Source organism: Acidovorax sp. 56, assembly GCF_002749705.1.
Taxonomy (GTDB): domain Bacteria; phylum Pseudomonadota; class Gammaproteobacteria; order Burkholderiales; family Burkholderiaceae_C; genus Acidovorax.
Genome location: NZ_PEEV01000001.1, coordinates 3,736,829 through 3,847,982, shown reverse-complemented (window position 1 = coordinate 3,847,982; position 111,154 = coordinate 3,736,829). Strand labels below are relative to the sequence as shown.

The window sequence follows — 111,154 nt, the reverse complement described above, 5'->3', positions numbered from 1 at the left end:
CAGCTACTTCTCCGAGCCACGCCTGCAACAGCTCATTGAGATCGCGCTGGACCACAACCGTGACCTGCGCATCGCCAGCCTCAATGTCGAGCAAGCGCGCGCACAGTTTCAGGTGCGCAGAGCGGCGCAGTACCCTGCAGTGGGGCTGGCCGCCAATGCCTCCCGCGCGCCCGCCTCGGGCTCTGGCGACCTGACCAACAGCTTCAGCGTGGGCCTTGCTGTCACCGCCTGGGAGCTGGACTTTTTTGGCCGCGTCGCCAGCCTCAAGGAGCAGGCACTGGCACAGTACCTTGCAAGCGAAGAAGGGCGCAATGCCGCCCAGGTCAGCCTGATCAGCGCAGTGGCCAATGGCTGGCTGACGCTGCTGGCCGACGAGCAGTTGCTGGAGCTTTCACGCCGGACCTTGACCACCCGCGAAGAGTCCGTGCGGCTGACCAAGCTGCGGCTGGACTCCGGGGCAGCGTCAGAACTTGACTATCGGCAAGCGGAATCACTGACCCAGGCCGCACGGGCGACGCTGGCCCAGCAGCAGCGCCAAAGAGCCCTCGACGAGAATGCCCTGGCCCTGCTGCTGGGCCAACCGTTGCCTGAAGACATTCGAGCCAGCTTGACCCGCAGCGATTTGCGGGCCGCCCCCAGCATGCAAACAGTTCCTGCAGGCTTGCCCTCAGATCTGCTGGCACAGCGGCCAGACATTCGACAGGCAGAGCAGCAACTGGTGGCGGCCAATGCCAACATTGGAGCCGCGCGCGCCGCATTCTTTCCGCGCATTGCCTTGACGGCGCAGGCCGGAACCGCCAGTGGCGAGCTTTCAGGCCTGTTCAAAAACGGCTCCTGGGGCTTCACCTTGGCCCCATCGCTGCTGCTGCCTCTGTTCGATGCGGGCGCCAACCAAGCGAACCTCGACAGTGCACAGGTGGGCCGCAAACTCGCCGTAGCGCAGTATGAGAAGGCCATCCAAACGGCATTCCGGGAGGTGTCTGACGCGCTGGCCAGCCAAAGCACCCTGACAGAGCAACTGGACGCGCAAACCAAGCAAGCCGAGGCTGAGGCCATACGCCTGAACCTGGCGGATCTGCGCTACAAAAACGGGGTGGCCAGCTACCTCGATTTGCTGGACGCACAGCGCTCACTGTTCAGCACGCAGCAAGGCGTGGTGCAGGTGCGCCTGGGGCAGTTGCAAAATCAAGTCACGCTGTTCAAGGCGCTGGGCGGCGGCTGGGATGCAGAAACAGGCCAAGCCAGCAAAGCGCCCTGAGAAAGCCCCTCGTGGGATACCGACGAATATCTTGCGGGGTCTGGTCAGTGACCATCTATCACAGGCCTACCCCACAGATATAATTTAGGGTTATTCCATCAAAGACCCCGCCACTCCAGAGGACGTCATGAGCGACAACCACCACGAAGAAGCGCATACAGGCCCGATCAAAACCCCCAAGCAACTACTGATCGCGGGATTTTTCTCGTTCGTGGTGCCTATCTTTGCCATCATCGGCCTGGTTCTCTACGTGACCTCAAGCAACAAGCCTGCCGCTGGTGCCGCCAACCCTGAAAAGGCACTGGCCGAGCGCATCCAAAAAGTGGGCATGGTGGAAGTGCGCGATGCCAATCGCCCTCTGCGCGCAGGCGAAGAAGTGTTCAAGGGCCAATGCGCCGCTTGCCACGCCACCGGCGCAGCAGGCGCACCCAAGCTGGCCGACGCTGCGGCCTGGGGCCCTCGCATCAAGACCGGCTTTGAAGCGCTGGTCCAGTCCGCCCTCAAGGGCAAGGGCGCCATGGCGCCCCAGGGTGGTGGTGACTTCAACGACACCGAAATTGCCCGGGCCGTGGTGTTCATGGCCAATGCCGGCGGTGCCAAGTTTGCTGAGCCTGCAGCGCCAGGCGCTGCCGCCCCAGAGGCCGGAGCCTCTGCAGCGCAGTAACCCAAGGCGGCTGCACACAGCGGCCAGTCCATCAAAAAAGCCGATGCATGCATCGGCTTTTTTATTGCGCGTCCTGCGGTCGCTACTTCGCCTCTACTTCGCCTCTACTTCGCCTCTACTTCGCCTCTACTTCGCCTCTACTTCGCCTCTACTTCGCCTGTGCAGCCGGACTCAAAACGAACTGAAACTCCTGCGGCAACTGGGTCGATAAAACGTCACGCGGCACCCACAGCCCTTGCTCCACCGCTTCGGCGGCGTACACCATGTCTTGGGTATGCACTACGCCCAAACCCAAGACCGTGGCGATATACAAGCGCCCTTGTTCATCCACGCAGCAGTCTTGCGCGTCTGCCAGGTGGCCGGTGTGCGACTGCAAACGAAAGTCTGGCAATACCCGCCAGACCCAAGGGGCAGCCTCCAACTCCACATAGACCCGCTGCGGGCCATTCTGGAAAAACCACAGCCCCTGGGCATCGCACTCGTAGTTGCGCCCGATGAACTCGATCAGCTTGGCATGCTGCAGCCACGACCCACGGCTGCTGGCAAAATCGCCGGCCGCCTGCACCGCAGCATCGCGCATGAACCAGCGCCCACGCGCATCCAAACCCAGCCACCCGTAGCAGTCGGGCACATGGGGCCACTTCACCAACGCTTGTTTGACGATGTCATCCATGGGCTGATTGTGCCTGCGGCAATGCGGCGGCACAGGCCAGCCAATCGCTGACCGCATCGGGCATGGCGCGCACATGCCCCGGCCAACGCCCTTGGGCAAAGCCGACATGCCCACCGTGCTCCGGCTGCCACAACGTCACACAGGGCCCCACGTCACAGGCCCCCGGCAAACTGTCCGCAGGAACAAAGGGGTCGTTCAGCGCATTCACGACCAATGCAGGCACCTGAATCAGGGGCAACAGGGGCTTGGAAGACGCACGGTGCCAATAGTCCGCCGTGTCCTGAAACCCATGCAAGGGGGCGGTAAACACGTTGTCGAAGGCATACAAATCCCGTGCGGCCAGGAGTGCATCCTTATCAAACAAGCCCGGGTGCTGTTGCCACTTTTGCAACGCCTTGGGCACCAAGGTCCGCAAGAACATGCGCGTGTAAATCTGTCGATTGAGGCCTTTTCCGATGGCAAGGCCTCCAGCTGCCAAATCAAGCGGCGCACACACGGCGGCTACGGCTCTCACACTCCGGGCCGCCAGGCCTTGCGCTTCAGCAGCCCAGCGCATCAAAGCGTTGCCGCCCAATGAAACCCCCACCGCCACCAGCGGCCCTGGGTGCGCGGCTTGCAGTTGGCCCAGTATCCAGCCGATTTCTTCATGGTCGCCAGAGTGGTAGGCACGGGGTGCATGGTTGATCTCGCCACTGCAACCGCGAAAGTGGGGCAATGCGCAGGCCCATCCCCTTTCGCGCGCCACCTCGGCAAAAGCCTCGCAATAGTGGCTGCGCGACGAGCCCTCCAGACCGTGAAAGACCACCAGCATGGGGGTCTCCGCAGCCGTTGGGGCATCGGCCAAGAAATCCACATCCACAAAATCGGCATCCGGGGTGGTCCACCGCTCGCGCCGATAGACCGGGGCCAAACCATGGGTTCGACGCGAAAACAAGGCAGGCCAAAGGGTCTGCAGTTGTCCACCTGGGAGCCAGTTTGGTGCTATATATTTCATAGCTGCTTGCGCTTATTGAATAAGCGCCAGAGGCCTATTTGATTCAAAACACAACCTTCGCAGTCCATCAGAGGCAGCGCTCGCACCCGTCAGTGCAATACCTGTGGCACCTCAGGCCCAGGCAAGCTATCGGGAGATCCGCCCGTGCTGGCATGGTGCGCCACCAGGCGCCAACCCTCCGGTGTGCGGTGGTACACATTGGTGGCCAGCAAAAAAGCAGCGTGCAGCCCATCTGGCAACATGATCTCCACACGCTCGGCCACACTGTGCACGGCACTGGAAACCGACTGAACACGGTGCACCTGGGAAACCGTGAGTCGAATGCTTCCCTGCGAGAACATGCCATCAAAGGCCGCCCGTATGGCCGCCGCGCCCACCAAGCGCGAGCCGCCCGGGTGGACACACAGGATGTCTTCCTCGTCCGCCCAGCAAGACATCAACAAATCGATGTCGCCTTTCTGCAAAGCCTCGTAGAACAGAGCTTCCGTGTCGTCAGGCGATCCGCCCAACGACTGGGCAGGGTGTTTGGTGCGTGGCATAGGAATGGATTGCAACCGCAAATGGGCTTCTGGACCCTGGATTGTGAGGGAGCCAAGGCCCTAGCGCAGGGATAGCAGACAGCGCGGCCCTAGATATCCCGACAAAACGAATCTGCTTCGACGCAAGCTCCTCTTTGCCATGTCGGGCACACGCTCAATGCCTCTCCAATCTCTTGATGGCGCCAGCGACCGGTGAACAGCCATAAAAAAACCCGGACATGCCGGGTTTTCTTGGAAGAGGTGGACGCTGCGTGCAGCTCACTTCTTTTGGCGGTACTTGCGCAAAGCCGCAATCTGCGCAGCCATCACAGCCAATTCAGACTGTGCCTTGGCCAGATCGAGATCGCTCTTGGCGTTCTTGAGCGCTTCCTGGGCTGCCGCCTTGGCAGCATTGGCCTTCTCGTCGTCCAGGTCCTTGCCACGGATGGCGGTATCAGACAGAACCGTGACGCAGTTGGGCTGGACTTCCAGAATACCGCCCGCAACGAAGACAAACTCTTCGCCACCGTCTGCCGTTTCGATGCGCACCGAACCGGGCTTGATACGGGTGATCAGCGGGGTGTGGCGAGGGTAAATGCCCAACTCGCCGGATTCGCCAGGCAGAGCGACAAAACGCGCCTCGCCAGAGAAGATGGACTCTTCGGCGCTGACCACATCAACGTGGATAGTGTTCATCATGGCTCCTAAGAAAAGAGGGGGACTTGACTACAGAGGGCTGAACCACCAGACGGTGTTCAGCCCAGCTGAGATCAGGCCACCTTCTTGGCCTTTTCGAAGGCTTCGTCGATGGTACCGACCATGTAGAACGCTTGTTCTGGCAGGTGGTCACACTCGCCGTTCACGATCATCTTGAAACCACGGATGGTTTCCGACAGCGGAACGTACTTGCCTGGAGAGCCCGTGAACACTTCGGCCACGTGGAACGGCTGCGACAGGAAACGTTGGATCTTGCGAGCGCGGGCCACAGCCAGCTTGTCGTCAGGAGCCAGTTCGTCCATGCCCAGAATGGCGATGATGTCGCGCAGTTCCTTGTAGCGTTGCAGCGTACCTTGCACTGCGCGGGCCGTGGCGTAGTGGTCTTCGCCCACGACGTTCGGGTCCAGCTGGCGGCTGGTGGAGTCCAGAGGATCCACAGCGGGGTAGATACCCAGCGAAGCGATGTCACGGGACAGCACCACGGTGGAATCCAAGTGAGCAAACGTTGTGGCAGGCGATGGGTCGGTCAAGTCATCCGCTGGCACGTAAACGGCCTGGATGGAGGTGATCGAACCAACCTTGGTGGAGGTAATACGCTCTTGCAGGCGGCCCATTTCCTCGGCCAGCGTAGGCTGGTAGCCCACGGCGGAAGGCATACGGCCCAGCAGAGCGGACACTTCGGTACCGGCCAGTGTGTAGCGGTAGATGTTGTCCACGAAGAACAGCACGTCACGGCCTTCATCGCGGAACGACTCGGCAATGGTCAGGCCAGTCAGCGCCACGCGCAGACGGTTGCCTGGGGGCTCGTTCATCTGGCCGTACACCATGGCAACCTTGGACTCTTCGAGCTTCTCCAGGTTCACCACGCCGGAATCGGCCATTTCATGGTAAAAGTCGTTCCCTTCGCGGGTACGCTCGCCCACACCAGCGAACACCGACAGACCACTGTGGGCCTTGGCGATGTTGTTGATGAGTTCCATCATGTTCACGGTCTTGCCCACGCCGGCGCCACCGAACAGGCCCACCTTACCGCCCTTGGCGAACGGGCACACCAGGTCGATCACCTTGATACCCGTTTCCAGCAGCTCTTGCGAAGGCGACAGTTCGTCGTACGCAGGGGCCTTGCGGTGGATAGAGGCAGTCAGGTCTTGGCTGACGGGACCACGTTCGTCGATGGGCGCGCCCAGCACGTCCATGATGCGGCCCAGCGTTGCCTTGCCCACGGGCACGGTGATAGCGTTGCCGGTGTTGGTCACCATGAGGCCGCGGCGCAGGCCGTCGGACGAACCCAGCGCAATGGTACGCACCACGCCGTCGCCCAGCTGCTGCTGCACTTCCAGCGTCAGGTTGGAACCTTCGAGCTTCAGAGCGTCGTAAATCTTGGGCATCTGGTCGCGTGGGAACTCAACGTCCACCACAGCGCCGATACATTGAACAATCTTGCCTTGCACTTGAGCCATTTTTCGCTCCAATAATGTTGTATGTTGAGCTGCTTACACAGCGGCGGCGCCGGCCACGATTTCCGAAAGTTCTTTCGTGATCGCTGCCTGACGCGTCTTGTTGTAGACCAGCTTCAACTCACCAATGACGCTGCCGGCGTTGTCTGTTGCGGCCTTCATGGCCACCATCCGCGCCGATTGCTCTGACGCCATGTTTTCTGCAACGGCTTGGTAGATCAGGGACTCGACATAGCGGACCAGCAACTCGTCGATGACGCTTTGCGCATCGGGCTCGTAGATGTAGTCCCAGCCGTGTTCCGTCTTCTCAGCCTGCATTTGTTCGGAGGACAGAGGAAGCAATTGCTCCACCACTGACTCCTGCTTCATGGTGTTGATGAACTTGGTGTAGCTCAGGTACACCGCGTTGATCTTGCCTTCGGCATATGCGTCAAGCAGCACCTTCACCGGGCCAATCAGCTTGTCCAGATGGGGCGTATCGCCCAGGCCTGTCACGTGTGAAACCACCTTGGCACCCACACGGTTCAAGAAACCCAGACCCTTGTTACCAATCGCCACCGCTTCAGTCGAGACACCGGCACCTTGCAGCTCACGCAGCTTGGTCGTCACGGCACGCAACACGTTGGTGTTCATGCCACCACACAGACCCTTGTCTGTGGTGATGACAATGACACCAGCGGTCTTTGCATCGTTCACTTTCATGAACGGATGCACGTACTCTGGATTGGCGTGGCCGAGGTTGGCTGCAATATTGCGGATCTTCTCGCTATAGGGACGGGCCGCCCGCATCCGCTCCTGCGCCTTGCGCATTTTGGATGCAGCCACCATCTCCATGGCTTTGGTGATCTTCTTGGTGTTTTCCACCGATTTGATCTTGCCCCGTATTTCCTTGCCTGCTGCCATGATGGCTCCTCGTCCGGTTTAAGCGAACGACTTCTTGAACGCGGCGACAGCAGCGGTCAATTCGGCTTCAGCTTCCTTGTCCATGGCCTTGACCTGTTCCAGCTTGGCCAGCAGTGCGGCGTGGCTGGTCTTCAGGAACTGGTGCAGGCCGTGTTCGAAATCAAGAACCTTCTTGACATCGATGTCGTCCATGAAGCCCTTGTTCACAGCGAACAGCGTCGCGCCCATCAGCGAGATGGACAGGGGGCTGTACTGTGCCTGCTTGAGCAGTTCGGTCACGCGGGCACCGCGGTCCAGCTGCTTGCGGGTGGCTTCGTCCAGGTCGGAAGCGAACTGCGCAAACGCAGCCAGTTCACGGTACTGGGCCAGGTCGGTACGGATACCGCCGGACAGGTTCTTCACCAGCTTGGTCTGGGCAGCACCACCGACGCGCGACACCGAGATACCGGCGTTGATGGCGGGGCGAATACCGGCGTTGAACAGGCTGGTTTCCAGGAAAATCTGGCCGTCCGTGATCGAGATCACGTTGGTGGGCACGAAAGCGGACACGTCGCCAGCTTGCGTTTCGATGATCGGCAGTGCGGTCAGCGAACCGGTCTTGCCCTTGACTTCACCCTTGGTGAAGGCTTCGACGTAGTCGGCGTTCACGCGGGCTGCGCGTTCGAGCAGACGGCTGTGGAGATAGAACACGTCGCCAGGGTAGGCTTCGCGGCCTGGTGGGCGGCGCAGCAGCAGCGACACTTGACGGTAAGCAACCGCTTGCTTGGACAGATCGTCATACACGATCAGGGCGTCTTGGCCACGATCGCGGAAGTATTCGCCCATCGTGCAACCCGAGTAGGCCGACACGTACTGCATGGCGGCCGATTCGGAAGCCGATGCGGCCACCACAATCGTGTACTCCATGGCACCGGCTTGTTCCAGCGCGCGCACCACGTTCTTGATCGACGAAGCCTTCTGGCCGATGGCGACGTAGATGCAGGACACGCCTTGGCCCTTCTGGGCAATGATGGCGTCGATAGCCACAGCGGTCTTGCCGGTCTGGCGGTCACCAATGATCAGCTCGCGCTGGCCACGGCCCACGGGCACCATCGAGTCGATGGACTTCAGGCCGGTCTGCAGGGGTTGGTCCACCGATTTACGGGCGATCACGCCCGGAGCGACCTTTTCGATCACGTCGGTGAGCTTGGCGTTGATGGGACCCTTGCCGTCGATAGGCTGGCCCAGGGCGTTCACCACGCGGCCGATCAGCTCAGGGCCAACCGGCACTTCCAGAATGCGGCCCGTGCACTTGACGGTGTCGCCTTCGGAGATGTGCTCGTACTCACCCAAAATCACGGCGCCGACGGAGTCGCGCTCGAGGTTCAGGGCCAGGCCGAAGGAGGGCTGGCCGTCCTTGGTGGCGGGGAACTCAAGCATTTCACCGGCCATCACGTCCGACAGGCCGTGCACGCGCACGATACCGTCGGACACGGACACCACGGTACCCTGGTTGCGGATATCGCTGCTGGCGGCCAGACCTTCGATGCGGCTCTTGATGAGTTCAGAAATTTCTGCGGGATTGAGTTGCATGACTCTTTCCTTCTTTCTTTGGTTCGCTGTCCTCGCCGCGCGTTACGCGGTGAGGGCCGCTTTCATTTGTTCAAGACGGGCCTTGACCGAAGTGTCCAGCACCTCGTCACCCACCACTACGCGAATGCCACCGATCAGGGACGCATCCAGCTGAGCGGTGAGGTTGAGCTTGCGGCCAAAGCGCTTTTCCAGGGCTGCGCTGACATCTGCCAGGGCTGCAGCATCCATTGGGAAAGCGCTGTGTACCACAGCATCCGAAGAGCCTGTGCGGCCATTCACGAGGGCACGGAATTGCACGGCGACTTCAGGCAGCGCTTCAAGGCGCCCGTTGTCGATGACCGTGCGCAGGAAGTTCTTGGCCGCATCGGACAGCGCCGAACGCGCAACACCCGTGACGACAGCAAACACCTGGTCTGCCGTCACCTTGGGGTTGTCGGCCAGCTGGCGCAACTGGGGGTTGGCGGCAATGGCCGCCAGTTCATCGACCCAGTCAGCAGTGCTGGCCAGGTCCATGCCCGCACCCGCAGTAGCGGCCTTGAACAGGGCTTCGGCGTAAGGGCGGGCAATGGTGGCGAGTTCAGCCATGTGTGTCCCCTTACAGCTCGGTCTTCAGGCGGTTGAGCAGGTCGGCGTGAACGCCGGCATTGACTTCCTTGCGGAGAATCTGCTCTGCACCTTTGACGGCCAGCGCGGCCACCTGCTCACGCAGGGCTTCGCGGGCTTGCACCGTTTGCTGTTCGGCTTCTGCACGTGCGGATGCAACGATCTTGTTGCCTTCCTCCGTAGCGCGTGCCTTGGCTTCTTCGACGATGGCCTGGGCACGGCGGTCGGCGTCCGCAAGACGCGAGGCCGTTTCGTTGCGTGCCTGTGACAGTTCCTTTTCGACGCGCTGGTTGGCAGCGGTCAGTTCGGACTTGGCACGATCGGCAGCAGCGAGGCCTTCGGCGATTTTCTGGGCTCGTTCATCCAACGCCTTCGCGATCGGAGGCCACACGAATTTCATCGTGAACCATACCAGGATCAAGAAGACGATGGCCTGAATGAACAGGGTCGCGTTGATACTCACGGCAACACCTTTCTAGAGTGGCGTTGAACGGGAATTACTTGGGCAGGTTGACCAAGAACGTGGAGACGAAGGGGTTGGCGAAAGCGAACAACAGAGCGATAGCCACGCCGATCAGGAAGGCAGCGTCGATCAGACCGGCCAAGATGAACATCTTGGTTTGCAGTTCGTTGATCAGTTCAGGCTGACGTGCCGACGATTCGAGGAACTTGCCACCCATCAGTGCGATACCGATGGAAGCGCCGATAGCGCCCAGACCAACGATCAGACCACAAGCCAGAGCGACGAGACCGAGAATGTTTTCCATGATGACTCCTGAGTTAAAAAAGAAAAGTTGAAAAGAAAAGAGAAACGAAAGGGAACCGTTTAGTGCGCGTTGTGCGCCTGACCGAGGTAAATCAGCGCAAGCATCATGAAGATGAAGGCTTGCAGCGAGATCACCAAAATGTGGAACAGCGTCCAGATGGTGCCAGCGATGACGTGGCCCACAGGCAGCAGCACACCCGACAGCGACAGTGCAGCCGCACCACCCATCAGGGCAATCAGCATGAACACCAGTTCGCCAGCGTACATGTTGCCAAACAACCGCATGCCATGGGACACGGTGTTGGCGACATATTCGATCACCTGCATCAACAGGTTCACTACGCCCAAAATCAGGGCGAAGATGGGATTCTTGCTGGTGCCGAACGGGGCCGACACAAGCTCATGCGCCCAGCCGCCAGCGCCCTTGATCTTGACGCTGTACCAGAAACGCAGGATCAGGATGGCGAATGCCAAACCCAGGGTGGTCGACAGATCGGCTGTAGGCACAACGCGCAGGTAGGCGTGGTGCGGATCGTGGCCGGCAGCGCCATAAATCTGCGCCCAGATGGCGGGCAGCAGGTCCACGGGCAACATGTCCATGAAGTTCATCAGGAAAATCCAGACAAACACCGTGAGACCCAGGGGGGCAATGAACTTGCGGCTTTCGGCGTTGTGGATGTTGGCCTTGGCCTGGTTGTCCACCATCTCGACCAGCATTTCCACGGCCGCCTGGAAGCGACCGGGTACGCCGGAGGTCGCCTTGCGGGCAGCCGACCAGAGAATCAAAAGTGTGAGGGCACCCAGAACCAAACCCACGATGATGGAGTCATAGTTGATGACAGTGAAGTCAACAATCTTGGTCTGGTTGATGTTTTGAAGATGCTGCAGGTGGTGAACGATGTATTCACTTGCAGTCGGAGCGTGCGCTTCTGCGGCCATCGGACAACTCTTCTCTCTATCAATCGGTTTTTCGGACACCAGGCCGCACCCACAGCGCAACCCAGTACGTTTTCATTGTGACCACCATGCCAACCAGCAGGGCGATCCAGCTCAAGCCCACCACCAGCCGGGGTGCCGCTGCCAGCAGCGCCACCGTCAACACGATTTTGGCGATTTCCCAACCAAAGAACCCCAGCATGGCGGCACGTGGATTGGATGACGCCTTGTGACGCAACACCCCCCGGGCAAACAAAGCTGCCGGGACCACTACCGCCAGGGCACCATAGGCTGCAGACCAGCCCACCGATGCCCTGCCCGTCAGAACCCAGGCCACCAGGGCCACCAGCATTCCAACCAGTGCCTGACCCGCCACAACCCTCCACACCGAAATGGGAGGATTGCGACTGCGCCACTGCTGCGCCTCTTGGGCGGTCAGGGGCTTGAAGTCAGAATCTTCAGCCTCAGTTTCAGTCTCTGGCGCGATTGTTTTCATTATTGAATGACGTCCGCGTTACAGACCGCAACTTTTACAAAGCCTCTAATTATAAGTAAAAACCCGTGACGCCAGGAAAATTCCACATGGCGGGCACAAATGCGGTGCGCGCGCGTGCCCCTTTGTGGTGACACGCCAACGCCGCACACACCGAAGGCCGGCACAAAGTTGCGGACTGATAACGGGTATTTGCAGCACAATGCCAGCGATTGCACAGGCCCAGAAGGCTTACCAGCAAAGCGCTGAAAGCTACCAAAAGAGAAGCACCCTTGACCATGACATCCTCTGCGCCCCCCTCCCCCCACGGCACTGACGCAGCCAGGCCGGACCCGAGCAAAGACTCGCTGATCGAATACCCCTGCCTGTTCCCGGTCAAAGTGATGGGCGCCAAGACAGACGACTTTGTGCTGCAAATGACCGCCCTGGCCAAGCAGCACGACCCGTTTCTGGACGCAGCCACCATCGCCCAGCGTGACAGCGCAGGGGGCAAGTACATCAGCCTCACCATCACCATCACGGCCACCAGCCGCGATCAGCTGGACAATTTTTACCGGGCACTCACCGCCCATCCGCTGGTGAAATACGCGCTCTGAACGATGTCCATGGAACTGCGCCAGCTGGGCCGCGTGGACTACGCACACACGGTGCAGTCGATGCAAGACTACACCGCTGCGCGCACGCCAGACAGCCCCGACATGCTCCTTATTTGTGAGCACCTACCGCTTTACACACAGGGTCTTGCAGGCAAAAGCGATCACCTCCTAAACCCCGGCGACATCCCTGTGGTGGCGACCAACCGGGGCGGGCAGGTCACCTTCCACGGCCCGGGGCAGGTGGTGGCCTACCCACTCATTGATTTGCACCGTGCCGGTTACTACGTCAAGGAGTACGTGTACCGCGTCGAAGAGGCGGTGATCCGCACACTGGACCACTTTGGCGTGACCGGGCACCGCGTGGCAGGTGCGCCAGGCATCTACGTGCGGCTGGACGACCCGCACAGCCACACCCTGCTGCCGCAGCGCCCGCAAAAGCGCGAGGGTGCGGCTGCGCCGGTGCCGGATTTTGAAGGCCTGGGCAAGATAGCTGCGCTGGGCATCAAGGTCAGCCGCCACTGCACCTACCACGGTGTGGCGCTGAACGTGGCCATGGACCTGGAGCCCTTTGCGCGCATCAACCCTTGCGGTTACGCAGGTTTGCAAACCGTGGACCTTTCTACAATCGGGGTCCACACCACCTGGGAAGAAGCCGCGCAGGTGCTGGGCCAGCAGCTCAGCATCCGGTTGGCGCCCTGAACTCCGCCTACAGCCATGAGCACCCCTGAAGTCGTCCGCGAAGCGCAATCCACCGAAGCCTACAACCCGCTGGCCAAACAAAAAGCGGCAGCCAAGCTGTCGCGCATTCCGATCAAGGTGGAGCATGGCGAAGTGCTCAAAAAGCCTGACTGGATTCGGGTGAAGGCGGGCAGCCCTACCACGCGCTTTTACGAGATCAAAGAGATCCTGCGCGAGCACAAGCTGCACACCGTGTGCGAAGAAGCCTCCTGCCCCAACATCGGCGAGTGCTTTGGCAAAGGCACAGCCACCTTCATGATCATGGGCGACAAGTGCACGCGCCGCTGCCCGTTCTGCGACGTGGGCCATGGCCGCCCCGACCCGCTGGACAAGGACGAGCCCCTGAACCTGGCCAAGACCATTGCCGCGCTCAAGCTCAAGTACGTGGTGATCACCAGCGTGGACCGCGATGACCTGCGCGACGGCGGCAGCGGCCACTTTGTGGAATGCATCCAGAACATCCGCGAGCTGTCGCCCCAAACGCAAATCGAAATCCTGGTGCCGGACTTCCGTGGCCGCGATGACCGCGCCCTCGAAATCCTGAAAGCCGCGCCACCCGACGTGATGAACCACAACCTGGAAACCGCGCCCCGCCTGTACAAGGAAGCGCGCCCAGGCTCTGATTACCAGTTCAGCCTGAACCTGCTGAAAAAGTTCAAGGCTCTGCACCCCAATGTGCCCACCAAGAGCGGCATCATGGTCGGCCTGGGCGAAACGGACGAAGAGATCCTGCAGGTGATGCGCGACATGCGCGCGCACAACATCGACATGCTGACCATCGGCCAATACTTGGCCCCGAGCAACAGCCACCTGCCCGTGCGCCGCTACGTGCACCCCGACACCTTCAAGATGTTCGAGGAAGAGGCCTACAAGATGGGCTTCAGCCACGCAGCCGTGGGCGCCATGGTTCGCTCGAGCTACCACGCCGACCAGCAAGCCCACGCCGCCGGCGTGTAAGCCAGGCACCTCCACAGCCCAGCCATGGTCAACGCCGCCGATGCCCTCACGCTGCGGCGCTACGGCCCCTCGCCAGGCAGCCACAGCCATGACCATTTCCAGGTGCTGCTGGGCCTGGAAGGAACGCTGGAGCTGGAGATTGAAGGCCGTGGCCTGCGCGTGGCCCATGGCAACGGCTGCGTGATTGAGCCCGGCGCTCGGCACGACTTTGAGTCCCGCCGGGGCAGCCTGTGCCTGGTGCTCGACAGCGCCCACGCGGGCTGGGCGGCCTATGCCCAGCACAACGAACCCTTGCCCGCACAGGCCCGCCCGTTGGCGCAATACCTGGCCAGTGCACTGATGCAAGGCCGCCCGCTGGCCCAGGCCCATGGCCCGGCCCTGCTGCTGGAGGCCTGGGGCGCAACCCCATCGGCCGCCAGCGCGGCATCGCGGCGCCGGTCCATCGATTGGCTGCAACTCTCACAGTGGGCAACCCGCGAGTGGCACAGAGCCCTCACCGTGGCCGACCTCGCCCAGCGCGTGCACCTGAGCCCCAGCCAGTTCGGCGCCCGCTGCCGCGAGGAGCTGGGCCTGGGCGCCATCGAGTGGCTGCGCAGCCAACGCCTGGCCCAGGCCCGCTTGCTGCGGGACAGCGGCCTGTCGGTGGCCGAGGTGGCACACCAAACGGGCTACCGCTCGCCCTCGGCGCTGACGGCCGCACTGCGGCGCGATGCGCCAGGCAAAACACTGCCAGCCGCGCGCTGACCGCCCCCACAGCCAGCGCCGAAAGACACGGCGATCGCCCAGTGACAGCGCGAGCGGTGCACACACCCGCTCGCACACCCGGCGCACGCGACGATCTTCCATCGTTGCGCGACGACCACCGCAGCGGCAAAACACCTACAGTCGGGCCATGCCCTCTGCGCCACCATCCCAACCCCACACCTCCAACCTCCAAGCCAATGCGTATGCCCTGGGCGCCATTGCGCTGTGGGCCTCTTTGGCCTCGCTGGGCGTGTCGCTCACGCATGTGCCCCCCTTTTTGCTCACAGGCATCGCGCTCATCCTGGGCAGCGTGCCGGCGTGGCCGTTTGTACTGCGCGATCCAGCCCAGTGGCGCATCCCCCTGCGCACGTTGGCGCTGGGCATTTATGGCTTGTTTGCCTACCACTTCCTGCTGTTCATCGCGCTGCGGCATGCGCCTGCGGTCGAGGCCAACCTCGTCAACTACCTGTGGCCGCTGTTCATCGTCGTGCTGTCGCCCGTGATCTTGCCGGGGGTGCGCTTGCGCACTGCGCATGTGCTGGCCGCCTTGCTGGGCTTTGGTGGCGCGGCCATCGCCATCGTCGGTGGGCGTGAGCTGAGCGGGGACCTGGCCTGGGGCTACCTGCCCGCGCTGGCGGCGGCGTTCATCTGGGCCAGCTATTCGCTGCTGACCAAGCGTGTGGCGGCATTCCCCACCACGGCGATTGGCCTGTTCGGCCTGGTGTCTGGCGCACTGTCGCTGCTGTGCCATGTGCTGCTGGAGCCCAGTACCACGCTGCAGTGGCGCGACTGGGGCCTGCTGGCCTTGCTGGGGCTGGGCCCCCTGGGCGCGTCGTTTTTCATGTGGGACAAGGCGCTGAAGCTGGGCGATGCACGGCAGATTGGCATCCTGAGCTACATCACCCCACTGGCCTCCACCACCCTGCTGGTGCTGGTGAGCGGGCGCCCCTTCAGCAGCAGCATCGTGGTGGCCACCGGGATGATTTTGGCCGCAGCCGTGCTGGGCATGCGCGCCCGCTAAAGCGCACACCCGCGCCCTTAGCCCATGGCCCATCCGCCCCCTTCCACCGGCCCACACGCCACGACCACGCCCCTTGCACTGGTGGCGCCCGGCGCATTCGTGCTGATCTGGTCCACCGGATTTTTGGTGGGGCGCGGCGTGGCACCCCACGCCGATCCTTTCTGGTTTCTGTCTGCGCGATTTGCCTGCGTAGCACTCGCCTTCAGCGCTGCTGCACTGTGGGTGCGCGCTGCCTGGCCCAGCGGGGGGCAGCGCATTGCACTGCACTTGCTGGCCGGTGCCTTGATGAGCGGCATTTACCTGGGACCGAGCTGGTGGGCCATGGCACGCGGCATGCCCGCCGGGGTGATGGCGCTGATCGGGGCGCTGCAGCCGCTGTTCACCGCCCTGGTGGCCGTGCTGTGGCTGCGGCAACACCTGCCTGCGCGCACCTGGGGCGGGCTGGCGCTGGGCTTTGGTGGCGTGGCCCTGGTGCTGGCCCCGCGCCTGGCTGCCACCGATGCCGGTGCGCTGCCATGGACCGTGGTGCTGGCCGCAGCGGGGAGCATTGTGTCGCTCACCCTGGGGGCCATGGTGCAAAAGTCGCGCTGGCTTGCACAAGACGACCTGCGCAGTGCCAGTGCGGTGCAAAACCTGGGCGCGGTGGGCGTGCTGCTGGCCATGGCCCTGACCCTGGGCACGCCCCACTGGGACGGCTCGGCCGCGCTGTGGGGTTCGTTGGCGTTTGCGGTGGTGGTGCTGTCGATTGGCGGTGCCACGCTGCTGATCTGGCTGATGCGCCGGGGCGAGGCCACCCGCACCGCCGCGCTGCTGCTGGCCGTGCCGCCGCTGGCCGCGCTGGAGGCCTGGGCCCTCTTTGGCGAAACGCTGGCCCCCTTGCAACTGCTGGGCTTTGTGTTGGCCATGGCAGGCGTAGCGCTGGCCAGGCGCTGAGGCATTAAAGGCAAAAAATGCCTCTAACGCTTTATTTATAAGCGCCAGCAGCTACTAAAAATATAGCAATCGATTGAGAGCGGCTCACCAAACTCAGCGAAGCGGCCCTGGCCAGGCGTTTCGCGACAGGCAGGACAAACCGTATGGAAAGGCAAGACAACGACGCCAGGGGAGTTTCGTGAGCCGCTCTTAATCAAGTGCCAGGCGTGAGCGACGTCTCGCCCAGCATCACCTGCTGCGCCCAAGGCGTGAGCTTGCGGGTATCGGCGCGCAGCACTTCCTGCTTCACCGCCAGGATCTGCGCTGGGTGCATGGAAAAGCTGCGCAAACCCAGGCCCAGCAGCAGGCGCGTCATGGTCACATCGCCCGCAGTCTCTCCGCACACCGACACCACCTTGCCCTGCGCGTGCCCTTCGGCAATCACATCGGCCACCAGCCGCAGCACGGCGGGGTGCAACGGGTCGTACAAGTGCGCCACGGCCTCGTCGGCACGGTCAATGGCCAGGGTGTACTGGATCAAATCGTTGGTACCGATGGACAGGAAATCGAAGTATTTGAAGAAGGTGCGCACCATCAGCGCAGCCGCTGGAATCTCGATCATTGCGCCCAGTTGCACATCGCCATAGGCCACGCCACGCGCGTCCAGCTCGGCCCGGGCCAGCTCCACCTGGGCCAGGGTCTGGGTGATCTCAGAGACATGCGCCAGCATGGGGAACAGCAGCTTGACCTTGCCATGCGCCGCTGCGCGCAGCACGGCGCGCAGCTGGGTGCGGAACATGGCCGGGTCGGCCAGGCTCCAGCGGATGGCGCGCAGGCCCAGGGCAGGGTTCAGGTGCGTGTCTTTGTGGCCCTTGTCCAGCGGCTTGTCGGCCCCCACGTCGATGGTGCGGATGGTGACAGGCAAGCCTTGCATACCGTCCAGCGCCTGCCGGTAGGCCAGGTACTGCGCTTCCTCGCCCGGCAATTTGCCGGTTTTGCCCATGAAGAGGAATTCGCTGCGAAACAGCCCGACCCCCACGGCCCCGGCCAGCACGGCAGTGGGGGCATCGTCGGGCTGCTCGATGTTGGCCAGCAGCTCGATCTTTTGCCCATCGATGGTGACGGCAGGTGTGTGCCGCAGGCGAGACAGGCGCTCGCGTTCCAGCTCGCCCTGGCGCTGGCGAAAGCCGTACTCTGCCAGGATGATGGGCGAGGGGTCCACAATCATCACGCCCGCATCGCCGTCGATGATGACCCAGTCGTCCTGGCGCACCAGTTGGCTGGCGGCACGCGCGCCCACCACGGCCGGAATGTCCATGCTGCGCGCCACGATGGCGGTGTGCGATGTCTTGCCGCCCACGTCCGTCACAAAACCGGCAAACACGCTTTGCTTGAACTGCAGCATGTCGGCGGGAGACAGGTCGTGTGCCACCAGCACCAGGGGCACGTCCACGGTGTCGTCCAGCAGCAGGTCTTGCTGCGTTTTGCGGCGCTGGCTGATGGGCGGCGCCACAGGGCTGTCCACGCCTTTCATGTAGCGCAGGATGCGCTCGACCACCTGCTCCAGATCGGCCTTGCGCTCACGTAAGTACTCGTCTTCCATCTCGTCAAACTGGCGCGCGATGACTTCAAGCTGCGTGGTCAGCGCCCATTCGGCGTTGTACAGGCGCTCAGTGATCCAGTGCTTGACGCCGCCAGTCAGGGCCTCGTCCTGCAGCAGCATCAGGTGCACATCCAGCAGCGCCGTCAACTCGGGGGGAGCGTCGGTGGGCATGTCGGCCTGCAGGCGCTGCAGCTCTTCCACCACGGCATTGCGGCCCTGGCGCACCCGTTCAATTTCAGCAGCCACCTGCTCGGGCTGGACAAAGTAATGCGCCACATCCACCCGGCTGGACGCCACCAGCACGGCGCGGCCAATGGCGATACCTCGCGCAACGGCCAGGCCATGGACGGAAAAGGTCATTCAGCAGTCTCCTGTGGGCTGTGTGCTGTGTACGGGCGGCGGCAAGCGTTGTCAGACCTTGCGGTCACTCCCCTTCGCCAAACTTGTCGGCAATCAGCGCCAGCAGGGCGTCCATCGCTTCCTGTTCGCGGTCGCCATGGGTTTCCAGCTCCACTTCCGAGCCAATGCCGGCGGCCAGCATCATCACGCCCATGATGCTTTTGGCATTCACGCGGCGGTCGCCACGACTCATGAAAACGTCACACGGAAAACTGCCCGCCAGCTTGGTGAGCTTGGCAGAGGCGCGGGCGTGCAGGCCCAGCTTATTGCTGATGGTCGTACGGGTCTTGATCATGGATATTGCGTCGGGACTGGTTTTGCGGTGCGGCAATGGCCACCTGCATCACCCCCTGCGTGCCGCCCACCACTGCGCGGGAGACGACGGAATCCAAGGGTTCGGCACGGTAGCTGACAGCGCGCAGCAGCATGGGAAGGTTGACCCCCGTGACAAGGCGGGAGCGCACGCCGTCCACCAAGCGCTGGGCCACGTTGCAAGGCGTGGCGCCAAACACATCGGTCAGCACCAGCGTCGTATCGGTGGCCATGTTGGCAAGCAGGATGCGCGCCTGGGCCAGGGTTTCCTCCGGTGGCTCGTGGGGCTGCACATCCAGTGCGGTGACGGCGGCGCCGCAGTCGGCAAACACATGCAGCGCACATTCGCGCAGCGCATGGGCCAAGGGGGCGTGGGCAATGATGAGGATGCTGGTGCTCATGGGTGGGCGGTTTGCTTTGCATTATGGCGCCGTGGCTGCAGCACAAACCACGCGTACGCCACCACGTTGCAAGCCAGGTACACCGCCATGGCCGCCCGAAACGATGCTACCGTGCCCCAGCCCAGCGCGGCAAACGCATCCACGGCCAGGCCAATGCCCCACTGCACCACAAACACCCCGGCAAAAATCACCAGGTTGAAGGCCGACAACGCGCGCCCCGCCAGCGCGGGCACAAACGCCAGGGCCAGAGCAGGCTGCGAGAGCGAGACAAAACTGCTGGCCATGCAAAACAGCGCCCACGCCGCGCCGCCCGCACGCGGGCCCGCCAGCACCGTGCACAGCAGCACCAGCAAGCTCAGCGGCAGCCCCCAGAGCATGAGCCGGTTGGCGTCCCAGCCACGCCGCAGCAGCCAGGGGCTGAGCATGCCCCAGGACCAAAAGGTGCAGAGCATGGAGACATTGATCCAGAACAGCCCCGTGGCCGCCTGCAGCGGCGTGTAGCCTGCCACCTGCTGCATCCAGGGCCCAGCCCACAGCGTCTGCACAGCCACCATGCCGCCGTACACACAAAACGCCAGCGGCGCCAGGCGCTGAAAGTACGGGTGCCGCCACACCATGCGGTAGCCCGCTGGGGGAGCCACATCACCCACCATATCGCCAACGGCATCGCCCCCCGCCGCGCCCTGCGCAGGCAATGCGGCGCGCCAGGCAGGCACACGCAGCGCAATCAGCAGCATGGCCAGCGCAATCAGGCCCGCCAGGGCCCAGAACAAGGGCCGCCAGCCCACAAGGGGCAGCGCCCACTGCACGGGCAGGGTCGAGGCCACCATGCCGAGCGAGCCCGTCATCAGCATCCACGAATTGGCCCGCATCTGCGCCGTGGGCTCCAGCCAGCGCCGGTAGCCCGTCAGGGGCGCCATCAGGCAGGCGCTGACGCCCGCCCCGCACAGCACGCGCCCGGCCAGCAGCCCGGCAAACCCCGTGGCCTGCGAAAACACCAGGCAGCCCAGCACCGCCACCCCCAAAAAACCCAGCGACACCTTGCGCGGACCATGCCGGTCCAGCCACCGGCCCAGCGGCAGCTGCATGGCGGCAAAGCCCAAAAAGTAGCCCCCCGCCAACAGCCCCAGGTCGCGGGCCTGCAGCGCAAATTCCTGCGCCAGCGTGGGGGCCAGCGTGGCAGTGACGGCCCGCACCAGGGCCGATAGAAAGTACGCAAACGCAAAGGTCAGAAAAACGGCGACGGCAGAGCGCCACGCCAGCGTGCTGCCGGATGCGCTGGCGGCATTGGCAACGTGGGTGGCACGCAGCGCCATGCCCACCGTGGGCTCGTTTGCTGAGACGGCATCGGAGGGATTCGCTGGGTGTCTCACTTCAGCTCCAGGCCAGCAAAAAAAGTGTCGGCCACTGCAGGCTGCGGCTTGGGCGACAACACCACGGCGTGGTAGACCAGCACCTCGCCGCCCACCGCCCGCGCAAACCATACCGCCTGGGCCGCGACGGCGGCGCCATCGTGCCTGCGCCCCAGCACGGTGGTGCGCACCGCTTGCGGCACAGCCAGAGCACCGGGGGGCAAAAAGGGCTGAGGGGCAGGCGCAGCGCCTGGCACCAAAGCAGGCCCCCCCATGCGCGCCAGGGCGGCCGCCTGCCAATGCTCCAGTGCCCGCCCCACCTGCGAAGGGTCGGCCAGACGGGCATACGACACCGCAAACGTGGCGCCGTCGGCATCACACCCCAGCATGGACATCGCCAAAGGCGTGCCGGCCAGCTCCACCGTGCGCGTCGCCTGCTCGGGCTTACAAGGGAGCATGGCTTGCAACGCCGCTTCGGGCACCGGCACGCTGCGCCAGTTCAAGGCCGGGCTGCAGGCCTGCAGCCCCAGGGCGGTCCCCAGCGCCAACCAGCGCGCGCGATTCCTCATTGCGGTCCACGGTCGTTTCATAGGGCCATTATCAGCAGCGCCAGCGTTGCGCACGGCAGAACTTTTATGCAACCGCTGACTCTCACTTCGGCTGCAGACTGCAGCAGTGGGTGGAACGACCTTGCCTTGGGTCAAGTTTCAAGGCGCCACCTACAACGCCCAATGGGGTGAATCAGGGACAATCGACGGCACGCTGCGGCGCAGCACGCCGTAGCCCGAAGCCGCCGTTGAGCGTCTGCGGGCTTGCGCATACGAGGACATCATGGGTATCAAACATTGGTTGGGCGGCTTGGCCGTGGTGGCGTTTGCAGGCATCGGCGCCTATGTGTACCTGGACACGGGCCGCTCGGCTGCGCCGGAAAGCACGTTTGTGCTACTCGACGGCTCACGCCAGTCCACCGCCGATCTGCGCGGCAAAGTCACGCTGGTCAACTTCTGGGCCACCAGCTGCACGACCTGCGTGGCCGAAATGCCCGAGATCATTGCCACCCACAAGAAATACGCCACCCAGGGTTTTGAAACCATGGCCGTGGCCATGAGCTACGACCCGCCCAGCTACGTGGTCAACTTTGCCGAAACGCGCAAGCTGCCCTTCAAGGTTGCCATCGACAACACCGGCGCGGTGGCCAAGGCCTGGGGCGATGTGCGCCTGACCCCCACCACCTACCTGGTCAACAAGCGCGGCGAGATCGTGAAAAGCTATGTGGGGGCGCCCGACTTCCCCTCGCTGCATCAGCTGATTGAGAAATTGCTGGCAGAGACCTGAGCAGCCCAGCCCCTGAAACACAAAAGGCCGATTTCAATGAAATCGGCCTTTTGTGTTTCCGCCCTCGGTATTGGCTGGCTGCAATACGGCTTCACCAATCCATGCCCAGGCACGCCGCAAGCCGGGGGACGCCGCGCTGGCGTCGTCCCCCTTCTCTCGAATCGCTCAGGGGGTTGTCTTTACTTCGAGCGGAAATTGTCATGGCAGGCCTTGCAGGTGCCTGCCGTCGCGCCAAAGGCGGTCTTCACATTGTCGAGGTTGCCGGTTTTGGCGGCTGCCGCCAGCTTGGTAGCCTCAGCCTGCAGCTTGTCCGAATGATCCTTGAACTTGGCCTGCTCCGCCCATACGGCAGGCAGCGCCTTGGTGGGAGCGCCCTTGTCGGTGCCTGCGCCAAAGGCTTCCCATGGCAGCTTGGACATCACGGCCACAATGTCTGCACTCTCTTGCGCAGCCTTGGCATCGAACGGCGCCTTGCCGTTGGCCATGGCGCCAATGCGCGAGAAATGCTGGGCCATCACGACAAAAGCACTTTGGCGGTATTTGATGGCGTCTTCGGCCTTGGCAAACTCGGCCGAGGCCGGGGCCGACAAAGTGACCGCAGCGGCGGCCAGGGCAAATGCAGCAAGTTTCTTCATGGGGACTTCCTTTGTAATGGGGTGGCTGGGCGCCGCGAAGCGGCCCATGGGGTTGGCAGAGGTGCGTGCCCACAGGCCCTGGAGCCCAGGCGCAGTATGCCCTGAGCCATCTTTTTTTGCCGAACACTGGCAGAACCGGAGCGCCCATCGGAGCGGCACACCTGTCGCACAATGCCAATCTCACCAAAACGCCCACGGAGTTTTCATGCCGCAGCACACCGTCCGCATCTGGGATTTGCCCACCCGCCTGTTCCACTGGCTGCTGGCCAGCAGCATCGTGGGTCTGGTCATCACCGCCAAAGTCGGTGGCAACGCCATGGTCTGGCATTTCCGGCTGGGCTATGTGGTGCTGGCGCTGGTCGCCTTCCGGCTGGTGTGGGGCCTGGTGGGTGGGCACTGGTCGCGCTTTGCGTCATTTGTGCCCACACCCGCACGGCTGCTGAACTACCTGCGAGGCAACGCCCGCCCCCAAGACAAGGCCGGGCACAACCCGCTGGGCGCGTTGTCGGTGCTGGCGCTGCTGGGCGTGACTGCAGCCCAGGTCAGCAGCGGCTTGTTCACCGACGACGAAATCGCCTTCTCAGGCCCGCTGACGCGCTTTGTCTCGGGCGAAGTCGTTTCGCAGTTCACCACGTACCACAAAGAGGTAGGGCAGTACCTGCTGCTGGGTCTGGTGGCGCTGCACTTGCTGGCGATTGTGTTTTACGCGCTGGTCCGCAAGGAGCGCATCGTCCGACCCATGGTGCAGGGCGACAAGCAACTGCCAGAAGCCGTCCCGCCGAGCCTTGACAGCCTGGGCACCCGCGCACTGGCCATCGCCCTGGCGGGGGCTTGTGCGGCACTGGCCTGGTGGGTGTCCAGCCTGGGGGGCTAACTGCGGCAAAGAAAGCACCTTGGGCATAGCACAGTGCAGCCTTGACGCGTCTTCAGGGCGGCCAGAGAAGGAGCCGCTACACTGCGCCTTCCGATACAACCGTTGCCGAGCATTGTGGAAAAGCCCACCGTGACCCTGGTCACACCCTCTTGCGCGCAAGAGATGGAGGCCGTTCGGGAGATATTTCGAGAGTACGCCCAGAGCCTGGGCATCGATCTGTGCTTCCAGAACTTCGAAGACGAACTGGCCCAGTTGCCAGGAGACTATGCCCCACCCCGGGGCCAACTCTTGTTGGCCATGGTCGACGGTGCTGTGGCGGGCTGCTGCGCACTGCGCCCCGTGGACGGCACTGACTACCCCAACGCCAGCGAGATGAAGCGCCTGTACGTGCGCAAAGCCTTTCGGGGCTTTGGCCTGGGCCGCGAACTGGCCGAAGCCAGCCTGGATGCCGCCCGCCGTGCCGGTTATGCCTGCGTGCTGCTCGACACGCTGGACGAGATGGAATCCGCACGAGCGCTGTACACCGACCTGGGCTTTCAAGAGATCCCACCCTACTACCACAACCCCATTGCAGGGGCGCACTACCTCAAGGTCGATATTGACTAATGGTCGGGAATGGAATGGCAGGATTGCAAGAAAATTGGGCGCTAGCGCTTGATAGACAAGCGCTAGCAGCTATATATTCGATAGCAAACAGCCGAGAGGCTGATGCCTGGGCATTCGCCGAAGAACTTGGTCAACAAGGCAGGCATTGCACCCACCCCGATCTTGCAGCAGGGCAACCCGACCTCTCAGCATGCTGCATGAGAGGTGAGTGCATGCTTAGGCCTTGGCCTGCGCCAGCAAAGTGCCAGCGTCGCTGACCTCAAATTTGCCGGGGCCTTCCACGTTCAAGGTCACCACCTTGCCATCGCGCACCAGCATCGAATAGCGGTTGCTGCGCAGGCCCAGGCCCTTGCCCGTCAGATCCAGTGTGAGGCCCGTGGCCTTGGCAAAGGCAGCGTCGCCATCGGCCAGCATGCGCACCTTGCCTTCGGTTTTCTGGTCACGCGCCCAGGCACCCATCACAAAGGCGTCGTTCACGCTCAGGCACCAGATTTCATCCACGCCAGCCGCCTTGAACTCTTCTGCTTTTTCCAGGTAACCAGGCACGTGCTTGGCAGAGCAGGTGGGGGTGAATGCCCCTGGCAAGGCAAACAAGGCAATGGTCTTGGCCGCAGTGGCCTTATCCACCGGCACGGGGTTCGGGCCGATGCTGCAGCCTTCGCCTTCCACTTCCGAGTATTCCATCAGCGTTGTTGCAGGCAGGGTGTCACCAATTTTGATCATTGCATCTTCTCCTTGAGCGAATCGCCGGGGCCTCGAAAGCGGCCCCAAAAAGCAAAACGGCCCACATTGTGGGCCGTTTTGAAAGGGCTTTGGAGCCTTGAGCCTTTAGGGCTTACAGCAGACCAGCCTTTTGAACCAAGCGGGTAGCAACCCAGTTCTTGGTCTTGGACAGCGGACGGCTTTCGGTGATTTCAATCACATCGCCCAGCTTGTACTCACCCTTTTCGTCGTGGGCGTGGTACTTGCTCGACTTTGCAACGATCTTGCCGTAGAGCTCGTGCTTCACACGACGCTCCACCAGCACGGTCACAGTCTTTTGACGCTTGTCGCTGACCACCTTGCCAATCAAGGTGCGCTTGAGGGATTTTTTAGGTTCCGTCATGTGGGCTCCTTACTTGGCGGCTTGCTTTTCAGCAAGAATGGTCTTGGCACGGGCGATGTCGCGGCGAGTGGTACGCAGCGTGTTGGTGTTAGCCAACTGCTGTGTAGCCTTCTGCATACGCAGACCGAAATGGGCCTTTTGCAAGGACTTGATTTCGGCTTCGATACCGGCGACGTCTTTTTGGCGCAGTTCAGTAGTCTTCATTGCTTGTTCTCCTGAATTACGAACCAATGTGACGGCTGACGAACGTGGTGCGCAGCGGCAGCTTGGCGGCAGCCAGGCGGAACGCTTCGCGGGCCAGTTCTTCAGGCACACCGACGATTTCGAACACGATCTTGCCGGGCTGGATTTCGGCCACGTAGTACTCGGGGTTGCCCTTACCGTTACCCATACGCACTTCTGCGGGCTTGGTAGAGATTGGCTTGTCCGGGAACACGCGGATCCAGATACGGCCGCCACGCTTGACGTGACGGGAAATCGCACGGCGTGCAGCTTCGATCTGGCGGGCCGTCAGACGGCCACGATCGGTGCACTTCAGACCGAAATCACCGAACGCAACGGAGGCACCCCGAGTTGCGACGCCAGTGTTACGGCCTTTTTGCTCCTTGCGGTATTTGCGGCGAGCAGGTTGCAGCATCTTTATTCTCCTTTGCCGTCCGCTGCTGTAGCGGGCGCGTCAGCTTTACGAACGCGCTTAACGGCGGTTGCATCAGCGCCACCGGCACCGGCGGGCTTGTCGCTGCCATCAGCAGGGGCCACATTGGCACCTACGGGACGGCGAGGACCGCGACCTGCACCGGCACGGTCGCCACCTGGGCGGCCATCACGGCGTGGGCCACGTGGGCGACGCTCTTCTTCCGGACGTGGAGTTTCCACGGCTGGCAGATCGTTGCGACCCAGTGTGTCACCCTTGTAGACCCAGACCTTGACGCCGATCACACCGTAGGTGGTCTTGGCTTCAGAGGTGCCGTAGTCGATATCAGCGCGCAGGGTGTGCAGTGGCACACGGCCTTCGCGGTACCACTCGGTACGGGCGATTTCGATACCGTTCAGACGACCAGACGACATGATCTTGATGCCTTGGGCACCCAGACGCATGGCGTTTTGCATGGCGCGCTTCATGGCACGACGGAACATGATCCGCTTTTCGAGCTGCTGCGTGATGCTGTCAGCGATCAGCTTGGCATCGATTTCAGGCTTGCGCACTTCTTCGATGTTCACTGCGACAGGCACGCCCAGACGGGTCGCGAGTTCCTTCTTCAGGTTCTCGATGTCTTCGCCCTTCTTGCCGATCACCACACCAGGACGAGCCGAGTAAATGGTGATGCGTGCGTTCTTGGCAGGACGCTCGATCAGGATGCGCGAAACGGCGGCGTTCTTCAGCTTGGCCTTCAGGTATTCGCGAACCTTGATGTCTTCGGCCAGCATGCCGGCGAAGTCACGGTTGCTCGCGTACCAGCGGCTGGACCAGTTGCGGCTGACCGCAAGGCGGAAGCCAGTAGGATGGATTTTTTGTCCCATAGTCTTCCTTGGCCTCAGTTACCAACCGTCACGTACACATGGCACGTGGGCTTGCTGATGCGGTTGCCGCGGCCTTTGGCGCGCGCGGTGAAGCGCTTGAGCGTGGTGCCTTGTTCGACGTAGATGGTCTTGACCTTCAGTTCGTCGATGTCAGCGCCATCGTTGTGTTCTGCATTGGCAATTGCCGATTCCAGAACCTTCTTGACGATGCCAGCAGCTTTTTTCTGCGTGAATGTCAGGATGTTCAGAGCCTGGTCCACCTTCTTGCCGCGGATCAGGTCCGCAACCAGACGGCCTTTGTCGACCGACAGACGGACGCCCCGGAGGACTGCACGTGTTTCAGACATGGTCGTTCCTTACTTCTTCTGGACTTTTTTGTCCGCGGGGTGACCCTTGAAGGTGCGCGTCAGGGCGAATTCGCCCAGCTTGTGGCCCACCATCTGGTCGGTGACGTAGACAGGCACGTGCTGCTTACCGTTGTGCACGGCAATGGTCAGACCGATGAACTCGGGCAGAACCATGGAGCGACGCGACCAAGTCTTCACTGGCTTCTTATCCTTGGTGGCAACGGCTTTTTCAACCTTGGCCAGCAAGTGATGGTCAACAAATGGACCCTTTTTGAGAGAGCGAGTCATCTGTTACCCCTTACTTCTTGCGACGCGACACAATCATGACTTGTGTGCGCTTGTTGTTACGGGTGCGATAACCCTTGGTCAGATTGCCCCAAGGATCGACTGCATGACGGCCTTCGCCGGTGCGGCCTTCGCCACCACCGTGAGGGTGATCCACAGGGTTCATGGCCACGCCACGAACCGTAGGACGAATACCCATCCAACGCTTCACACCGGCCTTGCCCAATTGGCGCAGGCTGTGCTCTTCGTTAGCCACTTCACCAATGGTGGCGCGGCATTCGATGTGGATCTTGCGCACTTCGCCGGAACGCATACGCACTTGGGCGTAGATACCTTCACGGGCCAGCAGCGTTGCCGAAGCACCTGCCGAGCGAGCGATTTGAGCACCGGCACCGGGCTTGAGCTCGATGCAGTGGATGGTCGAACCCACGGGGATGTTGCGGATAGGCAGCGTGTTACCTGCGCGGATCGGGGCTTCCGAACCGGAGTGCAGGGTTGCGCCAACTTCCAGACCACGGGGAGCGATGATGTAACGACGCTCGCCGTCGGCATAGCACACCAGAGCAATGTGGGCCGTACGGTTGGGATCGTATTCAATGCGCTCAACCTTGGCGGCAATGCCGTCCTTGTTGCGCTTGAAGTCCACCACACGGTAGTGGTGCTTGTGACCACCGCCCTTGTGGCGGGTCGTGATGTGACCGTTGTTGTTACGGCCAGCCTTCTGGAATTGTGGCTCCAGCAGGGGGGCGTAAGCTTCACCCTTGTACAGGTGGTCACGGGTAACCTTCACCACAGCACGTTGGCCGGGCGAAGTGGGTTTCATTTTAATGACGGCCATGATTACGCAGCCTCCCCAGAGAGGTTCAGCTCTTGACCTGGTTGCAGCGTGACGTATGCCTTGCGAACGTTGTCGCGGCGGCCCACAGTCTTGCCAAAACGCTTGGTCTTGCCTTTGGTGTTCACCACGGAAACGCCCTTGACCTCAACCTTGAACATCAATTCCACAGCGGCCTTGATTTCTGGCTTGGAAGCGTTTTGCAGCACCTTGAACGTCACAGCATTGGACTTTTCAGCAACCATAGTGGCCTTTTCGGACACGATGGGAGCGACCAGCACTTGCATCAGACGACCTTCGTCAAACTTGAGTGTGCTCATGCGAACATCTCCTTGAGTTTGTCGATAGCGCCCTTGGTGACGAGCACTTTCTTGAAACGCACCAGCGACACGGGATCGGCGTAACGTGGCTCAACGACGAGCACGTTCACCAGATTGCGCGAGGCCAGGTACAGGTTTTCGTCCACTTCATCGGCAATCACCATCACCGATTGCAGGTTCATCGCCTTGAACTTGTCGGCCAAAACCTTGGTCTTGGGCGAGTCCAGCTTCAGCGAGTCGACCACAGCCAGACGGCCTTCGCGGGCCAGCTGCGACAAAATCGCAGACATGCCAGCGCGGTACATCTTCTTGTTGATCTTCTGTGTGAAGTTTTCGTCAGGCATGTTCGGGAAAATCCGACCACCCCCACGCCACAGAGGCGAGGAAGTCATACCAGCACGTGCGTTACCCGTACCCTTTTGCTTGAAAGGCTTCTTGGTCGAGTGACGAACTTGTTCGCGGTCCTTCTGGGCGCGAGTGCCTTGACGGGCGTTGGCCTGGTAGGCCACCACGATCTGGTGAACCAGATCTTCGTTGTATTCACGACCGAACACGGTTTCGGGAACATCCAGCTTGGATGCGCCTTGGCCTTGGTCATTCAGGAGTTCGAGCTGCATTAGTTCGCTCCTTTGGAGGCTTTGGCCTTGACGGCGGGACGCACTGTCACGAACCCACCCTTGGAGCCCGGAATAGCGCCCTTGATCAAGAGCAGTTGACGCGCTTCATCGATGCGAATGACATCGAGGTTTTGCGTGGTCTTGGTGACGTCGCCCAGGTGGCCAGTCATGCGCTTGCCGGGGAACACGCGACCTGGGTCTTGTGCCATACCGATCGAGCCGGGCACGTTGTGCGAACGGCTGTTACCGTGCGAAGCACGTTGCGAAGCCATGTTGTGGCGCTTGATGGTACCGGCGTAGCCCTTACCAATCGAAGTACCTTGCACGTCGACCTTTTGACCCACGGAAAACACGGACGTTACAGCCACAGATGCGCCAGCTTGGTACTGGGCAGCGGTGTCAGCCGTCACGCGGAATTCTTGGATGATTTCACCGGCTTCCACACCTGCCTTGGCAAGGTGACCGGCTTCTGGCTTGGTCACACGCGATGCTTTGCGCGAACCGAACGTGACCTGCAGGGCCACGTAGCCATCGTTCTCTTGGGTTTTGATCTGGGTAACACGGTTGTTAGAAACATCAACCACTGTGACAGGCACTGCGTCCCCATCATCAGTGAACAGACGCATCATGCCCACCTTGCGACCCAGCAACCCCAGGGAGTTGCTCAGACTCATTTGTTTCTCCAAAACTCTCACCGCTGTGACTTCAATTGGCCTCAGCGTTTGCGCGCCAGCGCGTGAAAGAAGGTTAATAAAACTTCACTCCTCTGCATGCGCAAAGAAAGCGAAGCCCTAAAGTATAACGCGGACTGCTTTTTCAAGCAAGTCCGCGTTATTGACCATCGGACGGGCCCTGGCGAGCCCGCCTTCAGGGGATTACTGCAGCTTGATTTCGACGTCCACGCCAGCAGGCAGGTCGAGCTTCATCAGTGCGTCCACCGTCTTGTCTGTTGGATCAACGATGTCCATCAGGCGTTGGTGCGTGCGGATTTCAAGCTGGTCACGGCTGGTCTTGTTGACGTGCGGCGAACGCAGGATGTCAAAACGCTTCATGCGGGTTGGCAGTGGCACGGGGCCCTTGACAATCGCACCGGTGCGCTTGGCTGTGTCAACGATCTCAGCAGCAGACTGATCGATCAACTTGTAATCGAACGCCTTCAGGCGGATGCGGATTTTTTGCTTGGACATGGCAAGTTCCTTTTGCTTAAAAATTAAGCAATGATCTTGGCAACCACGCCGGCGCCCACAGTGCGGCCGCCTTCGCGGATAGCAAAGCGCAGGCCTTCTTCCATAGCGATGGGGTTGATCAGCTTCACAGTGATCGACACGTTGTCGCCAGGCATGACCATTTCCTTGTCGGCTGGCAGCTCGATGGCGCCAGTCACGTCAGTCGTACGGAAGTAGAACTGAGGACGGTAGTTGTTGAAGAAAGGCGTGTGACGGCCGCCTTCGTCCTTGCTCAGCACATACACTTCGGCAGTGAAGTGGGTGTGTGGCTTGATCGAGTTGGGCTTGCACAGCACTTGGCCGCGCTCGACGTCTTCGCGCTTGGTGCCGCGCAGCAGCAGGCCAACGTTGTCGCCAGCTTGACCTTGGTCCAGCAGCTTGCGGAACATTTCCACGCCGGTGCAGGTGGTTTTTTGTGTGTCGCGGATACCGACGATTTCGATTTCTTCGCCGACCTTGATGATGCCGCGCTCGATACGGCCCGTCACCACGGTGCCACGACCGGAGATCGAGAACACGTCTTCCACAGGCATCAGGAAGGCACCGTCCACAGCGCGCTCAGGCGTAGGGATGTAGGTGTCCAGGGCTTCGGCCAGCTTGTCGATGGCTTGTTCGCCCAGAGGGCCCTTGTCGCCTTCCAGAGCCAGCTTGGCGGAACCACGCACGATGGGGGTGTCGTCGCCAGGGAAGCTGTACTTGTCCAGGAGTTCGCGAACTTCCATTTCGACGAGTTCCAGCAGTTCTTCGTCGTCCACCATGTCGCACTTGTTCAGGAACACGATGATGTAAGGCACACCCACTTGACGGGCCAGCAGGATGTGTTCGCGGGTCTGGGGCATTGGGCCGTCAGCAGCGGAGCACACCAAGATAGCGCCGTCCATTTGGGCAGCGCCAGTGATCATGTTCTTCACATAGTCAGCGTGGCCAGGGCAGTCCACGTGAGCGTAGTGGCGGTTGGCGGTTTCGTATTCAACGTGGGCAGTGTTGATGGTAATGCCGCGTGCCTTTTCTTCGGGCGCTGCGTCGATTTCATCGTACTTCTTGGCTTCGCCGCCAAACTTGGCAGACAGCACGGTGGCGATAGCAGCCGTCAGGGTTGTCTTGCCATGGTCCACGTGACCGATGGTGCCCACGTTGACGTGGGGCTTGGTGCGTTCAAACTTACCTTTTGCCATTTTGCAATCTCCAAAGAGCAATACCTGTGTAGTGGTTTAACGTCTGCATTCGGTTGCTGATTCGCCCCGCACAGGGAACAGGGCGGCACCGGATCGCAGACAAAGCAAAGCCCGGGTCGGGACCCGGGCCCAGAACTTACTTGGCGCGCGAAGCCATGATGGCTTCAGACACATTGCGAGGGGCTTCGCTGTAGTGCTTGAATTCCATCGAGTACGTGGCGCGACCTTGGGTTGCGGAACGCAGCGAAGTCGAGTAGCCAAACATTTCAGACAGCGGCACTTCAGCACGGATGGCCTTGCCACCGCCTGGGATGTCGTCCATGCCTTGCACCATGCCGCGGCGGCTGGACAAGTCACCCATCACGGTACCAGCGTAGTCTTCAGGTGTTTCCACTTCCACGGCCATCATGGGCTCCAGGATCACGGGGTTGGCCTTGCGGCAACCTTCCTTGAAACCGAAGATGGCAGCCATCTTGAACGCCAATTCGTTCGAGTCCACATCGTGGTACGAACCGAAGTGCAGCGTAACCTTGACGTCCACCACGGGGTAGCCAGCCAACACACCTTGCGTGACGGCTTCGTTGAAGCCCTTTTCCACCGCAGGGATGAATTCGCGAGGAACCACACCGCCCTTGATGGCGTCCACGAATTCGTTGCCCTTGCCGGCTTCGTTCGGCTCGATCTTGAGCACGACGTGGCCGTACTGGCCCTTACCGCCGGACTGGCGCACGAACTTGCCTTCGGCTTCTTCCACCGTCTTGCGAATGGTTTCGCGGTAGGCCACTTGGGGCTTGCCCACGTTGGCTTCCACGCCGAATTCACGCTTCATGCGGTCCACGATGATTTCCAGATGGAGCTCGCCCATCCCGGCAATCAGGGTCTGACCGGATTCTTCGTCGGTCTTCACACGGAAGGATGGATCTTCAGCAGCCAGACGCTGCAGAGCGATACCCATCTTTTCCTGGTCAGCCTTGGTCTTGGGTTCCACGGCCTGTGTGATCACAGGCTCAGGGAACACCATGCGCTCCAGAATCAGCGGCGAATCGATGTCGCTCAGTGTTTCACCCGTGGTGACGTCCTTCAAACCCACGCAAGCAGCGATGTCACCGGCGCGAATTTCTTCGACTTCCTGGCGTTCGTTCGCATGCATTTGCACGATACGGCCGATACGCTCTTTCTTGCCCTTGATCGGGTTGTAGACGGTATCGCCCTTGGAGAGCACGCCCGAGTACACACGCACGAACGTCAACTGACCCACAAACGGGTCGGTCATCAGCTTGAACGCCAGCGCGGAGAACTTCTCGTTATCGTCCGCCTTGCGGGTCACTGGCTTTTCGTCTTCATCGGTACCCGTCACGTCAGGAATGTCCGTCGGTGCTGGCAGGTAGTCGATCACGGCGTCCAGCATGCGCTGCACACCCTTGTTCTTGAAGGCGGTGCCGCAGAGCATGGGGTGGATTTCAGTCGCGATCGTGCGGGTGCGCAGACCTTGCTTGATTTCCGCTTCGCTCAAGTCACCCTCTTCGAGGTACTTGTTCATCAGCTCTTCAGAGGCTTCAGCAGCAGCTTCCACCATCTTTTCACGCCATTCCTTGGCGGATTCGAGCAGGTCAGCCGGGATTTCTTCGTAGCTGAACTTCATGCCTTGCGACGCTTCGTCCCACAGGATGGCCTTCATCTTCAGCAGATCGACCACGCCAGTGAACTTGTCTTCAGCGCCAATTGGGATCACCACAGGCACAGGGTTGGCCTTCAGGCGCAACTTCATTTGCTCGTAGACCTTGAAGAAGTTGGCACCGGTACGGTCCATCTTGTTCACAAAGGCCAAACGAGGCACCTTGTACTTGTTGGCTTGGCGCCAAACGGTTTCTGACTGGGGCTGCACGCCACCCACAGCGCAGTACACCATGCAAGCGCCGTCCAGCACGCGCATGGAACGCTCCACTTCGATCGTGAAGTCCACGTGGCCGGGGGTGTCGATGATGTTGAAGCGGTGCTCTTCGTAAGAGTTGTCCATACCCTTCCAGAAGCAGGTCGTGGCAGCGGACGTGATCGTGATGCCGCGCTCTTGTTCCTGCTCCATCCAGTCCATGGTGGCAGCGCCATCGTGCACTTCACCAATCTTGTGGCTCACGCCTGTGTAGAACAGGATACGTTCGGTGGTCGTGGTCTTGCCAGCGTCAATGTGGGCCGAGATACCGATATTGCGGTAGCGCTCGATGGGAGTCTTGCGAGCCATGGTGGATCCTTGGATGGGTCGTGTTATTCGGGGGACAGGGCAGCCATTGTGGCGCTGCATCCCGTCAATTTTGTGACCGCCTCAATCGCCACAAGGCTGCAGGCAAAAATGCCGGCAGCCTTGCGCTTGACGACGAAGCGACTCGTCGATTTAGAAGCGGAAGTGGCTGAATGCCTTGTTGGCTTCGGCCATGCGGTGCACTTCGTCACGCTTCTTCATGGCGCCGCCACGGCCTTCGGTGGCCTCGAGCAGCTCATTGGCCAGGCGTTGGGCCATCGACTTTTCACCGCGCTTGCGGGCGGCTTCCTTGATCCAGCGCATGGACAGAGCCAGGCGACGGACAGGGCGCACTTCCACAGGCACTTGGTAGTTGGCACCGCCCACGCGGCGGGACTTCACTTCCACCATGGGCTTCACGTTGTTGATGGCAACAGTGAAAGCTTCCAGAGGGTCCTTATCGGGGTGCTTCTTCTCGATCAGTTCCAGAGCACCGTAAATGATGCGCTCTGCAACCGCCTTTTTGCCGCCTTCCATGATCACGTTCATGAATTTGGACAGCTCTACATTGCCGAACTTAGGATCCGGCAGGATTTCACGTTTGGGGACTTCGCGACGACGTGGCATTTTTCACCTCTATCTTTGCTTCAGTTGGCGTCTTTTCAGACACCGCGAGAGTCATTGAAACTCCCACTTACTCGACCCGCGCAGAACACCTGCGTTTGGGGTCACTACGCTGCATCTTCCGCGCCACGCGGAAAAACAGCACCGAAAATTCTTCAGACCAGAAGGGCCAGGGCTTACTTGGCCTTTGGCTTCTTCGCGCCGTACTTGGAGCGCGACTGCTTGCGGTCTTTCACGCCTTGCAAGTCGAGCGAACCGCGCACGATGTGGTAACGCACACCAGGCAAGTCCTTGACACGACCGCCGCGAACCAGCACGACGCTGTGTTCTTGCAGGTTGTGGCCTTCACCGCCGATGTAGGAGATGACCTCAAAACCGTTGGTCAGGCGCACCTTGGCGACCTTACGCAGAGCGGAGTTAGGCTTCTTAGGCGTCGTGGTGTACACACGGGTGCACACGCCACGGCGCTGTGGAGAGTTTTCCATCGCGGGGCTCTTGGACTTGGTCTTTTCGACCTCGCGCCCCTGACGGACCAGTTGATTAATGGTTGGCATGAAATACGTCCCTAAACGTGAATTTGCTTCGTGAAAGCGAAAACGTGAATCCCTTCGGAAATTCCGAAAAGCCTTCTAATGTATCAGGCTGCAGCGCGAGAGGCAAGTATTGCTTAAATTTACAGCAACCTCACACACTGCATCGCCAAGGCAAATACCCAAGATCACTTGATCCAGAGCCGGATGGCGTCCCAGGCGCGACCCAAAATGCCCGCTTGCTCAACACCCTCCAGCGCCACCAGAGGCACTTCGGCCAGGGTTTGCTCACCCAGCATCACCTTGAGGGAGCCCACGGCCTGCCCCTTGGTGAAGGGCGCGACCAGAGGGTCCGGGCGAGAGACGGCGGTCTTGATCTTGCCGGCGCTGCCTGCAGGCACGGTGACCACGATGGCGTCGGGGCGGCCGATTTTGAGCAGGTTTTCCTTGCCCTTCCAGACCTCGGGCGTGGCCACGGCGGCGTTCGCTTCAAAGAGCTTGACGGCATCAAACGCGGTGTAGCCCCAGTTCAGCAGCTTTTGGCTTTCGTTGGCACGGGCGTTTTCGCTGGCGGTGCCCAGCACGATCGACAGCAGGCGGCGCTGGCCCACGTTCGGGAAGTCGCGCTTGGCCGTGGCCACCAGGCAGTAGCCTGCGGCGGCGGTGTGACCGGTCTTCAGACCGTCCACGGTCGGGTCGCGGAACAGCAGGGTGTTGCGGTTGCTGCCGTTGGATGCAGGCGTGCCGGGGTAGCTGTACTGCTTGGTGGAGTAGTAATGCATGTACTCCGGGAAGTCCTTCATCAGGCGCATGGCCAGCACGCTCAGGTCGCGCGCCGTGGTGGTGTGGCCGGGCTCCGTCAGGCCTTCGGGGTTCTTGTAGCTCGTGCCCTTCATGCCCAGCGCCTGGGCCTGGTCGTTCATGAGCTTGACGAAGTTCTCGGCCGTGCCGCCCACGCCTTCGGCCAGGGCCATGGTGGCGTCGTTGCCGGACTGGACGATCATGCCCTTGATGAGGTCTTCCACCGGCACCTGCATCTTGGGGTCGATGAACATGCGCGAGCCGGGCATCTTCCAGGCGCGCACGCTCACGGGCAGCTTCTGGTCGAGCGTGATCTTCTTGGCGCGCAGGGCGTCAAACACCAGGTAACCCGTCATCAGCTTGGTCAGCGATGCCTGCTCCACCGGCGCGTCGATGTCCTTGGCGGCCAGCACCTGGTTGGCCGTCACGTCCACCAGCAAGTAGGTGCGCGCGGCAATTTCAGGGGGCTGGGGAGCCTGCTGCGCCAGGGCGCCAAATGCGGCGGGCGCAACGGCGGCAAACAAGGCCAGGGATCGCAGGGCGGGCAAGATTCGTTTCATGGGAAGGTCAGGGATGCGGCCAGCGGCCGATGGAAAGAAAGACAGAACCACCAACCCAGCGGCGGCGCTGTGGGCCACACGCTGCAGAAGGTGACGAGTGATGGGAGGCTGAGTCGTGTGGGGGTGAGAGGTTCCACCTGCGGCGTGCAGGCGAACCCTCTGTTACACCGCCGACTGCAGGTGCCGGACCACCAGGTTTTTGAGCAGCGGCAATTGTCCGTGAAAGAAATGACCGCCTCCGGGCACCACGGTGACGGGCAGTATTTGCGGGCGGGCCCAGTCCATCACGGCCGACAGGGCCACGGTGTCGTCGTGCTCGCCGTGCACCACCAGCGTCCGCAGGTGGGCATCGGGCGGCACGGGCGCCACCGTGAAGCGGCTGGCCGCCGTGCCCACCAGCACGGCACGGTCGATGGTGCGCTGCGGCCACAGCGTGGCCAGTGCGTGGCTGGTGACAAATGCGCCAAACGAGAAGCCTGCCAGCGCCAGGGGCTGCGCGCCCTCGCCTGCGGGCGCCACTTGCTTAATCACCGATAGCAGGTCTTGCAGTTCGCCGCGCCCTTCGTCGTGCGTCCCCTCGGTGGCACCCACACCACGAAAGTTGAAGCGCACCGCCGTCCAGCCGCACTGGACAAAGGCACGCGCCAGGGTCTGCACCACCTTGTTGTCCATGGTGCCGCCAAACAGCGGATGGGGGTGGGCGATGACGGCCACGCCGCGCGGGGCGGCGCCGTCGGGCAGGCTGGCAGCGTCGCGGGCCACCTCGATGGCACCCGCAGCGCCTTGCAGCAGCAGGCGTTCGGTTTGAGAGTTCACTTTATGCTATTTATTTGATAGCTTCTAGCGCTTATTCAATAAGCGCTAGGCAGCAATTTCATGCAAAGACCAGGGCTCAACGCCCCAGCTCGGGCGGCACCAGCAAGCGCTCGACCACCTGGCCGTTTTTGAGGTGCGATTCAACGATCTCATCGATGTCGCTGGTATCCACAAAGGTGTACCAGGTGCCCTCGGGGTAGACCACGGCCACGGGGCCTGCGGCGCAGCGGTCCAGGCAACCCGCCTTGTTCACCCGCACCTTGCCCGCGCCCGCCAGGCCTGCAGCCTTGACCTGGGCCTTGCAGCGGTCAAACCCTGCCTGGGCATTGTGGTGCGCACAGCTGTCTTCGCCGTTGGTGCGCTCGTTCAGGCAAAAGAAGATGTGGCGCTGGTAGTAACCAGGCGCAGCCGAGGTAGGGGTTGGGGTGGGTTCGCTCATGGCGGTATTTTAGGTTTGGGTGTCACGGCGCGAGACGCGCACCAGCACATACAGCAGCGTGACGTAAGGCCAGAGCCAGCCCAGCCATTGGCCCAGGCCATAAAAGCGGATGAAGCGCCCCTGCTCCCACTGCTGCAGGGTTTGCGCAAAGTACACGCTGGTCGGCGCCTGATTGAGCACCCCCAGGTGCCACACCAGCGCCACCAGCAGCACGGCAGCACTGGCGCGACGCGGCAGCATCAGCAACAGCACCGCCACCCCGGCCGCCGCCCACACCCCCACGCGCACCGGCTCGTCCAGCCAGCCCCAGGCATGCACCGGCCCCCAGCTCAGCGCGGCCGACAGCGCCGTCGCCACCACCCCCACGCCCAGGGCGGCAAAGGCAAACACGGCCCGGCGCCCCACATGGCGGATGACGCAGTACCCCAGCAGGCAAGGCACCAGCAGGCCCAGCATCACGCACAGCACCTCGCCGCCGGGCGACAGGGGTTCCAGCACGGCTTCGCGGGCGGGCAGCCATTCGAGGAAAGGGGTGTCCTCCAGCGCCAACTCCACGGCAGCCTCCAGCCGCTCCAGCACCTGCCCCAGGCCAAAAGGCACGCCCGCTGGGAACAGCAGCGCCGCAGGCCACAGGGCCAGCAGCACCAGCGCGCCACGCGCATCGGACACAAACCATCGGTCGCGAAAGTGGCTCCAGCGGTCAATGGCGCCCAGGCGCTCCAGCACCGCCGCCACCAAAGCACCGACCAACGACCCCGCAGCGTTGAGCACCAAGTCCAGGTTGGAGGGAACGCGCCGAGGCAGGTAAATCTGCAAAAACTCCATGGACAGCGACAGCAGCGTGCCCGCCAAAAAGGCCAGCCACACCGCCCCCCAGGCCCAGCCGGTGCGCAACAGCGCCAGTGCCAGCAAAAAGCCCAGCGGCGCGTAACCGATCAGGTTGGAGGTGACGTCAAAGCCCGTCCAGTACGGCGGCGGCAAGGGCGCCATGAGGAACACCCAAGGCTCCAGCCCCTGGGCACGCCAGCCGGTGAAGGGGAACAGGCTGGCAAAAACGATCAAGGCGACATAACTGGTCGCCAAAGGCCAGGCAGAGGTCTTGTGCACGTGGGCGGCCCCGTCCCGTCAGAAAGGCTTGACCACCACCAGCACCACGGCGATCAGCAGCAGCAGCACCGGCGCCTCGTTGAACCAGCGAAACCACCGATGGCTGCGGCGGCTGGTGCCAGCGGCCAGCTTGCGCAGCAACACGGCGCAGCTGTGGTGGTAGCCGATCACTAAGGCCACCACCGTCAACTTGGCATGCATCCAGCCGTTGCCAGGACCCCGCCCGATGCCGTAACCCAGCCACAGCCACAGCCCCAGGGCCAACGCGGGCACCGCCAGCAGGGTGGTAAAGCGCAAAAGCTTGCGCGCCATCAACAAGAGGCGATCACGCTCGGCGGCCGAGCCGGGCGCCACCATTGCCAAATTGACAAAAATGCGCGGCAGATAGAACAAGCCCGCAAACCAGCTGGCCACGAACACGATGTGAAAGGCTTTTACCCAGAGCATGGGCGCAGTTTAAGCGCGCCACCGAGCGTCCTGCGCCAAAGCAGAGGTAAAGCCCCTGAAAGGCACCCACAGCGGACACGTTGCCTGCGCGCTGCAAAGTGGCCCGCCCTGAAACCCCACTAACCCGCCAACCGCAACGGGCAAAAAAAAGCCCGGCACATGGCCGGGCTGAGAAGCCTTGACTGCGCGTAGCAATCGAAGGCCCCGCTCAGGGAGGAAAAAGCGGGAGGCAGAGGGCTGCCCGGGATCAAATTTATCATTAATGACAAACCGTTACAAGCGTATGCAATTAGTTGCATAAATCAGTAGGGTTATTTGTGGCGCCCAACCCCGCCATCGGGGCCGCCCGGTGACATGCAAAGGCCCCCAGGGCGTTGCCGAGATAGGGCACAATTTTCCCCATGCACCTCCAGACCCCCGCCCCCTTCCCGCAAAACCGCCCCCGCCGCCTGCGCCGCGACGCTTTCACGCGCCGCCTGGTGCGCGAAAACGCGGTGTCGGTCAACGACCTGATCTACCCCGTGTTCGTGCACGAAGGCACGCAGCAGCGCGAGGCCGTGGCGTCCATGCCAGGCGTGGACCGGCTGAGCCTGGACCTGCTGCTGCCCGTGGCCGAAGACTGCGTGAAGTTAGGCATCCCGGTGATGGCACTCTTCCCAGCCATTGACCCGTCGCTCAAGACCCCCGACGGGCAAGAAGCGCGCAACCCCGACGGCCTGATCCCGCGCGTGGTGCGGGCGCTGAAGAAAGAATTTCCTGACCTGGGCGTGATGACCGACGTGGCGCTGGACCCCTACACCAGCCACGGCCAGGACGGCGTGCTGGACGACACCGGCTACATCATCAATGACCAGACGGTCGAAATCCTCACCGCCCAGGCCATCACACATGCCGAAGCGGGCGTGGACATCGTCGCCCCCAGCGACATGATGGACGGCCGCATTGGCGCCATCCGCGAGGCGCTGGAGGTGCAGGGCCACATCCACACCCGCATCATGGCCTACAGCGCCAAGTACGCCAGCGCCTTCTACGGCCCCTTCCGCGACGCGGTGGGCACGCGCGGCGCCCTGGGCAAGGCCGACAAGAACGTCTACCAGATGGACCCCGGCAACAGCGACGAAGCCCTGCGCGAAGTGGCGCTGGACATTGCCGAAGGCGCCGACATGGTGATGGTGAAACCCGGCATGCCGTACCTGGACATCGTGCGCCGGGTGAAGGACGAGTTCCGCGTGCCCACCTTCGCCTACCAGGTCAGCGGCGAATACGCCATGATCAAGGCCGCCGCGCAAAACGGCTGGCTCGACCACGACGCGGTGATGATGGAAAGCCTGCTGGCCTTCAAGCGCGCGGGCGCCGATGGCGTGCTGACCTACTTTGCCCGCGATGCGGCACGATTGCTATCGAAATAATAGCTACCAGCGCTTATTGAATAGGCGCTGCGTGCCATTTTCACCTTCACCCACTCCCGCATGCGCATCTTCCACATCCACAGCAGCGGCGTGACCGAGCTGCCCGAGCTGCCCGCCCAGGCCCCAGCCCAGGGCTTTCTGTGGATTGCCGTGGCCCGCCCGGCCTTTCAGGCGCGCCTGCTGGAGATCCAGAGCGCCCTGCAAAACCTGGTGGGGCTGCAGCTGGTGGACTTGCACGTATCGGACCTGCTGAACGCGCAACTGCCCTCGCACTACGACTACACCTCGCAGTACGACCTGCTGGTGTTCCGCCGCCTGGCCACGGCCAGCGCCGGCATCGATGCCGAAGACGCCAGCCAAGCCACACCGCCCCGCAAGCCCACCGGCCCGCTGGTGCTGCGGCGCCTGGACACCAGCCCCGTGGGCTTTGCGGTGTTTGACCACGTGCTGCTCACGGTGCACCCCAGCGACTGCACCGTGCGCGAGGCCTATGCGGGCAAGCTGCTGGCCACCGCGCCCGGCGCCCCCGCAGAGCAGCGCGAAGGCCGCGCCAACCCCATCCCCGGCTCGCGCCTGCCCGCCAGCCCCGCCGACCTGATGCTGCGCGTGGTCAACCTGATGGTGGACGGCTACCTGGACCTGCGCCGTGAGCTGACGCGCCAGCTCGACCACTGGCAGACCGAGCTACTCAGGCCCCGGGCCCGGCATGTCAACTGGAGCTCGCTGCTGGATGCGCGCCTGTCACTGCACCAGCTCGATGAAATCTGCGAAGACCAGCGCAGCGCCGTGCAAGACTGGATCGATGCGCTGGAGACCTGGGCCCAGCCTGACACGCCAACAGGGCAGCGCGAGCTGGACCTGCTCAAGGTGCGCAGCCGCGACGTGCTGGAGCACATCGAGCGCGTGGTGCACCACGTGCGCCGGCTGGAACAAAGCACCGAAACCGCCGTGCAGATGCACTTTTCGGTGCAAGGCAACCGCACCAACGACATCATGCGCACCCTCACGGCGCTCACGGCTGTGTTCCTGCCCCTGAACCTGATCGCGGGCATCTTTGGCATGAACTTCGAGTTCATCCCCCTCATCCACAAAGCCGACGGCTTCTGGTGGGCCATGGGCGCCATGGCGTCCATTGCGCTGGCACTGGTCTTGCTGTTCTGGCGCAAGCGCTACCTGGCGCGCACCGGCCACGCCTGAGCCCCATGCAACGAAGGGGTGTGGGCCACCCCTGCCAGCGCCCCCACGCGAGCAGCACGGCCACCTGGCTGCGCGGCCCCGCCCCACTGTTCAACGCCCACCGCATCCATGCCCACATCCGCCCCTCGCCCGATCCTGATCATCAAAACCGGCGACACCCTCGACACACTGCGCCCCAACATGGGCGACTTTGAGCACTGGATCGAAACCGGGCTGACCGCAGGCGCTGGCAAGGGTTCCGGCGACAAGGCCGACCCAGCGAACACGCACCAGCCCCCGCCCATACAGGTGCTGGACGCCCGCCACGCCAACCCCCTGCCCGGGCCTGAAACGCTGGCCGGGGTCGTCATCACCGGCAGCCACGCCATGGTGTCCGACCGCGAAGCCTGGAGCGAGGCCCTGGTGCCCTGGCTTGCCCGCCTCGTGGCCCAAGGCACGCCGGTGCTGGGCATTTGCTACGGCCACCAGTTGCTGGCCCACGCGCTGGGGGGCGAGGTGGGCTACCACCCTGGCGGGCTGGAGCTGGGCACCGTGCCCATCACCCTCACGCCCGAGGCCCAGGCCGACCCCCTCTTTGCCCACCTGCCCAGCCAGTGGAACGCCCAGGTGGTGCACGCCCAGTCCGTGCGCGCCCTGCCCCCTGGGGCCGTGCGGCTGGCTGGCAACGCCCACGAGCCCCACCAGGCCTACCGCATCGGGGCCAACGCCTGGGGCGTGCAGTTCCACCCCGAATTCAGCCTGGCGGCCATGCAAGGCTATGTGCAGCACCTGGCCGCCACCCTGCCCGCCGGTCGCACACCGCCCATGGTGCAAGAGACACCCCAGGCCTGCAGCCTGCTGGGCCGGTTTGCGCAGCTGTGCGGGCCCGCACGCCACTGAAGCACCTGCGCGCGCACAGCAAGTAGCAGGCAGCGGCCCACCCTGCGCACTTGCCCACGGCCGACGGCGCGCGGCGATATTCGTAACAAAGGTAACGGCGCTTGACCTTCCTCAAGCCCTCTTCTGGTGTGCTCGATACCCTCGATGGCGCACTTAAAAGAACCTGTCTTATGAATCAAATCGCCATTGGAAAACGCCTCTCCCTGGGCTTCGGGTTATTGCTTGCCTTGTCTCTGTTGGGCACCCTGCTGGGCGTGTGGCAGCTGCAAACGGCCTCCACCTCCACCCAGGCCGTGATTGAACAGCCCCTGGCCAAAGAGCGGCTCATCAGCGACTGGTACCGACTGATCCACACCGCCGTGCGACGCACCACCGCCGTCGCCAAAAGCAGCGACGCATCGCTGGCCACCTACTTTGCCGACGAACAAAAGCTGTCGGCCAACACCACCACCGACATCCAGACCAAGGTGGAAGGCCTGATGCAGACCGATGCGGAGCGTGCATTGTTCAAAGACATCAGCAACCTGCGCCGCAGCTACACCGAAGCGCGCGACGCCGTGATCGAGTTGCGCCGCAGCGGCCAACACGAGCAGGCCGACGCGCAGCTGGAAACCCGCTTCGTGCCCGCCGCCAAGCAATACATGGCCCGCGTGGAAGCGCTGATGGAGCTGCAGCGCAAGGCACTGGACGAATCTGCCGCCCCCATCAAAGCCGCCAACGACCAGGCCCGCTACTGGCTGATTGCGCTGGGCGCCATCACCTGCGGCCTGGGCATGGCGCTGGCCGTCACCATCACCCGCAGCATCACCCTGCCGCTCAGCGACTCCGTGGCCGTGGCAGACACCATTGCGCGTGGCGACCTGACCAGCAGCATCATGAGCACCCGCAAGGATGAAACCGGGCACCTGCTGCGCGCCCTGGGCGACATGCAGCACTCGCTGGCTTCGATGATTGGCCAGATCCGCGATGCGGGCAACCAGATCGCCAGCGCCAGCGACCAGATTGCAGGCGGCACGCAAGACCTCTCGTCCCGCACCGAGCACACCGCAGCCAACCTGCAACAAACAGCCTCGTCCATGGAGCAGTTCACGGCCACCGTGCAACAGTCGGCCGAAGCCGCCCGCACGGCCAGCGGCCTGGCCTCGTCGGCGGCCGAAGTGGCCTCGCAAGGCGGCAGCATCGTGGCCCAGGTGGTGGACACCATGGAAGACATCCACACCAGCTCGCGCCGCATTGCCGACATCATTGGCGTGATCGACGGCATCGCTTTCCAGACCAACATCCTGGCGCTGAACGCGGCCGTAGAAGCCGCCCGTGCGGGTGAGCAAGGCCGGGGCTTTGCCGTGGTGGCGGGCGAAGTGCGCAGCCTGGCCCAGCGCAGTGCCGAAGCGGCCAAGGAAATCAAGGGCCTGATCTCCACCAGCGTGGACAAGGTGGGCGAAGGCACCCAGCTCGTGCACAACGCCGGGGCTGCCATGCAGAACATCGTCAGCTCGGTCCAAAAGGTGACGGAGGTCATCGCCCACATAGCCTCCAGCGCCCGCGAGCAGTCTGACGGCATTGCCCTGGTGAACGACGCCATCGCCCAGCTCGACCAGGCCACCCAGCAAAACGCCGCGCTGGTGGAAGAATCTGCCGCCGCCGCCCAAAGCCTGCGCGAGCAAGCCTACCGCCTGGCCCAGGCCGCCTCCACCTTCAAGGTGGCCGACAGCGCCGCGCCACTGCGGCGCCCAGGGCGCCAGCAGCCCCAGCTCACGGCGGCCTGACAAGGCGACGCCGTCTGGGGTGGCTGCCGCTGCATCAAGGCAGCAGCGCTTCCTTGAGCTGGTGGTCCACCGGCACCTGGCCCAGCCAGATGCGCAGCACCATGCCGAAGTACTCGGCATCGCCCACGGGGGCGCCCTGGGGCTGGCCCTGGATGTAGAAGGTGGTGCCCTTGCCCGGCAGGTACTCCATGGCAAAGGTCTCGCCGGGCGCCAGCTTGGGGCGGCCCGAGAAGATTTCGATCAGCCGGTTGCTGGCAGGCGTGTAGCGGCGAATCTGCTCGGCCGGTGAGTTGTTGGACAAGCCCTTGATGAAGGACACCCCCAGGTCCGTGCCGGGGATGTCGCGCTGGGCCACAAAGTTCAACCGCACCGGCCCTGGCAGCGCCAGCAACTCCTCCAGTGTTTTGACCTTGCGGGGGGTGTACAGGGCCATGTCGTACACCTTGAACACCGTGCGGTAGCGCGTGCCCGAGCCATTGAGCACCAGCGGCGTGCCCTGCACCGTCTGCGCGGGCTCAAACGCTGTGGCCGCGTGTGCGGCGGTTGGCGGCGCCAGGCCCAGCGCAGCCGCCAGCACCAGCCCGGCAATGGCGTGCAGCAAAGCATCGCGGCGGGGAAGGCTAGGCATGTGCGATGCGCAGCCAAGGCGGGAACGCGGTGAAAAAAGAGAAGTGTTCAAACAAAATCTCCGCGCCCAGAAACGGAGTGGGCCAGCCTGAAAATAGTAGGGCACCGGGCTTGCGCCACCCCTACAGATTCACCCTAATACGGCGCAGCCAACAGCTCAGCGCCCACCCACCCCCAACAACGCCGCCGCGTTGCCCCAGGCCACACGCTGGGCCACATCGGCAGGCAGGCCGCCCAGCCAGGTGCGGTAGTCCTGCATCTGCGCTTCGTAGTGCTGCCAGCGCTGGTTGACCCAGGTGTCTGAGCCGATCACAAAGCGAGTGGGGTACTTGAGCAGCAGGGCTCGCCACTCGGGGCACAGCTGGCCACCGTCACACACCAGCCCGGGGCGGTACGACAGCTCGCCCACCAGGCCGGGATAGCGGGCCAGCAGCGCATCGACGCGCGCTACCGGGGCGCCGCCAATGCCCGTGTGGGCCCAGATGAGGCGCAGCGCCTGGCCCTGGCTGGGGGTGTGCGCCATCAGCAGGTCAATCGCCACATCGTCCACATGCGCCAGCACCACCAGGCGGCGCTGCTCGGCCAGTTGCATCAGCTTGCAGGCCACGGGGCCGTTGGCATCGGCACTGTCGTAGAGGTGGAACTCGCCAATACCCTTGTAAGGGCCAGATGCTGTACCGCGCGCCAGCTCGGCCAGCACCATGTCATAGATGGATTCGTCGCGGGGCCAGCCCGTGTAGTCGGCTCGGTTGCGGTACAGGCGCACAAAGGGCACCACGGCAATGCCCGCCTCGCGCATCTGCGGCAGGGCCGCCAGCGCCAGCGAGCCCGCATTGGGCCGCGAATTGGCCACGATGGCCCGCACCCCGCTGGCCTGCATGCGCGCCAGCACGTCGGCGGGCGGATGGGGGCCGGTGGTGCCGTTCCAGGCTTCTTCGTTGTAGTGCAGGTGGGCGTCGAACAGGGGGCCGGTGTAGTCGGCAGCGTGGGCCAGGCTGGCAATTGCTATCAAATATATAGCTGCCAGCGCTTGATTCAAAAGCGCTAGGGGCCTAAAAGGCTTGAAGTCTCGAATGCAGTTGGCCATGGCGCCCCCAGGTTGAATGCAATGCCCACACTGCGCCACTCGGCAGAGCCACGCAGCGTGGGGGCTGCGGGCCGTGCCAGGGCGGTCAGCCCAAATGCTTGTCGAAGAACGCCAGCGTGCGGTCGCGGGCGGCCAGGGCGGCGGCCTCGTCGTAGCTGCCGCGCTGGTCGCAGTTAAAGCCGTGGTCGGCCTGGTACACATGCACTTCCACGCCGGGCTGGGCGCGGTCAAAGGCCTGCACGCTGTCCAGCGGAATCCAGTGGTCGCGCTCGCCAAAGTGGGCCAGCACAGGCACCTGCGGCTGGCGGGCGGCTTCTTCGGGGGTGGTCATGCCGCCGCCGTAGTAAGGCACGGCGGCCGATAGGCCCGTGAGCGTGCACGCGGCGCGCCAGGTCAGCAGCCCACCCCAGCAAAAGCCCACGATGCCCACCTTGCGGCCGCTGCGCTCGGCGGCGTAGTCGATGGCGGCCTGGATATCGGGCATCACGCCGGGGGCGGGCAGGCCTTCCACAGCGGCCTTCAGGGCGATGCCTGCTTGCATGTCGTCGCTGGTGTAGCCCATGTCCACGCCGGGCTGCACACGGTGAAACGTCGAAGGCGCCACAGCCAGGTAGCCCCGCGCGGCAAAGCGGTCGGCCACGGCACGGATGTGGTGGTTGACCCCAAAAATCTCTTGCAACACCACGACGGCGCCCCGGGGCGGCGCATCGGGCTCGGCCACCCAGGCGGGCAGCACAAAACCATCGGCAGACTTCAAATCGACGAATTGACCCATGTTTCGCTCCTGAAAACTGTTCCAATGCGCCATTCTTGCAGGAGACAGCGTTTCATGGACAAGATCGTTTTAATCACAGGCGCCAGCCGCGGTATTGGCGCCGCCACCGCCTTGCTCGCCGCGCAGCAGGGCTGGGCCGTGGCGGTGAACTACCACGCCAATGCCGCCGCCGCGCAGGCGGTGGTGGACAGCATCCAGGCCCAGGGCGGGCGTGCAATGGCCGTGCAGGCCGATGTGGCCCACGAAGACCAGGTGCTGGCCATGTATGCCACGGTGGACGCGCAGCTGGGCCGCATCACCGCGCTGGTGAACAACGCCGGCGTGGTGGACGTGACGGCCCGGGTGGACGAAATGAGCGTTGCGCGACTGCGCCGCATGTTCGACACCAACGTGATCGGCAGCATCGTCTGCGCGCGCGAGGCGGTGCGCCGCATGAGCACCTTGCACGGCGGTGCGGGCGGCTCCATCGTCAACGTCTCCAGCGCCGCATCGCGCCTGGGATCGGCCCACCAGTATGTGGACTACGCGGCCAGCAAGGGCGCCATCGACAGCTTCACCATCGGCCTGGCCCGCGAGGTGGCGGCCGAGGGCATCCGCGTGAACGCCGTGCGCCCCGGGCTGATCGAGACCGACATCCATGCCAGCGGCGGCCTGCCCGACCGGGTGCGCGACCTATCGCACCAGGTGCCCATGCAGCGCGGCGGCACCGCCCAGGAGGTGGCGCAGGCCATTGTGTGGCTGATGTCCGACGCGTCACACTACACCACCATGTCGCTGATCGACGTGTCGGGAGGGCGGTAGTGAAACACCCCCTGAGTCGCTTCGCGCCTTCCCCCAGCGCGGCGGGGCGGCCCTTGCGCGGGGGCGCTGGCTGGGATCGTGCCAGTGATGAATGCAGCGAATAGTGCCCAGCACAACGGAGAACTGATATGGACCTGAAACCCCTCATTACCTTGCTGGCCATCGTGAACCCGCTGGCCATCGTCCCCTTCTTCATCCACTACACGCAGGGCTTTTCTGCGGCGCAGCGGCGCAGCACCATCCGCACGGCGGCGTTCGCGTCGTTCTGCGTGATTGCTGCCTGCGCGCTGCTGGGGCTGCAGATTCTGGAGTTCTTCAACATCTCGCTGCAGAGCTTTCAGGTGGGCGGGGGCATGCTGCTGCTGATCAGCGCGATGAACATGCTCAACGCCCAGCCCGCCGAAGCCAAGCCCCTGACCCACGAGCTGGAGCAAGGCGCGGAAAAAGCCGCCGCCGGCAGCAGCATCGCCGTGGTGCCGCTCACCATTCCGCTGCTCACCGGCCCGGCCAGCATGTCCACCGTGGTGATTTACGCCGACCGTGCCCAAACCATCTGGCAGCACGCCGCGCTGGTGGGCTACGGCGTGGTGATCGCCCTGGCCACGGCCGTGTGCTTCTCGCTGGCCGACCCCATCGCCCGCGTGCTGGGCAAAACAGGCATCAACGTGATGACGCGGCTGATGGGCCTGATCCTGGCCGCCCTGGCGGTGGAAGTGATGGCCGACGGCCTGGGCAAACTCTTTCCCATACTCGTTGCGCGTTGAGATGGTTGCCCCCCTGAGTCGCCTTCGGCGCCTTCCCCCCAAGGGGACAACGCCCTCGCTGCGGGGCTGCCCTTGCTCGGCGTTTCCGGCGGGGCTCGCGCCAGTGTCATGCGCCACGGATCTCGCTCAACGCAACGGATGATTGAGGCATGACCGCCAAGCTTCTCCTGCTCGAAGACGACCCCGCCATCGCCCGCACCGTGGCCTATGCGCTGGAGCGCGATGGCCTGCAGGTGACGCACTGCCTGCTGGTGCAGGACGCGCGCCAGCAAATGCAGCGCCACCCGTTTGATGTGCTGGTGCTGGACGTGGGCCTGCCCGACGGCAGCGGGCTGGACCTGTTGCGCGACGTGCGCCACGGCCAAGCGGCTGCGGCGCTGCGCCTGCGCCAGGCCACGCCAGTGCTGATGCTCAGCGCCCGGGGCGAGGAGCTGGACCGAGTGCTGGGCCTGGAGCTGGGCGCCGACGACTACCTGGCCAAGCCCTTCAGCCCGCGCGAACTGGCCGCCCGCATCAAGGCCCTGCTGCGCCGCGCTGCCATGCCTGCGCCCGCACCGGCTGCCATGCCCCCCACGCCCTTCATGGACGACGAGGCGGGCCAGCGCATCACCCTGCACGGCCAGGCGCTGCCGCTCACGCGGCGCGAATACCGGCTGCTGTCGCACCTGCTGCGCGGCGCGGGCCGCATCCACTCGCGCGACGCCCTGCTGGCCGCCGCCTGGGGCGACGACAGCGAGAGCACCGACCGCACGGTGGACACCCACATCAAAACCCTGCGCGCCAAGCTGCGCGAGCTGGACGCCAGCCGCGAGTACATCAGCACGCACCGGGGCATGGGCTATTGCCTTGACACTTAAAGCCAAATTGGCATCTAGCGCTTGCCTTGCAAGCGCTGACGGCTATTGTTTTTGAATGAAATACCTGCGCTATAGCCTGAAGGCATTGGGCTGGCTCGCCCTCGTACTGAGCGTCTTGACCGCCATCGGATTGACCGCACTGATGGCGGCCAACTGGAACGACGACACCCTGAGCGATGCGGCCCAGCAGGCGCTGCATTACGCCCCGCCCTCCGAGCAAGCCCTGGGGGGCAACGGGTACCTGATCCTCCTGGGGCTGGATGCCCCCAATGTGGGCGACGCCGTCACCGACGCTATATCCCTGGGCCACAAGCGCCTCGCGCGCGAAATTGAGCGCAGGCGCTGGGTGGAGGCCCACGGCGATCGGCAAGAAGGGATGCCTTCGTCCATTGCCATCGAAAATCAGGGCAATGATGTACTTCCAGACAGGCTGCGTTGCCCGGTTGGCGAATCGGATTGTTTTGCCTGGTTCGTCCAACATGGCGATGAAATACAGGCCTTGGTGACAACCTACCAGCCCCTGCTGCAACGACTGGCAACAGCGGCCAATGCACCACAGTTCAGCAACCCCGCACCCTTTTACCTACTGGCCGAACTCCCACCGTATGCACGCTTGGTGCGCGCCCATGAACTGTGGCTAGCCCAGGCCGCGCTGCAGTGGATGCAGGGGCAACCAGAGCAAGCCATGGACATCGCGCGCCAGGCAGCCCAACTGCGCAGCCGCATGGCGGGCAGTTCCAACAGCCTGATAGCCTCCATGGTCGCGCTCGCTTTGCAGCACCGCGAACTGCGGTGGCTCAGTAACGCGAGTGCATACGGGAAGCCATCGACGCCAGCATTCAAAGGCATCGCAGAGTTGCTCACCCAACCGCCCCCTTCCTTGCATCAAGCGCTGGAAGGTGAAAAGCAGTTCACCGCCAGCGTTTTCTATTCAATGCAAGATGCAGGCTCTTTCGTCACGCACTGGGATGACCACGCCGAATGGTTGCAGCACCTATGGAGCCGGGCATCCCAATGGAGCTACCTGCCCAACCAGACGCTCAACATGTCTCTACACCATATGCAGCAGGTGCAGACCATCAGCGGCCTGCCCGCACACCAGGTAGGGCCAGCGTTTTCGCAAGCCAAGCAGCAGTGGGATAAAGACACGGCTTGTTTGCCATGGAAGCGTTTGCGCAACATTGCGGGCACTTGCTTGGCGGCCATGGCACTTCCCAGCTACCAAGGCTACGTCCAGAAAGTGGCAGACATGGATGGGTATCGGCGCCTTGTTCTCTTGCAGCACCGCGCAGCCGCGGAACGCGTTGCCCTGCCCGACATGCCCACTTGGCTGGCGCAGTCGCCCCAGGACCTTCGCAACCCCTATACCCTGCAGCCCATGCAATGGGATGCAGCCACCGGCAGCCTCGTGTTTGAAGGCCGCGAGAGGCAGAACCAGAACCCCAACCAATCCCCCACTTACCGCGTTCGCCTGCGCTACTGACCCTGTAGCCAAATTGGCCTCCGGCGCTCAATACACAAGCGCTGGCAGCTATTGTTTTTGACAAAGGACGCCCCATGCGCCTAGGCATCCGCCTTCTGTTCGCCTTCTTCCTCATCAACGGCATTGCCGCGTTCTTTGTGCTGCGCGTGTTCATGGCCGAGATCAAGCCCAGCGTGCGCGAGGTGATGGAGGACATGATGGTGGACACGGCCAACCTGTTGGCCGAGGTGGCCAGTGACGATCTGGCCAGCGGCCAGCTGGCGCGCGATGCCAGCCAAAGCCGCTTTGCCCAGCGTGTGCGGCACTACGCCACCCGGCCCATCGATGCGGGCATTTGGGGGTTTTCCAAACAGTCGCTGGACTTTCGCGTGTACGTGACGGACCACTCGGGCCGCGTGCTGTTCGACTCTGAAAACCACGCTGTGGGCGCCGACTACTCGCAGTGGCGCGATGTGGCGCGCACGCTGCGCGGGGAGTACGGAGCCCGATCCACCCGCGACGTGGAAAGCGACGACACCAGTGGCGTGATGCATGTGGCCGCGCCCATTTATGTGGACGAGCGCATTGCCGGGGTGCTGACGGTGGCCAAGCCCACGCGCACGGTGCAGCGCTTTATCGACCGGGCTGAGCGCAAGGTGTTCATGGGCGGGCTGCTGTTGCTGGCCCTGTCGGCCGCCGTGGGGGTGGGCGTGACGCTGTGGATGGTGTGGAACGTGCGCCGCCTGCGCGACTACGCCCTGAGCGTGCAGGGCCCGGCCGACAGCGAACAAGGCACCCAGCCTGCCCAGCCCCTGGCGGTGCCCGAGGTGCCCGGCGAGCTGGGCGACCTGGCCCGCGCCATGGACCGCATGCGTGCGCGGCTGCAGGGGCGCGACTACATCGAGGGCTATGTGCGCGCCCTCACGCACGAGCTCAAGAGCCCTGTGGCCGCCATACGCGGCGCGGGCGAGTTGCTGCAAGACGAGCTGCCCGCCGCAGACCGCGCCGCGTTTGCCACGCAAGTGGTGCAGCAAAGCGAACGCCTGCAGCGGCTGATTGACCGCCTGCTGGAACTGAGCAAACTGGAGCAACGCCAGCATGCCGAGGGCCGCGCCCCCGTGGCGCTGCACGACTGCGCCGCCGCCGCCATCGCCCACACCCAGGGCCGCGCGGCGCAACGCGGCATGGCCCTGGTGCTGAGCGGCAGGGGCCACAGCGGGCCGTGGGAGGCGGAACTCATCACCCTGGCCATTGGCAACCTGCTGGACAACGCCATCGACTTTGCGCCCCCCGGCAGCACAGTGCGGGTGGAGCTGGACGGCACCACCGTGGCCGTGCAGGACGAAGGCCCCGGCGTTCCCGACTACGCGCTGCCGCGCCTGGGCGAGCGGTTTTTCACCACCGCCAGGCCGGGCGGCGAGCGCAGTGGATCAGGGCTGGGGCTGGCGATTGTGCAGCGGGTGATGGTGCTGCACGGCGGGCACATGCAGGTGCACAACACGGCCCCGGGTTTGCGCGTGACGCTGGACCTGGGGCGCTGAGATCGGTTCCAAGAGCGGCTCAGGCGCCGTCTTGCGCGGCCAGGGCCAGCCACTCGTCGGTGCCCAGGCATTCCTGCCCAGGCAGGTCGAGCCCCAGGCGGCGCTCGTCAAACAGGTCATCCAGCAGCGCGTCAAGCAGATGGGTCCAGCCGAACAGTTTGGAAAACATGGGGCACCTTTGGCGGTGGTTGGTTGCAGCCAGAGGCTAACGTGGGTGTGTGACGGTTTGGCGTCAGCCAGCGCCACACTTGCTTGTAGGCCAACGCCAATCCGATGCCCTGCGCGTGGGTGCGTAGCAGCCCGTTCGCGCTGAGCTTGTCGAAGGCCGGGGATGGCCATGCGCCAGCCCAGCCCGCCGCGCCACGAACACACGGCCCACTTCACGCTCGCTTCACAAACTTCATCGCTACCTCACCCCTGCGCCCAACACTGGCTCCACCAACACACAAGGAGGAGTCTTTTGAAACACCCGTTGATCACCAAACTCGTGGCGCTGGGCGCCGTGGCCATCTTGCTGCTCATTGGCCTGGGCCAGATTGAGGACGTGGTGCGCGACCGCCAGCGCTACCGCAGCCTCACGGCCCAGAGCGTGGCCGACAGCCTGGCCGGGCCGCAAACCCTGATGGGCCCCATGATCCACAGCGCCTGCGTGGAAAGCTGGGACGTAGAAACGGGCAAGGGCGACGAGCGCCGCACCACCGAGCAGCGGCGCGAATTTCTGCTCACCGCCATGCCAGAGCAGTTGCAGGTGCGCTCCAGCGTGGGCATGGAAGAGCGCGCCCGGGGCCTTCACAAAGTCAACACCTTCAACCTCAAGGCGCACATCACTGCGCAGTGGGGCACGCTGGCCAGCCTGCAGGCGCACAGCACCGTCAAGGGCTCACGCCTGCAGTGCGGCGCGCCCATCGTGATGGTGGCCGTGGGCGATGCGCGCGGCATCCGCACGGCGCAGGTGCTGCACGGCGAGCAGGCGCTGGCCCTCAAGCCTGGCACCTTCCACCCCACCTACAGCCGGGGGCTGCACGCGGTGCTGCCCGAGTCGGTGCGCGGCCAGGCCGAGCCGATGACGCTGGCGCTGGACCTGGAGCTGGTGGGCACAGAGCGCCTGGCCATCGTGCCCCTGGGCGGCAACACCGAAGTGAAGATGACCGGCGGCTGGCCCCACCCTTCGTTCACCGGGCGCTTTCTGCCGTCTGAGCGCGACTGGGGCCCCGAGGGCTTCACGGCGCAGTGGCGCCTGTCGTCGCTGGCCACCACGGCGCAGCAAGACATCTTGAATGGCCGGCGCATTTGCGTGGGTGGCTATGACGACAGCCCGGTGCAGTACCCCACCGACGGCAGCTCGCCCAGCACCACGCCACGCGACTGCGCAGACAGCTTCAGCGTGGCCTTTGTGGACCCGGTGAACCCCTACACCCTGGCAGACCGCGCCACCAAGTACGGCCTGCTGTTCATCGCTCTCACCTTTGTGGCCGTGGGCTTGTTTGAGCTGATGAAGCGCCTGCGCGTGCACCCGGTGCAGTACCTGCTGGTGGGCTCGGCCATTTGCAGCTTTTTCTTGCTGCTGGTGAGCTTGTCGGAGCATTTGGCGTTTGGCTGGTCGTACCTGGCGGCCGCCACGGCCTGCGTGCTGCTGCTGGGCTACTACGCCAGCCACATGCTGGGCAGCCTGGCGCGGGGCATTCCACTGGGGGCAGGCATTGCGCTGCTGTATGGCCTGCTGTATGTGCTGCTGCAGCTGGAGCAAACGGCGCTGGCGGTGGGCTCGGTTGCGCTGTTCCTGGTGCTGACGGCGGTGATGGTGCTGACCCGCAAGGTGAACTGGTATGGCCTGACGCCTGCGCCGCGTAACCCGAACGTCGCCACGGGTGCGGCCACCACACCAGACAAGGACGCCCCATGAAGCACGCCCCAACCCCAGGCCGTGAAGAAGGAGCGGCGCCGGGTGGCGCAGCCCCAGCCACACCCACCCACGGCCCCTGGGGCCATCACCTGGTGGGGGCAAACGCCGGGGGTGCACAGCCCCCACGGCCATCGGCCGCAGGCTTGTCTGCCGCCGAGGCGCAGCGGGTGGAGCGCTACCGCCAGCGGCTGCTGTCGGCCCTGCGCGCCCAGGACCGCCGGGCGCTGCAAACCGCCAAGCAAGCCGTGCTGCGCAGCGCCTACCGCGAACCCGCCACCGCCGCACTGCGGCGCGCGCTGCGCGATTTGTCGTGGTGCATGGCCGGCATGCTGCTGCCGCGATAGGTCTGGGCTGCGGCGCTTGCGCACCGAGCGGGGGTGGTGCCGCAGGCCGACAGTGCCTTGGCGTCCACAGGCTCAGCCCGAACGGTGAGACGGCAGCCGTGTAGGTCGGGTTAGCGCAGCGTAACCCGACGTGAACGCTGCTGGCCCTGTGGGCGTCGGGTTACGCCCTTGCGGGCTAACCCGACCTACGGGGTCTGATGGGCCCCGGCTTTGACAAGCTCAGCCCGAACGGGCGGGGGTGGCTGTGGGAGGTGGGATGGAGGAGTCCGAGACGGGTCACATAGCCATCCAGCCATTTTGGCCTCCAGGGCCTCCTAACAAAGCGCTAGCAGCTATGCATTTAATAGCAATTGCCTTGCAGACTGGAGCCCCACCCCTCAGGCCACTTCCGCCGTGACCGCCGCTGGTTGGTCGACACAACTGTGGGTGCTGCCACAGCCCTGGATCAGTTCGCCGGGCAGGGCATCGGGGGCATGCACCACGCCTGTCACGGGGTCAAAGCCCACGCGGCGCAGGTGCAGGGCCAGCGATGCGTCCATCATTTGCGCGTGCTGCGGAAACCACTGGGCCAGCTCGCCCGTCATGATGCGAATGGGCTGCAGGTCACCCTGCTCGGCGCGCACGATGCCCTCGCGCATCACCTGCAGCACCACCTTGTGCTGCGTGGTGTGGCAGTTGCCCGAGGCAAAGCGCGTGGCTGCCATCCAGGCGTCTTCCTGGCCAAAGTGATGCTCGGTGTGGTCCACCAGCGCCTGCCATTGCTGCGCCACGGTGGCGTCGTCGGCTTGCTCGACTTGCGCCAGCAGGTCTACGAACTCGCGGTGGGTGTCGTCCATGAGCGGCAAATCCAGCGCCAGTGCGTCAGACCATTCCAGTGCAGCCATTTTTGTTCCTCGGTGTGTGACAAAAACGGCAGCTTAGGTACAACGGCGTGGCGTGTTTTGACCCAAATCAGGGGACAGCCACGCAGGCTTGCATTCCGTAACAAATTCCATCGCTGCAGGCCGTTGGGGGGTGCGTTCACACTCGCCCAACGGCCTGCAGCGTCAAGAGCCCCGTGGCGAACTCAGGGCGAGGACCCCAAGCTCAGCCCTTCCATCAACTCTGCCCAAACTGGCGCTTGGCGTCGTCCACGCACTTGGACTTGAGGTCGCCCGCCAGGGCATCGCAGCGCTCCTTGGCGGCCTTGTAGTTGGCTTCGTTCTTCTCGGCAGCGGCGTCCTTGCGCGCCTCGGCCACACCGGCGGCCTTTTCGGTGGCAGTTTCACCGGGCTTGGCGGCGGCCTTGGCCACCTTGGCGTTTTCCTTGGCCGTCACGTGGGCGGCTTTGGCGTCCTTCACACACACGTCCTTGGCGTTACCGCTCAGGTCATCGCACTTTTCCTTGGCAATGGCGTAGTCGGCATCGGCGCGGGCCTCGCGGGCCTTGTAGGCGGTTTTGTCGCTGGGCTTGTACTGCGCCTCCAGGTCGGCCTTGGCTACGCTTTCAATGCCCTTGGCTTCCTTTTGGCAAATGTCCTTGGCGTTGCCGCTAAGGGCATCGCACTTTTGCTTGTTCACTTTGTAGTCGGCAGCAATCTGGTCTTTGGCCGCCTTGTATTCGGGCTGGCCCATGGCCATGGCAGAGGTGGCCAGCAAGGTGGCGGCAGACAGGGCGATGAGGTTGCGGGACAAGAGATTGGTTTTGAAGTGCATGGTGCTTCTCCTCAATGTTCAAACGGTGGGGGAGCGGCCGGGCCGCTGGGCGGGCATGCGGCCGCGGGGCTGCATGCCCGGTGCAAGCGCTCAAGGCGCAGCGCACGGGAGGCTGACTCAGGCAGGTCAGTCGTTGAAGTGGAAGGTGGGGTGGCGGGCTTGCCAGTCCTTGAGCTGCTTTTCTGCCGCCTCGCGGGCCAGGCCCTGGCGCTCTTGCAGCTTGCCCAGCAGCTGCTCGCGGCGGCCGGCAATCACGTCGAAATCGTCGTCAGTGAGCTTGCCCCACTGCTCGACCATCTTGCCCTTGAATTGCTTCCAGTTGCCCTTGATGGTGTCTTCGTTCATGGCTTGCGTCCTTCGTACAACTCGCCTCAGCCATCCGCCCGAAATGCGCGGAACATCTGCGTGATGCGATGGATTCACTGTACGAACAGATGCAGCAGCCCCGCGTAGTCCCTGCCACGCAGGCTGCGTGGGCCCAGGCCTACGGGGCTGCCGGACAAGACAGCGTGTCTGTAGGCCACAGCGCCGGGATCTCTGCCAGCCTCAGACAGGTGGAATGCTTTTTGCAGCCCAGCCCCCACCCAAGGGGCAAAGACGTATCACCGATGTGTCTGAAGGGCGCCTCGAATGTGTCCCAGCGTAACGGCCGTATCCATTGCTCACACATTCACCGAGCACAAAAACCGCCCGCCTTCTTACACTTTGTTCAGCATTTCCACGATTGCTCACACCATGACAACAACAACGTACGAGGAGCCTTTGCACGCCACGGCGGCAGAGGAAGCAGAGGGCAGCCCCCAAGCCACAGCACACGTGGCACATGCAGCTCAAGGGACACCAGCGCCGGAAGTAAGCGCCGTGCCACGCGCACCACTGGCTGCACTGATGGCCAGCGTGGCGCTGGCAGCCTGCGGAGGCGGGAGCGAGGGCACGACCACGGCGACACCGCCTGTCAGTACCACCCCCACCCCGTCACCGGTTCCCACACCCTCCCCAACCCCAGCGCCGAGCCCCACAACACCCACGCCGACACCAGCGCCCACCCCTGCGCCAACGCCGTCGCCCACACCAGCCCCGGCCCCCAGCCCATCACCTGCGCCGTCTCCATCGCCCAGCCCGGCCCCCGCCCCCAGCCCTTACACCTACAAGACCGCTGCCACCGACCAGGAGGCCGCGCGCTTTTTACTGCAAGCGCAGTTCAGTGCGTCCCCCGCCGAAATCGCCGCCGTGCGCAGCGTGGGGTACGAGGCCTGGATCAACTCGCAGTTTGCAGCCCCCATGGGCACCAAAGGGTGGGACTGGCTCACCCAGCGCGGCTACGCCGCCGTGTCTGACACCACCAACTACTACGACCAGACCTACCCCGCCGACAACATGATCTGGAGCCAGCTCATGACGGCATCCGACGGCCTGCGCAAGCGCGTGGCCCTGGCGCTGTCGGAGATCTGCGTGGTCTCGCTCAGCGGGCTGGACTTCAACTGGCGCAGCCACGCCATGGCCCACTATTGGGACCAACTGGTGGCCAACGCCTTTGGCAACTACCGCCAGGTGCTGCAAGACGTGACGCTGAACCCCGCCATGGGGTACTACCTGAACACGCGCGGCAACCAGAAGGAAAACGCCGCCAGCGGCCGCCAGCCTGACGAGAACTACGCCCGAGAAATCCTGCAACTCATGTCCGTCGGCCTGGCCGAACTCAACCAGGACGGCACGCCCAAGACCGATGGCGCGGGCAAGCCCATCGACAGCTACAGCCAGTCCGACATCACCAACCTGGCCCGCGTCTTTACCGGCTACGACTACGACCAGACGCAGAACGTGCCTGCCACCGTGCCCGGTGGCTCGCGCGTGGTGCCCAGCACCCACTTCACGCGGCTGCCCATGGCACTCAAGGAGTCGCTGCACTCCAGCCTGGCAGCCACCTTTTTGGGCACCACCATTGCGGCCAGCACCCCGGGCGCTGCCGCGCTCAAGACAGCGCTGGACACCATCTTCAACCACGCCAACGTCGGACCATTCATTGGCAAGCAGCTCATCCAGCGGCTGGTCACCAGCAACCCCTCGCCCGCCTATGTGGGCCGCGTGGCCGCCAAGTTCAACAACAACGGCGCAGGTGTGCGCGGCGACCTGCAGGCCGTGGTCATGGCCATCCTCATGGACGACGAAGCCCGCGAGCCCGCAGGCCTGACCAAGCCCAGCTTTGGCAAGCTGCGTGAACCCATGCTGCGTCTGGTGCAATGGGCGCGCACCTTTGGCGTCAACTCGCAATACGGGTACTGGAAGATTGGCGACACCAGCAGCGCGGGCTCGCGCCTGTCGCAAAGCCCGCTGCGTTCGCCCTCGGTGTTCAACTTCTTCCGCCCCGGGTATGTGCCGCCCTCCACAGCCCTGGCCACGGCCGGGCAGGTGGCGCCCGAGTTTCAGCTGGTCAACGAAAGCAGCGTGGGCAGCTACCTCAACTACATGCAGGGGGTGATCCGAAACGGCATCTATGTGAACTATCCCGACATTCCGCAGAACTCGGGCACAGACAACAGCAAAAACGGCTACGACATCAAGACCACCTACCCCAACGAGATGGCCCTCGTGGCCGACGCCGACGCGCTGGTGGCGCGCATCAACCTGCTGATGTGCGCAGGCCAGCTTTCGGCCGCCAACATCAAGCTGATTGCCGACGCGCTCAAGGCCACCCCCGTCACGGCGGCCAGCACCGAGGCCGTCAAGCTCAACCGCATTGCAGCGGCCATCCTCCTGGTCATGGCCTCGGCCGAGTACCTCGTCCAAAAATAACGGCAAAAAAGAGAACAGAGAGAAGGACCCCATGCACCTGATCCAACCCGAACTCCACACACGCCGGGCGTTTTTGCGCCGCTCCACCCAGCTGGGGCTGGCAGGCACAGCCCTGCCCTTTGCCCTGAACCTCGCTGCCATGGGCGAAGCGGCTGCCTTCACCGCCACCGACTACAAGGCCCTGGTGTGCGTGTTTCTGTACGGCGGCAACGACTACGCCAACACCGTGGTCACCTACGACGACGACAGCTACAACAAGTACGCCACCATCCGTGGCGGCAGCGGCCAGGCGGGCGGCGGCATTGCCATCCCCAAGGCAGACCTTGCCGCCACCTTGCTCAACCCCACCGTGCCCCTGGCCGCTGGCCGCCAATACGCCATGCACCCCGCCATGACGGGCATGGCCAACCTGTTCAACACCGGCAAGGCCGCCGTGCAACTCAACGTGGGCCCACTCATCGTGCCGCTCACCCGCACCCAATACAATAGCAGCAACCGCGCGCTCTACCCCATCCCGCCCAAGCTGTTCTCGCACAACGACCAACAGTCGGTGTGGCAGTCCTCGTCGCCCGAGGGCTCCACCGTAGGCTGGGGCGGCAACCTGGGCGATCTGGCCCTGTCGTCCAATACCAACTCGCTGTTCACCTGCATTTCGGTCACCGGCAACGCGGTGTTTCTGTCCGGCGATTCGGCCCTGTCTTACCAGGTCAGCACTGGCGGGGCCATTGCCATCAATGGGGTCAAAAGCAACGTCTACGGCTCCACCGCCGTGCGCTCGGCGCTCACCTCGCTCATCCAGCAGACCAGCCCCCAGGTGCTGGAGAACGAGTACAACCGCATCACCACCCGCGCCGTCACCGCCGAATCGCAAATCACCAGCGGCCTGGCGGGCGTGACACTGGCCACCGCCTTCCCTGCCAACAACTCGCTGGCCGATCAGCTCAAGATGGTGGCGCGCCTCATCGGTGCGCGCAGCACCCTGGGCAGCAAGCGGCAGGTGTTCATGGTGTCGCTGGGCGGCTTTGACCTGCACGACAACCTCATCTCGCAGCAGCCCACCCTGATGAAGCGCGTGAGCGAAGCCATGACCGCCTTCTACGACGCCACCGTCGAACTGGGCGTGGCCGACAAGGTCACCGCCTTCACCGCCTCGGACTTTGGCCGCACCTTGAACTCCAACGGCGACGGCTCGGACCACGGCTGGGGCAGCCACCACTTCATGGTGGGCGGCGCCGTCAAGGGCAAGGCGCTTTATGGCAAGGCACCGCCCGTGAGCAACACCAACAGCACCACCGACGCCGCAGACCAATGGCACGTGGGCCAAGGGCGCCTGCTGCCCAGCACCTCGGTCGACCAGTACGCAGCCACCCTGGCCAAATGGTTTGGCGTGGCCAACGGCGAAATGGCGGGCGTGCTGCCCAACCTCAGCCACTTTGGCGGGGCCGACTACCCCACCGACCTGGGCTTCATGACGGCCTGAAGGTTCAGCGCCCAGCGCAAGCGCCAGGCTTCACTGCCACCACAACACACCACCAAGGCCGCGACGCCACGCCCGGACCACGCCAGTGCTCCGGGCTTTTTTTTGTGCCTGGGGCGTGGCGACTGTGCAGCCTCAGCGCGAGCTATGGGGTCGGCATCTTTGAACTTGAAAAATCCGTTCGGGCTGAGGTTCTATGGTTCCCGTCAAGCTCTGCCAGCGACCAGCGCGGGATCGAACAGAGCTTGCTGCTTGAACAGTGAGAAAGCCACACGCAAGAGCTTACGGGCAAGCACGACAAGTGCAGCGGTCGTGCTCAAGCCTTTGTCACGCTGAGCACAGTAATAGCCGTTCCACGTCTTCGTGCGCGCCGCCGACATGGCTGCTGCGTACATCAAGCGCCTGATCTCTGGCCAGCCCCTCTTGGACAAGCGCCTTTGCCCCGTTTTCTTGCCAGAGTCGTTGGGGCGAGGGTCCAGCCCGGTAAATGCGATGACCGCATCAGCACTGCCGCCTTGCATCCGCCCAAACAGCATCACCAGCAAAGCGCCACAAACCAGCCCCAGGCCGGGCACGGAGGTGATGTGTTCAAACGCTTGGTGGCTGCTGAGATCAGCCCGCAGGGTAGTTTCTATTTGCCCATCGACATGTTTGATGGCTTGTTGCAAGGCCGCCAGCACTGGCTCGTCCAGGCGTGCAAGCGTCTTGCTGTGGCAGCCGGCTTGAGCCAGTGCGCTGCGCTGACGCACCAGAGTTGCCCGGTGTGCGAGGAGCTCGCGCAACACGGCTTGGCAAGCGGTGGGTGGCTGCCACTGCTGCAAATGCGCATGTTCGTGGCAGATATAGCGTGCCAGCACGAGCGCATCCATCCGATCGGTCTTGCCGCGCTGACCCACCGACTGGGCGTAGCGGCGTGCATCCAGCGGATTGAGGACATAGACACGCAGGCCTGCGGCGTGCGCTGCCAGCGCAAGCGGCACGTGGTAGCGGCCGGTGGACTCCAGCGCCAGTACGCTTGCGGGGCGCAACGTGCGCAGCAGCAGGGCAATGCCCTGGGGTGTATTGGCAAACCGGCGCACGCTGGCCTGGCCCTGCGCGGCCACGTCCAGATGGGCGCTGGCGACATCCACGCCGACAAACTCAGTAGCTTGTTGAGGGTTCATCGCTCAAAATACGAGCGCCGGGATGTGTCCTGCTGTCGGCGTGAGCTTGCAAGAATTGACGATCGGTGCTGCCAAGCGCAGCTTGCCCTCGTCAGGTTCCTTATCGACGCTCGGCGCAGGGATGGGGTAATGACTCAGTAGGTCGGTCAGTTGGATCTGAAGCAACTGCCGATGCTTGTCGATGTCCCTGCATCCCGGCTCCTCGCCCTTTCTTACAGGTTGGTTGATGGGAGCTAAACCATACAAGCCTGTCGAAGCCCTGCGCGGCGCTTCGACTGCGCTCAGTGAACGGTTCAAGGTGATTCAAGCCGACTCAATAAGAACCTATTCAAAGGCATCAGCCCGCAGAGCCCCGCGCCTTCATCTTCAACTGCGCATACAGCTCAGGCAGCTTCAGCTTGGTGCCCATCTTGTGCTTGAGGGTTTTCAGCTCGGCCATCACCGCCTGCAGCTCGCCGGGTGTGGGTTGCAAGGGCTGCAGGCACTGGGCCAGCACCGGCACCACCTGGCGGCGCATAAAGCGCCCTCCCGTCATCGCCATCTGCCACACCACCAGCGCAATGCCCAGGCCCAAGGCCACCAGCACGCCCAAGCCCCCCTCATCCGGCGCTATCACGTGCGCAATGGCAGGCACCGTGACAAGCAGCGCCACCGCCCCCAGCAGTGCAAAACCCACCTCCTTGTCCATGTGGGTGGAGGCAAACTGCTTCTCTACCTTCGGCGACAGCAGCAAAAACGGATTGCGGATCAGCGCATGCCGGTCTTGCGCCGACAAGGTGTGCGGGTTGTCGCGCACCTGCTGCTCCAGCGCCAGCCGATCGGCCCAGGCCTCGTGCAGGTTCGGAAACGTCTGGCGCACCATGTCGTTCCAGGGCAGCAGCTTGGGCACCACCTTGGCGTAATGGGTGGGCTCGGCGTTGTAAACGGTGCGGCACTTCAGGCAGGTGCGCTCAAACCCCACCAGCTCGCCCTGGCTCACAGAGACGTAATACACATGCCCCGCAGACCCAATGCGCTGCAACGCAAAAGGCCGCGGCTTGCGGCAAATGGGACAGAAATCGGCCACATGGCCCAGCTTGCGATAGACGAGCTTGCGCCCCCAGACGATGAACATCGGTTCCCTCTCTCATGTAATCTTGGTTTTAGAGAGCGGCCATTCTATTGATCCGGCACGAACCGAGCAGAACCGTTCACGCTGAGCCCTTCGACAGGCTCAGGACAGGCTTGTCGAAGCGCAGCACAAGGTTTCGACAAGCTCAACCCGAACGGATATTTCAAGTTCAAAGAGGTCGGCTCCATCACGGCCTGCCCGCGCCCCACGGCACAGGCAGACCACCCAACGGAGCCTTGGGGGGCAGCGCGATCAGAACCCCGCCAGCACCACCTTGCCATGCGCCTTCCCCGTCTCGATCAGCGCATGGGCCTTGCGCAGGTTGTGCGCGTTGATGCTGCCAAAGCTGGTGCTCACGGTGGAGCGCACGCGCCCCGCATCCACCAGCGCAGCCACCTCGGCCAGCAGCGCACCTTGCTCGCCCATGTCGGGCGTTTCATACATGGGGCGGGTGAACATCATCTCCCAGTGCAGCGACAGCGCCTTGCCCTTGAGCGGCATCGCATCCAGCCCCTGCATATCGTCAATCACGCCCAGGCGCCCCTGGGGCTTGAGGGCCTCGATCAGTTGCGTGTAGTGCTGCTGCGTCTGCGTCAGGCTGGCCACCAGCTCCACGCCCTCCACCCCAGCGGCCTTCAGCTCGGCCGCTAGCGGGCGCGAATGGTCGACCACCACATGCGCGCCCAGGTCCAGGCACCACTGGCGCGTTTCGGGGCGCGAGGCCGTCGCCACCACCCGCAGCTGCGTCAGCTGCCGCGCCAGCTGGATCAGGATGGAGCCCACCCCGCCCGCACCGCCCACCACCAGCAGCGTCTGCCCCGCGCCGCCGCCCTTGGCCACGCCCAGGCGGTCAAACAGCAGCTCATACGCCGTGATGCTGGTCAGCGGCAAAGCCGCCGCCTGCTCGTCGCTCAGCGACTGGGGGGCCAGCGCCACAATGCGCTCGTCCACCGCATGCAGCTCGCTGTTGGCCCCGGGGCGGGCGATAGAGCCCGCGTAATACACCCGGTCACCCACCTTGAAGCGCGACACCTGCGCGCCCACCGCCTCCACCGTGCCCACGGCATCCCAGCCCAGCACCTTGGCCTGCCCCTCGGGCGGCAGCGAGCCCTTGCGCACCTTGGTGTCCACCGGGTTCACCGACACCGCCTTCACCCGCACCAACACATCGCGTGCGCCCGGCACTGGCGCAGGCAGCTCCAAATCCAACAGCGCCTCGGCATGGTCCACAGGCCAATTTGCACGGTATCCAACGGCTTTCATCACAGTCCTTTCATTGCACTGCTGCAGGCACGCACTGCGCCAACACGGCGCCCAGCGCACACGGCATTGCATCGCTTCATCACTGGCCGGGCCCATCCCAAGCCATGCAGGCACTGTAGATAAGCAACCTGCAATTGATAAGACAGCTTTGAATGCATTCAATTTCAAATGAAAATTGAAAATAGCGATCCGGGACCTTGGAACAAGAAATATCCGTTCGGGCTGAGCCCGTCGAAGCCCTGCGCGTCGCGTCGACTGCGCTCTGCGTGAACGGCTGCATGGGGTGAGGGCCCCATCCACCCAGCCAAAACCCTGCTCTGACCCACAGCCCGCCCATGAAAATCGAAAACCTGGCCGACCTGCACGTACTCACCCACACCGCACGCACCGGCACCCTCAGCGCCGCCGCCCGCGCCCTGGGCATGACACCCGCCGCCGCCAGCGCCGCCCTCAAGCGGCTGGAAGGGCAACTGGGCTCGCGCCTGTTCGAACGCTCCACCCGCGCCATGCGCCTCACCGCCCAGGGGCAAATCCTGCTCGACTACGCCCAGCGCGCATTCGACCTGCTGGCCGAAGGCGAAAGCATGGCCACCGCCCACCACGGCACCCTGGTGGGCACCCTGCGCGTGGCCGCCCCGTCCGACTTGGCGCGCAACCTGCTGCTACCGTGGTTTGACGAGTTTTTGGCCGCGCACCCCGGCGTAGAGCTGGCCCTGAGCGTCAGCGACCAGCCCCTGGACGTGACCCGCGACGAAGTCGACGTCGCCCTGCGCTACGGCCCCTTGGCCGACTCGCGCCTCATCGCCCGCCCCCTCACCACCACCCGCCCCATGCTGTGGGCCGCCCCGGCCTACCTGGCGCGCCACGGCACGCCCACCACCCCGCAAGACCTGCTGCAGCACAACTGCATCGCCTTCCACATCGCAGGCCGCCCTGCCCGCACCTGGCGCTTTGGCCGCGACGGGCAATGGACCGAAGTGCGCGTCAAAGGCAACCGCACCGCCGACGACGCCGCCCTGGCCCGCGACTGGGCCATCGCAGGCCACGGCATCATCTACAAATCCGTGCCCTACCTGCACCACGAACTGCACCACAGCCCCCTGGTGCGCCTGCTGCCCGAATGGGACACCCCGCCCTACCCCCTGCAAGCCCTGCTGCCCAGCGGCCGCTTCGTGCCTGCGCGGGTGCGGGCGCTGGTAGATTTTTTGGTGGGGAAGTTTGATGGGTTGCCGCAAGAGTGAGGCTGGCAAACCCGTGCAGACTTTGAATCAAAAGTGGCTCCAACGCTCTTTCAGCAAGCGCTAGCAGCTACCAATTTGAGAGCAAACTGAGTTTGCTAGAGGGGTTGCTTCTTCGCCCCCCGTGATCAGCCATTGCTACACCACTTGCCCTTGCGCGTTGGTCAGGCTGCGCGGGGTTTCTGTGTGGCTATGGCTGTACAAGCGGTGGGCGCCGCTGGCGGTTTGCTCGGTGCGCTGTTCTGTGGCGGTGCCTGCCAGGGTTTGGATGGTGTAGTTGGCCTGGGTGCTGGTGGCTACCGTGGATGCGAGCCCGGCAAAGACAAAGGCCAGCAAGGGGTGGAGCCTGCTGGCCTTGGTGGGGTTGAGCCAAATTGGCTGCTAGCGCTTGAGGAATAAGCGCTGGCAGCTATCAATTTAGGAGTTTTCAATAGTTGCAAGCTGGCCTGTGTGGGACGTGTGGGGCTTCACATTTCAATCTACCGTCGAGAGGTGCTAAGTTTTGTGCGATTCAGGCAAAAGACAAAACTTGAATCCAGCAGCCTTTGGGAGTGTTGAAACTTGCGCCCCGCGATCTAGAAGGAAACGCATCGTTAGCCCTTTACGGTGTTGACACAGGGATAGGAATGCCAAACTTTCTCATGTGATCTCCAATTACCCCTGTGGAAAACCACGCGTCTATTTCCGAATAATTCGCAACGACTTCCTCAACCACACGCGCTGTCCGCCCATTGATTTCAGTGGGCAACCAGCTTGGACTAAACCACTCAGAAGAACTTGCCTTCCGATAGAGGCGAAATGCATTTGGCAACGCAGCGACCTCAACGTCATTTTGTGACAACTTCGCCCATGGGAGATTGACACCCTCGGGAGGTGCAACCCCAACGTTCAGCACAAACTTAGCAGCGCCATTCTTGTCGAACTGTATTTCGACGATTTCGAGATTTTCACTATGACGTCTTTTAAAGCGCCCAAATGGAAAGGCCATCATAATTTCGGCACTTTTTCGCTCAACCCCAACTAAAGGGTGTTGAGCAAAACCATCTTCCGTTAGCCGTGGAATTAGACGACTTTCAACTGCGCTAACTAGTGATTCGCGGGGTGTCAATTAGCTAGCTCCCTATTTCTATTTACGGCAACCACAACCACTAGCGACAGCAGCGGAGCCGCCACCAGCCCCAATCCCCGCGCCCAAATATGCTCCCGCTTTACCTACAAAATCATAAGTCCATTTTTCAACATGATACGCACTGCCTAAGGCTTTTTGCGCAATCCTTTGCGCCTTAGTCAAACCGGCGGTGCCAAACTTTGACTCAACGAAATAGGTGGTGCCATTTCTTGCTGTCCAAATACTATCGACGATCGTGGTTAGGCCGGGTATCTTTGCCTGAGTGTCTACCAAGGTGCTGCCTTTAAGCCTGTTGCTGATCATTGACAGCGCCTCGCCAATTCTTCCCTTTACAGGGTTCGACAATTGCTTGGCGACAGCGGGCAATCCGCGTGCACCACCAATGCCACCTGCCGCCACAGTAGCTGCGATACCTGCCCACTCACCAGCACCGTACTCATTGGAGCATTGATCCACACCGCCATCGACACCCAACAAATCACGCAGGCGTTGGCCTTGCCCGAGAAGCACTACATCTCCCATACCAGCACCGAAATCAACAACACCTTGGGCCAGGAACCCGTCAGGGTCGGTGTAACTTAGTGGATCTCCCCCCACATACCCAAACCGATTCCACCCCCCTTCCAGCCCAATCGGGTCCGCTTGGACATACCGCCCCGCCTGCCCGTCATAGTACCGGTTCAGGTTGTAGCTCAACCCCGTCTCTTCGTCCCACACCTGCCCCGGATAGCGCAGCTTGAAGTTCACTTCTTCGCTGTACACGTGGCCTGAGGTGCTGCTGCTGCCGCCCAGCTGCGGTGCTTCAAACGCGTAGCCTGTGGCCCCGGTAGTGGGGGCTACTTCTCCATACCCCGTAATCAGCCATTGCCACACCACTTGCCCTTGCGCGTTCGTCAGGTGCCGGGGGGTGTTCAGGTGGTCGCTGTCTATGGCGTACAGGCGTCCGTTGATTTGCGCCCCAATGGGCATGGGGCCGCTGGCGGTGGGCGAGTCGCCCACAACCGCACAGCCCTGGCGGCCGACAGGGGTTGAAGGTGACTCTTTTTTTAGATTGAGAAGAGAATCTGGCTTTAGCCCTGATGAAATCTACGCAAGCAGCTATTAAGTCCGTAGCGGTAGCGAGCGCCATTGACTGGCGACACATGGCCTATCGCGACCGTCCAAGCCTGGCTCCAACGTCCTCTGTTGCGCGCTTACCATTCATACCTCTGGGTTTCTAGGGTGTTCACCCAATCCACGAGCTGGTAGTCGCGGCGCATAAGTTCGTCGATGAACTCTAGGAAACCTTTCGATATCGCAGCAAAGACAGGCTGAGATCGGGATAAGTAAAAGACGTGCCCGTCCCCGTCAAAGGCATAGAAGTTACCCAGAATGTCCTGCGCGAATCGAGCACCGCCTTTGAGTTGACCACTGTCAATACTTGCGAACCACTCCCTTCGGAAGCTCATCTCTTCATCAATGTCGCCGTAACCTAGTGCGAGGAGCCAGCAACGAAGATCATTTGGCAATGGAATGCCAATTTCTCCCTCCAGCTCGCTCAGCTCGCCGGAGGAAGTCATTGCATAGGGCTCGAATATTGGTTTCTGACGAAAGAAACCCTTCCGACTTGCTGAGAGCACTGCCTTAACGAGGCCATCAAGTTCTAGTGTCATTTTTCGCTCTCGCAGGCATTCATGGCCGCAGAAGCTCCACCATACAAGACAGCACCGGGTGTGTAACGCAGACGGTTTGGCACACGCTGGCCAAGTCGAAATCGGAAGCTCTACCCATTCACCGCACCCCCGCCCCCACCCACTCATCCACCTCCATCGCCACCTGCCGCGCAGCCTCAGCCAAGGCGCGTGTTCCACCCGCCGCATCCGCCGTTAGCGCGGGCTTTTGCACGATGAAGACGCGCTGGCCCAGCAGGGTTTCGCCTGCGGGGGTGGGGTCTACCAGGGTGGCGCGCAGGCGCAGCAGGCCGGTGCTTTCGGTGGGGCTGGTGAAGAGGTGGCTGAACTCTTCGAGCTCGATGCGCAGCACGGCGGGCAGTTTGCCGCCGCGGGCGGTGTCGCGGGCCTGGGCGGCGGCGTCGGCGTCTTGCAGCACGGCACGGCGTTGGCCCAGTTGGGCACGCAGGGCTTGTTGCACGAGTTGCACGGGGGGTTGCGTCCAGCGGGCCAGGGTGTAGGGGCGCAGTTGCTGGGCGTCGGCATAGGCCAGGCGGTATTGCACGGCGGTGCTGCCTTCGGCCAGGCCGGTGGCTTCTACGTCGGCCAGGGCGATGGGGGCCAGGGGCGCGCGGCGGTCGGCCGGGGCGTAGCTGGTGAGGCCGGGGCCAAAGTCGTAGGACACGGGGCGGTTAGGCGCGGCGGGCAAGGCGCTGCAACCGGCCAGCAATACCAAGCAAAAAGTGCCTGTAGCGCTTGCCAGGCGAGCGCTAAAAGCTATATTTTTAATAGCATCCATTGCAGAGCGGGACGAACGGGCAAAGGGGTGGGCGGGGGTGGTGTGCATGGCGCGGGCCTTTGTGGGTCAGGGTTTGGCCAGGGGTGGGGCAAAGCCGGGCTCGCCCGGGCCGGGGGGCAGGCGGCCACTGCCGTAGATGAAGAGTTGGGGGTTGTCGCTGACGCTGGCGGCGGCCAGGCCCATCTGGCGCACGGCGCGGCCGGTTTCGTCGGCGGCGCGGTTGATGCTGGGCAGGGTGGATCGGCTGAAGTTGTCGGCCGCTGCGGCCATGACCTGGGTGCCGTGGGTGAGCTGGTCGATGGCGCCGCCTTCAGCGCTAAGGCGCAGGGTGGTGGTGCGGATGTCGTTGGCCATGACGGAGACGTTGTTGCTGGCTTGCTGCAGGGCTTTCATGGTCTGGCGGGCGTCGGCGGCCAGGGGGGGCAACGCGGCCAGGGCGGGGTCCAGCCGGTTTTGCACCACGGCGTCCACGCGCTGGGTCAGGGTGTTGACGCTGCCTGCGGCCTGGCCGATGTGGCCCAGGGCCTGGGTGATGCGTTGCTGGTTTTCGTCGCCCAGCAGTTGGTTGATGCGGCGGGTGGCTTCTTCGACCTGGGCGAGGATGTTGGGGGCTTGCTCTGCCAGGCGGCCAAAGGGCGAGGGCTTGAGGGTCAGGCGCGGCAGGCCGCTGGGGCCGGGGGGCAGTTGGGTCAGGGGCTGTGGCGAGTCGTCGAGCAGGACGTGGGCCAGGCCGGTGACGCCCTGGTAGCCCAACGTGGCAAAGGTGGTGGGGCTGATGGGGGCGCTGTCGTTGACGGCGATGCGAATGAGCACGTTGCCGCTGATCTGCGGGTCAAACCCGATGCGGGTGACTTTGCCCACGGCCACGCCTTTGTAGCGCACGGTGGCCTGGGGTTGCAGGCCGCTGACGCCTTCGCGGGTGGAGAGTTCGTATTGCTCGTAGTTGGCGTTGTCGCGGGTGAGCCAGATAGCCAGGCCCGCCAGCAGGGCGGCCACGACGATGACGAAGGTGCCTGCGGCGAGGGCGTGTGATTTGTTTTCCATCAGAGGTCCTTGTGGGGCACAGATGCGGGCGTGGGTGCGGGCGTGGGTGCGGCGGTGGTGGCTGGCGCTGCATCGGCAACAGCGGCGGGCTGCAGCGGGGCCATGGCGCGTTGGCCGCGTTCGCCCATGAAGAAATGTTCGATGAACGGGTGCTTGAAGTGGGCCACCTCGTGCGGTGGGCCGGTGACGATGACTTTTTTATCGGCCAGCACGGCCACGCGGGTGCTCAGGGCAAAGAGGGTGTCCAGGTCGTGCGTGACCATGATGACCGTGAGGCCCAGGGCCGAGCGCAGCTCGCGCACCAGGGCGCAGAAGTCGTCGGAGCTGCTCGGGTCCAGCCCGGCGGTGGGCTCGTCAAGCAGCAAGAGGGGCGGGTCCATGATGAGGGCGCGGGCCAGGGCCACGCGCTTGACCATGCCGCCCGACAAATCAGCCGGCATGCGGGTGGCGTGCTCGGGCTTGAGGCCCACCATCTGCAGCTTGACGAGGGCGGCTGAGCGCACGAGTTCTTCGGGCAGGGTGCCTTGCTCGCGCAGGGCAAAGGCGACGTTGTCGAGCACGTTGAAGGCCGAGAACAGCGCGCCGTGCTGGAACAGCATGCCCACGCGGCTGGCGGCGCCTTCGCGGCCCATTTCAGACGCGGGGCGGCCCAGCACGGTGACGCTGCCGCGCGTGGGCCGGGCCAGGCCCAGTATTTGGCGCAGCAGCACGGTTTTGCCGGTGCCCGAGCCCCCGACGAGCGAGAGCATCTCGCCGCGCTGCACCGTGAACTCCAGGTCTTGGTGCACGGCAAAGGCTTCGCTGCCTTTGCCAAACACGCTCCACAGGCCTTTGGCTTCAACGATGGGCCGTTCGTGGACAGGTGTGTGGGCGGGCACGGCGAGGGGTTTCGGACTGGGGGCGGAAGACGGGGGATGCAGAGCAGCGGTCATGGCTCAGATCCCCACGTTGCGGAAGGCGACGGCGAAGAGCGCATCGACGATGATGACCATGGTGATGGAGGTGACGACGGACGCGGTGGTGCCTTCGCCCAGGCTTTGGGTGTTGGGCTTGACGCGCAGGCCCCAGTGGCAGCCGATGAGGGCGATGAGCCCCCCGAACACCACCGATTTGGCCATGGCCAGCGTGAGGTTGCCCACCTTCACAGCCGCAGGCAGGGCCTGCACAAAGTACGACGAAGAGATGCCCAGCGTGATGTCGGCCGCCAGCATGCCCCCGGCCAGCGCGGCCAGCGTGGTCCACACGCTGATGAGCGGCATGGCCAACGCCAGGGCGATGGTGCGGGGCATGACGAGCCGAAAGCCGTGCGGGATGCCCATGACGCGCATGGCGTCCAGCTCTTCGGTCACGCGCATCACGCCAATCTGCGCGGTGATGGACGAGCCCGAGCGCCCCGCCACCAGGATGGCCGCCAGCATGGGCCCCAGCTCGCGGATGAGCGAGATGCCCAGGATGTTGACGATGAACGATTCGGCCCCGAACTGGCGCAGCTGCAGGCTCATCAGGTAGGCCAGCACCACGCCAATCAAAAAGCCCACCAGCGCGGTGATGGGCAGCGCCGTGGCGCCCATGCGGTACAGGTGGCCCGACACATCGCGCCAGGGGCCGCGCCGGGGGTTGCGGGCCAGGCGCAGCAGGTCCAGCACCAGTTGGCCCACCATCTGCACCACATGGCGGGCGTGGTCCAGCCCGTGCAGCACCAGCACGCCCAGGTGGTCCACCTGGTCAAACAGGCGCCAGGGCGCTGGGGCGGGTGGGTTGGCAATGGTGAGCTGGGCCACGCGTTCGAGCAGGGTGCGCTGCACGTCCGTCAGCGCCAGGCGCGCGGGCCAGGCACGGCCCCAGTGGTTCCACAGCAGCTGGGCGCCGACATGGTCCAGCCACTGCAGGGCGCGCAGGTCCCAGCCCAGGGCGGCGGCGGGCGCGTTGTCTTGCAGCTGGCGGCGCAGCAGCTTCCACTGCGAGCGGGTGCCCAGCTCGGCAGCACCCCAGCGGCCCTGCGGCTGCGCGCACGGCCCCTCGGGCGTGTCGGTGCGGACGATGCAGGGGGCGGCGCTGTCAGTGGTCATGTGGGAGGGCGGCACAAGCCACCGGGCAGGGCAATGGGGGTAAACGACAGAGTCAGGCATGGTAGCGGAGCCGGGCGCAACCCCTTGGCACATTCTTGCGGCCCGTGCATGCAATTTTTATCAAAATACCCTCTAGCGCTTGATTGATAAGCGCGAGAAGCTATTTATTTGATAGCAACAGGCATTTACCCCATCGACAGGCAACGGGCGCTCAGCACAATGGGGCGGGTAACCCATCCGTTCCATCTCCGCCCTTTCCCTATCCATGAGCGACACCCAGTTTGACTACATCATCATTGGCGGCGGCACTGCGGGTGCCCTGCTGTGCAACCGACTGAGCGCAGACGGCCGCCACCGCGTGCTGCTGGTGGAGGCGGGCCGCAAGGACGACTACCACTGGATCCACATCCCCGTGGGCTACCTGTACTGCATTGGCAACCCGCGCACCGACTGGCTGTACCACACCGAGCCCGACGCGGGCCTGAACGGCCGCACCCTGCGCTACCCGCGTGGCAAGACACTGGGCGGCTGCAGCAGCATCAACGGCATGATCTACATGCGCGGCCAGGCCCGCGACTACGACCAATGGGCCCAACTGACGGGCGACGACAGCTGGCGCTGGGACAACGCCCTGCCCTTCTTCCGCCGCCACGAGGACCACTGGCGGCTGGACCAGCCCGAGGGCGTGAATGAAAATTTCAAACGCCTGCACGGCAACAAGGCCACCGGCAGCACGGGCGAGTGGCGGGTAGAGAAGCAGCGCCTGCGCTGGGACGTGCTGGACGCCTTTGCCCAGGCCGCGCAGGAGGCCGGCATTGCCGCCACCGACGACTTCAACCGGGGCACCAACGAGGGCGTGGGCTACTTTGAGGTGAACCAGAAAAGCGGCTGGCGCTGGAACACGGCCAAGGCCTTTTTGCGGCCCACCTGCTACGGGCGGCCCAACTTTGAGATGTGGACCAGCGCGCAGGCGGCGCAGCTCATCATCGAGACGCAGCCCGACGGGCAGCACCGCTGCACCGGCGTGAAGGTGTGGGACGGCCAGCAGATGGTGACCGCCCACGCCAGCCGCGAGGTGGTGCTGAGCGCGGGCGCCGTCAACTCGCCGCAGCTGCTGCAGCTCTCGGGCATCGGGCCTGCGGCGCTGCTGCGCCAGCACGGGCTGGATGTGGCGGTGGACCTGCCCGGCGTGGGTGCCAATTTGCAAGACCACCTGCAGATCCGCTCGGTCTTCAAGGTGCAGGGCGTGCCCACGCTCAACACCATGGCCAATTCGCTGGTGGGCAAGGCCAAGATCGGGCTGGAATATGTGCTCAAGCGCAGCGGGCCCATGAGCATGGCACCCTCGCAGCTGGGCGCCTTCACCCGCAGCAGCGCAGAGCATGTGCACCCCAACATCCAGTACCACGTGCAGCCTTTGTCGCTGGATGCGTTTGGCGAGCCGTTGCACAGCTTCCCGGCCTTCACGGCCAGCGTGTGCAACCTCAACCCCACCAGCCGGGGCACGGTGCAGATCAAGAACGCAGACTTCCGCACCGCACCCGCCATTGCCCCCAACTACCTGAGCACCCCCGAGGACCGCAAGGTGGCCGCGGACAGCCTGCGCGTGACGCGCCGCATCGTCGCCCAGCCCGCGCTGGACAAGTACCGGCCCGAAGAGTGGAAGCCCGGCGTGCAGTACCAGACCGACGCCGACCTGGCGCGGCTGGCGGGCGACATTGCCACCACCATCTTCCACCCCGTGGGCACCACCAAAATGGGGCACGACCTGGACCCCATGGCGGTGCTGGACAGCCAGATGCGCGTGCGCGATGGGCGCGGCGGCGTGGTGCAGGGGTTGCGCGTGGTGGACGCCGGGGCCATGCCCACCATCACCAGCGGCAACACCAACTCGCCCACGCTGATGATGGCCGAGCGCGCCGCGCAGTGGATGGTGGAGGCACAGCGCGCGGGCAGTTGAGGCGACGAGTTGACGTGACGGGCTGCGCGACGGGCCACCTGCAACCGCACAAGCCACCGCACAATCGCGGGCATGTACACATCCACCTTCATTTTTGCGGCGGGCCAGTTTGACGAGGCTTTTCACCGCCTGGACGAGGCCATTGCCACGGCAGCCCGCGCCCTGCCCGGCTACCTGGGCGAAGAGTCGTGGGAGGACACGCGCAACAGGCTGGTCTCCAACGTGTACTACTGGGAGTCTCTGGCCGCGCTGCAGGCCCTGATGCAGCACCCAGCGCACCTGCAGGCCAAGGCCGAGCAGGCGCGCTGGCTGGCCGGTTACCAGGTGGTGATTGCCGAGGTGCTGCGCACCTACGGCGACGGGCAGCTGCAGGGCCGCCTGCCCACGGCCGGGCTGTTCAGCCCAGCGCCAGATCAGCGAATGCCACCCACATAGCGCCGCGCCTGCGGGTGCGCCGAGGCCATGGTGTGCACTGCGGGGGACGCTGTCTGCTCGACCGTCCGGGCAGCCACGGCTTCGCGGGCGCTGCGGCGCAGCTCGGCGGCCAGGGTGTCTTGCATGCAGTGCTCCAGGCGGTCGGCCCATTCGACCAGCTCGGGGGCCTGGTCTTGCACGGCGCGTTCGCGGGCAAAGCGGACGATCTCGCGGGCGTAGCTGCCGTTGCTCGCCATCCACTCGGTGTCCGTCACGCGCCCCGTCTTGCGCCGCAGCAGCACATGCAGGTGCGCGGCGATGGCGAGTTTCTCGCTGTGGTTCATGTGTCGCTGCCTCCGTTGCCTTCGGATATGCCCCACAGGGGGGCAGACGCAGCGGGTGTTTGCACAAGGCGTGCCAGCTCTTTGAACAGGTTCTTGGCCCCCATTTGATGCACTGCACAATCCTCGGGAAACCCCCAATGCACCAGCGCAGGGCAGGAGTTACATTGCAGTTACTCAACGGGGCGCCAAGGTGTTCCCAGATGAGGGGACCGAGGAGACAACCCGTAAACCAACTACCAAGATAAGCACCCAACGAGGTGCGAAAAATTTTCAAAGCGCTGGCGATCCCAGCGCTTTTTTTTGTCCTTGCGGGTCCACGGCCAGGGGGTTGTCCTCCTCAAGCACCCATGCCGACGAGGCCCAGGCGCTATAAAAACCATAACAGCCATAACAGGCTGCATGCCAAAATCGGGCGATGGAATGGATTTTTATTACCCTGGCCTCGCTCTTCGCAGGCTTTATCGACGCGATTGTGGGTGGGGGCGGCCTGATTCTGACCCCCGCGCTGTTTGCCGCTTTTCCGGGCACCGCCCCGGCCACTTTGTTTGGCACCAACAAGGCCGGCTCGGTCTGGGGCACGGCCATGGCCACCTGGCAATACAGCCGCCGGGTAGAGATGCGCTGGCGGGCCCTGCTGCCCGCAGCGGGTGCGGGCTTTGCGGGCGCCTTTGCCGGGGCCTGGACGGTGACCGCCCTGTCGCCCGACTTCTTGCGCAAAGTGCTGCCCCTGGTGCTGTTGGCCGTGCTGGCCTACACGCTGGCCAAAAAAGACCTGGGCCGCCACCACGCCCCGCGCTTTGCGGGCCGCACCGAGGTGTGGGTGGCCTGCCTGGTGGGCCTGGGCATTGGGTTTTATGACGGCTTCTTTGGCCCCGGCACCGGCAGCTTCTTTGTCTTTTTGTTTGTGCGTTTGCTGGGCTATGACTTTTTGAACGCATCCGCCTCGGCCAAGCTGCTCAACTGCGCCACCAACATTGCGGCCATCACGCTGTTCGCCTTCAAGGGCCATGTGTGGTGGCACTACGCCGTCACGCTGGCCATTGCCAACGTGGTGGGCAGCATGGCGGGCACGCACATGGCGCTCAAGCACGGCACCGGTTTTGTGCGTGGCATCTTCATCGTGGTGGTGAGCAGCCTGATCCTGAAGACGGGCTACGACGCGTTTTTGCGCTGAGCACAGCGCCGCGCCATGGGGCCGCCACCGGGGTGGCCCTGTATTTGCCCTGGCATCGCGCTTGCTAGAAGGGGTTTGAGGAGGGTCAAAAAAACCTTGACCATCCGCGCAACACTAGGGTTGTCCTGCGTGGTCTGAAAAAGCACGGGCATCCTATAATTTGTTTCTATTTGATGACGCACCCCATCGCTTTTGGCGATGCCTCGTCTCCCCCGCTCCGGCTTGCTTACCTGCATGCCGGATTTTTTTGTACCTGAAACACCCCTAGCAGGACCTTGCCATGAAACTGTTGAAGACCGTTGTTACCGCCGTGGCGCTGTGCGCTGCCTTTGCCGCCCAAGCCCGCACGCTGGACGAAGTCAAAAAAGACGGCAAGATCATCGTGGCCACCGAGGGCCAGTTTGCCCCCTTCAACTACTTCAAGGGCACCCAGCTGACGGGCTTTGAAGTGGAAGTGGCCGAGCTGGTGGTCAAGAAGATGGGCCTGAAGCTGGAGTGGAAGACCCTGGGCTTTGACGCACTGCTGACCGGCCTGGCCCAAAACCGCTGGGACGCCGTGATCGCCTCGCACGGCGTGACCGAAGAGCGTGCCAAGGCCGTGACGTTTGCCAACCCCCACTACTGCTCGGGCGGCATGATCGTGGCGATGGATGAAAAGATCCGCAACGCCAAGGACCTCACCGGCAAGGTCGTGGCCGTGCAAACCGGCACCAGCTACCTCACGAACGTGCAAAAGCTCGCAGGCGTGAAGGAAGTGAAGAACTTCCCCCAAGACACCGACGCCCAGCGCGCCCTGATCTCCAAGCGCGTGGACGCCTGGGTGAGCGACAAGTTCGTGGCCAAGGAAGCCGCTGCCAAGAACGCCAAGGCTGGCTTCAAGCTGGGCGACATGCTGTTCATCGAGCGCATTGCCCCCGCCATGGCCCTGGGCAACACCAGCCTGGCCGACGCCTGGAACAAGGCCTTTGCCGAAGTGCTGGCCGACGGCAGCTACGCCGCCGTGTCCAAGAAGTACTTCAACGAAGACGTGCGCTGCAACTGAGTTGCCATCGCCAGGGGCAAGAGGGGTTAAGGCGGGCCAAGCTGGCCGCCGCCCCTGCGGCCCCCAGGGTGCACAGAGGGTACATGCCCTCTGCGCACCCTTTGTTTTTGCTGGCACACTCGCCACCTTTGGCGCCGTGGATGCCCCAGCCTCTGCGGCTGGATTGATTCAGAACTGAGACCGACCGGTCATTTCATTCATGCTTATTGCCCTTTGGCCGCAAACCTGGACGCGCCAGCAGCGCAGCAATGCCACCCTGGTCGCCGCGGTGGTGCTCATGGTGCTGGCCCTGTCGCTGCTGGGCGAACTGCTCTCCTTCCTGCCCGAACCCATTGGCTCCAACGCCCAGGCGTTCTCTGAGGGCGCCCGCACCACGCTGTGGCTCACGCTCATCAGCGGCGCCGTGGGCCTGGTGCTGGGCACCGTGGCCGCGCTGGCCCGCACCGCCCGCTGGGTGGCCGTGCGCTGGGCGGCCAGCCTGTACATCTGGGCGATTCGCGGCACACCGCTGCTGGTGCAGATTCTGTTTGTGTACTTTGCCCTGCCGGTGCTGGTGCCGGGCCTGAACCTGCCCGACTTTGCCGCCGCCGTGGTGGCCCTGGGGCTGAACGTGGGCGCCTACAACGCCGAGGCGCTGCGCGCGGGCCTGCTGGCCGTGCCGCGCGGCCAGACCGAAGCCGCCCGGGCGCTGGGCCTGGGGCGTGTGCACGTGTTCCTGGACGTGGTGTTTCCGCAGGCGTTCAAGATTTCGCTGCCGCCGCTGGTGAGCAACTTTGTGGCGCTGCTCAAAGATTCGTCGCTGGCCTACGCCATTGGCGTGGTGGAGCTGACCAATGTGGGCAACCGCATCCAGTCGGCCACCTTCCAGCCCATTGCCACGCTGACCACGGTGGCCGTGACGTATTTGCTGCTCACCACGCTGGTCACGCAAATCTCCAACGCGGTCGAGTACCGCTTTGACGTGGAAGGGCGCAACCAATGAGCCTCAACCCTGTACCCCACCCCAAGCCCTACATCGTTGCCGAAGGCGTGTGCAAGTCGTTTGGCACGCACCAGGTGCTCAAGGAAGTGTCCACCGTGTTCCACACGGGCGAGGTGACGGTGATCATTGGCGCCTCTGGCTCGGGCAAGAGCACGCTGCTGCGCGCCATCAACCGGCTGGAGCCCCACGATGCCGGGCGCATCACCATCGATGGCGTGGACGTGTGCGACGACCACACCACCTTGCAACGCCAGCGCTGCGAAGTGGGCATGGTGTTCCAGCAGTTCAACCTGTTTGGCCACATGAGCGTGCTGGACAACGTGACGCTGGCGCCCCGCCGCATTCGCCACACGCCCCGCGCCCAGGCCAACCAGGACGCCATGCAGCTGCTGCGCCGCGTGGGCATGCAAGACCATGCGCACAAGTACCCCTGGCAACTGTCGGGCGGGCAGCAGCAGCGGGTGGCCATTGCACGCGCGCTGGCCATGCAACCGAAGGTGATGCTGTTTGACGAGCCCACCTCGGCGCTGGACCCGGAGATGGTCAAGGAAGTGCTGGACGTGATGCGCGAGCTGGCACGCGGCGGCATGACGATGATTGTGGTCACCCACGAAATGGGCTTTGCCCGCGAAGTGGCCGACCGCGTGATGTTCTTCGACCAGGGCCGCATCGCCCACGACGCGCCGCCGCAGGAGTTTTTCAACAACCCGGCCAACGACCGCATCCGTGCGTTTCTGGGCCGGGTCAGCCACTGAGGCTGGCAGCCTAGGCTCCCTATGAAACTGTTCAAAGGGCCGCCGGGCAACCGGGGGCCCTTTTTGTTTGCGGGTCGGGTTTTGTTTTGGATTTTGGTTCTGGAGAGGTCTTCCCATGCGCACCGAACGTTCCGGCCTGATGGCCTTGCTCATCGTCACCGTGGTGTGGGGCACCACCTTCCCGGCCATGAAGCTGCTGTCTGCGCAGCTCGATGCGCTGCAAATCATCTGGCTGCGCTTTGCGATTGCGCTGGTGGTGCTGCTGCCTTTGTGGCGCGGCATGCATCGGCATGAGCGGCGCTGGGGCTGTGCGCTGGGGCTGCTGCTGTTTCTGGCGTTCTGGCTGCAAATTGAGGGGCTGGCGCGCACCAGCAGCAACCGCAATGCGTTTGTGACGGGGCTGAACGTGCTGGTGGTGCCGCTGATTGCGATGCTGGCGCTGGGCCGCCGCTACGGCTGGCAGCTGTGGGCGGCCTGCGCCATGGCGTTTGCGGGCATGGCACTGATGTTCCATGAAAACGAGCCCTGGAACCTGGGCGACACGCTCACCCTGGCCAGCACGCTGTTCTATGCGCTGTACATCCTGGCCCTGGAAGAATGCGCGCGCCGCACTAGCAATGCCCCCTTGCGCGCCACGCGCATGGCCGCTGCGCAGGCCTTGGTCATGTGCGCCGCAGCCACGGCCCTGCTGTGGGGCCGCGATGGCCACATGGACTGGCTGCCCCAACTGACCCGCCTGGACAACGCCGCCTGGATTGCCCTGGTGTACCTGGGCCTGCTGGCCAGCGTGGTGGTGGTGACGCTGCAGGCCTGGGGCCAGCAGCGGGTGGACGCCATGCGCAGCGCCATCGTCTTCGGGCTGGAGCCCGTGTTTGCGGCCTTGACGGCCTGGGTGCTGCTGGGCGAAAGCCTGGGCTGGACAGGCAGCGGCGGCGCAGCCCTGATCGTGGCCGCCCTGGTCGTGAGCCAGCTGCAGCCTGCCAGCAAGGCACAGGCGGCCTGAACAGGTGCGTTATCGCGATATTTTTAGATAAAAATAGGCTCTAGCGCTTATTGAATAAGCGCTAGCAGCTACCAAAACAATAGCAAATAGAACCCAGCGCTGCACGGAACACAGCAGCGCAGCCCGTGCCTACACCTGCGTGACCAGGCCCGTCATCTTCACCACCTCCAGATCACGCCCCTTGACCGAGGCCAGTTCGGTGCGCAGGCGGTCGTTGTTCCAGCGCTCATCCGGGGCGCCGCTGAGGTACCAGTTCGAGCCGTTGTCGGCCAGCAGCATGCCGTAGGTTTTGAGCGCTGTCAGGATGGCGTGGGCCTCGGGGCTGAAGGTGGCTGGGATGGCGTAGCTGGCCTTCAGGCGCACCCGCATGCCCATGGGTGGCAGGTTGGCGTCGGTGCTGGAGGATGCGTAATGCGTGGCGGGCGGCACAAAAGCTTTGCGCGTGCGCGCAGCCGTGAAGCGCAAGGCGTGGCGAATGCCCCCTGCGCCCTGCGAGGCCTCGTCGTACCGCACCAGACCGGGAAAGATCGGCAGCCCGGCGGCATCGGCACTGGTCCAGCCCGCCTTTGCACTGGGGCGCACGTTGTTGCTGTCGAGGTGGAACGCGGCCCCTACATCGGCCTGCCAACGGTCGCTTTTTGCAAAGGCACGTCCCAGTTCATAGAGGCGCTGGTTGTCCCGGTCGATCACCAGCACATGCCGGTCCCCGTCCTGCCCCGGCGCGCCTTCCACGGGCGCGTCCAGCGGGATGGGGAACGGGCCAGGGTCGCTTTCGTCCCCGTAGGCTTGGTATTCGATCGCCACCTTGGCCTGCTGGCCGGACACCACGCGGTACGGAATGCCGATGGGCGCCCCTTCCCACAGGCCCGAGCCAAAGTCGCGGTACAGGCCCGTGTCGGCACCCATGCTGGCGATCAGGCGCTCGGAGTTCGGGTCCACTTCGGCAGCGCTGATGTCGGTGTTCCAGGGGTTGTCGGCAGGAAACGGAATGGCCCCATTGAGCGCGGCCCCAGCGCCCAGGCTGGCGCGCGAGAGGTTGCCGTACGTGACGCCCGAGGGAGGCACCGAAGGCGTGCCGGGGCTGGTCGGGCTGGTCGGGCTGGTCGGGCTGGTCGGGCTGGTCGGAGCATCGCCCCCACCGCCTCCGCCACAAGCCGTGAGCAGCAAAACAGGAAGGGCCCCCAGGGCCCGGCGGCGTTGGCGTTGCATGGTGTTCTCCGGCAGCTAGCAATCGGGTGCTCTCCTCCGAATGGCGAAAGCGGCCGGATTGTGATGCCAACGGCACCCGCATGCTGTGAGCAGGTGTTAGCAATCGCTTTGGCACAACGCGACTGCCACTAACTGCCTCGCCGAGACGGCACACAGACAGCTACGGCCTGCTTCAGGCTCAGCGCAAGGTGACTTCGTCTGCCCGGCGCGGCTTGCCAATTGGCGCAGCAGCCTGGCCCTTGCGCACTGCCTGAATGTCTTCCTCGTTGGGGTATTCGCCCTGCAACCAGTAGTCAAACACGCGCCGTGCAATGGGCCCGGCGGCGGCGGCACCAAAGCCTGCGTTTTCCACAATCAAGGCCACCACGATTTGCGGCGACTCAGCGGGTGCGAACGCAGCAAAGAGCGAGTGGTCGCGCTGGTGCTCTTCCATCGACTTGGCGTTGTATTTGACGTTCTGGCCCAGGCTCACGGCCTGGGCGGTACCCGTTTTGCCGGCCGAGGTGTACGGCGCACCGGCAAACACGCGGGTGCCCGTGCCGCCCTTGTTCACCGCCACCAGCGCGTTGCGCACGATCTCCACGTTCTTGGGCTTGTAGCCCAGGTCTGTGCCAGGCGGCTGGGGCACCGGCGTCAGCTCGCCCGTCACCGTGTCTCTGACGGCCTTGATCAGGTGCGGCGCGTAGCGCGTGCCGCCATTGGCCAGCGTGGCCTCGGCCACTGCCAGCTGCAGCATGGTGAAGTTGTTGTAGCCCTGGCCAATGCCCAGCGACACCGTTTCGCCAGGGAACCAGCGCTTCATTTCCGGGCGCTTGTAGGTGTTGCGCTTCCACTCGGTGCTGGGCAGGGTGCCGCGCACTTCGCCGTTCAGGTCAATGCCGGTGGACTGCCCGAACGTCAGGGGCTTCATGAAGTCGTGGATGGTGTCCACGCCCATGTCCACGGCCAGCGAGTAGAAATAGGTGTTGCTGGAGAACTGGATGGCGCGGTGCATGTCGAGCGCGCCCAGGCCGCCTTCGTGGCTGCGGAAGGTGCGGCCACCGAAGTTGTAAAAGCCCGGGTCGTTGACGATCATGCTGGGCGAGCGCTTGTTCAGCTCCAGCGCGGCCAGCGCCATGAAAGGCTTGTAGGTGGAGCCCGGCGGGTACAGCCCGCGCAGGGCGCGGTTGAGCAGGGGTTTGTCGATGGATTCGTTGAGCGCGGTCCAGTTCTCCACGTCAATGCCTTCAACGAAGAGGTTGGGGTCGAACGTGGGCTTGCTCACCAGGGCCAGCACTTCGCCGTTGCGCGGATCAATGGCCACCAGGGCGCCACGGCGGTCGCCAAACAGGTCTTCCACCATCTTCTGCAACTTGATGTCCAGCGAGATCATCACGCTCTTGCCCGGCGTGGCAGGGCGACTGGCCAGCTTGCGCACGGCACGCCCACCGGCCGATGTCTCCATCTGCTCCACGCCGGTGATGCCATGCAGGTCGGATTCAAAGCTTTGCTCCACCCCCAGCTTGCCGATGTATTCGGTGCCCCGGTAGTTGGCCTCGTCGTCCGCGTCCTGAATGCGCTGCTTCTCGTTCTGGTTGATGCGGCCGATGTAACCAATGGCGTGGCTGCCGATCTCGCCCAGGGGGTAGTTCCGGAACAAGCGCGCCTTGATCTCCACACCCGGAAAGCGGTACTGCTGCGCGGCAAAGCGCGCCACCTCTTCGTCGCTCAGGCGGGTGCGAATCGGCAGCGACTCGAAGTTGCGCGACTCTTCCAGCAAGCGCTTGAAGCGCCGCCGGTCGCGCTGGTGGATGTCCACCACCTTGGCCAGCGCGTCGATGGTGTCGTCCAGCGGGGCTGCGCGCGAGGGGGTGATCTCCAGCGTGTAGGCCGCGTAGTTGGTGGCCAGCACCACGCCATTGCGGTCCAGGATCAGGCCCCGGTTGGGCACGATGGGGACCACGGCCGTGCGGTTGCTCTCGGCCTGTGCGGCCAGATCTTCGTGGCGCACCACCTGCAAATACAACAGCCGCGCCACGATGAGGCCAAACGCAAAAAACACCACGGCGGCCACCACCAGCATGCGCAGGCGCAGGCGCGATGCATCGGCGGCAACGTTGCGGATTTCAGTCATGTGTGCCGCGCCCCCAGGCTTGCACTGCGGGCAGTCGTAACGTTCCTGCGCTCACCATGGTCACAGGGGGCGGTTCTCGTCGCGGTCGGGCGGGCGGCGCTGCGGGGCCAGCAGCACCCAGCTGGCCAGGGGCCACAAAGCGACTTCCAGCGCAGGCGCCAGCAGCACCCAGAAGCCCGGGAAGATGCCGCCAGTGACCACGCGCAGCAAGGTCTCAATGCCATGCGCCATGGCAAACATGGGCAACAACTGCAGGGCCTGCGAGGGCACGCTGAACCACAGCAAGCGCCGGTGCATGGCCGTGGCGCTGAAAGACAGCACCGTGTAGGCCAACGCATGCTGGCCCAGCAGCGCAGACTGCGCCACGTCCATGCACAGCCCCAGCGCAAACGCCACGCCCATGCCCACCCGCAGGGGCTGGTGCACGCTCCAGAACACAATCAGCACCATCAGCAAGTCCGGCATCCACACCCAGCGCCCCAAGGGCACCAAGTTGACGGCCAAGCCCAGCAGCAGGCTGATGACGATGAAAACCGGGTTGACAGGCAGCAGCAACTGCTGGCCACGGGGCATGATCATTTGCGCACCCTCTTGCTGGTCACGGTGGGGGCGGGTTCGGGCCGAGGCGGCAGGTGGTCGGTCAGGGGTTTGAGCACCATCACATGGCGCACGCCCTGCACCTGGGCCAGGGGCTTGCAGTAGATGCGGGCAAAGGCCGAGTCGGCACGGCGCTCCACATGGGTCACGCGGGCCACAGGCAAGCCTGGGGGATAGACGCCGTCCACCCCACTGGTAGTGAGCAGGTCGTCCTCGCGCACATCGGCATTGGCCTGGATGAAGCGCAGCTCAATGCCGCCACCGTGCTCGGCCATTGGGTCACCATACGCCACGGCGCGGGCGCCAGTGCGCAGGTTCAGCACCGGGATGGCCTGATCTCGGTCCACCAGCAGCGTGACTTCACTCACCAGGGGAAACACCCGCGTCACCTGTCCCAGCACGCCGCCTTCGTCCATCACGGGCACGCCCTGCTCCACGCCATGCAGCTGACCCTGGTCAATGACCACACGGCGGGTGTAGGGGTCGGCGGTGTCGTAAATCACCTGGGCGGCCTGGGCGGGGGTCTGCAGCCGCTCGCGCAGCGCCAGCAGTTTGCGCAGGCGCACGTTCTCTTGCGCCAGTTGCTCGGCCTGGTGCGCCTGCTGCGACACCAGTACCAGCTTTTGCGCGGCGGCATCGGCATCGGCCTGGGCCGATTGCAAGGATTGGAAGTAGCCCGAGCCGTGGCGTGCCAACTCCACCGGCTGGAACACCAACCACTGCACCGGGTAAAGCACCGAGCCAATGGCCAGGCGCACAGGCCCGGTGATTTGAAAGCGGGCATCGGCCACCATCAAGAACAACGCCAGCGCGCTGAACGCAGCCAAACGCGACAGGGCCGAAGGGCCCTGCTTGAAGAAAGGTGGCGCACTGCGGTCTAGGGTTCCCAGGGGCATAGAGGGCAGTACTTCAGGAAGGGTCGCGCAGGGGCTGGGTCACTGCAGTGGATTCACAAAGCATGGAGACATCAGCGATCACGCGGTTCTGACCCAGAGCCCCCTGCGAAAGAAGGCCCCAGACTTGCACATTACTCGCTGGTGAAGATGCTGCCCAGGCGGTCCATGCGCTCCAGCGCAATGCCGCAACCGCGCACCACGCAGGTCAGCGGGTCTTCGGCCACCAGCACGGGCAGGCCGGTTTCTTCGGCCAGCAAACGGTCTAGGTCACGCAGCAGCGCGCCGCCGCCGGTCAGCATCATGCCGCGGTCGGAAATGTCGGCACCCAGTTCTGGGGGGGTTTGCTCCAGCGCGTTTTTCACGGCCGAGACGATCTGGTTGAGCGGGTCGGTCAGGGCTTCCAGGACTTCGTTGCTGGAGATAGTGAAGCTGCGCGGCACGCCCTCAGACAGGTTGCGGCCCTTGACTTCCATCTCGCGCACTTCGGAGCCCGGGAAGGCCGAGCCGATGTTCTTCTTGATGGCTTCGGCCGTGGGCTCGCCAATCAGCATGCCGTAGTTGCGGCGGATGTAGTTGATGATGGCTTCGTCAAATTTATCGCCACCCACACGCACACTGCCCTTGTAGACCATGCCGCCCAGCGAGATCACGCCCACTTCGGTCGTGCCGCCGCCGATGTCGACGACCATGGAGCCCGAGGCTTCGGAGACTGGCAAGCCAGCGCCGATGCCAGCCGCCATGGGCTCTTCGATCAGATACACCGCCGTGGCGCCTGCCGCTTCAGCGGCGTCCTTGATGGCGCGGCGCTCAACCTGGGTGGAGCCACAGGGCACGCAGATGATGATGCGCGGGCTGGGGGTGAACAGCGTGCGGGGGTGCACCATCTTGATGAACTGCTTGATCATCTGTTCGGTGATCACGAAGTCGGCGATCACGCCATCCTTCATGGGCCGGATGGCTTCAATGTTGCCGGGCACCTTGCCCAGCATGGCTTTGGCTTCGTGGCCTACCGCCTGGATGACCTTCTTGCCGTGGGGGCCGCCTTCGTGGCGGATAGCAACCACTGAGGGCTCGTCCAGAACGATGCCTTTGTCACGGGCAAAAATGAGGGTGTTGGCGGTGCCAAGGTCAATGGCAAGGTCGGTGGAGAAGTACCGACGAAAAGCTCCGAACATTCAAAAATCCTCTCAGGCACGGCATGCGCGTCGGCCTGCCATCGCCAGGTGTGTCAGGGAGTGGGTGGGAGTCAAATATCACTTTTTTCGCACAATGACCGGCTGAAAAGAGGGTATTGCGGCAAAGCCGGGATAATACCCCATCCCCTGTGAATAACTCCCTCCGGCATGACCCGGATCACAGCTTTACATCTGGTATCCCGAGAAATATTTTCCCTATGGCACTGACCCCTCAGGACATTGGTCGCATCGCCAATCTGGCGCGACTGGAGCTCACACCCTCAGAAAGTGAGCGCATGCTCACGCAATTGAACGGTTTTTTCGACGTTGTGGAGCAAATGCGGGCTGTGGATACCCAAGGGATTGAGCCCCTGGCCCACCCCGTGGCGGCGATCCAGGCCGTGGCGCTGCGCCTGCGCGAAGACGTGGCCAGCGAGCCCAACAACCGGGAAGCCAACCAAAAGAGTGCGCCAGCCGTGGAGCGCGGCCTGTTCCTCGTGCCCAAAGTGATCGAGTAAGCCCCATGACCCAGAATCCCACCGCACTGCACGACCTGAGTGTGACCGAGCTGGCAAGCCAGCTGCGCAACCGCCAGATTTCCGCCGTTGAAGCCGCCCAGCATTTCCTGGCCCGCACCAAGGCCCACCCCACCCTGGGCGCCTACGTGGCCCTGAACGAAGACGCCACCCTGGCCCAGGCGCAGGCGGCCGACGCGCGCATTGCCGCGGGCACCGCAGGCCCCCTGGCCGGCGTGCCCATCGCGCACAAAGACATCTTTGTTACCAAAGAGTTTCCGAGCACCGCAGGCTCCAAGATGTTGGCGGGCTACCAGTCGCCATTTGATGCCACCGTGGTCAGCAAACTGGCCGAGGCCGGTGCCGTGACACTGGGCAAACTCAACTGCGACGAGTTCGCCATGGGCTCGGCCAATGAGAACTCGGCCATCGCCCCGCTGGGCTTTGACGCCCCCGCCCCTGTGCGCAACCCCTGGGACACCAGCCGCATTCCCGGCGGCTCGTCGGGCGGCAGCGCCGTGGCAGTGGCTGCACGTCTGGCCCCCGCAGCCACTGGCACCGACACCGGCGGCTCCATCCGTCAGCCTGCCTCGTTTTGCGGCATCACCGGCATCAAGCCCACGTATGGCCGCGCCAGCCGCTACGGCATGATCGCCTTCGCCTCCAGCCTGGACCAGGCCGGCCCCATGGCCCGCAGCGCTGAAGACTGCGCCCTGCTGCTGTCGGCGATGTGCGGCCCGGACCCTGACCGCGACTCCACATCGCTGGATGTGCCCGCCGAAAATTTCAGCGCCAAGCTCAATGACTCCATCGAAGGCCTGCGCATCGGCATCCCCGCCGAATTCTTTGGCGAAGGGCTGGCGCCCGATGTGCGCGCCGCTGTCGACGGGGCGCTCAAGGAATACGAAAAGCTCGGCGCCAAGCTCGTGCCCATCACGCTGCCGCGCACCGAGCTGTCCATCCCGGTGTACTACATCATTGCGCCGGCCGAGGCCTCGTCCAACCTCAGCCGCTTTGACGGCGTGAAGTTTGGCCACCGCGCCAAGGACTACACCGACCTGGTGGACATGTACAAGAAGACCCGTGCCGAAGGCTTTGGCGACGAGGTCAAGCGCCGTATCATGATCGGCGCCTATGTGCTCTCGCATGGCTACTACGACGCCTACTACCTGCAGGCCCAAAAAATCCGCCGCATGATCGCCGACGACTTCCAGAACGCCTTCAAGGAATGCGACGTGATTGCTGGCCCCGTGGCCCCCACCGTAGCCTGGAAGCTGGGCGAGCACGGCAGCGACCCACTGGCCGATTACCTGGCCGACATCTTCACCCTGCCAGCATCGCTGGCGGGCCTGCCCGGCATGAGCGTGCCTGCAGGTTTTGGCGAGGGCGGCATGCCCGTGGGCCTGCAACTGATCGGCAACTACTTCAAGGAAGCCCAGTTGCTGAACACCGCGCACCGCCTGCAGCAAGCCACCGACTTCCACCTCCGCCAGCCCGGAGGGCTTTGATTTATGACGACGAGCAAATTGATCCACGGTTACGAAGTCGTCATCGGCTTCGAAACCCACACCCAGCTGGCCACGCAGAGCAAGATTTTCAGCCGTTCGCCCACCGCCTTTGGTGCCGAGCCCAACACCCAGGCCAGCCCTGTAGACCTCGCATTGCCAGGCACACTGCCGGTGATGAACCGCAAGGCCGTTGAGTGCGCTATCAAATTAGGACTGGCTCTGGGCTCCCACATTGCGCCAGAGAGTATTTTTGCCCGCAAGAATTACTTCTACCCTGACCTGCCCAAGGGCTACCAGATCAGCCAGTTTGAAATCCCGGTGGTGCAAGGCGGCGAGGTCTCCTTCTTCCTGGGCGACGAGAAGAAGACCGTGCGCCTGGTGCGCGCCCACCTGGAGGAAGACGCGGGTAAATCGCTGCACGAAGACTCAGCACTCGGAGGTGGGGGCCAGTCCGGCATCGACCTGAACCGTGCCGGCACGCCGCTGCTGGAAATCGTGACCGAGCCTGACATGGGCTCCAGCGAAGAAGCCGTGGCCTACGCCAAAGAGCTGCACAAGATCGTGACCTGGATCGGCATCTGCGACGGCAACATGCAGGAAGGCAGCTTCCGTTGCGACGCTAACGTGTCGGTGCGCAAGCCGGGCCAGCCGCTGGGCACGCGCCGCGAGATCAAGAACCTGAACTCGTTCAAGTTCATGCAACAGGCGATTGACTACGAAATCCGCTGGCAAATCGAGCAGATCGAGGACGGCCATGCCATCCAGCAGGCCACCGTGCTGTTCGACCCCGACACGGGCGAAACCCGCGCCATGCGCACCAAGGAAGACGCTGCGGACTACCGCTACTTCCCCGACCCAGACCTGCCACCGCTGCAGATTTCGCAAGCCTGGATTGACGAGCAGCGCGCCCAGATGGACGCATTGCCGCGCGTAATTGCCGCCCGATATGTCGCGGAATACGACTTGTCAGAATACGATGCTTCGGCTCTCACGCAGAGCAAAGCAACCATGACGTACTTTCAACAAGTCGTCGGAGGAGCGAAAGCCCCTGTGTCTCCCAAGATCGCCTGCAACTGGATCATGGGTGAGCTTTCAAGACGATTGAATTCAGACGAAACTGCCATTGAAGATGCACCAGTCAAGCCAGACCAGATGGTTGCATTGCTGACGCGCATCGCCGACGGCACCATCTCCAACAACGCTGCCAAGCAGGTGTTTGATGCCCTGTGGACAGGCGAGTCTGTCGATGTGGACGCCATCATCGAAGCCAAGGGCCTCAAGCAGATGAACGACTCCGGCGCGCTGGAGGCCATCATCGACGAAGTGATTGCCGCCAACGCCGACAACGTGGCCCAGTTCCGCGCGGGCAAGGACAAGGCATTCAATGCGCTGGTGGGCCAGATCATGAAGGCCAGCAAGGGCAAGGCCAATCCGCAGCAGGTCAACGATTTGCTGCGAGCCAAGCTGTCGGCCTGAAGCGCAAAGGGCAGGCAGAGGGGCGCTGAAAGTCCCTGGCTTGCCCCCCATTGAAAAAGCCCTCGGGTCTATCCCAGAGGGGCTTTTTTATTGATGCTGCCCATCAGCGGGCCGCCGATGCCGCCGCAGGTTGCGTGGCCGAAGCCGCAGGCAGGCTCACGGGTTTGTAGGCCTCCCACAGCACCTTGAGCTTGGCCAGCTCCACATCAAACCGCTGGTTCACCTTGCGCTTTTCCTGGTCCTGGCCGAGGATGAAACGCTGCTGCTCGGCAATGCCGTCTTCGTTTTCTCCGATCTTGCGGCGCAGGGTCATCGGCGCTTTGTTGGGGTCCTTTTTGTAGAACTCCATTTCCTGGTCCAGCTTCTTGCGCTCGTCACGCAAGTCCAGAATGCGCTTTTCAGCCGTGGCGGTGACCTCATCCACCATCAGCAAGGCGGCGTTACGCTCGATGTCGTGGGTGGCTTTGTCGGGGTAGCGCGCGACCAACGCGCGCTCGCGGCGGCGCTCTTCCGTGACACGCACGCGCTCTTCGGTTTCTTTGCGTTGCTGGGCTTCTTGGGCCGCACGCTCGGTGTCTGACAGCGAGGGGCCAATCTGGCGACGGGTAACCCCTGAGGGGCTCAGCTCACGCTGTTCACGGTCCAGGCATTCCAGGATGGGGCGATCGGCCGTCAGACGGCGGCCATGCTTGTCAACGCAGGTGTAGATGCCCCCCTGGGCAGAGGCAAGCGCAGTGATGCCCGCCCAAAGCGTGATCCCCACTGCACTCGCCGCCCATTTTTTCAAGTTCCTTATCCTTCTGTGACGCCATATTTTTGGCGATATGCAAAGACCCGCTCGTGATGGATGCGCATCTCCGCCCCCCCGTTTTGAGAGAGATAAAGCAATAAATCTGCCAGCTTGGCAATCACGCACACCTGCATGCCCAACTGATTGCGCACGTACTGCACTGCGCTGTGCTCCACGTCCACGCCATTCTCTGTGGCTTTTTCCTGGCGGTCCAGCGCAATGGCCAAGGCGTGGGGCGTGGCCCCTGCGGCCTGGATGAGCGCGATGGACTGGCGCGCGGCCGTGCCTGCAGACATCACATCGTCCACGATCAACACCCGGCCTTTGAGCGGAGCGCCGACCAGGGTGCCGCCTTCGCCGTGGTCCTTGGCCTCTTTGCGGTTGTAGGCAAACGGCACATTGCGACCCAGGCGGGCCAGTTCCACCGCCACCGTCGCCGCCAGCGGAATGCCCTTGTAGGCGGGGCCAAAAACCATGTCGAATTCGATACCGCTGGCCAGCAAGGCTTTTGCATAGAATTCGGCCAGACGACCGATCTTGGCCCCGTCGTCAAACAGACCGGCGTTGAAGAAATACGGGCTCATCCGACCGGCTTTGGTCTTAAATTCCCCGAATCGCAAGACGCCCGATTCCACGGCAAAACGTACAAAATCCTGCGCCAAAGCGCCGTCGTCCAAGGCTTGCGCGCCAACATCCACCATGGGAAATTCCTTGTTCAAATTAACCAGCCTCAATCTCAATGGCATCCGTTCGGCCACCAGCAAAGGCGTGGAGAGCTGGATCGCCACCACGCGGCCGGATTGTATTTGCGTGCAGGAAGTCAAAGCCCAGGCCGCCGACATCGCCACCCGCTTCGAGGTGCTGGCGGGCCTGAAGGGGCACTTCCATTTTGCGCAGAAAAAGGGCTATTCAGGGGTAGGCATTTACACCCGGCACGAGCCTTCAGACGTCATCGTGGGCTACAACTCGCCCGAGTTTGACCTGGAGGGCCGCTATGTAGAGCTGCGCTTTGACACGCCTGCGCGCAAGCTCTCCGTTGTGAGCGCCTACTTTCCCAGCGGCTCGTCTGGCGAGGAGCGCCAGCAGGCCAAGTTCCGCTTCCTGGCCGAGTTCTACCCGCACCTCATGCAGCTCAAGGCCGGGCGCGAATTCATCCTGTGTGGCGACGTCAACATCGCCCACCAAAACATTGACTTGAAGAACTGGCGCAGCAACCAAAAGAACAGCGGCTTCCTGCCCGAGGAACGTGCCTGGATGACAAAATTGTTAGACACAAGTGGCGAAGGCGGCGCCTTGGTAGACGTTTACCGTCAGTTACAACCGACCACCACCGACACCGCTTACACCTGGTGGAGCAACCGGGGCCAGGCCTATGCCAACAACGTGGGCTGGCGGCTGGATTACCACCTGGCCACGCCAGCCCTGGCCGCCCTCGCCCGCACCGAATCCATTTACAAGGGCGAGAAATTCTCGGACCACGCGCCCATCACCGTGGAATACGAACTGGGCCTGTGAGCCCCCAAAAAACCTGTTCGCCCCCCACGCAGCTGCCCGGCTGCGCTGAATTTTCTGCCCCTACGCTGACTCGCCGCCCATGCTCCACTACCTGACCGTTCCTGTGACGGCGTTTCAACAGAACGCGTCGATCCTCTGGTGCGATGCCACCCAGCAGGCGGCCATCATTGACCCGGGCGGCGACCTGGATGTGCTGCTGGCCGAGGTCGAGCGCCTGGGCCTCACGCTCTCGCAGATCTGGCTCACCCACGCCCATATCGACCACGCAGGCGGCACGGGCGAGCTGGCGCAGCGCCTGCAGCTGCCCATCGTGGGGCCGCACCCGGGTGACCAGTTCTGGATTGACGGGCTGGCGCAGCAAAGCGCGATGTTTGGCTTTCCGCCCGCGCAGCCCTTCACGCCCACGCGCTGGCTGCACGACGGCGACACGGTGCAACTGGGCCACGAGACGCTGAACGTGCGCCACTGCCCCGGCCACACGCCAGGGCACGTGGTGTTCCATGCGCCGCAGATTGACCGGGCGTTTGTGGGCGATGTGCTGTTTGCCGGCAGCATCGGCCGCACGGACTTCCCCCAGGGCAACCACCAGCAACTCATCGACAGCATCACCCAGCGCCTGTGGCCCATGGGCGACCAGACCGTGTTCATCCCCGGCCACGGCCCCGAAAGCACCTTCGGGCGCGAGCGCCGCAGCAACCCCTACGTGGGCAACACCTGAACAGGCTGGGGCACAGAGCCCACAGCACGTAGCCCCCGCTTTGTGGCGCGGCGGCCACATCTGCCTCGCCTCTATTTGGTAATGATTCTCAATTACTTACAATCATTGTCCAGCCAGCCATCTGCTCGATACAGCGCCTTGACCTCGCGCGTTGCGGAACGTCAGCCAGTTCCGCAAACAACATCGAGGAGAAACCATGGCGCGCATCCGCAGCCCCCACCACACCGTTCCACTGCACCTGCTGGCGCTGGCCATTGCGGCCCTGCCCGGCGTCATCCAGGCCCAGACGGCTGAAAAAAGCCTGCCGGAGACGACGATCCGCTCCGAGGCCACCGTCCCCTACAAAACCGACCGGCTGGCCAACCCCAAGCTCACGCAGCCGCTGGTGGACATCCCCCAAACCATCTCCGTCATCAATTCCGAAGTGATCCGCGAGCAAGGCGCTGCATCGCTGATGGACGCGCTGCGCAACACCCCCGGCATCACCATGCAGCTGGGCGAAGGCGGCAGCACCTCAGCGGGTGACACCTTCCAGCTGCGGGCGTTCTCCACCCAGACCGCCACCTTCATCGACGGTATCCGCGACCTGGGTGCTATCACGCGCGACATCTTCAACATCGACCAGGTGGAAGTGGTGAAGGGCCCCGCAGGCACCGACATTGGCCGGGGCGCGGCCTCGGGCTACATCAACCTGATCTCCAAGCTGCCCACCCGCACCGACCAGTACGGTGTGACCACCACCGTGAACACCGCCAACAACAAGCGCGTGACGGCAGACCTGAACAAGCAGCTGGGCGAGACATCGGCTGCGCGCCTGAACCTCATGGGCCAGGCCGGTGGCGTGGAAGGCCGCAACGTGGTGGAGAACAACGGTTACGCCATCGCCCCTTCGTTCGCCTGGGGCCTGGGCACACCCACGCGCATCTACCTGTACTCGCAGCACGTGCGCCAGGACAACGTGCCCGATGGCGGCATCTCCACCATCGGCATGCCGGGCTTTTACAACGCTGCGGCCCAGGTCAACGCCGGCGCCAGGGTCAACCGCGAGAACTTCTACGGCAGCAAGGACGACTACGAAAAGGTCGACGCCGACATGGTGACGGCCAAGTTTGAGCACGACCTGGGCGGCGGCACCGTGGTGCGCAACATTGCGCGCGCGGGCACCACCCAGATGGACCGCCGCCTGACCAGCGTGGGCGCCATCACCGCCACCAACCTGGCCAACCCCAGCAGCTGGACGGCAGCGCGGTCATTGCAGCGCACCGACCAAACCAACGACGTGCTGGCCAACCTGACCAACGTGACCAGCCAGTTCAGCACCGGCAGCGTCAAACACACCCTGTCGGCCGGGCTGGAGTTCATGCACGAGCGCCAGAAGAACCTGGGCTTTGGCACCGCCGCGCAAACCATCAACGGCGTGACCTACGCCGCCGTGAACGCACCGGCCGCCAACCTGTACGCCCCCAACGCCAGCGACGCCCTGGGCGTGCCCTATCGCACCGGCGCCGACACCGATGGCAGCACCAACACGGCGGCGCTGTACGCCTTCGATACGCTGCAGCTGAACGAGCGGTGGCAGCTCAATGGCGGCCTGCGTTTTGAGCACTACCGCACCAAGACCGATGCCAGCACCATCGTCACCACCAGCAACCTGACCAGCTACCCCGGCTACGCTGCAGGCTCGCTGGCGCCATCGGCGCTGAGCACCTCGGGCAACCTCACCAGCTGGAAGCTGGGCGCGCTGTACAAGCCTGCGGCCAACGGCAGCATCTACGCATCCCTGGCCAACTCGCTCACGCCCCCTGGCGGCTCCAACTTCGCGCTGTCGTCCACCTCCACCAACCAGAACAACGCCGCGCTGGACCCGCAAGAGACCCGCAACATCGAGCTGGGCACCAAGTGGGAACTGCTGGACAACCGACTGAATCTGAGTGCTGCCGTGTTCCGCACCGAGAACGACAAGCAGATCTCGTACGACGCGATCACCGGCATCTACACCCAGTACGGCAAGACCCGCGTGCAGGGCATCGAGCTGGCCGCCGTGGGCCAGATCACCAACTTCTGGCAGGTGTCGGCAGGCATTGCCAAGACACAGACCAAGGCCCTGGGGCAGAACAGCATCAGCGGCACCACGGTGACCAACACCGACAGCGTGCGCTGGTCGCCCGACCTCACCGCCACCGCCTGGACCTCGTACACCTGGGGCGCCTTCACCCTGGGTGGCGGCGCGCGGTATGTGTCTGACCAAAAGCGCGTGGTCACCGCTGGTACGGCGCTCAATGTGTCCAACATGCCCAAGATCCCTTCGTACTGGGTGACCGACCTGATGGCGGCCTACAAGGTCAACCGCAACGTCAACCTGCGACTGAACATCTACAACCTGTTCGACAAGGAATACATCAGCACGCTGAACAACAACGGCGCACGCATGGTGCTGGGCGCGCCCCGCTCGGCCTCGCTGACGGCAGAGTTCTTGTTCTAAGGCGACGCTGAACCCGCCCCACGCGGGCAAGGTGTGTGCCCAAGCGGGCCGCACCATGGCCCCATCCCCTGCCCTGGCCGACAACGCAGGGCTAGGGACACCGGGGCCTGCTTCACCCCCTCAGGCCGGTGTGCCCCACTACAGCACACGCCGCCCCCGAGGGCGTGCGACAGGCTCTGCCCCCACAGCGGCACGCCGCCCCTCCTGCCCTTTCTGACCCATCTCTTTGCGGAGCCCTTCGCATGACCTTCCCCTCCATGAACCGCCGCACCCTGCTCTCTGGCACCGCCATGGCCGCCCTAGGCGCTGCGGGGGCCCTGGGCCTGGCCCCCGGGCGCGCCCTGGCGCTGGGCGCCGATGCCAGCACCACGCTGATTGGCGCCGCCTGGCGTGGCCCCAAGACCACCGACACCCACTACGCGGGCGTGCTGGCCGCCGACTGGGAGCGCAAGCAGCTCACCATCCGCTACGCCGTGGCCCTGCCCTCGCGCCCGCACGGGCTGGTGCCGCAGGCAGACGGCGGCCTGCTGGTCAACTGCGTGCGCCCCGGCACCTGGCTGCTGCGTTGCGATGGCGCGGGCAAGGTGGCAGAGCACATCAAGCTCGACCGTGACCAGGACGCCGTGCTGCTCAGCGGCCACACGGTGCCATCGCCCGACGGAGCCACCCTCTACACCACCGAAATCAACTACCGCACCGGGCGCGGCCACATCGGCGTGCGCGACGCCGCCACGCTGCGCAAACAGGCCGAGTGGGACAGCGGCGGCATTGACCCCCACCAGCCCGTGCTGGACACGCAAGGCCACCTGCTGGTGGCCAACGGCGGAGTGCTGCGCAACCTGGCCGACGCCAAGTACGACCTGCAGCGCATGGAATCGGCCCTGGTGCGCATCGACACCCGCACCGGCCGCATCGCCCAGCGCTGGGTGCTGGACGACCCGCGCCTGAGCATGCGCCACATCGCCTGGAGCACGTCCGCCACGGCCGCCACCTCAGATGCCCCCCGTCGCCTGGGCGTGGCCATGCAGGCCGAGCACGAAGACCCCGCCCGCCGCGCCGCAGCGCCCATCCTGGCCGTGCTGGAGGGCGACCAGCTGAGCGTGCCCAGCCGTGTGAACGACGGCCACGGCTACGCGGGCGACATCACCCCCGCCTACAACGGCGGCTTTGCGGTGTCGAGCAACAAGGCCGGGCTGGCGCAGCTGTGGCACCCCAGCATGCCCGACAAGCTCTCGGCCATCGTGCAACTGCAAGAGGCCTACGCCCTGACCGCCTGGGCCGGGCCCCAACCCGGCGGCGGCGTGCTGGTGGCCACCGCCCCGGGCCTGGTGCGCTGGCACCCCAGCGCCAAGCCCGCCTTTCTGCCCTGGCCCGAGCCCATGGCGCTGGACAACCATTGGGTGCTGATGGGGTGACGTTTTAAGCAAAAACACCCTCTAGCGCTCATGCAATAAGCGCTAGCAGCTATCAAATCAATAGCGTCTTGCGCTTTTGCACTGGGGCCACACGGGGGCAAAACGCGGGCGGGCAGATGCGCCCAGGTCTTGATGCGCATCAACACCGCCCCCGCGCAGCAGGCGCATGCTGTGGCACAGGGCGGCACGGAATGGGCTGCCCTTTCGGCAGCAACGGCGTGCCTGGCGGGCGATCCCCCCAGCGCGCTGGAGTTGCCGGACCACAACAAGAAAGTGTTCTCTCATGTCGACCGCTCCTGCTTCACACACACCTCCCCCAGCAGCCAATGCGGCTGCGCACCCCCTCCCCGCCACCCCCTCCATCACCTCGCACCCCGAGCCCAGCTCCAACCGCAAGTTCGGCTTTTTGCTGCTGGCCATTGCGCTGTACGGCATCGTGCTCATGCTGCCCACGCCCGCAGGCCTCTCGGCCTCCGGGCAAGTCGCGCTGGCGCTGCTGGCGCTGGTCATCACGCTGTGGATCAGCGAATGCGTCTCGCCCGCCAACAGCGCCGTCATCCTCACCGGCATGGCCGTGGTGGGGCTGATGGGCAAGCCGCTCACGCCCGGCGCCAAGCCCATGGGCTCGGCCGATGCACTCACCACCATGCTGGGCGGCTTCTCGTCCACCGCCGTGCTGCTGGTGGCCGCCGCGCTGTTCCTGGCCGTGGCGCTCAAGCACACGGGGCTGGACAAGCGCGTGGCCCTCATCGTGATGAGCCGGGTAGGCATCTCGCCCGCGCGCCTCACCGTGGGCGCGATGCTGGTGGGCTTTGTGCTGGCGCTGTTCATCCCCTCGGCCACGGCGCGCGTGGGCGCGGTGATCCCGATCATGGTGGGCATCACCGCCGCCCTGGGCCTGCCCGTGGGCAGCAGCCTGGGCGCAGCGCTGATGATCGTCACCGCGCAGGCCTGCTCCATCTTCAACATGGCCGTGAAGACCGGCGCTGCGCAAAATCTGATCAGCCTGAACTTCATGCAGACCACGTTTGGCCACACCGTGACCTGGAGCCAGTGGTTCCTGACGGCCCTGCCCTTCACCCTGGGCATGAGCGTGGTGCTGTTCTTTGTGTCGCTGTGGATCCTGAAGCCCTCGGTCGAATCGACGGAGAACGCCACCGAAAAGCTGCGCGAGCAGCTCAAGGCCCTGGGCCCCGTCACCGCCCCCGAAAAGCGCCTCATCGCCGTGGCCCTGCTGCTGCTGGTGATGTGGTCCACCGAAGGCATGCTGCACCCCTTTGACACGACCACCACCACGCAACTGGGCATTGCCCTGCTGCTCATGCCCAAGATTGGCGTCATGCACTGGTCGCAGGCCGAAAAGCTCGTGCCCTGGGGCACGGTGGTGCTGTTTGCTGCGTCCATCTCGCTGGGCAATCTCCTGTCCAAGACCGGCGCCGCAGGCTGGCTGGCGCAGCAAACACTGGGGCAAATGGGCCTGTCGGCCCTGCCTGTGGTGGCGGTGATCGGTGCGCTCTCGCTCTTCAGCATCGTGCTGCACCTGGGCTTTGCCTCGGCCACCGGGCTGGCCAGCACACTCATCCCCATCTTCATCGCGTTTGCGCAGTCGCTGCCCGTGTCCAAGGAAACCGCTTTTGGCATCGTCATGATCCAGAGCTTCGTCGTCTCGTTCGGCTTCATCCTGCCCACCAACGCACCGCAGAACATGCTGTGCTACGGCACCGGGGCCTTTGGCACCAGCCAGTTTGCCAAGGTGGGCCTGCTGCTCACGCTGGCGGGCTTGGGCCTCATCCTGCTGCTGTCGGCCACGCTGTGGCCCATGATGGGAGTGCTGTGACATGGGCGCACGCATCGGAGTGATCGGCGCGGGCCAGGTGGGCGCCGCCGCCAGCTACCTGCTCTCGTCCACGCCCGGCGTCAGCGACATCGTGCTGGTGGACGTAGACCCTGCCCGTGCTGCGGGCGAGGCCGCCGACATTGGCCACGCCGCCGCCTTTGGCACCGCCGCGCGGGTGCAGGAAGGCAGCTATGCCGACCTGGCAGGCGCAGCCGTGGTGGTGATCACCGCAGGCGCCAGCCTCAAGCCCGGCCAGACGCGGTTGGAGCTGCTGCAGCAAAACCTGCGCATCGTGGACCACATCACCGAGCAGGTGCTGCGCGCCGCGCCGGGCGCCATCTTGCTGTTTGCCACCAACCCGGTGGACGTGATGCCCGCCATTGCCGTGCAGCGCTGGGGCGTGCCCCCCGGCCGCGCCATTGGCACCGGCTGCACGCTCGACTCCATCCGCTTTCGCGACCGGCTCTCACACCACCTGGAGGTGTCGCCCAGCTCGGTGCACGCCTACGTGCTGGGCGAGCACGGCGACTCGGAAGTGCTGCTGTGGTCCGGCGCCCAGGTGGGCGGCCTGCCGCTCTTGGACTTTGCCCAGCAAAGCGGCCGTCCCATCGACACCGCCCTGCAGCGCATCATGGCCGAAGACGTGCGCACCGCCGCCTACCGCATCAAGGCGGGCAAGGGCGTGTCGAACTTCGGCATCGGCGGCTGCATCGCCCGCCTGGTGCGCGCCATGGTGGGCGACGAACGCAGCGTGTTCACCGTCTCCACCTACCTGCCCGAGCTGCTGGGCGTGCAACGCACCTGCGTCTCCCTGCCCCATGTGATCGGGCGCACGGGCGCTTCCACGCCCTACCTGCCGCCGCTGGCGGACGATGAAGTCACAGCCCTGCGCGCCAGCGCAGAGGTGCTGGCGCAGACGATTGCGGGTGGGCTGCAGACGTTGGAAGACCGAGCCTAGCGAACTGCGCGTGTCTGCGACGGTGCAGGGCCCTCGCAGACACGCAACTCGCCAGCTCTCATTTTTATAGCTGCTTGCGCTTATTCCACGGCGCCAGCGCCGATTTTTACTCAAAACCCAAAGACAAAGCGGCGTGCCCACCAGGACACACGCCGCTTCGTTGGTATGCAGCCCGCAGTCAGCGGGTGCTGTGTCAGTCTGGGGGGTTGCCCATCAGAAATCAAACGCCGCCGACACCCGGACCGCACGCGGTGCACCCACATTCACGCGGCCTGCGCCCCAGATGCTTTCGAAGTACGCGCGGTTGGTGAGGTTGGTGACACTGGCGCGCAGTACCACGGGCTGGCTGCCCCAGCGGGTGGCGTAGCGGGCACCGACATCCAGCGTGGTCCAGGCGGGCAGCTTGACGCTGTTGTCGCCGGTGAGCCATTGCGCGCCCGTGTGGTTGACGCGGCCGTTGAGCGACAGGCCTGGCACGCCAGGGACCTGCCAATCGGCCCCCAGGTTCAGCGTGAGCTTGGGCACGCCCAGTTGGTCGCGACCCTGGTTCAGGCCCTTGCTGGTTTGCGTCTGCTCGGCCTCGGTGTAGGCCACGCCGCCCAGCAGCGAGAGGCTGCGATTGAGCTGGCCAAACACGTTCCATTCCACGCCCCGGTTGCGTTGCTCGCCATCGAGCACCTGGCGGTTGTTCGCCTCGATGAGGGCAGGCTTGGTGATCTGGAACAGGCTCACCGTTTGGGTGATGTCGCCGGTCTGCCACTTCACGCCCACTTCCATCTGCTTGGATTGGTAGGGCTTGAAGGTCTCTCCCGCGTTGGCGTAGGGCGTTTGCACCGTGGTGCCTGCGCTCAGGCCTTCCACGTAGTTACCGTAGAGCGATACCTGCTCGCCCCAGGGCTTGGCAACCACGCCCACCAGAGGGGTCACTGCGGTCTCCTTGTAGTTGGCCAGCTTCTGGTGCACCTGCTGGGCTCGCAGGCCCAGGGTGAGCTGCAGCTTGTCATCCAGCAGTGCCAGGGTGTCCACCGCGCTCAGTGCGGTCATCTCGTCGTCGTTGAGCTTTTTGAAGGTGGACGCCGCCCCCCCTGCCGGCATGGTGATGGGCGTGGGGTTGAAGAGGTTGCTGTTGATGGCGGCCGTGCCGTTGTTGCGGCTGCCGCCCTCGTACTGCAGCACGTTGGCCGCCAGCGTGAGCTTGTGCGCCACGCTGCCCGTAACAAACTGGCCGCGCACGCCCGCCTCGGCGGCCGTGGTCTGGTAGGCGCCCCAGGAGTTGTAGGCCGTGCCTGTGGCGTTGCCCGTGGCGGCATTGGCCGCCGTCCACACGGGGCGGGTGCCAAAGATGAAGCCATCGTACGAATGCAGTGCCCGGCCCACGGCGCCAAAGGCGGTCCAGCCGCTGTTCAGGTTCATCTCGCCCCGGGCGATCAAGCCCTGGGTTTGCGTGTTGCTGTACACGCCTTCGCCGTAGAAGAAGTTGGTCGATCCATCGGGCGCGCGGGGCACCGTAGTCCAGCCGGTGATCACAGGCTGCATGGGCGAGCCCTTGCGCACCTTGTTCGCGAGCGAATAGGCGTCCAGCTCGGCCTTCCAGCCGCTGCCTTGGTAGTCCAGCGCCAGGTGGCCGATCTCGCGGCGCTTGGTCTGGTGGTCCAGCCAGGTCTCGCCCCCCGAGAGCACGCCATTCACGCGCACGCCCAGGCGCTGCTCGGGGCCGAAGCGGCGCGACACATCGGCATGCAAGCCCACATTGGATTTGTTGGACCAGGTGGTGGTGACGCGCGTGAGCGCTTCTTTGCCCGCACGCTTGGGCACCAGGTTGATGGCACCGCCCACGTCGCCCGTGGTGTTGATGCCCATCATCATGGCGCCCGGGCCTTTGAGGACTTCCACGCGCTCGAACATCTCGGTGGGCGTGTTCTGCTCGGGTGCCAGGCCATACATGCCATTGATGGCCAACGACGAGGCGCCCACGGCAAAGCCCCGGATGTTGAAGTTCTCGACCACATGGCCGTCGTTGGTGGTCATGCGCACCGAGGGGTCGCCCTTGAGCACGGCGGCCACGGTCTGGGCCTGCTGGTCGGCAATGCCCTCGGCGGTGTAGGCGGTTTGATTGAAGGGCGTGTCCATCACGCCCACGTTGCCCAACACACCCAGGCGCGCACCGCGCGCTACCTTGCCACCAGGGGCTGCGGCGGGCAGAGCGTCGGGGGTTTCGGGGGCGGATTTCACGGTCACTTCCTGCAAGACCGGGGCCGTGGCGGGTGGGCTGCTTTGGGCCAGGGCGGCCTGCGACATGGCCAGCACGGCGATCAGGCTTGCCATGGCAACGGGGTGCAAGGGAAAGGCGTGCGCCGAGGGGCGCGGGTGGTGTGTAGCGGTCATGAAAGGGTAGGTTGAGGTCATGCGAACGGCTGCGGGCCCCACCGTGAAGAGGGCACCAGGCCAATGGTTCGATGATTTCAGCCACGGCTGCCATGCGTGTTTGCGGCAGCCACAAAGATGTTTGCGGCGCTGCCGCGACCTCAGAGCCCGTTCAAAGCCGGGCCCGCGCCAACTTTGGCGGCATGCCAAAACGTCGGCGGTAGGCGGTGGCAAAGTTGGCGGCGCTGTTGTAGCCCGCCAGCAGGGCCGCCTGGCCCACGGTCAGGCCATCGTGCTCCAGCGACCGGCGGGCGCGCTGCAGGCGGGTCTCGCGCACAAAGTCGAACACGGTGGTGCCATACACCGCACGAAAGTGCCGCTGCAAGGTGGTGGCGTTGGTGCCCGCCTGGCGGGCCAGGTCGTCGAGCGATGCGTCCATGGCCTCGTCGCGCTGCAGGTAGGAATGCAGCGCCTGAATGCGGCGGTGCTCTTGCGGCAGCAGGCGCAGCGCCGCATGGGCCGGTGCAGGGGCTGGCACGGGCGCAGGGGCCGGGCCGGGGGCGTGCTGGGCCAGGCTGGCCAGGGCCTCGCTCACCAGCTCCAGCGCGCGGCTTTCCAGGTACAGGTGCAAAAGGGGCGCGCTCAGGTCGGGCGCGTGGGTGATCTGCTCGGCCAGCGCAGTGATGCGGGTGGACGGCTGCCAATGGTGCATGGCCAGGTGCTGGCGGCGAAACGCCTCCACCGCCGCCATGCCAGGGGCTGACGCACTGGCCAGTTGCTCCAGCCACTCGGCCCCCACGCCCACACTCACCCGCCGGGCATAGGCACCGCGCCGGGCCCGGCGCTCAAAGCGCTCGGGCTCGGCCACCGACACCATGAGTGCACGGGGCACGACAGCACCGCGCCCACCCGCCTGGCGCATGCGCCCGGCCACAGCTTCGCCCGAGGTCAACGCCACACGGCGCGGGCCGTAGCTCACATCCACCATGCCCTCCAGCAGCACCACGATGCGCAGCCCGGCATCCAGCTCACCACTGGCGGTGAAATCTTGCGCATCCACCACGTCGTCAGCGTGCATGTGCAGACCCGGGCGCAGCACCCGCAGGCGCGCCAGGTGGCTGCGCAGCGCGTCCTGCATCGCATCCGACGCAGGGGCGGCTGACGCCACACGCAAGGGGCTGACGGCAATGGGTGAGGGGCAGGCAGACATGGGCGAAGGGGGGTTGGAGTGGCGCGGCTGGCGACGGTGCTGCAGATACAACAAAGGTATTCGTTGCCAGCGCAAACACGGCCAGCCAGCGGCCATGGAATGCTATCAACATTGCGCAATAAATACAAATGATTCTCAATAATGAGATGATCAGGGGTGTATTGAGCCCCACTTTCCGGTCTTCCAACCCATGCACTTTTTGAATCGACTGGCCGCCCGCGCAGGCGCTGCCTGTGCCGCCGCGCTGCTGTGGTGCACTCCGGCCCTCTCGGCCCCACCAGCGTCCATCACCGTCACCGACCTGGCGGGGCGCACCGTCACGGTGCCCGCGCAGGTAGACCGCATCCTGCTGGGCGAAGGCCGCCTGCTGCCCGCCCTGGCCATCCTGGAGCAGAACGAGCTGCCGCGCCGCCTGGTGGGCATGATGGGCGACTTCGAAAGCCTGGACGCACCCGGCTACCAGCAGTGGAGCCAGCGCTTTCCGCAACTGGACAAAGTGACCCGCGTGGGCCGCAACAGCAGCGGCAGCTTCAGCGACGAGCAGGCTATCGCCCTGCGCCCGCAAGTCGCCATCCTGGGCCTGGGCAGCGGCCACGGCCCCAGCCAGAGCCACCGCGAAACGCTGGCCCGGCTCGAAGCTGCTGGCGTGGCCGTGGTGTTCATCGACTTCCGCCACGACCCCTTGCGCAACACACCGCGCAGCCTGGAGCTGCTGGGCCAGGTGCTGGGCAAGCGCAAGGAGGCCGATGCCTTCGTGGCCACCTGGAAGGCCGAGCTCGAACGCGTGCAGTCGCGCCTGCGCACGCTGCCCGCAGGCACGGCGGCCCCCTCCGTGTTCTTGGAAAACCGCGTGGGTCTGGCCGATGAATGCTGCGCCACCATGGTGGGGCTGGTGGGCATGCTGCTGGACGCGGCGGGTGGCAAGAACGTGGCCAAGGGGCTGATCCCCGGCGAGCACGGCACGCTCAACCCCGAGCTGCTGCTGGCCCAGCAGCCGCGCATCTACATCGGCACCGGCATTGGCAACATGGGCGATGCGCAAAAGGGTGCGCTGCGCATTGTGCTGGGCGCCGACGCCACGCCCGAGGCCGCCCGCCAGTCGCTGGCCCGGGCCAACCAGCGGCGCGGCATCAACGCGCTGCAGGCGGTGCAGCAGGGCCGGGCCTACGCCATCTGGCACCACTACTACAACTCGCCCTTTAACGTGGTGGCCGTGCAGGTAATGGCCAAGTGGCTCTACCCCGAGTTGTTTGCCGACCTGGACCCACAGGCCACGCTGAAGGCGTTGTACGCGCGCCACCAGCCCATCCCGCTGCAGGGCGTGTACTGGACGGGCCTGTGACGCCATCCCCCATGCCTCGCCGCACGGCCCTGGCCGCAACGGCCGCCTCCGGCCTGTGGCTGGCGGGCTGCGCGGGCCCCACACATCGGGCTGCAACCCAGGGCGCTGAACAGGCCGCCCACCTACCCGGCGCCACCCAGCGCGACTGGACCGATCCCGCGAGCGGCCTGACCTGGCGCGTGTGGGTGCAAGGCCCACAAGGCCCTGTGCCCGCCACCGGCCACCCGGTGCTGTATGTGCTGGACGGCAACGCCTGCTTTGCCATGGCTGCGCAACTGGCGCGCAACAGTGCAGGCCGCCCCGCCGATATGCGTGGGAACCAGAGCAGCGCTGTGGTGGTGGGGATTGGCCACCCCGGCGATGCCCCCTACGACCAGCCCGCACGCCAGCGCGACTACACCCCACCCGCCCCAGGCCAGAGCCCCACGCCGCAGGCCGGTGGGGCCGACCGGTTGCTGGACTTCATTGCGCACCAGGTGCAGCCGCACCTGGCCCAGCGCTTTGCCATCGACCCGCAGCGGCAAACCCTGTTCGGCCATTCGTTTGGCGGGCTGCTGGTGCTGCATGCGCTGTTCACGCGGCCACAGCAGTTCACCCGCTATGCAGCCGCCAGCCCCTCGGTGTGGTGGAACCAGGGGCAGGTGATGCAAACCGCGCAGGCCTTTGCGCAGCGCCACACGCCGCCACCGCGTGCCTTCCAGGCGCAGTTGCAACTGCGCCTGGGCGCGCTGGAGCGGGCCGAGGCCGCACCCAACGCGGCCCGCACTGCCGTGCTGCAAGAGCGGCGCATGTGGGAGCGCATCCACCAGCTGACTGATGCCCTCGCCGCCCTGCACTGGTCCGAGCTGCAAGTGCAACTGGGCGTGCTGCCCGGGCTGGACCACGGCGCTGTGATGGCCCCCGCACTCATCGACGCCCTGGCACTGGCCCAGTCGCCCCGTGGGTTCCTTTTGTGACGTTGATCCCCTCTGTTTGAATGACCTTTTCCGCCCGCCAGCCTGTGCAGCCGCAGCCCGCCAGCCCCGCCATACCGCCCGAATCCCGCGCTTCGCTGCACCAGCGTTACCGCAGCCTGGTGCGCCTGCGCTGCTGGCTTTTGGCTGCGTTGGCCGCCGTGCTGGCCACCAGCGTGGCGGTTGATGTGGCGCTGGGCCCGTCCACGTTTGCTTTGGCCGATGTGCTGCGCGGCCTGTGGGCGCCGCAGAGCCTGCCCGCCGCGCAGCAAGTGATCCTGTGGGAGGTGCGCCTGCCCTATGCGGTAATGGCCGTGCTGGTGGGTGCCAGCCTGGGCCTGGCCGGGGGCGAGATGCAGACCGCACTGAACAACCCGCTGGCCAGCCCCTTCACCCTGGGGGTGTCGGCCGCCGCGGCCGTGGGGGCATCGGGTGCGGTGGTGGGCGGGCTGAGCCTGATCGCATGGGGCGAGAACATGGCCGTGCCGCTGTGCGCCTTTACCGGGGCGGCCTGCGCCACGGGCCTCATCCAGTGGCTGGCCTGGCGCCAGGGTGCGAGTGTGGAGACGGTGGTGCTGTTCGGCATTGCGCTGCTGTTCAGCTTTGAGGCCCTGCTGTGGCTGCTGCAGTACGTGGCCGATAGCAATGCGCTGCAGCAAATCGTGTTCTGGAGCATGGGCAGCCTGGGTCGGGCCACCTGGGTCAAGATCGCCATCGTGGGCAGCGTGCTGGCGCTGTGCCTGCTGTGGTCGGCCCGCCAGGCCTGGGCGCTGACGGCGCTGCGTGCGGGCGAGGACCAGGCCCGCAGCTTTGGTGTGCCGGTGGAGCGCCTGCGCATGCTGACGCTGCTGCGCGTGAGCCTGCTGGCCGCCACGGCCCTGTCGTTCGTGGGCACCATCGGCTTTGTGGGCCTGGTAGGGCCCCACATGGCCCGCATGCTGCTGGGCGAGGACCACCGTTACTACCTGCCCGGCAGCGCACTGGTCGGGGCGCTCATGCTGTCGCTGGCGTCCATCCTTAGCAAGGCGCTGATTCCCGGCGTGGTGCTGCCCATCGGCATCATCACCGCGCTGGTGGGCGTACCGCTGTTCATGGCGCTGGTGCTGCGCCAACGGAGAACCGTATGAAGCCCCCTAAGGGCGCACGACGCCATGAAGGCTTGATATGACAACAGGCCTGAGCATCAACCAACTCACCGCCGGTTACACAGGCCGCCCGGTGCTGCACGGCGTGCACCTGCCCGCCGTGCCCCCCGGCACCCTGGTGGCCGTGGTGGGGCCCAACGCGGTGGGCAAATCCACCCTGCTCAAGGCCATTGCCGGGCTGCGGCCCATGCAGGGGCGCATCGTGCTGGACGGCACCGCGCTGAGCGAACTGGCCGCGCGCGAGCGGCTGCGCACCGTGGGCTACCTGCCGCAGGCGCTGCCGCAAAGCTCGTCCCTGATGGCCTACGAGGCCTGGCACAGCGCCCTGCGTGCCAGCCGGGGCGCCTGGAGCGCCGCCCAGCGGGAGGCCGCCATCGAAGCCGTGGTGGCCGAGTTGGGCCTGCAGGCACTGGCGCTGCGGCGGCTCGATGAACTCTCGGGCGGGCAGCGGCAAATGGTGGGGCTGGCCCAGGTGCTGGTGCGCGCGCCGCGCCTGTTGCTGCTGGACGAGCCCACCAGCGCGCTCGACTTGCGCTGGCAGCTGCAGGTGTTGCAGGCCGTGCGCCAGCGCGTACAGCAGCAGGGCAGCGTGGGCCTGGTGGCCGTGCACGACCTGAACCTGGCCCTGCGCTTTTGCCAGCGCGTGCTGGTGCTGGGTGGGGGCACCGTGCGGGCCCAGGGCGACCCGGCCCAGGTACTCACACCCGATCTGCTCCGCCAGGCCTACGGCGTGCAGGCCCGCGTAGAGCGTTGCAGCCAGGGCCACCTGCTGGTGCTGGCGGACACGGCATTGCCCCTGGATGCCGACTGAAACTTGCGGCAGCCAACAGGCAACGCGCCCCATGTCACCACCCACATCACCCCACGAACCATGCTGCGACGACAAGGCCATGTGCCCACCCCCGAAGCCAGCCGCTACCTGCAGCGCCTGTGCTACCACTTCACCCGCAAGATCACGGTGCACTACGACACCCACCGGGGCGAGGCCCACTTTCCCTGGGGCCTGTGCGTGCTGCAGGCTGACGACGCCGCGCTGCACTTTGACTGCACCGCCGCCGACGCCGAGCTGCTGGCCCGTGTGCAGTTCGCCATCGACGCGCATGTAGAGCTGTTCTCGCGCAAGAGCCCCGTGCCAGTGCTGTGGCAGCCCGTGCTGGGGGTGGGCTAGGCAAACGCCGTACCCTTCAAGCCAAATACGCCTCTAGCGCTTTCTGGAAAAGCGCAAGAAGCTATAAAATCAATAGCAAATATCAGACAACAGGCTCCCGACGTCCATCCCCCAGGGTCTTACTGCCGCACCAGACAGGCCACTGGCGAGAACTGGCGGGTTTACCCCGGCCTGTTTGGGGCGACTGGTAGGCGCCGCAGTGGTTACGATGTATCACTTTGTAAACCACTCACCCCCATTGCTTTGGCCTGCACCGCAGGCGCTGACAGCCCACTGCCCGCCCTGATCCATGCCAACGCAGTCCCACAAGCCTCCCCGCCCCATTGCCCTGCGCGGCTCCAGCCTGGCGGGCAAGGCCTACTGGGCCATGGTGCAGCGGGTGGCGCTGACGGCAGCGTGCATTGACCTGGGCTACATCGGCCTGTTCCTGTGGCTGGGCTCGGTGCCGCTGGCGCTGGTGAACCTGGGCAGCATTGCGCTGTACCTGGGGGCGTATGCGCTTATCCAGCGGCGGCGCAATGTGCCGGGGCTGGTGCTGATCTGGGCCGAGGTCATCGGCCACTCGGCCCTGGGGTCGCTGCTGATTGGCTGGGACAGCGGCTTTCACTACTACCTGCTGCTGTTCGTCCCGGCCATCGTGATTGCCAACGCGGGGCGGTATGCCGCCCCCATCGTGCTGGCGCTGCTGTCTTACTACATAGGCCTGCGGGTGCTGTGCGACTACATCGGCCCGCTGGACCCCTTGCCTGGCAATGGCATGCAGCTTGTCAACTGGATCCACATCTGCATCGCGTTTGCACTGTCGGCGGCGTTGGCCGCTTTCTATCGCCGCACCATCCTGATTGCCGAGAGGCGGTTGCTGAGACTGGCCACGCTGGACGGGCTCACGGGCTTGTTTAACCGCAGCCATTTTCAGGAGCAAGCCAGCACGGCACTGGACAAGTGCGCTCGGCAGGGCTCGCCTGTGGCCCTGTGGCTGTGCGATGTGGACCACTTCAAACGGGTGAACGACACCCACGGCCACGCCGTGGGCGACAAAGTGTTGCAGGCGGTGGCTCGCACCATGGCCGAGCACCTGCGCGAGGATGACCTGCTCGCCCGCTGGGGCGGCGAGGAGTTTCTGGCCCTGCTGCCCTACACCGACGCAGCCACTGCCAGGCAAGTGGCTGAGCGCATTCGCCAGGCTGTGCAGGACAGCAGCCTGGACATGGGCAAGGACGAGCAGTCCTTGCGCGTGACGCTGTCGTTTGGAGTGACGCTGGTGCAGGATGCCCAGGACCTGAAAGCGGCCACGGCCCGCGCGGACCAGGCACTGTATGCCAGCAAGCGCGCCGGGCGCAACTGCGTGAGCGTGGACTTGGGCTGAGGAACTTAGCCCGGCTTGTTCGCAGCCTGGTACAGCCCCTGCACCTTGGGCACGTTTTGCTGCAGCTCGCGGATGCGGTCGGGCCCCGAGGGGTGGGTGGACAAGAACGCCAGCCCCGCCTGCTGGCTGCCCGAGGCCTTGCCCATCTTTTGCCACAGGCTCACGGCAGCGTTGGGTTGGTAGCCCGCGCGGGCGGCCAGCTCCAGCCCGACCAAGTCGGCATCGGTTTCATCAGAGCGGCTGAACTTGAGCGTGAGCAGCTGCGCGCCCAAGCCCGCTGCAGCATTGCCCAGGTCTCCCAGGCCCAGCAGCTGTGCGCCCAGGCGCACGCCCAGGTTGGTGGCCTGCGTCTTGGCCAGCCGTTCGCGGGCGTGTTCGCGCAGGGCATGGGCCATTTCGTGGCCCATGATCATGGCGGCTTCGTCGTCGCTGAGCTGCAGTTTGTCGAGGATGCCGGTGTAGAAGGCAATTTTGCCGCCGGGCATGCAAAAGGCATTGATCTGCTGGCTGCCGATCAGGTTCACCTCCCAGCGCCACTGGCGCGAGCGGTCGTTCCAGGGCATGGCAAAGGGGATGAGGCGCTTGGCAATGGCATGCAGGCGCTGCAGTTGGGGGTGTTCTGGCGGCGCCAGGGCGCGCTTGGCGCGGGCCTGCTCCAGCATCTGCTGGTATTGCTGCGCGGCCGAGCGCTCCAGCGTTTCGGCGGGCACCAGCTTGCGCAGGGTAGAGGCTGAGCCCACGTCCACCTGGGCCAGGGCGGGCACGGCCACTGCACTGCCCGCCGCCAGCAAGAAGGCGCGGCGCGCCGACCAGGGGGATGACGGCGCCACAGGGGCAGAACCAAAGGGGGTGGGGCACAAAAAGCACATGCAGGAATAATAGACAAAAACCCGCACCCACCCATGTCAGACGCCACCCCTCCAGCTTCCAGCACCGCCCCATCCGCACAACCCGCCCCACCACGCCCCAGCTGGCTGCAAACCCTGCGCGTGTACCTGGAGCCCGCCAGCCTGCGCATGCTGACGCTGGGGTTTTCTGCTGGGCTGCCGCTATTACTGGTGTTGGGCACGCTGAGCTTTCGGCTGCGCGAGGCGGGCATTGACCGCAGCACCATTGGCTACCTGAGCTGGGTGGGCCTAGCCTATGGCTTCAAGTGGGTGTGGGCGCCGCTGGTAGACCGGCTGCCGATTCCGCTGCTGACCCGCTGGCTGGGGCGGCGGCGCAGTTGGTTGCTGCTGTCGCAGTGCCTGGTCGTTGGCGGCCTGGTGGGCATGGCCGTGTGCGACCCGCGCGATGCGCTGGGCCCCATCGTGTGGTGCGCGCTGGCCGTGGCCTTTGGCTCGGCCACGCAGGACATTGCGCTCGATGCCTTTCGCATCGAATCGGCCGACGCCAACCACCAGGCGGCGCTGGCCGCGTCGTACCAGACGGGCTACCGGCTGGCCATGATCTGGGCGGGCGCCGGGGTGCTGTGGATTGCCGACCGCTCGGAAGTGCTGCCCGCACTGGGCCAGGCCGCCAGCTACCAGAACCACGCCTGGATGATGGCCTACCTGGTGATGGCGGTGTCGATGGTGGTGGGCATGGTGACGGTGCTGTTCTCCAGCGAGCCCGCCCGCGTGCAACTGCCCCCCGCCAAAAACCTGGCCGTGTGGCTGCAAGGCGCGGTGGTGGAGCCATTTGCCGACTTCTTGCGCCGCTATGGCTGGCATGCGGCGCTCATCCTGGCGCTCATCGCCATCTACCGCATCAGCGACGTGGTCATGGGCATCATGGCCAACCCGTTTTACGTGGACATGGGCTACACCAAGGCCGAAGTTGCCACCGTCACCAAGATCTACGGCGTGGTGATGACGCTGCTGGGCGCCTTTGTGGGTGGGGCGCTGTCCATGCGCTTTGGGGTGATGCGCATCCTGATGCTGGGGGCCATTCTCAGCGCGGGCAGCAATTTGTTGTTTGCCTGGCTGGCCGGGCATGGGCATGACGTGACGGCGCTGATTGCCGTGGTCTCGGCCGACAACCTGGCAGGCGGCGTGGCCTCGGCCGCGTTCATCGCCTACCTCTCCAGCCTGACCAACGTGAGCTACTCGGCCACGCAGTACGCGCTGTTCAGCTCCATGATGCTGCTGTTGCCCAAGTTTCTGGCGGGTTTCTCGGGCGACTTTGTCAATGCCTATGGCTACGCGCAGTTCTTCACCTCTACCGCGCTGCTGGGGTTGCCGGTGCTGCTGCTGGTGTGGCTGGCATCCAGCATCAAAACAGCACCTAGCGCTTGATACAAAAGCGCTAGGTGCTATTATTTATATAGCAAATATTTGCCAGACCGCCACCGGCATTTACGGCAGCTTTACACAAGCGACAAGCGCACTGCACGCCTGCGGGGCACGATAGAGCGAGCTGGCGCGCCTGGGCGCGTGCCGCAGACCACAACTACACTGAATCCATGAGCTCGCAACTGCTGATGATCGAAGACGACACCCGCCTCGCAGAGATGGTGGGTGAGTACCTGGGCCAGTCGGGCCTGCATGTGACGCACCGGGCCGATGGCAAAAGCGGCCTGGCCCAGCTGCAGGGCCCCGAGGCAGGCCCCCTGCCCGACCTGGTCATCCTGGACCTGATGCTGCCCGACATGGACGGGCTGGAGGTCTGCCGCCGCATCCGCTCGCTGCAGGGCTCTGCCGCACAGGTGCCGGTGCTGATGCTCACCGCCAAGGGCGACCCGATGGACCGCATCATCGGCCTGGAGCTGGGCGCCGACGACTACCTGCCCAAGCCGTTTGAGCCCCGCGAGCTGCTGGCGCGCATCCGTGCCATCTTGCGCCGCCGCACCGATGGCGGCGCCGCAGCCGCCACGCA

Annotated in this window: 118 protein-coding genes (2 of these 118 cut by a window edge); 49 read left to right on the top strand and 69 right to left on the bottom strand. The window is 64.3% G+C overall.

The features are described from left to right. Both CLU88_RS17075 and CLU88_RS17070 read left to right on the top strand, forming a co-directional pair. Positions 1–1,258 carry the 3' portion of an efflux transporter outer membrane subunit gene (locus CLU88_RS17075; protein WP_143226040.1) on the top strand. Its footprint begins 152 nt before the window's first position, so only the last 1,258 of its 1,410 coding nucleotides appear in the window; its start codon lies beyond the left edge, outside the window; its stop codon occupies positions 1,256–1,258. 127 nt (positions 1,259–1,385) lie between these two features. Further along, positions 1,386–1,922, top strand: a complete 537-nt coding sequence (locus CLU88_RS17070) for a cytochrome c5 family protein (protein ID WP_099657613.1) — start codon at positions 1,386–1,388, stop codon at positions 1,920–1,922. 148 nt (positions 1,923–2,070) lie between these two features. On the opposite strand, the gene CLU88_RS17065 is transcribed toward CLU88_RS17070, so the two are convergent. From CLU88_RS17065 to CLU88_RS17010, 12 genes are all read right to left on the bottom strand, one after another. Continuing rightward, positions 2,071–2,595 (bottom strand): DUF2946 family protein, encoded by a 525-nt coding sequence (locus tag CLU88_RS17065; RefSeq protein WP_099657612.1) that lies wholly within the window; start codon positions 2,593–2,595, stop codon positions 2,071–2,073. After that, entirely contained in the window at positions 2,588–3,589 is a 1,002-nt protein-coding gene (locus CLU88_RS17060) for a YheT family hydrolase (protein WP_099657611.1), read from the bottom strand. The genes CLU88_RS17065 and CLU88_RS17060 overlap by 8 nt, the downstream gene beginning before the upstream one ends. 89 nt (positions 3,590–3,678) lie before the next feature. Further along, complete coding sequence (locus tag CLU88_RS17055) at positions 3,679–4,128, bottom strand: nuclear transport factor 2 family protein (RefSeq protein ID WP_099657610.1); 450 nt, start codon at positions 4,126–4,128, stop codon at positions 3,679–3,681. A gap of 258 nt (positions 4,129–4,386) precedes the next feature. Continuing rightward, a complete protein-coding gene (locus tag CLU88_RS17050; RefSeq protein ID WP_099658963.1) occupies positions 4,387–4,803 on the bottom strand; it encodes a F0F1 ATP synthase subunit epsilon in 417 nt (138 codons plus the stop codon). A 74-nt stretch (positions 4,804–4,877) separates the two neighbouring features. Beyond that, on the bottom strand, positions 4,878–6,284 hold the full coding sequence (atpD, locus tag CLU88_RS17045) for a F0F1 ATP synthase subunit beta (RefSeq protein ID WP_099657609.1): 1,407 nt from the start codon (positions 6,282–6,284) through the stop codon (positions 4,878–4,880). 33 nt (positions 6,285–6,317) lie between these two features. Then, positions 6,318–7,184: a F0F1 ATP synthase subunit gamma gene (atpG, locus tag CLU88_RS17040; RefSeq protein WP_099657608.1), complete on the bottom strand. Its 867-nt coding sequence runs from the start codon at positions 7,182–7,184 to the stop codon at positions 6,318–6,320. Positions 7,185–7,202: 18 nt separating this feature from the next. Beyond that, positions 7,203–8,756 (bottom strand): F0F1 ATP synthase subunit alpha, encoded by a 1,554-nt coding sequence (gene atpA / locus CLU88_RS17035; protein WP_099657607.1) that lies wholly within the window; start codon positions 8,754–8,756, stop codon positions 7,203–7,205. Positions 8,757–8,798: 42 nt separating this feature from the next. Then, complete coding sequence (locus tag CLU88_RS17030) at positions 8,799–9,341, bottom strand: F0F1 ATP synthase subunit delta (protein ID WP_099657606.1); 543 nt, start codon at positions 9,339–9,341, stop codon at positions 8,799–8,801. Positions 9,342–9,351: 10 nt separating this feature from the next. Continuing rightward, positions 9,352–9,822 carry a F0F1 ATP synthase subunit B gene (locus CLU88_RS17025; RefSeq protein WP_099657605.1) on the bottom strand — a complete coding sequence of 157 codons (471 nt, stop codon included), beginning with the start codon at positions 9,820–9,822 and terminating at the stop codon, positions 9,352–9,354. A gap of 34 nt (positions 9,823–9,856) precedes the next feature. Next, entirely contained in the window at positions 9,857–10,126 is a 270-nt protein-coding gene (gene atpE / locus CLU88_RS17020) for a F0F1 ATP synthase subunit C (protein ID WP_099657604.1), read from the bottom strand. A gap of 59 nt (positions 10,127–10,185) precedes the next feature. Beyond that, complete coding sequence (atpB, locus tag CLU88_RS17015; protein WP_099657603.1) at positions 10,186–11,064, bottom strand: F0F1 ATP synthase subunit A; 879 nt, start codon at positions 11,062–11,064, stop codon at positions 10,186–10,188. A 19-nt stretch (positions 11,065–11,083) separates the two neighbouring features. Next, complete coding sequence (locus CLU88_RS17010) at positions 11,084–11,557, bottom strand: ATP synthase subunit I (protein ID WP_099657602.1); 474 nt, start codon at positions 11,555–11,557, stop codon at positions 11,084–11,086. 275 nt (positions 11,558–11,832) lie between these two features. Here CLU88_RS17010 and CLU88_RS17005 point away from each other — a divergent pair, with 275 nt between their 5' ends. The 6 genes from CLU88_RS17005 to CLU88_RS16980 all read left to right on the top strand — a co-directional run bounded on the left by CLU88_RS17005 (position 11,833) and on the right by CLU88_RS16980 (position 16,543). Next, on the top strand, positions 11,833–12,150 hold the full coding sequence (locus CLU88_RS17005) for a YbeD family protein (protein ID WP_099657601.1): 318 nt from the start codon (positions 11,833–11,835) through the stop codon (positions 12,148–12,150). A 9-nt stretch (positions 12,151–12,159) separates the two neighbouring features. Then, a complete protein-coding gene (gene lipB / locus CLU88_RS17000; RefSeq protein ID WP_099658962.1) occupies positions 12,160–12,849 on the top strand; it encodes a lipoyl(octanoyl) transferase LipB in 690 nt (229 codons plus the stop codon). A 15-nt stretch (positions 12,850–12,864) separates the two neighbouring features. Beyond that, a complete protein-coding gene (gene lipA, locus CLU88_RS16995; protein ID WP_099657600.1) occupies positions 12,865–13,845 on the top strand; it encodes a lipoyl synthase in 981 nt (326 codons plus the stop codon). Between the two features lie 24 nt (positions 13,846–13,869). After that, positions 13,870–14,589, top strand: a complete 720-nt coding sequence (locus tag CLU88_RS16990) for an AraC family transcriptional regulator (protein WP_099657599.1) — start codon at positions 13,870–13,872, stop codon at positions 14,587–14,589. A gap of 148 nt (positions 14,590–14,737) precedes the next feature. Then, positions 14,738–15,610: a DMT family transporter gene (locus CLU88_RS16985; RefSeq protein ID WP_099657598.1), complete on the top strand. Its 873-nt coding sequence runs from the start codon at positions 14,738–14,740 to the stop codon at positions 15,608–15,610. Between the two features lie 24 nt (positions 15,611–15,634). Further along, on the top strand, positions 15,635–16,543 hold the full coding sequence (locus CLU88_RS16980; protein WP_099657597.1) for a DMT family transporter: 909 nt from the start codon (positions 15,635–15,637) through the stop codon (positions 16,541–16,543). A 193-nt stretch (positions 16,544–16,736) separates the two neighbouring features. On the opposite strand, the gene ptsP is transcribed toward CLU88_RS16980, so the two are convergent. The 5 genes from ptsP to CLU88_RS16955 all read right to left on the bottom strand — a co-directional run bounded on the left by ptsP (position 16,737) and on the right by CLU88_RS16955 (position 21,158). Further along, positions 16,737–18,485 carry a phosphoenolpyruvate--protein phosphotransferase gene (gene ptsP / locus CLU88_RS16975; protein WP_099657596.1) on the bottom strand — a complete coding sequence of 583 codons (1,749 nt, stop codon included), beginning with the start codon at positions 18,483–18,485 and terminating at the stop codon, positions 16,737–16,739. A gap of 64 nt (positions 18,486–18,549) precedes the next feature. Next, positions 18,550–18,819, bottom strand: a complete 270-nt coding sequence (locus CLU88_RS16970) for an HPr family phosphocarrier protein (RefSeq protein ID WP_099657595.1) — start codon at positions 18,817–18,819, stop codon at positions 18,550–18,552. Next, entirely contained in the window at positions 18,788–19,237 is a 450-nt protein-coding gene (locus CLU88_RS16965; RefSeq protein WP_099657594.1) for a PTS sugar transporter subunit IIA, read from the bottom strand. The genes CLU88_RS16970 and CLU88_RS16965 overlap by 32 nt, the downstream gene beginning before the upstream one ends. Then, the gene (locus tag CLU88_RS16960) at positions 19,234–20,553 is read right to left on the bottom strand and encodes an MFS transporter (protein ID WP_099657593.1); all 1,320 of its coding nucleotides are present in this window, start codon (positions 20,551–20,553) and stop codon (positions 19,234–19,236) included. Before CLU88_RS16960 ends, CLU88_RS16965 begins: the two co-directional genes overlap by 4 nt. Before the next feature lie 53 nt (positions 20,554–20,606). Next, positions 20,607–21,158 (bottom strand): hypothetical protein, encoded by a 552-nt coding sequence (locus CLU88_RS16955; protein WP_099657592.1) that lies wholly within the window; start codon positions 21,156–21,158, stop codon positions 20,607–20,609. Between the two features lie 262 nt (positions 21,159–21,420). Here CLU88_RS16955 and CLU88_RS16950 point away from each other — a divergent pair, with 262 nt between their 5' ends. Further along, complete coding sequence (locus CLU88_RS16950) at positions 21,421–21,924, top strand: TlpA disulfide reductase family protein (protein WP_099657591.1); 504 nt, start codon at positions 21,421–21,423, stop codon at positions 21,922–21,924. Between the two features lie 179 nt (positions 21,925–22,103). Here the strand turns inward: CLU88_RS16950 and CLU88_RS16945 are convergent, their stop codons facing one another. Then, positions 22,104–22,559 (bottom strand): cytochrome c, encoded by a 456-nt coding sequence (locus CLU88_RS16945; protein ID WP_099657590.1) that lies wholly within the window; start codon positions 22,557–22,559, stop codon positions 22,104–22,106. 205 nt (positions 22,560–22,764) lie between these two features. Here CLU88_RS16945 and CLU88_RS16940 point away from each other — a divergent pair, with 205 nt between their 5' ends. Further along, a complete protein-coding gene (locus CLU88_RS16940; protein ID WP_099657589.1) occupies positions 22,765–23,433 on the top strand; it encodes a cytochrome b/b6 domain-containing protein in 669 nt (222 codons plus the stop codon). Positions 23,434–23,547: 114 nt separating this feature from the next. Further along, positions 23,548–24,039, top strand: coding sequence for a GNAT family N-acetyltransferase (locus tag CLU88_RS16935; protein ID WP_099658961.1), 492 nt, complete (start codon positions 23,548–23,550; stop codon positions 24,037–24,039). A gap of 216 nt (positions 24,040–24,255) precedes the next feature. Here the strand turns inward: CLU88_RS16935 and CLU88_RS16930 are convergent, their stop codons facing one another. The 21 genes from CLU88_RS16930 to CLU88_RS16830 form a co-directional block, all read right to left on the bottom strand. Next, positions 24,256–24,762: a peroxiredoxin gene (locus CLU88_RS16930; protein WP_099657588.1), complete on the bottom strand. Its 507-nt coding sequence runs from the start codon at positions 24,760–24,762 to the stop codon at positions 24,256–24,258. 112 nt (positions 24,763–24,874) lie between these two features. Continuing rightward, a complete protein-coding gene (gene rpsQ / locus CLU88_RS16925) occupies positions 24,875–25,144 on the bottom strand; it encodes a 30S ribosomal protein S17 (RefSeq protein ID WP_015012192.1) in 270 nt (89 codons plus the stop codon). Positions 25,145–25,153: 9 nt separating this feature from the next. Further along, the gene (rpmC, locus tag CLU88_RS16920) at positions 25,154–25,348 is read right to left on the bottom strand and encodes a 50S ribosomal protein L29 (RefSeq protein ID WP_099657587.1); all 195 of its coding nucleotides are present in this window, start codon (positions 25,346–25,348) and stop codon (positions 25,154–25,156) included. 16 nt (positions 25,349–25,364) lie between these two features. After that, positions 25,365–25,781: a 50S ribosomal protein L16 gene (gene rplP / locus CLU88_RS16915; RefSeq protein ID WP_007847799.1), complete on the bottom strand. Its 417-nt coding sequence runs from the start codon at positions 25,779–25,781 to the stop codon at positions 25,365–25,367. A 2-nt stretch (positions 25,782–25,783) separates the two neighbouring features. Further along, complete coding sequence (gene rpsC, locus CLU88_RS16910; RefSeq protein ID WP_099657586.1) at positions 25,784–26,665, bottom strand: 30S ribosomal protein S3; 882 nt, start codon at positions 26,663–26,665, stop codon at positions 25,784–25,786. Between the two features lie 14 nt (positions 26,666–26,679). Next, a complete protein-coding gene (gene rplV / locus CLU88_RS16905; protein WP_005796970.1) occupies positions 26,680–27,012 on the bottom strand; it encodes a 50S ribosomal protein L22 in 333 nt (110 codons plus the stop codon). Positions 27,013–27,021: 9 nt separating this feature from the next. Continuing rightward, positions 27,022–27,300, bottom strand: a complete 279-nt coding sequence (gene rpsS, locus CLU88_RS16900; RefSeq protein WP_005796963.1) for a 30S ribosomal protein S19 — start codon at positions 27,298–27,300, stop codon at positions 27,022–27,024. Positions 27,301–27,310: 10 nt separating this feature from the next. Continuing rightward, entirely contained in the window at positions 27,311–28,135 is an 825-nt protein-coding gene (rplB, locus tag CLU88_RS16895; protein ID WP_044397443.1) for a 50S ribosomal protein L2, read from the bottom strand. Between the two features lie 2 nt (positions 28,136–28,137). Beyond that, on the bottom strand, positions 28,138–28,452 hold the full coding sequence (gene rplW, locus CLU88_RS16890) for a 50S ribosomal protein L23 (protein WP_099657585.1): 315 nt from the start codon (positions 28,450–28,452) through the stop codon (positions 28,138–28,140). Beyond that, the gene (gene rplD / locus CLU88_RS16885) at positions 28,449–29,069 is read right to left on the bottom strand and encodes a 50S ribosomal protein L4 (protein ID WP_008906425.1); all 621 of its coding nucleotides are present in this window, start codon (positions 29,067–29,069) and stop codon (positions 28,449–28,451) included. The genes rplW and rplD overlap by 4 nt, the downstream gene beginning before the upstream one ends. After that, positions 29,069–29,743 (bottom strand): 50S ribosomal protein L3, encoded by a 675-nt coding sequence (gene rplC, locus CLU88_RS16880; RefSeq protein ID WP_099657584.1) that lies wholly within the window; start codon positions 29,741–29,743, stop codon positions 29,069–29,071. Before rplC ends, rplD begins: the two co-directional genes overlap by 1 nt. A 201-nt stretch (positions 29,744–29,944) precedes the next feature. Then, entirely contained in the window at positions 29,945–30,256 is a 312-nt protein-coding gene (gene rpsJ, locus CLU88_RS16875; protein WP_005796953.1) for a 30S ribosomal protein S10, read from the bottom strand. A gap of 23 nt (positions 30,257–30,279) precedes the next feature. Beyond that, entirely contained in the window at positions 30,280–31,470 is a 1,191-nt protein-coding gene (tuf, locus tag CLU88_RS16870) for an elongation factor Tu (protein WP_099657583.1), read from the bottom strand. 136 nt (positions 31,471–31,606) lie between these two features. Then, entirely contained in the window at positions 31,607–33,709 is a 2,103-nt protein-coding gene (gene fusA, locus CLU88_RS16865; protein ID WP_099657582.1) for an elongation factor G, read from the bottom strand. Positions 33,710–33,859: 150 nt separating this feature from the next. Next, entirely contained in the window at positions 33,860–34,333 is a 474-nt protein-coding gene (rpsG, locus tag CLU88_RS16860; RefSeq protein ID WP_005798541.1) for a 30S ribosomal protein S7, read from the bottom strand. A 173-nt stretch (positions 34,334–34,506) separates the two neighbouring features. Next, positions 34,507–34,884, bottom strand: coding sequence for a 30S ribosomal protein S12 (gene rpsL, locus CLU88_RS16855; protein ID WP_008905797.1), 378 nt, complete (start codon positions 34,882–34,884; stop codon positions 34,507–34,509). A 164-nt stretch (positions 34,885–35,048) separates the two neighbouring features. Continuing rightward, positions 35,049–36,221, bottom strand: coding sequence for a D-alanyl-D-alanine carboxypeptidase family protein (locus CLU88_RS16850; RefSeq protein ID WP_099657581.1), 1,173 nt, complete (start codon positions 36,219–36,221; stop codon positions 35,049–35,051). Between the two features lie 162 nt (positions 36,222–36,383). Further along, positions 36,384–37,037 (bottom strand): alpha/beta hydrolase, encoded by a 654-nt coding sequence (locus CLU88_RS16845; protein ID WP_099657580.1) that lies wholly within the window; start codon positions 37,035–37,037, stop codon positions 36,384–36,386. 76 nt (positions 37,038–37,113) lie between these two features. Beyond that, positions 37,114–37,476 carry a ferredoxin gene (locus tag CLU88_RS16840; protein WP_099657579.1) on the bottom strand — a complete coding sequence of 121 codons (363 nt, stop codon included), beginning with the start codon at positions 37,474–37,476 and terminating at the stop codon, positions 37,114–37,116. Between the two features lie 9 nt (positions 37,477–37,485). Next, on the bottom strand, positions 37,486–38,583 hold the full coding sequence (locus tag CLU88_RS16835) for a VanZ family protein (RefSeq protein ID WP_099657578.1): 1,098 nt from the start codon (positions 38,581–38,583) through the stop codon (positions 37,486–37,488). 18 nt (positions 38,584–38,601) lie between these two features. Next, complete coding sequence (locus CLU88_RS16830) at positions 38,602–39,030, bottom strand: CopD family protein (RefSeq protein ID WP_099657577.1); 429 nt, start codon at positions 39,028–39,030, stop codon at positions 38,602–38,604. A gap of 401 nt (positions 39,031–39,431) precedes the next feature. Between CLU88_RS16830 and hemB the strand changes: the two genes are divergently transcribed. The 4 genes from hemB to CLU88_RS16810 all read left to right on the top strand — a co-directional run bounded on the left by hemB (position 39,432) and on the right by CLU88_RS16810 (position 44,281). Next, the gene (gene hemB / locus CLU88_RS16825; protein WP_099657576.1) at positions 39,432–40,439 is read left to right on the top strand and encodes a porphobilinogen synthase; all 1,008 of its coding nucleotides are present in this window, start codon (positions 39,432–39,434) and stop codon (positions 40,437–40,439) included. Between the two features lie 60 nt (positions 40,440–40,499). Next, on the top strand, positions 40,500–41,636 hold the full coding sequence (locus CLU88_RS16820) for a magnesium transporter CorA family protein (protein WP_099657575.1): 1,137 nt from the start codon (positions 40,500–40,502) through the stop codon (positions 41,634–41,636). Between the two features lie 108 nt (positions 41,637–41,744). Further along, positions 41,745–42,515, top strand: a complete 771-nt coding sequence (locus CLU88_RS16815) for a glutamine amidotransferase (RefSeq protein ID WP_099657574.1) — start codon at positions 41,745–41,747, stop codon at positions 42,513–42,515. Positions 42,516–42,685: 170 nt separating this feature from the next. Further along, on the top strand, positions 42,686–44,281 hold the full coding sequence (locus CLU88_RS16810) for a methyl-accepting chemotaxis protein (protein WP_099657573.1): 1,596 nt from the start codon (positions 42,686–42,688) through the stop codon (positions 44,279–44,281). Between the two features lie 34 nt (positions 44,282–44,315). Here CLU88_RS16810 and CLU88_RS16805 read toward each other — a convergent pair whose 3' ends face one another. The 3 genes from CLU88_RS16805 to CLU88_RS16795 form a co-directional block, all read right to left on the bottom strand. Continuing rightward, positions 44,316–44,909: a chalcone isomerase family protein gene (locus CLU88_RS16805; RefSeq protein ID WP_099657572.1), complete on the bottom strand. Its 594-nt coding sequence runs from the start codon at positions 44,907–44,909 to the stop codon at positions 44,316–44,318. Between the two features lie 156 nt (positions 44,910–45,065). Continuing rightward, complete coding sequence (locus CLU88_RS16800) at positions 45,066–45,947, bottom strand: amidohydrolase family protein (RefSeq protein ID WP_099657571.1); 882 nt, start codon at positions 45,945–45,947, stop codon at positions 45,066–45,068. A 133-nt stretch (positions 45,948–46,080) separates the two neighbouring features. Beyond that, positions 46,081–46,770 carry a dienelactone hydrolase family protein gene (locus CLU88_RS16795; RefSeq protein ID WP_099657570.1) on the bottom strand — a complete coding sequence of 230 codons (690 nt, stop codon included), beginning with the start codon at positions 46,768–46,770 and terminating at the stop codon, positions 46,081–46,083. 54 nt (positions 46,771–46,824) lie between these two features. Here CLU88_RS16795 and CLU88_RS16790 point away from each other — a divergent pair, with 54 nt between their 5' ends. The 5 genes from CLU88_RS16790 (at position 46,825) to creC (ending at position 52,195) form a co-directional block, all read left to right on the top strand. Continuing rightward, positions 46,825–47,571, top strand: coding sequence for an SDR family oxidoreductase (locus CLU88_RS16790; protein WP_099657569.1), 747 nt, complete (start codon positions 46,825–46,827; stop codon positions 47,569–47,571). A gap of 128 nt (positions 47,572–47,699) precedes the next feature. Next, complete coding sequence (locus CLU88_RS16785; RefSeq protein WP_099657568.1) at positions 47,700–48,335, top strand: MarC family protein; 636 nt, start codon at positions 47,700–47,702, stop codon at positions 48,333–48,335. A 149-nt stretch (positions 48,336–48,484) separates the two neighbouring features. Continuing rightward, the gene (locus CLU88_RS16780; RefSeq protein WP_099657567.1) at positions 48,485–49,192 is read left to right on the top strand and encodes a winged helix-turn-helix domain-containing protein; all 708 of its coding nucleotides are present in this window, start codon (positions 48,485–48,487) and stop codon (positions 49,190–49,192) included. Positions 49,193–49,247: 55 nt separating this feature from the next. Continuing rightward, entirely contained in the window at positions 49,248–50,675 is a 1,428-nt protein-coding gene (locus CLU88_RS16775; RefSeq protein WP_099657566.1) for a hypothetical protein, read from the top strand. A 74-nt stretch (positions 50,676–50,749) separates the two neighbouring features. Then, entirely contained in the window at positions 50,750–52,195 is a 1,446-nt protein-coding gene (gene creC / locus CLU88_RS16770) for a two-component system sensor histidine kinase CreC (RefSeq protein WP_099657565.1), read from the top strand. Between the two features lie 19 nt (positions 52,196–52,214). On the opposite strand, the gene CLU88_RS23140 is transcribed toward creC, so the two are convergent. After that, the gene (locus tag CLU88_RS23140) at positions 52,215–52,364 is read right to left on the bottom strand and encodes a hypothetical protein (protein WP_162996044.1); all 150 of its coding nucleotides are present in this window, start codon (positions 52,362–52,364) and stop codon (positions 52,215–52,217) included. Positions 52,365–52,655: 291 nt separating this feature from the next. On the opposite strand from CLU88_RS23140, the gene creD reads away from it, so the two are divergent. Then, a complete protein-coding gene (creD, locus tag CLU88_RS16765) occupies positions 52,656–54,098 on the top strand; it encodes a cell envelope integrity protein CreD (RefSeq protein ID WP_099657564.1) in 1,443 nt (480 codons plus the stop codon). Beyond that, entirely contained in the window at positions 54,095–54,442 is a 348-nt protein-coding gene (locus CLU88_RS23330; protein ID WP_233205513.1) for a hypothetical protein, read from the top strand. Before creD ends, CLU88_RS23330 begins: the two co-directional genes overlap by 4 nt. Before the next feature lie 377 nt (positions 54,443–54,819). Here the strand turns inward: CLU88_RS23330 and CLU88_RS16755 are convergent, their stop codons facing one another. The 3 genes from CLU88_RS16755 to CLU88_RS16745 all read right to left on the bottom strand — a co-directional run bounded on the left by CLU88_RS16755 (position 54,820) and on the right by CLU88_RS16745 (position 56,482). Continuing rightward, positions 54,820–55,326: a hemerythrin domain-containing protein gene (locus CLU88_RS16755; protein ID WP_099657562.1), complete on the bottom strand. Its 507-nt coding sequence runs from the start codon at positions 55,324–55,326 to the stop codon at positions 54,820–54,822. Positions 55,327–55,540: 214 nt separating this feature from the next. Further along, the gene (locus CLU88_RS16750) at positions 55,541–56,137 is read right to left on the bottom strand and encodes a hypothetical protein (RefSeq protein WP_099657561.1); all 597 of its coding nucleotides are present in this window, start codon (positions 56,135–56,137) and stop codon (positions 55,541–55,543) included. Positions 56,138–56,263: 126 nt separating this feature from the next. Further along, complete coding sequence (locus tag CLU88_RS16745; protein WP_099657560.1) at positions 56,264–56,482, bottom strand: CsbD family protein; 219 nt, start codon at positions 56,480–56,482, stop codon at positions 56,264–56,266. Positions 56,483–56,872: 390 nt separating this feature from the next. Here CLU88_RS16745 and CLU88_RS16740 point away from each other — a divergent pair, with 390 nt between their 5' ends. Continuing rightward, positions 56,873–58,930 carry a DUF1800 family protein gene (locus CLU88_RS16740; protein WP_099657559.1) on the top strand — a complete coding sequence of 686 codons (2,058 nt, stop codon included), beginning with the start codon at positions 56,873–56,875 and terminating at the stop codon, positions 58,928–58,930. Positions 58,931–58,961: 31 nt separating this feature from the next. Further along, the gene (locus tag CLU88_RS16735) at positions 58,962–60,410 is read left to right on the top strand and encodes a DUF1501 domain-containing protein (RefSeq protein WP_099657558.1); all 1,449 of its coding nucleotides are present in this window, start codon (positions 58,962–58,964) and stop codon (positions 60,408–60,410) included. A 203-nt stretch (positions 60,411–60,613) separates the two neighbouring features. Here CLU88_RS16735 and CLU88_RS16730 read toward each other — a convergent pair whose 3' ends face one another. From CLU88_RS16730 to CLU88_RS16720, 4 genes are all read right to left on the bottom strand, one after another. Beyond that, positions 60,614–61,570, bottom strand: a complete 957-nt coding sequence (locus CLU88_RS16730; RefSeq protein WP_099654889.1) for an IS110 family transposase — start codon at positions 61,568–61,570, stop codon at positions 60,614–60,616. Positions 61,571–61,573: 3 nt separating this feature from the next. Further along, a complete protein-coding gene (locus CLU88_RS22865; RefSeq protein ID WP_143226038.1) occupies positions 61,574–61,867 on the bottom strand; it encodes a hypothetical protein in 294 nt (97 codons plus the stop codon). A 40-nt stretch (positions 61,868–61,907) separates the two neighbouring features. Further along, positions 61,908–62,684: a hypothetical protein gene (locus tag CLU88_RS16725; protein WP_099657557.1), complete on the bottom strand. Its 777-nt coding sequence runs from the start codon at positions 62,682–62,684 to the stop codon at positions 61,908–61,910. A 249-nt stretch (positions 62,685–62,933) separates the two neighbouring features. Beyond that, positions 62,934–63,944, bottom strand: coding sequence for a zinc-binding alcohol dehydrogenase family protein (locus tag CLU88_RS16720; RefSeq protein WP_099657556.1), 1,011 nt, complete (start codon positions 63,942–63,944; stop codon positions 62,934–62,936). Positions 63,945–64,279: 335 nt separating this feature from the next. Between CLU88_RS16720 and CLU88_RS16715 the strand changes: the two genes are divergently transcribed. Next, a complete protein-coding gene (locus tag CLU88_RS16715; protein WP_099657555.1) occupies positions 64,280–65,185 on the top strand; it encodes a LysR family transcriptional regulator in 906 nt (301 codons plus the stop codon). Positions 65,186–65,320: 135 nt separating this feature from the next. Here CLU88_RS16715 and CLU88_RS16710 read toward each other — a convergent pair whose 3' ends face one another. The 8 genes from CLU88_RS16710 to CLU88_RS16680 all read right to left on the bottom strand — a co-directional run bounded on the left by CLU88_RS16710 (position 65,321) and on the right by CLU88_RS16680 (position 71,872). Next, complete coding sequence (locus CLU88_RS16710; protein WP_099657554.1) at positions 65,321–65,518, bottom strand: hypothetical protein; 198 nt, start codon at positions 65,516–65,518, stop codon at positions 65,321–65,323. 265 nt (positions 65,519–65,783) lie between these two features. Beyond that, entirely contained in the window at positions 65,784–66,290 is a 507-nt protein-coding gene (locus CLU88_RS22860; protein ID WP_143226037.1) for a hypothetical protein, read from the bottom strand. An 18-nt stretch (positions 66,291–66,308) separates the two neighbouring features. Next, complete coding sequence (locus CLU88_RS23420) at positions 66,309–67,280, bottom strand: RHS repeat-associated core domain-containing protein (RefSeq protein ID WP_099657553.1); 972 nt, start codon at positions 67,278–67,280, stop codon at positions 66,309–66,311. A 224-nt stretch (positions 67,281–67,504) separates the two neighbouring features. Further along, positions 67,505–67,963, bottom strand: coding sequence for an SMI1/KNR4 family protein (locus CLU88_RS16700; RefSeq protein WP_143226036.1), 459 nt, complete (start codon positions 67,961–67,963; stop codon positions 67,505–67,507). A 118-nt stretch (positions 67,964–68,081) separates the two neighbouring features. After that, entirely contained in the window at positions 68,082–68,759 is a 678-nt protein-coding gene (locus CLU88_RS16695) for an ABC-type transport auxiliary lipoprotein family protein (RefSeq protein ID WP_099657551.1), read from the bottom strand. 66 nt (positions 68,760–68,825) lie between these two features. After that, positions 68,826–69,803, bottom strand: a complete 978-nt coding sequence (locus CLU88_RS16690) for an MlaD family protein (protein ID WP_099657550.1) — start codon at positions 69,801–69,803, stop codon at positions 68,826–68,828. Then, the gene (locus CLU88_RS16685; RefSeq protein ID WP_233205511.1) at positions 69,803–70,735 is read right to left on the bottom strand and encodes an ABC transporter ATP-binding protein; all 933 of its coding nucleotides are present in this window, start codon (positions 70,733–70,735) and stop codon (positions 69,803–69,805) included. The genes CLU88_RS16690 and CLU88_RS16685 overlap by 1 nt, the downstream gene beginning before the upstream one ends. Before the next feature lie 3 nt (positions 70,736–70,738). Next, positions 70,739–71,872 (bottom strand): ABC transporter permease, encoded by a 1,134-nt coding sequence (locus tag CLU88_RS16680; protein ID WP_099657548.1) that lies wholly within the window; start codon positions 71,870–71,872, stop codon positions 70,739–70,741. 265 nt (positions 71,873–72,137) lie between these two features. Here CLU88_RS16680 and CLU88_RS16675 point away from each other — a divergent pair, with 265 nt between their 5' ends. Next, positions 72,138–73,832: a GMC family oxidoreductase gene (locus CLU88_RS16675; RefSeq protein WP_099657547.1), complete on the top strand. Its 1,695-nt coding sequence runs from the start codon at positions 72,138–72,140 to the stop codon at positions 73,830–73,832. A 72-nt stretch (positions 73,833–73,904) separates the two neighbouring features. Beyond that, positions 73,905–74,267: an antibiotic biosynthesis monooxygenase gene (locus CLU88_RS16670; RefSeq protein WP_099657546.1), complete on the top strand. Its 363-nt coding sequence runs from the start codon at positions 73,905–73,907 to the stop codon at positions 74,265–74,267. Here the strand turns inward: CLU88_RS16670 and CLU88_RS16665 are convergent. After that, positions 74,246–74,590 carry a hypothetical protein gene (locus CLU88_RS16665; RefSeq protein ID WP_099657545.1) on the bottom strand — a complete coding sequence of 115 codons (345 nt, stop codon included), beginning with the start codon at positions 74,588–74,590 and terminating at the stop codon, positions 74,246–74,248. The genes CLU88_RS16670 and CLU88_RS16665 overlap by 22 nt on opposite strands. A gap of 415 nt (positions 74,591–75,005) precedes the next feature. On the opposite strand from CLU88_RS16665, the gene CLU88_RS16660 reads away from it, so the two are divergent. From CLU88_RS16660 to CLU88_RS16640, 5 genes are all read left to right on the top strand, one after another. Continuing rightward, the gene (locus CLU88_RS16660) at positions 75,006–75,764 is read left to right on the top strand and encodes a TSUP family transporter (protein ID WP_099657544.1); all 759 of its coding nucleotides are present in this window, start codon (positions 75,006–75,008) and stop codon (positions 75,762–75,764) included. Between the two features lie 280 nt (positions 75,765–76,044). Beyond that, positions 76,045–76,806 (top strand): ABC transporter substrate-binding protein, encoded by a 762-nt coding sequence (locus CLU88_RS16655; RefSeq protein WP_099657543.1) that lies wholly within the window; start codon positions 76,045–76,047, stop codon positions 76,804–76,806. Between the two features lie 199 nt (positions 76,807–77,005). After that, entirely contained in the window at positions 77,006–77,788 is a 783-nt protein-coding gene (locus CLU88_RS16650; protein WP_099657542.1) for an amino acid ABC transporter permease, read from the top strand. Beyond that, positions 77,785–78,543, top strand: a complete 759-nt coding sequence (locus CLU88_RS16645; RefSeq protein WP_099657541.1) for an amino acid ABC transporter ATP-binding protein — start codon at positions 77,785–77,787, stop codon at positions 78,541–78,543. Before CLU88_RS16650 ends, CLU88_RS16645 begins: the two co-directional genes overlap by 4 nt. Positions 78,544–78,658: 115 nt before the next feature. Further along, positions 78,659–79,546 (top strand): DMT family transporter, encoded by an 888-nt coding sequence (locus tag CLU88_RS16640; RefSeq protein ID WP_099657540.1) that lies wholly within the window; start codon positions 78,659–78,661, stop codon positions 79,544–79,546. A 129-nt stretch (positions 79,547–79,675) separates the two neighbouring features. On the opposite strand, the gene CLU88_RS23320 is transcribed toward CLU88_RS16640, so the two are convergent. The 5 genes from CLU88_RS23320 to CLU88_RS16615 form a co-directional block, all read right to left on the bottom strand. Then, positions 79,676–80,755 (bottom strand): hypothetical protein, encoded by a 1,080-nt coding sequence (locus CLU88_RS23320; protein ID WP_233205510.1) that lies wholly within the window; start codon positions 80,753–80,755, stop codon positions 79,676–79,678. Between the two features lie 178 nt (positions 80,756–80,933). Continuing rightward, entirely contained in the window at positions 80,934–82,868 is a 1,935-nt protein-coding gene (gene mrdA, locus CLU88_RS16630) for a penicillin-binding protein 2 (protein ID WP_099657539.1), read from the bottom strand. A gap of 60 nt (positions 82,869–82,928) precedes the next feature. Then, the gene (gene mreD, locus CLU88_RS16625) at positions 82,929–83,447 is read right to left on the bottom strand and encodes a rod shape-determining protein MreD (RefSeq protein ID WP_099657538.1); all 519 of its coding nucleotides are present in this window, start codon (positions 83,445–83,447) and stop codon (positions 82,929–82,931) included. Then, positions 83,444–84,361, bottom strand: coding sequence for a rod shape-determining protein MreC (mreC, locus tag CLU88_RS16620; RefSeq protein WP_099657537.1), 918 nt, complete (start codon positions 84,359–84,361; stop codon positions 83,444–83,446). The genes mreD and mreC overlap by 4 nt, the downstream gene beginning before the upstream one ends. Before the next feature lie 131 nt (positions 84,362–84,492). After that, positions 84,493–85,536, bottom strand: coding sequence for a rod shape-determining protein (locus CLU88_RS16615; protein WP_099657536.1), 1,044 nt, complete (start codon positions 85,534–85,536; stop codon positions 84,493–84,495). Positions 85,537–85,754: 218 nt separating this feature from the next. Here CLU88_RS16615 and gatC point away from each other — a divergent pair, with 218 nt between their 5' ends. From gatC to gatB, 3 genes are read left to right on the top strand one after another with little or no spacing between them, the layout of a single operon-like run. Next, entirely contained in the window at positions 85,755–86,054 is a 300-nt protein-coding gene (gene gatC / locus CLU88_RS16610) for an Asp-tRNA(Asn)/Glu-tRNA(Gln) amidotransferase subunit GatC (protein WP_099657535.1), read from the top strand. A 5-nt stretch (positions 86,055–86,059) separates the two neighbouring features. Next, positions 86,060–87,559, top strand: a complete 1,500-nt coding sequence (gene gatA, locus CLU88_RS16605; protein WP_099657534.1) for an Asp-tRNA(Asn)/Glu-tRNA(Gln) amidotransferase subunit GatA — start codon at positions 86,060–86,062, stop codon at positions 87,557–87,559. Between the two features lie 3 nt (positions 87,560–87,562). Next, positions 87,563–89,035 carry an Asp-tRNA(Asn)/Glu-tRNA(Gln) amidotransferase subunit GatB gene (gene gatB / locus CLU88_RS16600; RefSeq protein WP_099657533.1) on the top strand — a complete coding sequence of 491 codons (1,473 nt, stop codon included), beginning with the start codon at positions 87,563–87,565 and terminating at the stop codon, positions 89,033–89,035. Positions 89,036–89,138: 103 nt separating this feature from the next. Here the strand turns inward: gatB and CLU88_RS16595 are convergent, their stop codons facing one another. After that, positions 89,139–89,822: a DUF4124 domain-containing protein gene (locus tag CLU88_RS16595; protein ID WP_369827658.1), complete on the bottom strand. Its 684-nt coding sequence runs from the start codon at positions 89,820–89,822 to the stop codon at positions 89,139–89,141. 5 nt (positions 89,823–89,827) lie between these two features. After that, complete coding sequence (gene pyrE / locus CLU88_RS16590; RefSeq protein ID WP_099658960.1) at positions 89,828–90,526, bottom strand: orotate phosphoribosyltransferase; 699 nt, start codon at positions 90,524–90,526, stop codon at positions 89,828–89,830. A 10-nt stretch (positions 90,527–90,536) separates the two neighbouring features. Here pyrE and CLU88_RS16585 point away from each other — a divergent pair, with 10 nt between their 5' ends. The 6 genes from CLU88_RS16585 to CLU88_RS16560 all read left to right on the top strand — a co-directional run bounded on the left by CLU88_RS16585 (position 90,537) and on the right by CLU88_RS16560 (position 98,750). Continuing rightward, positions 90,537–91,340 carry an exodeoxyribonuclease III gene (locus tag CLU88_RS16585; protein ID WP_099657531.1) on the top strand — a complete coding sequence of 268 codons (804 nt, stop codon included), beginning with the start codon at positions 90,537–90,539 and terminating at the stop codon, positions 91,338–91,340. A gap of 79 nt (positions 91,341–91,419) precedes the next feature. Continuing rightward, positions 91,420–92,058, top strand: a complete 639-nt coding sequence (locus tag CLU88_RS16580; protein ID WP_099657530.1) for an MBL fold metallo-hydrolase — start codon at positions 91,420–91,422, stop codon at positions 92,056–92,058. A 196-nt stretch (positions 92,059–92,254) separates the two neighbouring features. Further along, a complete protein-coding gene (locus CLU88_RS16575; RefSeq protein WP_099657529.1) occupies positions 92,255–94,540 on the top strand; it encodes a catecholate siderophore receptor Fiu in 2,286 nt (761 codons plus the stop codon). A 242-nt stretch (positions 94,541–94,782) separates the two neighbouring features. After that, positions 94,783–95,955, top strand: a complete 1,173-nt coding sequence (locus CLU88_RS16570) for a DUF1513 domain-containing protein (RefSeq protein WP_199173467.1) — start codon at positions 94,783–94,785, stop codon at positions 95,953–95,955. Between the two features lie 283 nt (positions 95,956–96,238). Next, complete coding sequence (locus CLU88_RS16565; RefSeq protein WP_099657527.1) at positions 96,239–97,792, top strand: DASS family sodium-coupled anion symporter; 1,554 nt, start codon at positions 96,239–96,241, stop codon at positions 97,790–97,792. Position 97,793: 1 nt separating this feature from the next. Further along, positions 97,794–98,750: an L-lactate dehydrogenase gene (locus tag CLU88_RS16560; protein WP_099657526.1), complete on the top strand. Its 957-nt coding sequence runs from the start codon at positions 97,794–97,796 to the stop codon at positions 98,748–98,750. Positions 98,751–98,963: 213 nt separating this feature from the next. Here CLU88_RS16560 and CLU88_RS16555 read toward each other — a convergent pair whose 3' ends face one another. Beyond that, positions 98,964–101,135 carry a TonB-dependent siderophore receptor gene (locus CLU88_RS16555; RefSeq protein WP_099658959.1) on the bottom strand — a complete coding sequence of 724 codons (2,172 nt, stop codon included), beginning with the start codon at positions 101,133–101,135 and terminating at the stop codon, positions 98,964–98,966. Between the two features lie 151 nt (positions 101,136–101,286). Beyond that, the gene (locus CLU88_RS16550) at positions 101,287–102,324 is read right to left on the bottom strand and encodes a helix-turn-helix transcriptional regulator (RefSeq protein WP_233205509.1); all 1,038 of its coding nucleotides are present in this window, start codon (positions 102,322–102,324) and stop codon (positions 101,287–101,289) included. A gap of 190 nt (positions 102,325–102,514) precedes the next feature. Between CLU88_RS16550 and CLU88_RS16545 the strand changes: the two genes are divergently transcribed. From CLU88_RS16545 to CLU88_RS16520, 6 genes are all read left to right on the top strand, one after another. Continuing rightward, positions 102,515–103,666 carry an ABC transporter substrate-binding protein gene (locus tag CLU88_RS16545; protein WP_099657525.1) on the top strand — a complete coding sequence of 384 codons (1,152 nt, stop codon included), beginning with the start codon at positions 102,515–102,517 and terminating at the stop codon, positions 103,664–103,666. Positions 103,667–103,677: 11 nt separating this feature from the next. After that, entirely contained in the window at positions 103,678–104,622 is a 945-nt protein-coding gene (locus tag CLU88_RS16540; RefSeq protein WP_099657524.1) for an alpha/beta hydrolase, read from the top strand. 20 nt (positions 104,623–104,642) lie between these two features. Then, positions 104,643–105,746: an iron ABC transporter permease gene (locus tag CLU88_RS16535; RefSeq protein WP_099657523.1), complete on the top strand. Its 1,104-nt coding sequence runs from the start codon at positions 104,643–104,645 to the stop codon at positions 105,744–105,746. A gap of 37 nt (positions 105,747–105,783) precedes the next feature. Continuing rightward, the gene (locus tag CLU88_RS16530) at positions 105,784–106,575 is read left to right on the top strand and encodes an ABC transporter ATP-binding protein (protein ID WP_099657522.1); all 792 of its coding nucleotides are present in this window, start codon (positions 105,784–105,786) and stop codon (positions 106,573–106,575) included. A 60-nt stretch (positions 106,576–106,635) separates the two neighbouring features. After that, the gene (locus tag CLU88_RS16525; protein ID WP_099658957.1) at positions 106,636–106,932 is read left to right on the top strand and encodes a DUF2218 domain-containing protein; all 297 of its coding nucleotides are present in this window, start codon (positions 106,636–106,638) and stop codon (positions 106,930–106,932) included. Between the two features lie 289 nt (positions 106,933–107,221). Continuing rightward, positions 107,222–108,298: a GGDEF domain-containing protein gene (locus CLU88_RS16520; protein ID WP_099657521.1), complete on the top strand. Its 1,077-nt coding sequence runs from the start codon at positions 107,222–107,224 to the stop codon at positions 108,296–108,298. A gap of 5 nt (positions 108,299–108,303) precedes the next feature. Here CLU88_RS16520 and CLU88_RS16515 read toward each other — a convergent pair whose 3' ends face one another. Next, positions 108,304–109,167 carry a M48 family metallopeptidase gene (locus tag CLU88_RS16515; protein WP_099657520.1) on the bottom strand — a complete coding sequence of 288 codons (864 nt, stop codon included), beginning with the start codon at positions 109,165–109,167 and terminating at the stop codon, positions 108,304–108,306. A 33-nt stretch (positions 109,168–109,200) separates the two neighbouring features. On the opposite strand from CLU88_RS16515, the gene CLU88_RS16510 reads away from it, so the two are divergent. Both CLU88_RS16510 and CLU88_RS16505 read left to right on the top strand, forming a co-directional pair. After that, positions 109,201–110,574, top strand: coding sequence for an AmpG family muropeptide MFS transporter (locus CLU88_RS16510; RefSeq protein ID WP_099657519.1), 1,374 nt, complete (start codon positions 109,201–109,203; stop codon positions 110,572–110,574). A gap of 167 nt (positions 110,575–110,741) precedes the next feature. Then, on the top strand, positions 110,742–111,154 hold the 5' portion of the coding sequence (locus tag CLU88_RS16505) for a response regulator transcription factor (RefSeq protein ID WP_099657518.1). It continues 307 nt past the right edge of the window; the window shows 413 of its 720 coding nt (coding positions 1–413); the start codon lies at positions 110,742–110,744; its stop codon lies beyond the right edge, outside the window.

Coding starts and splice junctions, on each gene's coding strand:
- CLU88_RS17070 (WP_099657613.1), top strand. CDS start 1,386: ATGAGCGACAACCACCACGAAGAAGCGCATACAGGCCCGATCAAAACC.
- CLU88_RS17065 (WP_099657612.1), bottom strand. CDS start 2,595: ATGGATGACATCGTCAAACAAGCGTTGGTGAAGTGGCCCCATGTGCCC.
- CLU88_RS17060 (WP_099657611.1), bottom strand. CDS start 3,589: ATGAAATATATAGCACCAAACTGGCTCCCAGGTGGACAACTGCAGACC.
- CLU88_RS17055 (WP_099657610.1), bottom strand. CDS start 4,128: ATGCCACGCACCAAACACCCTGCCCAGTCGTTGGGCGGATCGCCTGAC.
- CLU88_RS17050 (WP_099658963.1), bottom strand. CDS start 4,803: ATGAACACTATCCACGTTGATGTGGTCAGCGCCGAAGAGTCCATCTTC.
- atpD (WP_099657609.1), bottom strand. CDS start 6,284: ATGGCTCAAGTGCAAGGCAAGATTGTTCAATGTATCGGCGCTGTGGTG.
- atpG (WP_099657608.1), bottom strand. CDS start 7,184: ATGGCAGCAGGCAAGGAAATACGGGGCAAGATCAAATCGGTGGAAAAC.
- atpA (WP_099657607.1), bottom strand. CDS start 8,756: ATGCAACTCAATCCCGCAGAAATTTCTGAACTCATCAAGAGCCGCATC.
- CLU88_RS17030 (WP_099657606.1), bottom strand. CDS start 9,341: ATGGCTGAACTCGCCACCATTGCCCGCCCTTACGCCGAAGCCCTGTTC.
- atpE (WP_099657604.1), bottom strand. CDS start 10,126: ATGGAAAACATTCTCGGTCTCGTCGCTCTGGCTTGTGGTCTGATCGTT.
- atpB (WP_099657603.1), bottom strand. CDS start 11,064: ATGGCCGCAGAAGCGCACGCTCCGACTGCAAGTGAATACATCGTTCAC.
- CLU88_RS17010 (WP_099657602.1), bottom strand. CDS start 11,557: ATGAAAACAATCGCGCCAGAGACTGAAACTGAGGCTGAAGATTCTGAC.
- CLU88_RS17005 (WP_099657601.1), top strand. CDS start 11,833: ATGACATCCTCTGCGCCCCCCTCCCCCCACGGCACTGACGCAGCCAGG.
- lipB (WP_099658962.1), top strand. CDS start 12,160: ATGGAACTGCGCCAGCTGGGCCGCGTGGACTACGCACACACGGTGCAG.
- lipA (WP_099657600.1), top strand. CDS start 12,865: ATGAGCACCCCTGAAGTCGTCCGCGAAGCGCAATCCACCGAAGCCTAC.
- CLU88_RS16990 (WP_099657599.1), top strand. CDS start 13,870: ATGGTCAACGCCGCCGATGCCCTCACGCTGCGGCGCTACGGCCCCTCG.
- CLU88_RS16985 (WP_099657598.1), top strand. CDS start 14,738: ATGCCCTCTGCGCCACCATCCCAACCCCACACCTCCAACCTCCAAGCC.
- CLU88_RS16980 (WP_099657597.1), top strand. CDS start 15,635: ATGGCCCATCCGCCCCCTTCCACCGGCCCACACGCCACGACCACGCCC.
- ptsP (WP_099657596.1), bottom strand. CDS start 18,485: ATGACCTTTTCCGTCCATGGCCTGGCCGTTGCGCGAGGTATCGCCATT.
- CLU88_RS16970 (WP_099657595.1), bottom strand. CDS start 18,819: ATGATCAAGACCCGTACGACCATCAGCAATAAGCTGGGCCTGCACGCC.
- CLU88_RS16965 (WP_099657594.1), bottom strand. CDS start 19,237: ATGAGCACCAGCATCCTCATCATTGCCCACGCCCCCTTGGCCCATGCG.
- CLU88_RS16960 (WP_099657593.1), bottom strand. CDS start 20,553: ATGGCGCTGCGTGCCACCCACGTTGCCAATGCCGCCAGCGCATCCGGC.
- CLU88_RS16955 (WP_099657592.1), bottom strand. CDS start 21,158: ATGAGGAATCGCGCGCGCTGGTTGGCGCTGGGGACCGCCCTGGGGCTG.
- CLU88_RS16950 (WP_099657591.1), top strand. CDS start 21,421: ATGGGTATCAAACATTGGTTGGGCGGCTTGGCCGTGGTGGCGTTTGCA.
- CLU88_RS16945 (WP_099657590.1), bottom strand. CDS start 22,559: ATGAAGAAACTTGCTGCATTTGCCCTGGCCGCCGCTGCGGTCACTTTG.
- CLU88_RS16940 (WP_099657589.1), top strand. CDS start 22,765: ATGCCGCAGCACACCGTCCGCATCTGGGATTTGCCCACCCGCCTGTTC.
- CLU88_RS16930 (WP_099657588.1), bottom strand. CDS start 24,762: ATGATCAAAATTGGTGACACCCTGCCTGCAACAACGCTGATGGAATAC.
- rpsQ (WP_015012192.1), bottom strand. CDS start 25,144: ATGACGGAACCTAAAAAATCCCTCAAGCGCACCTTGATTGGCAAGGTG.
- rpmC (WP_099657587.1), bottom strand. CDS start 25,348: ATGAAGACTACTGAACTGCGCCAAAAAGACGTCGCCGGTATCGAAGCC.
- rplP (WP_007847799.1), bottom strand. CDS start 25,781: ATGCTGCAACCTGCTCGCCGCAAATACCGCAAGGAGCAAAAAGGCCGT.
- rpsC (WP_099657586.1), bottom strand. CDS start 26,665: ATGGGACAAAAAATCCATCCTACTGGCTTCCGCCTTGCGGTCAGCCGC.
- rplV (WP_005796970.1), bottom strand. CDS start 27,012: ATGTCTGAAACACGTGCAGTCCTCCGGGGCGTCCGTCTGTCGGTCGAC.
- rpsS (WP_005796963.1), bottom strand. CDS start 27,300: ATGACTCGCTCTCTCAAAAAGGGTCCATTTGTTGACCATCACTTGCTG.
- rplB (WP_044397443.1), bottom strand. CDS start 28,135: ATGGCCGTCATTAAAATGAAACCCACTTCGCCCGGCCAACGTGCTGTG.
- rplW (WP_099657585.1), bottom strand. CDS start 28,452: ATGAGCACACTCAAGTTTGACGAAGGTCGTCTGATGCAAGTGCTGGTC.
- rplD (WP_008906425.1), bottom strand. CDS start 29,069: ATGCAGCTCGAACTCCTGAATGACCAAGGCCAAGGCGCATCCAAGCTG.
- rplC (WP_099657584.1), bottom strand. CDS start 29,743: ATGAGTCTGAGCAACTCCCTGGGGTTGCTGGGTCGCAAGGTGGGCATG.
- rpsJ (WP_005796953.1), bottom strand. CDS start 30,256: ATGTCCAAGCAAAAAATCCGCATCCGCCTGAAGGCGTTCGATTACAAG.
- tuf (WP_099657583.1), bottom strand. CDS start 31,470: ATGGCAAAAGGTAAGTTTGAACGCACCAAGCCCCACGTCAACGTGGGC.
- fusA (WP_099657582.1), bottom strand. CDS start 33,709: ATGGCTCGCAAGACTCCCATCGAGCGCTACCGCAATATCGGTATCTCG.
- rpsG (WP_005798541.1), bottom strand. CDS start 34,333: ATGCCACGTCGTCGCGAAGTCCCCAAACGTGAAATCCTGCCGGATCCT.
- rpsL (WP_008905797.1), bottom strand. CDS start 34,884: ATGCCAACCATTAATCAACTGGTCCGTCAGGGGCGCGAGGTCGAAAAG.
- CLU88_RS16850 (WP_099657581.1), bottom strand. CDS start 36,221: ATGAAACGAATCTTGCCCGCCCTGCGATCCCTGGCCTTGTTTGCCGCC.
- CLU88_RS16840 (WP_099657579.1), bottom strand. CDS start 37,476: ATGAGCGAACCCACCCCAACCCCTACCTCGGCTGCGCCTGGTTACTAC.
- CLU88_RS16830 (WP_099657577.1), bottom strand. CDS start 39,030: ATGCTCTGGGTAAAAGCCTTTCACATCGTGTTCGTGGCCAGCTGGTTT.
- hemB (WP_099657576.1), top strand. CDS start 39,432: ATGCACCTCCAGACCCCCGCCCCCTTCCCGCAAAACCGCCCCCGCCGC.
- CLU88_RS16820 (WP_099657575.1), top strand. CDS start 40,500: ATGCGCATCTTCCACATCCACAGCAGCGGCGTGACCGAGCTGCCCGAG.
- CLU88_RS16815 (WP_099657574.1), top strand. CDS start 41,745: ATGCCCACATCCGCCCCTCGCCCGATCCTGATCATCAAAACCGGCGAC.
- CLU88_RS16810 (WP_099657573.1), top strand. CDS start 42,686: ATGAATCAAATCGCCATTGGAAAACGCCTCTCCCTGGGCTTCGGGTTA.
- CLU88_RS16805 (WP_099657572.1), bottom strand. CDS start 44,909: ATGCCTAGCCTTCCCCGCCGCGATGCTTTGCTGCACGCCATTGCCGGG.
- CLU88_RS16795 (WP_099657570.1), bottom strand. CDS start 46,770: ATGGGTCAATTCGTCGATTTGAAGTCTGCCGATGGTTTTGTGCTGCCC.
- CLU88_RS16790 (WP_099657569.1), top strand. CDS start 46,825: ATGGACAAGATCGTTTTAATCACAGGCGCCAGCCGCGGTATTGGCGCC.
- CLU88_RS16785 (WP_099657568.1), top strand. CDS start 47,700: ATGGACCTGAAACCCCTCATTACCTTGCTGGCCATCGTGAACCCGCTG.
- CLU88_RS16780 (WP_099657567.1), top strand. CDS start 48,485: ATGACCGCCAAGCTTCTCCTGCTCGAAGACGACCCCGCCATCGCCCGC.
- CLU88_RS16775 (WP_099657566.1), top strand. CDS start 49,248: ATGAAATACCTGCGCTATAGCCTGAAGGCATTGGGCTGGCTCGCCCTC.
- creC (WP_099657565.1), top strand. CDS start 50,750: ATGCGCCTAGGCATCCGCCTTCTGTTCGCCTTCTTCCTCATCAACGGC.
- CLU88_RS23140 (WP_162996044.1), bottom strand. CDS start 52,364: ATGTTTTCCAAACTGTTCGGCTGGACCCATCTGCTTGACGCGCTGCTG.
- CLU88_RS23330 (WP_233205513.1), top strand. CDS start 54,095: ATGAAGCACGCCCCAACCCCAGGCCGTGAAGAAGGAGCGGCGCCGGGT.
- CLU88_RS16755 (WP_099657562.1), bottom strand. CDS start 55,326: ATGGCTGCACTGGAATGGTCTGACGCACTGGCGCTGGATTTGCCGCTC.
- CLU88_RS16750 (WP_099657561.1), bottom strand. CDS start 56,137: ATGCACTTCAAAACCAATCTCTTGTCCCGCAACCTCATCGCCCTGTCT.
- CLU88_RS16745 (WP_099657560.1), bottom strand. CDS start 56,482: ATGAACGAAGACACCATCAAGGGCAACTGGAAGCAATTCAAGGGCAAG.
- CLU88_RS16740 (WP_099657559.1), top strand. CDS start 56,873: ATGACAACAACAACGTACGAGGAGCCTTTGCACGCCACGGCGGCAGAG.
- CLU88_RS16735 (WP_099657558.1), top strand. CDS start 58,962: ATGCACCTGATCCAACCCGAACTCCACACACGCCGGGCGTTTTTGCGC.
- CLU88_RS16730 (WP_099654889.1), bottom strand. CDS start 61,570: ATGAACCCTCAACAAGCTACTGAGTTTGTCGGCGTGGATGTCGCCAGC.
- CLU88_RS16725 (WP_099657557.1), bottom strand. CDS start 62,684: ATGTTCATCGTCTGGGGGCGCAAGCTCGTCTATCGCAAGCTGGGCCAT.
- CLU88_RS16720 (WP_099657556.1), bottom strand. CDS start 63,944: ATGAAAGCCGTTGGATACCGTGCAAATTGGCCTGTGGACCATGCCGAG.
- CLU88_RS16715 (WP_099657555.1), top strand. CDS start 64,280: ATGAAAATCGAAAACCTGGCCGACCTGCACGTACTCACCCACACCGCA.
- CLU88_RS23420 (WP_099657553.1), bottom strand. CDS start 67,280: ATGCCCATTGGGGCGCAAATCAACGGACGCCTGTACGCCATAGACAGC.
- CLU88_RS16700 (WP_143226036.1), bottom strand. CDS start 67,963: ATGACACTAGAACTTGATGGCCTCGTTAAGGCAGTGCTCTCAGCAAGT.
- CLU88_RS16695 (WP_099657551.1), bottom strand. CDS start 68,759: ATGGATGCTATTAAAAATATAGCTTTTAGCGCTCGCCTGGCAAGCGCT.
- CLU88_RS16690 (WP_099657550.1), bottom strand. CDS start 69,803: ATGGAAAACAAATCACACGCCCTCGCCGCAGGCACCTTCGTCATCGTC.
- CLU88_RS16685 (WP_233205511.1), bottom strand. CDS start 70,735: ATGACCGCTGCTCTGCATCCCCCGTCTTCCGCCCCCAGTCCGAAACCC.
- CLU88_RS16680 (WP_099657548.1), bottom strand. CDS start 71,872: ATGACCACTGACAGCGCCGCCCCCTGCATCGTCCGCACCGACACGCCC.
- CLU88_RS16675 (WP_099657547.1), top strand. CDS start 72,138: ATGAGCGACACCCAGTTTGACTACATCATCATTGGCGGCGGCACTGCG.
- CLU88_RS16670 (WP_099657546.1), top strand. CDS start 73,905: ATGTACACATCCACCTTCATTTTTGCGGCGGGCCAGTTTGACGAGGCT.
- CLU88_RS16665 (WP_099657545.1), bottom strand. CDS start 74,590: ATGAACCACAGCGAGAAACTCGCCATCGCCGCGCACCTGCATGTGCTG.
- CLU88_RS16660 (WP_099657544.1), top strand. CDS start 75,006: ATGGAATGGATTTTTATTACCCTGGCCTCGCTCTTCGCAGGCTTTATC.
- CLU88_RS16655 (WP_099657543.1), top strand. CDS start 76,045: ATGAAACTGTTGAAGACCGTTGTTACCGCCGTGGCGCTGTGCGCTGCC.
- CLU88_RS16650 (WP_099657542.1), top strand. CDS start 77,006: ATGCTTATTGCCCTTTGGCCGCAAACCTGGACGCGCCAGCAGCGCAGC.
- CLU88_RS16645 (WP_099657541.1), top strand. CDS start 77,785: ATGAGCCTCAACCCTGTACCCCACCCCAAGCCCTACATCGTTGCCGAA.
- CLU88_RS16640 (WP_099657540.1), top strand. CDS start 78,659: ATGCGCACCGAACGTTCCGGCCTGATGGCCTTGCTCATCGTCACCGTG.
- CLU88_RS23320 (WP_233205510.1), bottom strand. CDS start 80,755: ATGCAACGCCAACGCCGCCGGGCCCTGGGGGCCCTTCCTGTTTTGCTG.
- mrdA (WP_099657539.1), bottom strand. CDS start 82,868: ATGACTGAAATCCGCAACGTTGCCGCCGATGCATCGCGCCTGCGCCTG.
- mreD (WP_099657538.1), bottom strand. CDS start 83,447: ATGATCATGCCCCGTGGCCAGCAGTTGCTGCTGCCTGTCAACCCGGTT.
- mreC (WP_099657537.1), bottom strand. CDS start 84,361: ATGCCCCTGGGAACCCTAGACCGCAGTGCGCCACCTTTCTTCAAGCAG.
- CLU88_RS16615 (WP_099657536.1), bottom strand. CDS start 85,536: ATGTTCGGAGCTTTTCGTCGGTACTTCTCCACCGACCTTGCCATTGAC.
- gatC (WP_099657535.1), top strand. CDS start 85,755: ATGGCACTGACCCCTCAGGACATTGGTCGCATCGCCAATCTGGCGCGA.
- gatA (WP_099657534.1), top strand. CDS start 86,060: ATGACCCAGAATCCCACCGCACTGCACGACCTGAGTGTGACCGAGCTG.
- gatB (WP_099657533.1), top strand. CDS start 87,563: ATGACGACGAGCAAATTGATCCACGGTTACGAAGTCGTCATCGGCTTC.
- pyrE (WP_099658960.1), bottom strand. CDS start 90,526: ATGGTGGATGTTGGCGCGCAAGCCTTGGACGACGGCGCTTTGGCGCAG.
- CLU88_RS16580 (WP_099657530.1), top strand. CDS start 91,420: ATGCTCCACTACCTGACCGTTCCTGTGACGGCGTTTCAACAGAACGCG.
- CLU88_RS16575 (WP_099657529.1), top strand. CDS start 92,255: ATGGCGCGCATCCGCAGCCCCCACCACACCGTTCCACTGCACCTGCTG.
- CLU88_RS16570 (WP_199173467.1), top strand. CDS start 94,783: ATGACCTTCCCCTCCATGAACCGCCGCACCCTGCTCTCTGGCACCGCC.
- CLU88_RS16565 (WP_099657527.1), top strand. CDS start 96,239: ATGTCGACCGCTCCTGCTTCACACACACCTCCCCCAGCAGCCAATGCG.
- CLU88_RS16560 (WP_099657526.1), top strand. CDS start 97,794: ATGGGCGCACGCATCGGAGTGATCGGCGCGGGCCAGGTGGGCGCCGCC.
- CLU88_RS16555 (WP_099658959.1), bottom strand. CDS start 101,135: ATGACCGCTACACACCACCCGCGCCCCTCGGCGCACGCCTTTCCCTTG.
- CLU88_RS16550 (WP_233205509.1), bottom strand. CDS start 102,324: ATGTCTGCCTGCCCCTCACCCATTGCCGTCAGCCCCTTGCGTGTGGCG.
- CLU88_RS16545 (WP_099657525.1), top strand. CDS start 102,515: ATGCACTTTTTGAATCGACTGGCCGCCCGCGCAGGCGCTGCCTGTGCC.
- CLU88_RS16540 (WP_099657524.1), top strand. CDS start 103,678: ATGCCTCGCCGCACGGCCCTGGCCGCAACGGCCGCCTCCGGCCTGTGG.
- CLU88_RS16535 (WP_099657523.1), top strand. CDS start 104,643: ATGACCTTTTCCGCCCGCCAGCCTGTGCAGCCGCAGCCCGCCAGCCCC.
- CLU88_RS16530 (WP_099657522.1), top strand. CDS start 105,784: ATGACAACAGGCCTGAGCATCAACCAACTCACCGCCGGTTACACAGGC.
- CLU88_RS16525 (WP_099658957.1), top strand. CDS start 106,636: ATGCTGCGACGACAAGGCCATGTGCCCACCCCCGAAGCCAGCCGCTAC.
- CLU88_RS16520 (WP_099657521.1), top strand. CDS start 107,222: ATGCCAACGCAGTCCCACAAGCCTCCCCGCCCCATTGCCCTGCGCGGC.
- CLU88_RS16515 (WP_099657520.1), bottom strand. CDS start 109,167: ATGTGCTTTTTGTGCCCCACCCCCTTTGGTTCTGCCCCTGTGGCGCCG.
- CLU88_RS16510 (WP_099657519.1), top strand. CDS start 109,201: ATGTCAGACGCCACCCCTCCAGCTTCCAGCACCGCCCCATCCGCACAA.